Here is a 115,343-nt window from a genome sequence, read left to right as displayed (position 1 = left end):
GCACGCTCCTCAATGCGCTCTCGCAGGGCCGCATAGCACACGGCTACATCTTCTCCGGCCATCGCGGCATCGGCAAGACGACCATCGCGCGCATCCTGGCCTCTGCGCTCAACTGCCGCAACGAAATCGGCAGCGCCATTCGCCCCACGCCCGAGCCCTGCCTCGCCTGCGAGAGCTGCCTCGAGATCCGCCAGGGCAATGCCGTCGACGTTATCGAGATCGACGCCGCCACCAACCGTGGCATCGACGAGATCCGCGAACTGCGCGACGCCGCCCGCTACGCTCCCTCGCGCGACCGCTTCAAGATCATCATCCTCGACGAGGCGCACCAAATCACCGATGCCGCCTTCAACGCCCTCCTGAAGACCCTCGAAGAGCCGCCCGAGCACATCGTCTTCATGATGGCGACCACCGAGCCCGAGAACATCCCGCAGACCATTCGCTCGCGCTGCCAGCACTTCAGCTTTCACGCCGTCAAGCTCGACGACATCATCGGCCAGCTGCGTGGCATCTCCACCGCCGAGAACATCGACGCCTCCGACGCCACGCTCGCCCTGCTCGCCGAAGCCGGCGACGGCTCCATGCGTGACGCGCTGTCCATCATGGACCAGGCCATCGCCTCCGCACCTTTGGTCGAAGGCCGCCCCGTCCTCGAAGTCGAGCAGGTCCGCGAGCTCATGGGCTCCGTCTCGAACGTCGTCTACGAGCAGGTCCTCGAGGCCGTCCGCGAGAACAGCTCCGCCGACGTCATCGCCATCATCGCGCGCCTCCTCGACGCCGGCAACGGCCCCTCGCAGATCGCTCGCCAGTTCGTCCGCTTCTTGCGCAACTGCGTCGTCGCCAAGATTACCGGCCTCGCTCCTGACGCCGAGGCCACAGGCGCCGCCGCCGACCTGCTGCAGATCTCCAGCGAAGAGCGCGCCCGCTGCGCCCGCTCGGCCACGCTCTTCAGCGAAGAAGACCTCTCGCGCTTCCTCGGCATCATGCTTCGCACCTTCGACGAGCTCGGCTACCGCCAGGAACAGCGCTTCCACCTCGAGCTCGGCCTCCTGAAGCTCGTCCACGTCCAGCGCCTCATCCCGGTCGAAGACCTGCTCGCCCAGCTCGGCGCTCCAGCACCCTCTGGAATCACTGCTGCTCCCGCGACCGGGCGCGCGAACAGCGCAGTCGTCACCGCCGCAACCACCAGCGCGCCGCGTACCTCGTCGCCAACTTCAGCATCCTCAACACCCGTCCGTCCCGCCGCTCCCTCGCCCTTCGACGCCGACCGCAACCGCAAGGTGCCGCTGGGTTCCGCAGCACCTTCGACAACGCCGGTCGCAGAGACAGCGGGATCACTCGCCCTGGCCGGCAAGCAGGAACCGCCGGTCGCGCAGGAGACACACGCCTCCCGCCCGCACCTCGTCGCGACGCCGCCCCCAGTAGCCATCACAGCAACCCCCATCGTGGCCACTCCGATCATGGCCGAGCCCGTCGAAGCCCAGCCCGTCGAAGCCCAACCGATCATTGCCGAGCCCATCACCACCGCCCCAATCACCGCTCCCGCAGAGACCACCGGCGGCGCGGACCTCGAGGGCCTGCAGCACGCCATGGGCTCCGCCCTCGCCGCCGCCAAAGGACAGGAGTCCGCCTCGCACCAGATCGAAGACGCCACCTTCGCGCTCAACGGCGACAACGTCGAGATCCAGACCGGCGTCTCGAAGGCCATGCTCCCCCTCATGTTCAACGCCGACGCCGACAAGCTCCTGAAGTCGGTGATGCGCGAGCGCGGCCTCGGCTCGCACAAGCTCAAGCTCCTGCCCGGCACTGCCCCTGCCTCCGGCAAGCCGAAGAAGCCCCGCGCCGCCGCGGCCGGCAGCGTGGAAGACCTCGCCGCCAAACATCCCATCGTGCAGAAGGCGCAGCAGCTCTTCTCCGCCGAAATCATCCGGGTCGACGACCTGCGCAAGGAGTAGAGCCATGGACATCAACAACCTCGGAGCCCTGCTCAGCAACGCCATGTCCAAGCGCGAGGAGATGCTCGCCGCCATGGACAAGCTCGAAGTCGAGGCCGAATCCGGCGGCGGCCTCGTCCAGGTCCGCATGAACGGCCACAAGCAGCTGACCAAGCTCACCCTCGCCCCCGCCGCCCTCACCGCCGCCGGAAGCGACCTCACCATGCTCGAGGACCTCATCGTCGCCGCCGTCAACGAGGCCGGCCGCAAGGTCATGGGCGCCACCGAAGCTGCCAGCCGCAACATGCTCGGCGACCTCGGCTTCCCGGGCCTCTAGACCCCCGATGACCACACGCTTCGCACCTCCGCTCGCGCGCCTCATCGAGGAACTCCGCAAGCTTCCCGGCGTAGGCACGAAGACCGCACAGCGTTATGCCTTCCACATCCTCCGCTCGGCGGACGGCGACGCAAGTGCCCTCGCCGACTCCATTCGCGAGCTGCGCGCGGCACTGCACCTCTGCTCCATCTGCAACAACATCACCGACGTCGATCCCTGCAGCTACTGCACCTCGCCCACCCGCGACCAGCGCGTCATCTGCGTGCTCGAAGAGCCCACCAACATCGCCGCCATCGAGAAGACCCGCAGCTACAACGGCGTCTACCACGTGCTGCACGGCACCCTCTCGCCGGTCAACGGCATCGGCCCCGACCAGCTGCGTCTCGGCAACCTCTGGCCCCGGCTCGCCGCGCTCACCGAGTCCGCCCACGATGACTCTCAGCCCGCAGCCGAGTTGATCCTGGCCACATCCCCCACCGTCGAAGGCGAAGCCACCGCCCGCTACATCGCCGACGAAGCCCACAAGCGCACACCGGCCGTCCGCATCACGAGAATCGCAACCGGCGTCCCGGCGGGCTCCGACATCGAGTACGCCGACGAAGTCACCATGACCCGTGCCCTCGAAAACCGCCGCGGCATCTGACCGTCTCGATCCCGACCAACGCGAGGGCCACGCGAAGCAGTGAAACGGTGCGAAGCACCCGCCCCACGCGCAGTGGGCCCGTCCGGCGGGACACCTGCAACACCCCCGCAATCTCGCCACGATAAAATCCCCGCGTATGCCTAACCAGCCGACCCGCCGCCAATTCCTCCGCCAGACCATCGCCTTCAGCGCCCTCACGGCCACCGGCAGCCTCAGCCGCGCGTTCGCGCAGCCCGTCGACCCCAAGGCCCAGCACATCCTCATGATCGGCGACTGGGGCGCGGAGGATGCGACCCGCGGCCAGCAGCAGGTGGGCGCATCCATGGTGAGCTACGCGCGCAAGAACGCTCTGAAGACGCAGAGCCTCTTCATGCTCGGCGACACCTGGTACGGCGACCTCGACGGCGGCGTGAACTCCGCACGCTGGGAGTCGCAGTTCGAGCAAATGTACCCTGCATCAGCCTTTCCTGGCCCCGCCTACACCATCCCCGGCAACCACGACTACCAGCACATGCCGGCGAACGTGAACAAGCTCCACGCCGAGCTCGACTACGCGAAAACTGGCAAGTCCCGCTGGACCATGCCCGCGCGCTGGTACACCTTCGATGTGCCCACGCCCGACCACAAGCCGCTGCTACACGTCATCGCCACCGACACCAACGCTCCCCATCCCCTCAAGCCGACCAACACGGTGGACTTCACGCTGAGCGAGGATGACTGGCACGAGCAAACCGAGTGGCTCAAGGCCGAGCTCGCCAAGCCCACCACCGCGCCCTTCACGATCGTCATCGGCCACCACCCCATCTACTCCAACGGCCCCCACGGCGACCACGCCCGCCTCATCGCCGACTGGGAGCCCATCCTCCGCCAGCACAAGGTCTCCGCCTACCTCGCGGGCCACGACCACGACCTACAGCACCTCGAGTTCGCCAACCACCCCACCAGCTTCGTCTGCTCCGGAGCCGGCGGCGCGGACCTCTACGACATCAAGATCGACGAAGCGCAGCGCGGCCCCTACGCGCACAAGGTGCACGGCTTCACCCACCTCGAAGCCACCCCCCAGCGCCTCATCTTCCGCCACATCGACGAGACCGGCGCAGTCGTCCACGCGTTCTCGAAGTCAGTGAGCGGCAATGTGACGATTCTCTAGCGGGACGGCCTGGAGCGTGTCGGGGCGGAGCTTCAGGGACGCCTGGAGCCTTGTCCGAGCGGGGCTTCCGAGAGCTTTGTGAGGTCGAGACTGTTTGGAGCTTTGTCAGGGCGAGACTATTTGGAGCTTTGTCAGGGCGGGGCTTCAGCTCCCGCCATTCCGCCTCGCCCACAAGAGGGGCTTTAGCCCCTGAGGCCGACCTCACAACACCCACGGCACGGCCTTGCGTGCGTCCGCACACGGCGGCAGCACAAACATCGCGCACTCGAGGTTGCCGCAGTTGAAGCAACGCCCATCCGGCAGCACCAGCTGAGCTCGCATGCAATTCGTGTCCTCGCACATCGCGTGCTGGCACACAGGACAAACAGGTACGTCACGGTCCATCGCGGAGGTCCTCCGACGTTGGATCGAGAGCCTAGCACCATCCGCGTCGCGTGAAAAGCCCCATGTTTCTGGGCTTCCTCAACCCTGCATTCAGTAGCGAATGCCTCGTAGGTACGCCCGCGCACCCTTCAGGCTCTCCGGGATCGGCATCCTCGTAAAATCCTGGTCGACGAACGCGTACTGGATGCCCACGCTCCGTCCCTCCGCCAGGATTGCCGGCCACGGGATCGTGCCCTTGCCCAGCTCCGCCATGTAGTCGCCGCCTTTGTCCATGTCATACCCCGTCGGCGCTCCGGCGACGCGGTCCTTCATGTGTAGCAGCACCGCGCGGTCCGCGTGCGCCTGCAGAAAACTCACTGGCTCCTGCCCCGCCTGCGTCAGCCAGTAGCAGTCGACCTCCAGCTTCACCAGCTCCGGACTCGTATGCTGCATCAACGTCGCAAAGCCCGTCGAGCCTTCCATCGGCTTGAACTCGTAGCAGTGGTTGTGGAAGACGAACTGCATCCCCTCCTGCTTCGCCAGCCTGCCTACCTTGTCGAACAACTCCGCCGCGGCCCTGAACCCCGCCAGGCTCGTCCACTGCGCCTTCGGCAGCATCGGACACACCATGTAGCCGAGGCCTAGCTCCTTCGCATAGCTGACCTTCTGCTCCAGCCCCTCGTAGTCGAAGTGACCCGAGACGCACTCCAGCCCCGCATCCTTCACCATCGCGCGCAACTCCCTCGCCGGCACGCGATACGCAATCGGATACAGCTCCACCTGCTCAAACCCCGCGTCGCGAATCGTGCGGAACACGCCGGGCAGGTCGGCCTTCGCCATCTCGCGCAACTCGAACATCTGCACGCCATACGTTAGCCGCGCTCCCTCCGCCTGCACCGCGCGCGGCGTCACGGCGCACACAGCCGCTCCACCCAACAATCCCGCAAACTCCCGCCGTGTCATCCCGCTCTGTTTCATCGCTCGCTCCACCCTGCAAAAACCACGGCCACCACTCTACGTCGAGAGAGGTGGCCGCGTCAGCTACGGTGTCGATGAAAGTTAGTCTTCCGCCTTCGGCACCACGCGCATGTCGCCCCCGGTCATCTCTTTGGGCAACTCCATCTCCAGCAGGCTCAGGATCGTGGGCGAAATATCCCGCAGCGAACCATCATCGCGCACGCCTACCTTCCTGCCCTGATCGGTGACAAGGATGAAGGGCACGGGGTTCGTCGTGTGCGCCGTGTGCGGCCCACCGGTCACAGGGTCAATCAGCAGCTCGGCGTTGCCGTGATCCGCCGTGATGATCCAGTTGGCGTTATGCTGCTTCACTGCCTGGTAGATCCGCGCCAGCTGCGCATCGACCGCCTCCACAGCCTTCACCGTCGGCTCGATCTTGCCCGAGTGGCCCACCATGTCCGCGTTCGCAAAGTTCACGATGATGATGTCGAAAGCAGTATCCGTAATGTTGCGCACCACGATGTCGCCAATGCCCTCCGCCGACATCTCCGGCGCAAGGTCATACGTCGCGACCTTCTTCGACTGAACCAGCTCGCGATCCTCTCCAGGAAACGGCTTCTCGATGCCGCCGTTGAAGAAGTACGTCACGTGTGCATACTTCTCCGTCTCCGCCACCCTAAGATTGCGCAGCTCGTGCTTCGCCATCACGTGGGCCAGCAGGTTGTCCATACTCTCCGGCGGGATCACCATGGGCAGCTTGTACTTGGGGTCGTACTGCGTCATCGTGATGTACGCCAGGTTCTCTGGCACTGTGTGCAGCTGGATCTCGTCGTTCAATTCCTGCGCCTTTGGCAGCTCCATGCCGCCCGACGGCGTAATGCCCGAACGCCGCGCGAGCACGCGCGAGATCTGCCGCACGCGGTCCGCACGATAGTTGAAGCACACCACCGCATCGTTATCCTTGATCAACCCCACCGGCTGTCCGGCCTCGTCGATGCACGTAAACGGCTCGATGAACTCATCGGTAATCCCGTTGTGATAGCTCTCCCGCACGCGAGCCAGCGGATCCGCATAACGCCCGCCTTCAGCATCGCCAGTCACCATCGCGCGAAACGCCTTCAGCTCTTTCTCCCAGCGAAGGTCGCGGTCCATCGCGAAGTACCGCCCACTCACACTCGCCAGCTTGCCTACGCCAATCTCCGCGAACTTCTGCTGCAGCTCCTCGAGATACCCAAGCCCCGACGTCGGCATCGTGTCGCGCCCATCCATGAACGCGTGCACATACACCCGCTCCAGCTTGTGCGCCGCCGCCATCTTCAGCAGCGCGTACAGGTGTCGCTGGTGCGAATGCACACCACCGTCGCTCACCAGCCCGATCAAGTGCAGCGCATGGCTGTCCTCGCTCGCGCGGTGGATCGCCTTCATCAGCGTGGCATCCTCGTAGAACTCGCCCGTCGCAATCGCCGTATCGATGCGCGTGATGTCCATCCGCACAATGCGACCCGCGCCAAGGTTGAGATGTCCCACCTCGGAGTTGCCCATCTGCCCATCCGGCAGGCCGACAAAGTGCTCGCTGGCGCGGATCAGCGTGTTCGGATACTCCGCCAGCAGCTTGTCATACGTAGGCTTGCGCGCCAGCGCAATTGCGTTGCCGCGCGTCTCCGCGCGATAGCCCCATCCGTCGAGGATGGTCAAAATCACCGGACCGTTCTTCACCATGCGTTTGTCTTCCCTATCTCTCGCGTGCCTGTCTCAAGCTTGCGTCTGCGCACCGGCTGGCGCGCGTGATGGAGGTCACTTCTTCCATCTTAAATGCGAATGGGCGCAGCCCATGCGCCGCGCCCATCATTCGCACAGAGATTACGAGCCTAGCCGTCAGTTTATGAACACAGCTCGTCCGCAATATGCAGGTGCCGGTCAAGAGCGTCGATCCCCTGCTCCAGCTCCTCCTTCGTCACGATCAGCGGCGGCGCAATGACGACATGGCTCACCCACGCCTGGATCATCACGCCATCCGCCGCCATCTTGCCCGCAATCTGATCCACCACCAGCGGCTTGCCGCTCACCTTGTCCACGTAGGTATTGAATGGCTCCTTCGTCTCCCGGTTCTTGACCAGGTCGACCGCCCAGAACAGCCCCTTGCCGCGCACATCTCCTACCGACTTGTGCTTCGCCTTCAGCGCCTCGAGCTTCTCCTGCACGAACGGTGCAAGCTCCCGTGAGCGCTCCACCAGGTTCAGCCGCTGCATCTCCTTGATCGTCGCGACAGCCGGCGCCAGCGTCATCGGATGCGCCTCATACGTATGCCCATGCGAGAAGTAATGATCCTGGAAGAAGTCGCCAATCTTCTCACTCGTTGCGCACAAACCCAGCGGCACATACGCGGACGTAATCCCCTTGGCCGTGGTCAGGATGTCCGGAGTTACTCCCCACAGATCCATCGCGAACCAAGTACCTGTGCGCCCCCAACCGGCCATCACTTCATCGGCGATCATCAGCACGCCATAGTCATCGCAGATCTTGCGCAGCTTCGGCATGTACTCATCGGGAGGAACAAGCACACCATTGGTCCCAACAATGGGCTCGACCAGCACCGCCGCCACATCGCTCTCGTTGCGAATCATATGCTCGAGATAATCCGCACAGGCGATGCCACAACCGGGATACGTGTGCTTGATGGGACACTTATAGCAGTTCACCTCGGGCCCAAAAATAATCCCCGGTCCCTTGCCGCGCGGCTCCATCGCCCACCGCCGAGGATCACCCGTCGCCGCGATGGATCCCGCCGTCGAGCCATGATATGAGCGATAGCGCGCGATGATCTTCGTCTTGCCCGTATACATGCGCGCAATCTTGAAAGCCGCCTCATTCGCATCCGTTCCGCTGGTCGTGAAGAAGAACTTATTCAGCCCCTTCGGCAGCACCTCCAGCAGCAGCTTCGAAAGCTCCGCACGCGCCGTCGTCGCATACCCGGGCATCGCATACGCCAGCTCCTCCGCCTGCTTCGCAATCGATGCAATCACCGCAGGATTCTTATGCCCCAGGTTCATGCACATCAGCTGCGAGGAGAAATCGAGATACTTCTTGCCGCTCCCATCGGTGATATAACAACCTTCCGCATCGACGATGTGCAGCGGCGTCCAGCCCTTTTGGTACCGCCAGGTACCGTAGTTCGTATCCTTCGTGATCTGCACAACCTCGGCAGACGTTAGCTTGGTCTCAGGCTGGGGGAGGGTGTCCGTGGGACTCATAAAAACATGCCTTTCGTTATTCAGTTATTGGAGCCGCGCCAAAGGTCTCGCGGCGGCCCCACATCAACAGGAGATAGATCGCTCCAGAAAGAAAAAACCCGACGAACCAGGCGTAGTCATAGAACGCGAGCAGCGTCGGAAGCAATCGGTGATTCGCAATCGTTGGATCGAACCCGGCATGCTTCAATAGCAAGCCGCCGAAGATCGTCACCACACCAACCACCAGCGCAATCATCGCGCGCGGGTTGATCCCTTGACTATATTCATAGACCCCGCCGCGCCGATACAGCGAGTAGGTATCCAGCTTCGTCCGCCGTATCACAAAGTAATCAGCGACCATAATCCCCGCCACCGGTCCAAGCAGACCGGAGTATCCCACCAGCCATCCGAAGATATAGTTGCCAAACGTCGACAGCCAATACCAGGGACACATCAGCAGCCCGAGAAACCCTGTGATGAGCCCACCCATGCGAAAGCTGATGTACTTCGGTGCAAGGTTCGAAAAGTCGTTTGAAGGTCCCACTACGTTGGCGCCTATGTTGACATTGAGCGTCGCCACCAGCAGAGCAATCAGACCCAGGAAGGCCAGCAGCGGTTGATGAAACATGCCCAGCAGTTCTACCGGGCTCCAGATCGGGCGCCCGAACACGACCGTTGAAGCCGACGTGACGGCAATGCCAAGAAACGAGTACGTCACCATCGCGACCGGCAGACCAAACGCCTGGCCAACAATCTGCGACTCCTGGTTCTTCGCATACCGCGTGAAGTCAGGAATATTCAGGCTCAGCGTCGCCCAGTAGCCGACCATCGCCGTCAGCGAAGGGAAGAAGAACTTCCAGAACGCTCCCCGCGTCGCAAAATGATCCGGTGCCGCCAGCATCGGACCAAAGCCGCCAGCCTTGCGCAGCATGAAGAACAACAACAGCGCCGAGAGCACGAACATAAATGGCACCGAATAGCTCTGCAGGAAGCGAATCGACTCGACGCCACGCCACACCACCAGCATGTTCAACAGCCAGAACGCCAGGAAGCAGAGCCACACCACCCACGGCTGCCCCACCGTCGACGGAGCCAGCACGTTCACCATCTGCGCGATCGCCGTGCCGCCGATCCATGACTGAATCCCGAACCATCCGCAAGCCACAATCGCCCGCAACAAGGCCGGCACATTCGCTCCCAGCGGCCCAAAGCTCGCGCGCACAAACACCGGAAACGGAATCCCATACTTCGCGCCCGCATGCGCATTCAGCAGCATGGGCATCAGCACGATCACGTTGCCCAGCAGGATCGTGAACACCGCCTGCTTCCAGTTCATGCCGCCAGCAATAAGACTCGACGCTAGCATGTACGTCGTAACTTCCATCGACATCGAAAACCACAACGCGATGTAGTTATATGTCGTCCACGTTCTATGTGCCTTCTCCGTCGGCGCAAGATCCTCGTTATATAGTCGCGGGTCCGGAGCGAAGCCTGCTCCTTCATTGCGGTGCGGCGCTCCAGGATCAGAGCTGAGTGCGGCATTCTCCAGTCGCACAGTCGGTGGCATCAAGCAAATCCTCCGGCATTAGCTTCGCGCTTCACAAATCGACCGCGCCCCGTCTTGCCAAGGAACACGCCCGGCTGCGTGGTGTTATCAACCACGAGCTCTCCACGCGAGAATACCTTCGCCACGTTGCCCTTCACCGTCCATCCTTCAAACATCGAGTAATCCGTGGCCATACGCTGGGTCTTCGCACTAATCGTGTACTCCACGTTCGGGTCCCACAACAGAATGTCCGCATCGAGCCCCCGCTTGATCGCACCCTTCTGCTTCTCCATGCCGAAGATCCGCGCCGGCTCCGCGGCAACCGCGGCCACGAAGCGCTCCGACGTCAGCTTGCCGCTATTCACGCCAAAGTGCCACAGGATCTGCAGGCGATTTTCGATGCCCGGACCACCATTGGGGATCTTGCGAAAATCTCCCTTGCCCAACGCCTTCTGCTCCATCGTGAACGGGCAATGATCAGTGGAGACCACAGCGAGTGTGCCATCCGCCACCGCATCCCACAGCGGCTGCTGGTTCCACTTCTCGCGCAGCGGCGGCGTGAACACGAACTTCGCTTCATCCCAACTCTTGCCCGGCATCTGGTCCTCGATGGAAAGCACAAGATATTGGGTGCAAGTTTCCGCCAGCGCCTTCGCTCCTCTGCCCTTCATGAACTCGAACGCCGCCAGCGCATCTTCATTCGACAGATGCACGATATACACCGCGGCGCCCGCCATGTCGGCAAGAGCAATCGACCGATGCGTCGCTTCAGCCTCTGCTTTCGGGCTCCGCGAGAGCGCATGATAATGCGGCTCTGTCTTCCCCTCCGCAATCATCTGCGACACCACGACATCGATCGCGCTGCCATTCTCCGCATGGATCATGCACAAAGCGTTCAGCGCCGCCGCCTTCTGCATCACGCGGAACATCAGCTCGTCGTTAATCATCAGCACGTTCGGGTAGGCCATGAAGAGCTTGAAGCTGGTGATCCCGAACGTCACCATCTCTTCCATCTCCGCCAGCGTCTCTTCGCCATCCTTGCCATGCAGATTGGTCACAGCCATATGCAGCGAGAAGTCCACACAGGCCTTACCATCTGACTTCTTCAGCCAGATCGCCAGCGCATCTTTCAACGTGCCCGCTTGGTTCTGCAGCGCGAAGTCGATAACCGTGGTGGTCCCACCAATCGCCGCCGCCTGTGTCCCCGTCGTGTAATCATCCGCCGATGTCGTCCCGCCAAACGGCATGTCGAGATGCGTATGCACATCGATACCCCCAGGCATCACCAGCAGACCCGTAGCATCGACAATCTCATGCCCGGCCTCACTCAAACCCTCGCCAACCGCGGCAATCGTCTCACCTTCGATCAACACATCCAGCTTCGACGAACCATCTGTGCTGACGACCGTTCCGTTCTTGATCAGGATTCCCATCGAGTTCTAAACCTTTACTCAACCATCAGACTGTGTTTCATTTCAGAAGAGTTTTGGGATGCATAGAATCAAGACGAGCGCTGAGGCACCACAACCCCAGACAATCGGCCGGTAGACCTTTTCGATCTCTGTGTTCGAACGCCGCAGAAGCACTACGATCATTGCCAACGCGAGCGTAAGGTCCCCAATGCAAACACATATCGAAGACGTGGAAAGAGTGCGATCGAGCGTTCGCTCCTGAGCAGCGAGGATGACGCGGACCGCCTCAAAGCCAAGAAAGACCTGCGAGTATTGAACCGCGACGGCAAGCCAGCTGATACGGCCCCTCGCCTGTCCCTCATGAAAGCGCTGCTTCCACTCCGCCACTGTCATGCTCGTCCAACGCGCCATTGCCGGCTCCTTTTGACGAAATCTTCTCACCCAGCGAATTCGCTCAAAACAAATCCTTCGGCCCCGTAATCCCCTCAGGCACATAACCTGCTGCCATCTTCCCTTCCCACGTCTCGCGGGGAAGATCGTTCGGTACCTGCTCCATCGTGATGCATCCCGGCACCGGGCATACCAGCGAGCACAAATTGCAACCCACGCAATGATGCTCGTCCACGCGAGGGATCCGCGCCAGCGGAGTGGCAAACGGCCCCATCTCGCCCAGCCCGCCAAGATCCAGCTTCGGGATCGGCGTCGTCGTGATCCGCTTCGGAGCGCTAGCAACAATCTGCTGCGGCGTCAGCTTCGTGTCATACTCCGCCTCCGCGCGATCGAGATGGATGCACTGATGCGCTCCATCCCAGCATGCCGTATAGCAGAGCTGGCAGCCGATGCACTTGTCCTCACGGATGCGCGCCACCACCTGATAGTTCAGGTTGAGATGCTTCCACTCCGTGACTCGCGGCAGGCTTAGGCCTCGAAAGTCGTCGATCGTCTCATAGCCCTTGCGCTTCATCCACGAGAGCAGCCCATCGCCCATGTCCTCGACGATGCGATAGCCGTAATGCATCGCCGCCGTGCACACCTGCACATTGCCCGCGCCCAGCAGCATGAACTCGACTGCATCCTGCCACGTGCCAATTCCCCCAATGCCCGAGATCGGCAGGCCCACCTCAGGATCGCTCATCACCTGCTGCACCATGTTCAGCGCGATGGGCTTCACCGCCGGCCCACAATAACCGCCATGCGAGCTCTTACCATCCACCTTCGGCCGCGGCTCCAATGTGTCCAGATCGATGCCCGTAATGGAGTTGATCGTGTTGATCGCGCTGAGCGCATCCGCACCGCCTCTCTTCGCCGCGCGCGCCGGCATGCGGATATCCGAGATGTTCGGCGTGAGCTTCACAATCACCGGCGTACGAGCGGCCTCTTTGGCCCACCCGGTAATCTGCGCGCAGTACTCCGGCACCTGGCCTACAGCAGAGCCCATACCGCGCTCGCTCATGCCATGCGGGCATCCGAAGTTCAGCTCGAGCCCGTCAGCACCCGCGTCTTCAGCGCGCTTCACGATGTCATGCCACGCCTCGCGGTTCGACTCCACCATCAGCGACGCAATCACGACATGCTTCGGATAGCGCCGCTTCACCTCCGCAATCTCGCGCAGGTTCAACTCCGTCGGGCGATCGCTGATGAGCTCGATGTTGTTAAAACCCATCATCTTCTGGCCCATCCAATCGATCGACGAGTAGCGCGAGCTAACATTGCGGACCGGCGCGCCGATCGTCTTCCACACCGCGCCTCCCCAGCCCGCATCGAACGCGCGCATGATCTGCTCGCCGCAGTTGGTTGGCGGCGCGCTTGCAAGCCAGAAAGGGTTCAGGCACTTGATGCCCGCGAACGTCGTCTCAAGCGTTGGCATCGATGCCCTCCTTTGCAGTCTGTCCTGCGAGCCACGCCGCGATGCCGGAACCAGCACGCTTGCCATCGGCCACAGCGTCCACCACCTCGCGACCACCGTTCGTGCAGTCACCACCCGCAAAGTACTTCGGGTTCGTCGTCTGTCCCGTCGCGCGATCGATCACCACGCGCCCACGCTCCAGCTTCACGCTGCCGCCCTTCAGGAACTCCGTATGCGTGGACTGACCAATCGCGAGGATAATCAGATCGACGTCGAGCAGGAAGTCCTCATCCAGCTTCGGCACCAAGGAACCATCCTCGCTGGCCTCCAGCCGCATCAACTCCATCGCCTCGATGCGGTCCTGCCCGCGGAGCCCCTTTGGCACCACATGCCAGAGGAACCGCACTCCCTCCTGCTTTGCATGCTCATACTCGAAAGCGAACGCCGACATCTGCTCCGGCCCGCGCCGATAGATCATGTGAACCTCGGCCGCGCCAAGCCGCACCGCAGCATTGGCTGCATCGATCGCCGTGTTGCCCGCGCCGATCACAGCGACCTTCTCCGGCACGCTGGCAATCGTTCCACTCTTGTAGCCAGCAATGAACTCCAGAGCGCTGGTCACACCACTCTTCTCCTCGCCCGCAATGCCGAGCTTGTGAATCGCCCCAAGTCCCATGCCGAGAAACACCGCATCGTGTTCGGCCTCCAGCTTCGCCAGCCTCTCCGCATCGACCCACGTGTTGAAGTGGAACTCCACCCCGAGCTGCGCCAGCATATCGATCTCGCGCAGGCTCTCCGCCAGCGGCAGCTTGTACTCCGCAATGCCGTACGTGTTCAATCCACCCGGCAGCGCACGCGCGTCATAGATCAGCGCGCGTATCCCGTGCCTGCGCAACTCCGCCGCACACGCCAGCGACGCAGGCCCTCCGCCTATGAGCGCCACGCTCTTACCTGTGTCCGGCCCTGGCGTGAAAGGATGCGGCGTTCCGCTCGCGTATAACGTATCCATCGCAAACCGCTGCAGCCGCGCAATCTCGATGGGCTGCTTGTTATAGCGATGCAGCACGCAGGCGCCTTCGCACAGCACGTCCACAGGGCAAGCACGTGAACAACTCGCGCCCAGGATGTTGGCCTCCAGAATCGTGCGCGCCGATCCTTCGAGATTGTCGCTCGCAATCTTCTTGATGAACTTCGGCACATCGATGTGCGTCGGGCAAGCCTGCGCACAAGGAGCATCGAAGCAGTACAAACATCGATTGGCTTCCACCACCGCCGCGTTGGGATCGAAGGGAGGGTGCAGGTCCGGAAAGCGCGCGGCAATGTCAGCCGATCCCGGCGACTGCGCCTGAAAGTGCCCGTGGGTGTTGATCGTTCCACTCATGGTGCTCTTACGTCTCCTGGCGGCAGCCCGCCAACGTTCGCACTACGCTATAACGTTCCTAACCAAACAAGATCGTTCAAAAACAGAAGGCCCCGCATGCGCCCTGCGCGCCGCGTTGCCGTGAAACTCCGCTTCCGTTTGCGGAAGACTGATTATGCAACATTTTGCCAACGAATGGGGAAAATCAGCCTGCGCAAAATACGGAGCACCGAGCGTTCAACTCGCACCAATCCATTCCATCGTCTTCTCCGCCAATCTATGGAACGCCTCGATCGCCTGCTCGAGGTGCTCACGCTTCGTGTCCTCCGCGCGATTGTGGCTCAGGCCATTGAGCGACTGCACAAACATCATCACCGTAGGGATGCCAATGCGCGCGACCTCCGCAGCATCATGCAACGGCCCCGAAGGCAGCTGTTCGCTCGTGCCCGCAACCTCGTGGATCGCTTCATCACAGAGCGCGATCAGGTGAGGATGAAACGGAATCGGCTCAATCGACCAGATCTTCGCCCACTCCACCGTGCAGCCCTCTTCCACGGCAAACCGCTCGCTGGCCTCGCGCGCCTCGCTCAACATAGCCGCAAGCACCATCGCGTCGAGGTCGCGCATGTCCAGCGTGCACTCGCAACGCCCCACCACCGCCGTCACGATGCCCGGAAACGTCTTCACGCTGCCCATCGTCGCGACGCTCTGTGGATGTTTGCGCGCGATCGGCCGGATCTCCAGCGCGAGCTTCGCTGCCGCAGCCAGCGCGTCGCGGCGCACCTCCATCGGCGTCGAGCCCGAGTGCGCCTCCTGCCCATGAAACGTGATCGCCCAACGCTTCACGCCCTTGGTTCCCTGCACCACACCCAGCGGCTTGCCCAGCCGCTCCAGGATCGGCCCCTGTTCAATGTGCAACTCGAGGTACGCCGCGAGATCCTTCTGCTCCACCGCCGCCTCGGCGACTCGATCGATCTCGATCCCGCAAGCCTTCAGCGCGGTCTCCAGCGTAATGCCCTCACGGTCGATGCGAACGCGATCTGCCGCAATGTTGTGCGTCCCTGCAAACGCAGAGGAGCCAAACAGGCTGCGGCCGAAGCGCGCGCCCTCTTCATCGGCCCAATCCACCAGCTTGATCGTAACCGGAGGCCGCCCCCTGTACTCCTTAGCAATCGCAGCCAGCACCTCAAAGCCCGCGATCACTCCAAGGCAGCCATCCAGCCAGCCGCCATTCGGAACGGAGTCGAGATGCGAGCCGAGGACGAGAGCCTTGGGCGAATCTCCAGGCAGCGTGATCCAGTGATTCCCCGCCGCGTCGTAATGATCTTCGAGCGCCGGCGCGACGGTCGCACGCAACGCATCCAGTTTGCCCTGAAACCACTCGCGGGCCTTCAGCCAAATCGGCGTCCACGCGACGCGCTGAGCCCCCATCTCATCGGCGGTGAGGGCTCTCAGTTCATCGAGACGTTGCAGTGCGCTCTGCGAATCGATCATGCGCACCATCCTTGCAGACCCGGAGCCCGGGCTGCAAGGAGGTCCGCTTCTCGTCTTCGAATGTGTTCTTAGCGCAGCGGAGAGATCGACGCCTCGAAGTGCCACGGCGTCGAGACATACTCGCTGTAATAGTTGGTGCCCTCGCAGGTGAGGAAGTGATGCCGCACCATCCCCATGCCTACGGCAAGGAAGAGCGCCGAGAGCACCGCGACAAACAGGTACGTAATCGGGCGCGCCGGACCGGGGTCCTCCGTACGGCGCAAGATCTGGATTCGCTTCGCTTCATTCCGGGTACGGTCGTTCATCTGATCTACCCCTTTCGCATCGGTTTGAGGACCTGAAACCCGACGCCAGTGAAGATGGATGTCAGACTCTCACATGTCGTGGCCCGGCGATACGCCTCAGCCGAAAGATAGTTTGCGTGAACCACGGAAAGCGCTGTGGCTCAGCCAAGTAGCGGGCCTCGATGAGACGAGAAGACGAGGGAATTCTTCGCACGGGTTACTCGCCTGGAGGCGCCGTCCCACCCAGCATGGCCGAGAGCAAAAGAATCACCAGCATCGCAACACTCTCTATCCCGAGATTGATCCTGCAAGAATGCCGCTCGCCCTCGCCCCATATCCGGACCCTGAGCAGGCTGCGGTTCTTCAGCGCGCACGCCAGAGCGATGCCTACGGCAGCCAGTTTGGCGGTCAGGATGCAAGTCCACGGCTCCAGCGGAAGCAGGTGCGCGGCCGGGGCGAGAGAGAGATAGGCCTTCACCGCTCCCGAAAGCAGCACACCCCCCAGTGCGACCGTTGCAGCTCGCGAGAGCGAAGCAAGGAACGCCCGGGTCCGCTGTGGTTCTGCGATCGACCGCAGCAGCCACGCCACCACCAGCACGCATCCACTCCACACGCTGATCGCCAGCAGATGGACCAGCTGCCACGCGACGGCTGCGGTCCACGGACCATTCTCCGCAGCATGTCCCGAGTCGGCCCGAACAGCAATCGCCGCAAGCCACAGCAGCACACAGAGCACCTGCATCGCAGCCGAACCCGCGAGCCTCCGCAAGCTATACCTCGCGATGCCGACGAAGACCAGCGCAAACGCGACAACCACGAGCCCCTCAGCATCCCTGCCCGGCATCGTCGCAAGAACATCAGGCAACGCCGCGCGAAGTTCCGCGAAGCTCGCAGCCCCGCTGAAGCCCGCAACCAGAGCCAGCAACAGCCCGACCGCTCCCGCGAGAAGCCCGCAAGCTGCAGCAAAGTTAAGCGCACTCAAACGCTCTCGCAGTGCAGCCGCTTCTTCAGCAGTCCAGCGTCGCATCCACGTTCCGGCGACGGCGCAGCCAACCCCCACCGCCATCGCAATGTCGGCAGCAGCAGCGGAGATCGTGCGCAGCAAAGGAAGCTTGTCCACCTTGCGGACAGCTTACTTCACGTTGAAGGAGTAGTCGCCATCCATGCGATGGCCGTCCGGAGCCGCCGAGACCCAATGCACGTAGTACGTTCCCGGCGCGAGCTTCGGCAGCTTCAGCGTCAGATGCTTGCTGTCCTTGGGATCCTGCACCGAAGACTCCTTGCTGAGCACTTTGCCCTTCTCGTCCGTCAGTTCCAACTTGCTGAACTTCCCCATCAACGGCTCAGTAAAGATCACCGAGAGCTCCGCCGGTGCAGGCCCCGTCGAGTCCGGCGCAGGCAGCATCACCTTCGGCTTGGAGTGCGCAAGAGCTACCGTGGCCGACAACGCAAGAGTGAAGGCAGCGGCAAGACGAACGGCTTTCAGTCGCATGGAATTTCCTCGAAGAAACATTCGGAACTGAACAAGTCCCCGTTTTGTCAGAGCGGGACTTCAGTCCCGCCGTAAGGCGTCGCGATGGCAGCGCGGCTTTAGCCGCTGAGGGAATGCTCGGAACTTGGTCAGACCTTCTCTAACTCAAAATCAAATCGCGGTAATGGTGAACTCGGCGACATACAGCTGCGTTCCGCCATGGAATTGCAGCCACAGCTTGTACGTCCCTGGCTCACGCAACGCAATGTGCAGCATCATGTCCGAGGGCGAAGGCCCATTCTCCGGCAGCGGAGGAGGGTCCTTGCTCATGTCCATCATCATCTGGTCCATCGCCATAGGGTGCACATGCACGTAAGAGAGATCCCCGGCATTGAGAAACACCGCGTGCGCCGGCACGCCGAGGTACGGATGCAGGTCCGTCGCCGGCTTTCCATCCTTCAGAATCGACACATCGATCATGCTCATCATGCCGGACCGCAGCCGCACCGAGCTCAAGTCCACCTCGTACGGCCCCACCTGCACACCCATACCCGTCTTCGGCAGCACCCGCTGCGTCGATCCCGGAGCACCCACCTCGAGGTCGAAGCGAAAGACCTGGTGGTTCAGATCCTTCGGCAGACCGTCAGCATAGACGTAGTATGTCCCCGGATGCGGAAACGCCTCCGTCATCCGCAGATGCCCATCCGGGCCCAGCGTCGGATGCTCATGCAGGAACGTCTTGAAGTCCGAGCTGACCATGACCACGTGCAGTTTCTTGGTCATCTCCACCTGGTAGCTCCGGATCGCCTCCGGCTTGCCAGGATCAGTCATCCAGAAGTCCAGCTTCCGCGCCAGCGGCTGCCCCGCGACCGGCGTCGCCCGCAGGTGAGCATCCGTCAGAGGCTTCTGCCCCTGCAGCGCGAAGACGCCATTCAGAACGGAGCCCTGGGCGTGAATCGAGGGGACGGCAAGCAACAGCGGCACAACGAGTCCAGCCAGACGCATAGCTCTCCAAGTGATGATGGGTTTCACCACCAGCATAGTGAGCCAGCGAGCTCCGGGGAAGCTCTAATAGACATTCCTGATCCTACCCATAAACAGAATTGATACACCGGCAAGGAGGGCACCCAGGGTGATATACGTTTTCTCACACCGTAAGACAACGCCCTCGACCTCCCGCGCGGTCCTGACGCCCTCATGTGCTGCACAATCGCACCGACCCGAGCGCCAGGCGGAGCCATATCTTCACCGCAGGATCCCCGCCTCGGGGGCGTCGCGTCTTGCCACAACATCAAGCAACGGAAGGTTACGATGCAAGCACGTTGGGCAGCATGTTTTCTGACAGGGGCGATGCTTCTCCCGCTCGGTTGCAAGAGCGGTGACAAGGCAGCCAACACCAGGCAGGCGAAGGCCAAGCCCGCGCTCCACATCAATCCGAACGGCACCAACGGTGTCGCCCCGGTCGAGAGCTCCGCTCCGCCCGAGCTGAAGAAGGTGTTCGACTACATCGACGCCCACATCGACGACCACGTCGAAAACCTCCAGAAATGGATTCAGCAGCCCAGCATCTCCAACAGCGGCGAAGGCATCCCCGAGTCCGCCGAGATGGTCAAGGGCTTCTTCGATAAGCTCGGTTGCCAGACCACCCGCGTCTACGACGTCGGCATCACCGAGTACGGCTCGCCCGGCAACCCGGTCGTCTACGCCAAGTGCGATGAAGGCGCGCCCAAGACCGTCGCCATCTACTGGCAGTACGACACCATGCCCGTCACGCAGCCCGACGCCTGGGTTCAGCCGCCCTTCGAAGGCAACATCATCCCCGGAGCCCAGGCTGGCGTACCGGACATCCCACGCGTGCTCGTGGGCCGTGGCGCAGTCAACTCCAAGGGACCGGAGATGGCCCAGCTCAACGCGCTGATGGCCTACAAGGCCGTCAACGGCAAGCTTCCCGTCAACCTCATCTTTGTCGCCGAAGGTGACGAAGAGCGCATGGACATTGGTTTGCGCAAGTTCATCAAGGATCACTCCGACCTCCTCTCGGAAGCCGATGCGCTCTACGCCGGTGGCCCGTCTGAAGGCTGCGTCTACGTCGAACTCACCACGAGCGGCCTCAAGTGGGGACGCGGCCCCACCGTCTCCGACGTGCACGGCGTGATGAAGCGCACCACCGACAGCCCGGCCTGGCGTCACATCCACATGCTCGCTTCGCTGACCTCACCCGACGGCAACACGCCGCTCATCGACGGCTTCAACGACAACCGCGAGTACCCCACACCCGAGCAGATGCAGCAGCTCAAGGACCGCGGCGCCAAGACCGACCTCGTCAAGATGGCCAAGAACCAGGGCGTCGCTCGCTATATGTCCGACGATCCTGTCGAGGTCCTCAAGGACGGCCGCTTCGGCACCAGCTTCAACCTCGACGGCATCTGGGGCGGCAACATGTACGCCGGCGGCGCAGGCGCGATCCTCCCCAACAAGATCACGTCCAAGCACAACTTCCGCTACGTCCCCAAGATGGACGGTCCGGACCTCATCCGCAAGCTCCGTGCACAGCTCGATAAGAACGGCTACAAGGACGTCGATATCAAGCTCATCGGCGACGTGCCCTGGTCGCGCGGCTCTTCGCCGAATGCGGACATCTCCGTCGCCCATCGCAAGGCAGGCGAACTGCTCGGCCTCAAGGCCAGCGGAGACAACCCCTTCATGGCGGCCGACAACTCGTCCGAGTACTACCAAAAGCTGGGCGGCGAACTAGCTCCTCTGGGCGTCGCACAGGCGGAACCCACCGGCGGCTACTGGCCGAGCTACCTCTTCTCCGATGGCGAAGTGGGCCAGAAGGTCGGCTCAGTGTCCATCCCCATGGGCATGGGTGCTCGCGGTGGCCAGGGAGGTCGCGCTCACGCAGCCAACGAGTACTTCGCCGTCGAAGGTTCACGCTGGGATAACGGCATGGCCGGCGCGGAGAAGCTCGTCGCCGCTGCCATCTGGGAGTACTCGCAGACCACCACCACCGCACCCAAACCGAAGACCCACGTGAAGTAACCCAAAGCAGCCGCGCTGTGAGTCCACACAGCGCGGCTGCTTCGTCTGAAGAGTCATTGGCTCCGCTGCGAGTCTCCCCGAAACCTCAAGCAATCGTTCCCTGGAGAAATGTGCAATGGAACCGGTTATCTCAGTTCGCAATCTCACCAAGACCTATCAACTCGGCGAGCACAAAGTGCACGCGCTTCGCTCCGTCTCGCTGGACGTGCACAAAGGCGAGTTCGTCTCCGTCATCGGCCCCTCCGGCTCCGGCAAGAGCACGCTGATGCACATTCTCGGCTGCCTCGATGCGCCCACCAGCGGGCAGTATCTCCTGGACGGCAAGGAAGTCTCCAAGCTCAGCGACGACGAACTCTCCGCCGTGCGCAACAAGCAGATCGGCTTCGTCTTCCAGGGCTTCAACCTCCTCACCCGCACCTCCGCCCTCGAAAACGTCGAACTCCCGCTGCTCTACGGCAAGGAAAATCTCTCCGCCAGCGAACGCCGCCGCCGCGCGATGGATGCCCTCGCCGCCGTAGGCCTCGAAAGCCGCTGGGAGCACCACACCAACCAGCTCTCCGGAGGCCAGCAGCAGCGCGTCGCCATCGCCCGCGCCCTGCTCAACAACCCCTCCATCCTCCTCGCCGACGAACCCACCGGCAACCTCGACAGCAAGACTAGCCTCGAGGTCATGGACATCTTCCAGAAGCTCCAGCGCGATCGCGGCATCACCATCGTCCTCATCACGCATGAGATGGATGTCGCCGAGTACGGCTCCCGCATCGTCAGCTTCAAGGACGGCATCATCGTCTCCGACGTGCAGCACGCACAGAAGGCCACCTACCTCGTCGAGACCGAAGTCACGGTGGTTGTCGAGGAACTCTCGTGAGTAACCTCAACAAGACCTGGCACATCGCCAGCCGTTCCCTGCGCCGCAACAAACTCCAGTCCGCGCTCACCATGACCGGCATGGCCATCGGCGTCGCCACCGTGCTGGCGATGATGGCCCTCGGCACCGGGGCGCAGCGCGCCATCCAGGACCAGGTCCGCGCCGCTGGCATGAACATGCTCATCATCACCGCCGGCAACTATCAGGCCCAGCGCGAAGCCCCACCACCGGACGCCATCGAGATGGGCAAATTGCAATCACCGCAGCCTGACTTACGCGACGACTTCAGCCCGCCGCACATCCGCTACGCAGAACCGACAGCGTCGCGCCTGCACACCGTCCTCTTCCACCCCGAAGACGATCCCTTCGCCGTGCACGATCATCCCACCGCTCGCCAGCGCCTCGGCGACTCCGAAGCCGGCCTCGGCGCAGCCGCCACGCTCACCATCGCGGATGCCAACGAGATCCGCAAGATCTCCGGCGTGCAGTATGTCTCCGAAGGCATCCACGAAAACGTGCACGTCTCCAACGCCGACAACAAGCGCTGGTTCACCCGCGTCCACGGCGACGACACCGTCACCCCCGAGATCCGCCGCGCCTGGACCTTCCCGCACGGCCGCTACTTCTCCGCCAGCGAAGAGCGTAAGAACGAGCAGGTCGTCGTCCTCGGCACCATCGTCGCGCAACAACTCTTCGGCGACGCGAACCCCGTCGGCCAGACCATCACCATCTGGAAGCAGTCCTTCAAGGTCGTCGGCGTCATCGGCAGCTCCAGCTGGCTGCAGACCCCCGACGCAGGCGACGATCAGTTCGACGCCGTCTACATCCCCGTCACCACCATGCAGTCGCTCCTCAATCTCTCCAAGCTGAACGACATCACCGTCACCACCGTCTCCACCGGCGACGTCACCCGCGTCTCGAAGATCCTCACCACGCTGCTCCGCCAGCGCCACAAAATCGGCGGCGACTCGCCTGACGACTTCACCGTCTCCACGCAGGCCAGCAAGGCGCTGACCAAGGGCAGCATGAGGCCCGAGGTCGCGCACGCTGTCACCGGCAACATCGCCGGCCTCGAGAAGGTCACGCTCGATCAGCTCGGCAAGTCGCTCGACCGTTCCAGCCGCACCATGACCATGCTGCTCGTCTGCATCGCCACCGTCTCGCTCATCGTCGGCGGCATCGGCATCATGAACATCATGCTGCTCAGCGTCACAGAGCGCACCCGAGAGATCGGCATCCGCCGCGCCGTGGGCGCAGAGGAGCGCGAAGTCATGGCCCAGTTCCTCATGGAGTCCGTTGTGCTATCCATCGCAGGCGGCCTGCTCGGCGTCTTCATCGGCGTCGCTGCCGCGCTGCTCATCTCGCATCTCGCGCACTGGTCCACCGAGGTCCCGATGGCGGCCATCGCCATCGCCTTCGGCATCTCCACCGCCGTCGGCGTCTTCTTCGGCTACTACCCCGCACGCGAGGCTTCCCGCGTGCCGCCCCTGGCTTCGCTGAGGTACGAGTAGATGCTGCGCAAGAGTCTCAAGATCGCCATCGCTTCACTCCGGAAGAACAAGCTCCGCACCGGTCTCGCCATGCTCGGCATGATGATCGGCGTCGCCGCCGTGCTCACCATGTTCGCGCTCGGCACTGGAGCCCAGGGCAACGTCTCCAGCGAAGTCCGCTCCGCCGGAACCACGCTGCTCTTCGTGCGTGCCGGCAACTACACCCGCGGCGGCGAAGAGCTCAAGATCGCCTCCGGCATGGGCGCCGCCAACACCCTCACTCCCGGCGACGCAGACGCCATCCGCGCCATGCCCGGCGTCGCGCACGCCTCGCCTCTGGTCCGCGCCCGCACCTGGGTCAACACCAGCTCCGACAAGCAGTTCACCCAGGTCTACGGCGTCGACGCCGACTACTACAAGATGTACGACTGGGACATGGAGAAGGGTCGCTTCTTCAAGAGCTCCGCCGTCGACAATGCGGAGAACGTAGCCGTCATCGGCTCCGCGCTCCGCGATCAACTCTTCCCCGACGAAAACCCCGTCGGCAAGCAGATCGAGATCCACGGAGCCACCTTCACCGTGAAGGGCTTCTTCAGCTCCAACGATGACGATCAGGCGGCTATGGTCGTCGTTCCCTACACCGCATTGCAGAAGCTCCTCAACGTCCAGTACCTGAATCAAGTCACGGTCGCAGCCGAACAAGCCGGCGATGCCTCGCAGATCGCGCTAGACATCGTACCTCTCCTGCGCCAGCGCCACAGCGCGGCGCACTCGCAGGCTGCCACGTCCTCACCAGGCAGCCTTGGCCTAGGCGGTCTGCAAGGCTCCGGCGCGGGTGGCGGCGTTCCCGACGACTTCACCGTCAAGACGCAAGCCTCTGAAGCCCTCACCAAGGGCCTCAACACCTCCGTCGCCGCCTTCATCCTCGCCAACATGCCGCAGATGGATCAGGTCAACCTGCAGGAGATGTCCGGCACCCTCAGCCGCGCCGGCCAGACCATGACGGCGCTCCTCGCGGCCATCGCCACCATCTCGCTCATCGTCGGTGGCATCGGCATCATGAACATCATGCTGATGAGCGTCACCGAGCGCACCCGCGAAATCGGTATCCGCCGCGCCGTCGGCGCACGCTCGCGCGATGTCCTCATGCAGTTCCTCGTCGAAGCTGTCACCCTCGGCGTCGTCGGCGGAGCCTGCGGCATCCTGCTCGGCTTCCTCGTCTCGCTCCTCGTCACCAAGGTGATGCAGTGGCCCGCCGACGTCTCCCTCAACGCGGTCGCATTGTCCTTCGGCGTCGCCGCAGCCACGGGTGTCTTCTTCGGCTTCTACCCCGCCCGCCGCGCTTCGAAGCTCAACCCCATCGACGCTCTGCGCTTCGAGTAGAGCGTTTTCCCTGTAGGTATAGTCCAGTTCTTCGATTCTGATGGGCGTTTTCCCCAATGAAAACGCCACAGCACGCCCCTCTGGAGAAACCCATCCACAGGGAAAATGCTTTAGAGGTCCGCCGTGTCGCTGCGCAAGAGCTCTGCCATCGCCATCCGCTCCCTCCGGCGCAACCGTCTGCAGACGATCCTCACCACCGTCGGCATGATGATCGGCGTGGGCACGGTGGTCGTGATGATCGCCGTCGGCAGTGGCGCGCAAAGCTCCATCCGCAGCCAGGTCCGTGCCGCGGGAATGAACGTCATCGTCATCAACAGCGGCAACTACAAGATGCCCCAGCAGTGGACCAGCGCCGGCGAGGCCGAAGAACCCGCCGCTTGGTCTCCTCAGACCCAGCACCCAAAACTCCATGACGGAGTCTTCCGCCCCACCGCACCACTCACCGCCCGCCGCATTCAAGTCCGTCCCCAGGACAACCCCATCCAGTCGCTCGAGAACGGCCCTGACAGCCGCGGAGGTCTCGGCGCATCCACCAGACTCAGCCTCGACGACGTCACCGCCATCGCCTCCCTGCACGGCGTGCAGACCGTCTCCGGCGGCATGCACGATAACGCCAACCTCACCGCCGGCGACAGCACCTGGATGACCCTCCTGCGCGGCGAGCAAGTCTCGCTGATGACCATCCGCCGCGCCTGGGTGCTCACCAGCGGACGCTTCTTCACCGGCACCGAGAACGATCGCGCCGAACACGTCATCGTCCTCGGCAGCGTCGCCGCCGATCATCTCTTCAGCAGCAAAAACATCATCGGCCAAAGCATCAACCTCCGAGGCACAACGTTCAAGGTCATCGGCGTCGTCGCCAGCGGAAGCTGGATGGTGCCCTCCAACCCCGGCGATGGCCAGTTCGACGCCGCCTACATCCCCGTAAAGACCATGCAGCAACTAGCAGGCCGCTCCAACCTCGACAGCATCACGCTCTCGACCGAGTCCGCCGGCGATGTCGTCCGCGTCTCCAAGGACGCCGCCGCGCTGCTGCGCTCCCGCCATCATCTCGCCGCGAATGCGCCCGACGACTTCACCGTCGTCAGCCAGGCCCGCAACGCCATCGCCCACGGCGGCATGCGCACCGACATCTCGCGCGCCATGATGGGCAACGCCAACAACCTCGACCACGTCACCCTCGAGCAACTCAGCAAAACACTCGAACACGCCAGCCGCACCATGGCCATCCTGCTCGCCTCCATCGCGACCGTCTCGCTCATCGTCGGCGGCATCGGCATCATGAACATCATGTTGCTCGCCGTCACCGAGCGCACAAGAGAGATCGGCATCCGCCGAGCGGTAGGTGCTGAAAGCGCAGATGTGATGCGCCAGTTCCTCTTCGAAGCCCTCTACCTCAGCCTCAGTGGAGGCATCCTCGGCGTCGCCGTCGGTGTCGTCGGAGCCTTCGCCACCGCACGCTACAGCGGCTGGTCCGTCGACGTCTCGCTGCTCTCCGTCGCCCTCGCGTTCTCCGTCTCCGCAGCCATCGGGGTGCTCTTCGGCTACTACCCCGCACAGCAGGCCTCGCGCGTTAGCCCCATGACCTCGCTGCGCTACGAGTAACAACTCCGCGTAAGCCAGGGCCCCCCCTGCAGAAGTCATGCTTTGTCGGGGCGGGGCTTCAGCCCCGCCACAAAAGTCCGCAACACTGGAGCTTTAGCCCCTGAGGGAGCAGCCGCCTAGGCTGTATCCACATATTCCATACCACCCAAGATGTGTCATTTCGACCGTAGCGGGACGGCTTCATCGTCCCGCGTAGTGGAGAAACCTGCTTCTTTGCCGGCGTCGGCAAACAGCAGGTCCCTCGACTTCGCTACGCTTCGCTCGGGATGACACATCTTGCAGGGATTTTCCAGACACATGGCTCGTCGAATTTGTCGATACAGCCTGGGTAAAGAAGACTTGTGCAGAGCCTTCCTAACGTAGTGAACAATAGAACCATGCACGCAGCCAATCGAGATAAGGCCGCAACTCGCTGGCAACTACCGCTTACCCTTACACTCCTCGCTATCCTCGGCTGCCGCAGCTTCTCGCACGAATCCATCGCCGAGAGCTATGTGCATCTAGCCCTAGCCCTCGGCGAACGCGACCCCGACTCACTCGACTTCTCCGCCGCTCCCAAGCAATGGCTGGATCAAGCGCACCGCGACTACATCTCCTACGACGCGATCGATCAAGGCGCATCAACTACCCTCACGCGTCTATCGCACGAGAAGAACCTCGACCCCGAAAGCGCAACAGCACTGCGCCAGCAACTCGACTCAATCCACGCACGCACCTCCATGCTCCACGGACACCTCCTCCCCTTCGACCAGGAGTCCGTAGCCCTCTTCGGAGTAAGCCGTCAGCCTGACACAGCTGGAGCAGAACGTGCGACGCTGCAAAGCGAGATCGCCGCAATGCTCCCTCCCGAAAAGGCTGCACAACACAACACACTCGCCCAGCGCTACGACCGATGGAACCAACACTTCGTCATCCCGCGCGACCGCACCATCCCCGTCCTCCGCAAGGCCCTTGACGTTTGCCGCGCCGCCACGCTGCAGCACATCGCCCTGCCTGCCGGCGAAACCATCACCATCGTTCCCGTGCGCGACAAGCCTTGGGCAGCCTTCAGCCGCTACGAAGGCAACGCGCACAGCACGCTCTTCCTCAACACCGACCTGCCCATCACCGTCGACGAAGCGCTCGAGCTAGGCTGCCACGAAGGCTACCCCGGACATCATGTCTTCAACCTCCTTCGCGACCGCGCCCTCGTGCAGCACGACCACCGCACCGAAGCCGAAGTGCAGCTCACTTTCTCGCCCCAGGGCTTCTGGTCCGAGGCCGCCGCAGCCGCAGCTCCCCGTCTGGCCATGAGCGAAACAGACCGTATCGCCGCCGAGCGCGACGTCCTCTTCCCCGCCGCCGGCCTTCCCTCGACCAACGTCGACACCTACGTCCGCATCAACAACCGCATCCGCCGCCTCGACACCGCGCAACCAGCCATCGCCAAAGCCTATCTCGATGGCGAACTAGAATTCGTCCGTGCCGAAGACGCCTTCGCTGCCGAGATGCTCATGTCCCACGCCGAAGCCAGCCTGCTCTACCTGAACGAATATCGCAGCTACGCCCTCGCCTACACCCAGGGCGCTCGACGCGTGGAGCAGTTCCTCGCTCTTCCGCAAGATCGTACTTCCCCCGCTGCACATCAGCAAACCGACGCCGCCTGGGCCCGCTATCGCTCCCTCGCCGAGCATTGGCCCGGTCCCACCGCACGCTTCTGATCTGTCGAAGCCCGCCCGCACATGGTACGGTGAACTGGTTTGCTTCGCCCGGTCTGCCAGCCGACTCCCCACTCCCGATGGACTTCAATTACCTACGCACGTTCCTCGAAGTAGCCGAGCGCAAGAGCTTCTCGCGCGCCGCCGAAAAGCTGCAGATGACGCAGCCCGCCATCTCCGCGCAAATCCGCTCACTCGAGACCGAGCTTGGCGAGCGCCTCTTCGAGCGCGGCGGAGGCAAAGTCTCGCTCACCGCGGCCGGCAAAGTCTTCGAGCCATTCGCGCAGGACTGCCTCGGCAAGCTCCAGCACATCCAGCTCGCCATCACGGACCTGCAGCTCTCGCCGCGCGGTACCCTCACGGTCAGCGCCAACGAGTCAACCGCGCTGCACGTCCTGCCCAGCTTCTTCAGCCGCTTCCGCAAGCTCTACCCCAGGGTCTCGCTCGGCATCGTCCGCGCCGAGCGCTCGCAGTCCATCGAATCCGTCCTCAAGCGCGAGGCCGACTTCGGCGTCGTCTCCACCCCGGTCAAAGACCCTCGCCTACGCATCGAGGTCATCCACAAGGACGAGCTGCAGCTCGTCGTCTCGCCGCGCAATCCTCTCTCGCTCAGTTCTGCCGTCTCGCTCGAAGAAATCGCGCAGCAGCCGCTGCTCCTGCCCAAGCAGGGCCGCCGCCGCGACACCCTCGACAAAATCTTCGCCGAGCACTCCCAGCCCGTCCGCTCCGTGATGGAGCTTGACTCCACCGAGCTCCTCAAAAAGCTCATCATCGCCGAGCTCGGTGTCGGCTTCCTCCCCCGCATCAACGTGGCCGACGAGGTACGCACCGGCCTCCTCGTGGCGCTGCCTATCACGGACGTCTCCCTGCCCCGCGACCTCGCCCTGATCTCGCTGAAAGACCGCAAGATGACTCGCGCCGGTCAGGCCTTCCACCAGGTCGTCACCGGGGCACCCTGGCCCGGACCGTCCGCCAAGGGAGGCTGAATCCGCCGGGCCAGCCCCCGGAAACACAAAAGCCCCGCAGGCTTCGCGGGGCTTTCGTTCGCTTCTTTGGCTACCGGAGACTTACCGGAGAATGTCTGGCGGAGAGTGAGGGATTCGAACCCCCGATAGCCTTGCGACTATGTCTGATTTCGAGTCAGGTGCATTCAACCGGGCTCTGCCAACTCTCCGCTCTCTGTTCATTTTACGTGGAAACAGGCTCCCCGCCAAGGGCGGCTCAAACCCCGGCGCAGCGCAAGCATTGAAGCCTTCACGCTGCACCGGGATCTCGTCGAACCTTAGGCTGCGCTACCGCGACGCGGCTTCACAACAGCCTCGGCCACCGCCGCGCCGTTCTGCGGCACGGCCGGAATCTCAGCCTCTTCCGCGGTCTTGATTAGCCCCAGCTTCTTGCGCAGGTCGGAATCGATCCGACCGAAGATCTCGGGGTTTTCCTTCAGGAAGCCGCGCACACTCTCACGGCCCTGGCCAAGGCGCTCGCCGGAGAAGCTGTACCACGCTCCCGACTTGTCCACGATGTTGTTCAGCACCGCGAGATCCAGCACATCGCCCTCACGCGAGATGCCCTCGCCGTAAAGAATGTCGAACTCTGCGTCGCGGAACGGAGCGGCCACCTTGTTCTTCACGATCTTCACCTTGGTGCGGGAGCCGACCACAACGTCGCCCTCCTTCACCGCACCAATGCGGCGAATGTCGATGCGCACCGACGAATAGAACTTGAGCGCGCGGCCACCCGTCGTCGTCTCGGGGTTGCCGAACATGACGCCGATCTTCTCGCGGATCTGGTTGATGAAGATCAGGCAGGTACGCGACTTCGAGACTGTTCCGGTAAGCTTGCGCAGCGCCTGCGACATCAGCCGGGCCTGCAGGCCGACGTGGCTATCGCCCATCTCGCCATCGAGTTCGGCCTTCGGCACCAGCGCGGCGACCGAGTCCACCACCAGCACGTCGATCGCTCCCGACTTCACCAGCGCTTCGGTGATCTCCAGAGCCTGCTCACCGTAGTCCGGCTGCGAAACCAGGAGATTGTCCGTATCCACACCCAGCTTGCGGGCATAAGCCGGATCGAGCGCATGCTCCGCATCGACGAAGGCTGCCAATCCGCCGGCCTTCTGGGCCTCCGCGATGATCTGCAGCGTGATCGTCGTCTTACCGGAGGACTCCGGTCCAAAGATCTCCACCACACGGCCGCGGGGCACGCCCCCGACTCCAAGGGCAGCGTCGAAGGAGATGGATCCCGTCGGGATGACCGCAATCGGCCCAATGGTGTCCTTCTGCCCGAGCCGCATCACCGAGCCCTTACCAAACTGCTTCTCTAGCTGAGAAAGTGCTGACTCGATTGCACGCGAGCGTTCATCTGCCACTGGGGACTCTCCTTATTGCCACGCAAGCTGCTCTGGGTGGGGACAAAAGTAGCGTGGGTTTCCACGCAAATCGGAGTCTAGCATCGGTTTCGCGGCGCAGCAAATAAAAAGCGAAAGTACCTGAGGGAAACACCGGCAAAACTCCGCAGCCCAATGCGATGATGGACCGCATGCGCCGCTTCCGCTACCTCGACGCCCTGACCACGGCGTTCGTCGTGATCCTGCTGGTCTCCAACCTCGTCGCGCAGAAGCTGATCCGCCTGGGGCCCATCCCGCTCGGCGGCCACTGGCACATCCCCGCCTTTTCTACCTCCGGCGCCGTGGTTCTCTTCCCCATCACCTACATCTTTGGCGACGTCTTCACCGAGGTCTACGGCTACGGAGCCAGCCGCCGCGCTATCTGGTTGGGCTTCTTCGGCACCGCACTCATGTACGGCGTCTCTACGCTGGTCATCTGGCTGCCATCCGACCCGGAGTTTCGCAACCAGCAGGCCTTCGTCACCGTCTTCGGCATCCTGCCTCGCATCCTGGTCGCAAGCCTCATCGCCTTCTGGGCAGGCGAGTTCGCCAACTCCTACACCATGGCCAGGCTCAAGGTGCTGACCAAAGGACGCTGGCTCTGGACCCGTACCGTAGGGTCAACCATGGCCGGGCAAGCCGTGGACACAACCCTGGTCATCATCATCACGTATGCGGGAACCTATACGCCCCGCAAGCTCGTGGCGATCATCCTCACCGGCTACCTGCTGAAGGTGGGATACGAAGCCCTGGCGACTCCCCTGACATATCTGGTCGTAGGATGGCTCAAGCGCGCCGAGCAGTCCGACGCCTATGACGCCCACACCAACTTCAATCCGTTCCACGTGGGAGCGCTGGCTTCCGAGGACTAGAGCATTTTTCCTGTAGGTGGAGTCCAGGGACTCGACTCCGATGGGCGTTTCCCCCCAATGAAAACGCCGCTGCAAGCCCCTTTCGGAGTGCCCAGCAACAGGGAAAATGCTCTAAGCGCGCTCAACCCTGTCCGTCGGAAAGGGACACACCAGCGAAGGAGACCAGCTCGGGTCGAATATCCCCTTCGAGGGCGGCCTGTTCCGTCCGAGAATTGTCGCCCGGGAGCATCTGTAAGCTGCTCAGCATCCTCCACCGCAGGAGGTCGATGACCCGGGCGACCCGCTCTCTCTGACGAGAAGCAACTACAGAGTGACTGACGCAGATGCTTCCTGCGATAGAGGGAGTGATCGTGTTGCCTATACGCAACAACTACTTATAACTTATTGATTACATAAGCATCTTACCGTTTCGGAACCTGCGGAGCGCCAATCCTGTCGCGTAGAAGCAACAAAAACGCTCGCCGTCCTGTATCATCACCGCATTTCACCCTCCGGCCCTACTGTCGTTTTCCTCTCGAGCCGTACACGACCATTTGCCCGCGGAGCCGATGACAACGAGGACATCCATGGAAGGCTTCGGCGGGAATCTGCGTACCATCCGAAACAACTGGAAGCTCTCCCTGCGTGAGGTCGAGGAACGCACGCAGCGTCTGGCGCAACAGTGGGACAACCCGTCTTACCGGATCTCCGCCAGCTGGCTCGATCGCGTCGAGCGTGAGAATCGCGACCTCTCCGCAATGAAGTTGATCGTTCTGGCGGCGGTCTACGGACTCAACCCGGAGCAGATGCTGGCTCTCTGTCCAACTGGTCCGATAGCAGAATCGGTCGAACCCCTCTCCGGCCCCAACGCGACCCTGCTCCTCTCCGAAGGCCCGCTCAACGACCACGCCCGCAGCTGGCTGCCCGATACCCTGGTCACCGACGTGCCGCCCGAGCAGACGATGCTACTTCCCAGCGAGAACGGCAGCCCGGCCAGCCCACTACGCCGCGGCGTCGTCGGGCAGCGAGACCGCATGCTCGAGCCGATGATCCGTCCCGGGTCCATCGTCCTCATCGACACCCAGAAACGGGCTATCGCCCACCGTCGTGAGTGGACCAGCGAGTTCGACCGCCCCATCTACTTCCTGCTGTCGCGAGATGGCTACGTGACCGGTTTCTGCGAGCTGGACAAGGAGTCAACCTGGCTCACCCTGGTGCCGCACCCGCTGTCCTTCGAGACGAGCCGGCGCTGGAAGTATCGTAAGGAGATTGATGTCGTCGGCACAGTTACGGGTGTCGCCGTGCGACGGGTATCCTAAGGCTGCGCGACCACGGACAAAGAGAGCGCAATGTCGAGAGCGCAACGTCCGGCTCCGACAATGCCCAAATCGCCCGTTCTTACTAGATTGTCTGCTGGAGCGTTGCAAGTCCAGGTGCATGAGCGTGCTCGCACAGCGCCAGCACGCTCCGGGTCATCCGGTAGTAGGTAGCGACGGCCCGTTGTGCGTAATCGGCGAAAGCGCTGTGCAGATTGCCCGTACGGGCAGCGCCCTTTAAGCGGCCCAGGTGGAACTGAACCTCGCGCGCATTCAAACGAAGCTGCTCGGCAACCACAACTGCCTCCGGATACCACCGCTGCACATGGGCCGCAATATCGATCAGCACCGTGCAGTTGCGCTCCATGACCTCCAGCCCGCTCAGGCCGCCAATCATGTCCCATACCTCGGAAGGCTCCAGCAAATCAGCGTCTTCCCCGCTACGGCGTGCACCGGATTCGTCGAAAAGATCCAGTGCAATCGCAGCCACTGCGCGGCGGTCGATGGGCTCCAGACGGGCCACCAGCGACTCCCAAGTCGCCGTTTCGCGACGGTGCGCCTTCCGCGTATACCAGAACGCTACGGCAGCCATCGAGGCCACCAGGACGATCATTGCAATGAAAAAAAACTCCGCGTTCATTGCCTGCTACCTCCTCCGCCCCCCATCGTCAGCAGACGATTCAGGTGCGCGAGCTCTTCGCGAATCTTATCAGGTAATTCACGCGGAGCTTCCGCCTCCTGCCAAAGTGCAGCGGTCCAGTACGTTAGACAGCAGATATAGAAGAAGATCTCCACGTGCGACCAGAAAAAATACACCGCCGGGTTGCTGCTGGAAGGTTGTGTGTGCGCTCCCTGCGTAATAAGCCCCATCGCGGCATACGTGCCGAGGCCTTGCGAGATACGAGCCACGTGGGTCCTCCAGGGCAATCCCGCCCACGAAGATAGAATCAGCATTCCCAGGAACAACTCGCTCAGTAGCGCCGACGAGAAGAAGTCCATCTTGTGAACCACCATCGCAATGGTTCCCCGCGAGTAAGGATGAGCCGTCCAGGTCAAAAGCAGGGCCACCGCAAAGCTGCCTGCAAGCACGATCTGGAAACCGCGTCTCACATCGATCGCCCAGTGCCCGAGCGGGCAAAACACCTTGAAGGCCATCTCGAAGAAGATTCCCACCTGAAGGCAAACATCGATCGATCCGAGCGCCCAATACGTATTGAAGTATGCGTGCAACGCATAGCGATGCACAAAATACAAAACGATATCTCGAACCGCACAGAAGATGATCCACGCCGTAAAAATCGGAAGGCTCTTCGCGCGACCTCGCACGAAGAGCACCCCCAGCAACACAAGTTGGAGCCAGATACTAATTAACCAGAAGGCGTAATCGATCCCCTCAAGAAGATGCAACCGGTGGCGCCTCACCTTCCGCCTGCCCAAGTAGGGACAGCCTACGACAGGTATTTTACGCGGTGGCCAACGCCAGTACCAGCACGATGGCATCGGCGGTACCGCCGGGTCCCGGATCGGGTGAGCCGCTCCCTACGATCGGGTCATCAGCGAAGGACTTGAGGGGGGCAGCAAGCAGCACCGCCATTGCGAGGACCAAACCCACGTTACGAAAAATGTTCTTACGCATCGCTCTTTCTCCTTGTCGGCGCATGTCGCGCTCGATCCGGAGAGTAAGGAGATAAGAACGTTTCTCTTTCTCATTTCAGAAGACTGTTGCGCAGGCGAAACAACGCCGCACGGAGTCAGGCGAAATCGCCACATTGGCAAGGAGAAAGAGGACGCTGCCGCAGCAGAGGCGTGGGCAAGTCAAGGCGCCAAACTGTTGCGCAAAGGCAATAAAAACGGGGCGTTGACGCGATCGTTCGCCAATCTGCCTTTCGTAGGCCCGGCTCCTCGAGCACGGCCCGTCACAAAAGACAGCAAGGCCGCCCGAAGAGGGCGGCCGTGCTGGATCGCAAAATCGATACCGAGGGAGAGTTAGGGGAAAGTTATCGAAAGATACTCCCTCGACAGCCGAGGCAGATAACTACCGCTTGAGCAAATCGACCGGGACGGTCACATCCTCAATGCGGAAGAGACCCGCCAGCGCCGGATGCCTCGCGGCGACCGCACGATACATCTCCCATGCGACACGGCGGTAACTGTAATGTCCCGCTGACCCTGAGCGTAGCTCCGAAATATAGAGCGCCTCGGCAAAGTCCATCTTGAACATCGCCCTGCAGCGCGTGCCGAGCGGCAGGAGATACTGCGCGCTCTGCTGCGCCTCCGGCTCACCCGAGTCGCAAAGGGCTTGGTACGCCGCCAGAGCCTTGTCCATCGCCCCCTGGTACAAGCCGGAGAGGCCAGCCTCTTCCAACGTGGGCTGACCGGGGCACACCGGCTCGTCGTAGCCATGCACTGACGAAAACGGCTGGATCAGCTGCACGCACCGCCGGTGACGATGCATATCGCGAAAGCCGCCAATATCCATCAGCACGTCGAAGCGGAAACCATGCCCGGAGTGGAAGCTGCGCAGCAGCTCATCGTGACGGCCGCGATGCACCGCGCCCAGCTTGATAATCTCGTTGCGCCGCCGCTCGCCGATCGCCGTCACCATGCCCCGGATCTGCCGGTACGAGTACTGGCAATGCGGATACAGCAGCGACGTGGCAATCTCCACCTCAAGATCTTCATCATCATCCAGCAGGTCCACCGTCGGCGCCGGGTACAGCGCCGCGCCCGCCATCAGTTCCTGCGCCGCCTGCACCAGCTCCTTGCGCGTGGCGATCATGTATTCATTCGGCTCCGCGTATTTCACCAGCGTCGGCGCAGTCCGCACCGGAGGAATCAGTTCGTTCAGGATCTCCGTCGTCGCGGCAGCCGGAATGATTCCCTCTCCAGCCATCTCCTCCAGCCGGTCACGCTGGACGTTCCACGCCGGCTCGCTGGCCGCCGCGCGCAGCTTGCGCCCCAGCTCGCGAATCTCCTCATGCTCATTCGAGAGCAGCCGCGAAACCTGCGTCTCCAGCGTGCGCGCATTCACAATCTGCCCCAGCGACGTGTTCGTCGCCAACGGCAAAAGGTACCGTGCCACATCGAACGCCCGCGCCTTCAACGTGCGCCGGTAGGCATCCGGCTTCATCTCCTCGGGCCGCGGGATGGCCTTCTCGAGCCCCGCCAGCATGCCTTCGCTCAGCTGGTCATACGCTGCAAAGAGGTCCTGGACCGCGGTCGTATATGCCGCGCGCTGCTCTTCTCCCAACGCAGGCGTATACCAACCCGAGCGCCGGAAGTCCTGGTAGCGCGTCGAGCGCTCCTGGCCGTCCCATCGCGTCTCGTCCACCAGCGCAATCGCCGCCAGCAGGCTTAGCCGTTCAACCGCAAACGGAATATGCGCGAGATCGGCAATCGACCGGTGCCCATACTGGAAGTAAAAGGTGTTGAGGAACTGCTCCGCACGCTGCGTGCTGATCTCGGTCAGCGATTCCCGCATCGTCAGTGCCGAGCGTGAGTACTTGGCCATCGCATACGCCAGCACCTCGGGCTCAGCGCCGTGGATCGCGTAAACCTCAGTCGGAGCGGCTGCCGGTTCGTCAGGGACAGCAGGAGGGGCGGCAACGTCGGCAGGAGTGGTAGGCACGCTCAAGGATATCGCCTCAACCAACGCTCGCGGTACCCTAGTAGAGGGCAGAAATTGCACTAAGATCTGAGGAAAACGATCTGAGGAAAACTGTGAGTCATCTGAACGGCAAAGTAGCTCTCGTGACCGGAGCCTCCCAGGGCATCGGCCGCGCCATCGCACTGGAACTCGCCCGCCACGGCGCCACCGTCGCGCTGGCCGCACGCTCCCTGGACAAGCTGGAGACCCTCGCCGCAGAAATCGCCGCCGCTGGAGGCTCCGCCAAGGCCTTCCCCCTCGACATCGCCAGCGAGGAGTCCATCAAGGCCACAGGGAAAGCAGTCATCGCCGATCTCGGCCCCGTCAGCATCCTCGTCAACAACGCCGGGATCACCCGCGACACCCTCGCCCTGCGCATGAAAACCGCCGACTTCGAAGACGTCCTCCGCGCGAACCTCACGGGAGCCTTCCTGCTCACCCAGGCCGTCATCAGCTCCATGATGAAGGCCCGCTGGGGCCGCGTCATCAACATCACCTCAGTCGTCGGAGAAACCGGAGCCGCCGGCCAGGCCAACTACGCCGCGTCCAAGGCCGGCCTCATCGGCCTCACCAAGTCGCTGGCCCGGGAGTTCTCCTCCCGCGGCATCACCGTCAACGCCATCGCCCCCGGCTTCATCCAGACTGCAATGACCGACGTGCTGACCGACGAGCAAAAGGCCAGCATCCTCGCCCAGGTCCCGCTAGCCCGCTACGGCACGGTCGACGACATCGCCGCAGCCGCCGGCTTCCTCGCCTCCGACGCCGCCGGATACATCACCGGCCACACCCTCGACGTCAACGGCGGCCTCTACATGGGCTAAAGCGAATGCACCGAGCCAAAGCTCATTTGCTCGGCGCATTTCCCATTTACCAATGTTTTCGCGCCTTTCGTCGCTACACTGCAGAGACCTTCATCACCGCAAAGGCCAATCCTGGGTACTCTCCCTTTGCACGAATCTCCGTCGATACTCAACTCTGACGTTCCGATTGCATTTCCTTCTTGCTATCGGATGCGGGGGTAGTTACTTTACGGCTAATGGCGAACGTGCAAACATCTGTGCCGGAGGCGATCCCCGTGACTCATGCGGCGGGATCGCCAATCAATATCGGCCAAACGATCCGTAACTTCCGGCTCCAGCGCAGCATGTCGCAAGGCGATATCGAGAAGCGGACCGGACTCCTCCGCTGCTACCTCTCGCGCGTCGAAAACGGCCACACCATCCCCTCGCTGGAGACCCTGCAGAAGATCGCCGGCGCGCTCGACCTCCCGCTGAGCCACTTCTTCGCCGAAGAGACGGTGCGAGACGTCCCCGGCGTCTCCATGAGCCAGGAAGAGATCCACTTCCTCACCCAGGTGCAGCGCTACTCCTCGTCCCTCACCGACAGCGACCGCCGCCTGCTGCTCGCCATGGTCAAGAAGTTCGCCACCACAGCGTCCCCATCCATCAGCTAAATCCCAGGCTTCCGAAGACAGCAACGGCTGCGAGCAATCGCAGCCGTTGTCGTTTTTCACTACTCACTATTCACTACTTCACTATTCACTGCCTCTACCCCTTCGCGCCCGCCTGAATTGCATACGTAATCAGGCACAGCACCAACGCCGCGACGGCAAACGTCCATCCCTGCCGTGCGCGGTAGGTTGAACGCCCGCTGGTCATCCGCGGGAACAGTGGCAACCCCAGCGCCAGCCCACACGCAAAGCCACCCAGGTGCGCTGTGTTGTCGATCCGAGGCATGCCCTTCGTGAACCGCCCCAGCAGGTCCGGGCCAATCCCGATCACCAGGTTGGCGACCGCAAAGAAGATCACCTGGCGGCGAAGATCGCGAAGCTCCTCCCACGGCAGCGAGAGCTTCCGGTTGGAGAGCAGGATGATGAGAATCCCGGCGATGCCAAACACCGCGCCCGACGCTCCAGCCGTCGCTGCATCCCGCGTCGTTCCCATCAGCACCGCCCACCACAGCGACGCGATCATCCCCGCCGCCCCCGTGAGCACATACACCGCCACCAGGCCCTGCTTGCCCAGCAGAGGCTCGCCAAACAGCCCCAGGTTCCACAGGCACCACATGTTCAGCAGGATGTGCAGCAGCGTGACGTGCACGAACATCGATGTCAGCAGCCGCCACCACTGCCCCGCCAGTACCATCGAGGCATCCGAGGCGCCAAAGCGAATCAGCGTGTGCTCGTCGAAGGACGCCGTAAAGAGCTGCGACCACTCATGCCGCCGCAGCGCAGTCAGCAGCGGTCCCGAACCGAATCGCAGCATCGTCAGGAAGACGATCAGGTTGATCGCCACCAGGAGATACGTTCCCGGATACCCCAAAAGGGATTCAGGAGCTTCGGGAGCTTCGGGATTTTCGCTAGACTCCAGAGCAACAGCCTCGGTGGAGGCAGTCTGTGCCTCCTCGGGCTGAGGAGCGGAATGCGGATACGCTGCGTCGCTGTTCACAACTGTCGGGAGGGGCGAATCAAGCAGCCTTGTGGCGCTCGCGCCACTCCGGCACAATGCGCTCGCGGATCACCGTCGAGACCATCGTCGGGATCGGCGTCACCATCGCCACCAGCACCCACAGCAGCGCCGAGATCACCAGGCCGGTGATCGCCGTAGCCTCCAGGCTGACGGTGATGCTGTCCGGAACGCGCGTGAGGGCAACCATGCTCTCATGGGCGCGCAGATGGACCACCTGCACATTGCTGATGTGGCGAAGCTCCTCGACCCGGCGCATCACCAGTGCGGCCAGAAGGAACGCGACCGTGCACATGGTCGTAGCAGCCAGCAGGAGAACGTCGACGGTGCGATGGATACGCTGCCGTTTGCGGCAGTTCGGGCATTCGGTGAGGTGCGCCTCGTAATCGACGCGCAGCTCAGGTGCGACGCCGGAGATATCGTAACGCCATCCCGACAGAATCGCGCCGACGACGGGATCTGTGCAACTTACGGGACGGTGCTCTTCAGGAACTCTCGAGTAGCCGCGCATGTTCACCTTTTTGTAATCATAAACTACCACTACCCCATCCCCAACAGATGAAAACGGATAGGTCACGATCCCTTATTTTGAGGGGTTACCTGAATTCCCAGCCCGATCCCTACCCCATTCATAAACATATCGGGTCCAGCGGGCTTTCCTGGGTCGCCAGCAGCAGCCGGTTCCCCAGCAGGCTCATCCGTCCCGCAATGGCCTGCTCGGCGGCGATCCGCGCCAGCTCCGGCAGGTTATTCTGTTCGCTAAGGTGCCCAAGCACAATCGTATGCGCCCCGCCGTCGTAGTCCTTCATCAGGAACTCCGCGCAGGCCGCATTGGACAGATGCCCCACCCGCGACAGCACCCTCTGCTTGACGCTCCACGGGTACGGCCCGTCCTTCAGCATCTCCAAATCGTGGTTCGACTCCAGCAGCAGCACATCTACATTCTTCAGCGCCTGCTTCACATTGGGAGGAACATACCCCAGGTCCGTCGCCACGGCCATCCGGATCGACTCCGTCCGCGCATGGAAGACAAACCCGCAAGGATCAGCCGCATCATGCGGAATCGTGAACGGATCCACGTCGATTTCCCCAATGGAGAACGACTTCCCCGCCGCAAAATACTCCACGGCCGGAAGAAACGCCGGATCGGCCTTGATGCCCGTCTCTTCGGAGTCAGGCTCGGCCTCTGCTTCCTCTGGGCTGCGACATCCATTGTCATCCCGAGCGGAGCGAGGGATCTGCATTTGTTCTCCTTCCGCAGCCGCCATCTCCGCCACCACGGTATGCGCCGGAGCATGCACTCTCGCCGTCTCTTCCGCCCGCGCCTTGCGCTCGGCTTCCATCCGGTCGAGCCACGCCGCATACGTCATCGTGGTCCGCGGACGCATCATCCGCGTCCAGGCCCGGTGCGTCGCTTCGGTGAAGAAAACAGGGATCTTGAACCGCCGCGCCAGCACCGAAAGCCCGCTGACGTGGTCCAGGTGCTCATGCGTAATGAGAATCGCGCTCAATAACGAGGGATCCTCGCCCACGGCCGCCATCCGCCGCATCAACTCCCGGCAGCTCAGCCCGGCATCGATCAGCAGGCGTGTCTGGCCCGCGGCAACGATTGTAGCGTTGCCCTTGGACCCCGAAGCCAATACCGTCATCCGCACAGCCTTAACGATACGCCCGTAGCTTGTGCAAGCCGGAACCACCAAAGGAGCGAAATAGCGGAGTAGCTCAATAGCTATTCTGCTGTTCCGCTATTTAGCTATTCAGCTGCCTTTCAGCTATTCTGCTGCTTTCAGAGGTGCCAGGAAGTTCACAATACTCCGCAGCACCACCTCGTCCTTCTGGTTGTAGCAAACCGTGCGCGACCGCACGATGCCATACTGCGGCCGCGACTGCGAGTGCCGCACGCCCAGGATCTCCGCCTCCGTGCGCAGCGAGTCGCCCGGCCGCACCGCCTGCGTCCAGCGCATCTCTTCCACGCCCGCCCCGATCATGCCGCCCGCAACGTGGATCGACTCCACCCGTAACCGCATCACGATCGCCGACGTCAGCCAGCCCGACGCCGCTAGCCCCTTGAAGAACGAGCTCTCCCCAGCAGCCTGATCCAGGTGAAACGGCTGCGGATCGTACCGCTCCGCAAACTCCTTGATCTCGTCCGCCGTCACCTTGTACGACCGCAGCGAATCAAACTTCATCCCCGGGTGAAAGTCCTCAAAGTACAGTTCTTTTTCTTGCTCCAATGGGATCTCCTTCAGGGGTCAGATGCGGCACGCAACAGACGAGATGCGAATCAGTCCACGATACGGGACGGAAGCGGACGACGGCCAGCCGCTGCTCGCACAAAACGACCGGTAAACGGTTCTTCTGCCTCAGTTCTCAGTCCGCATCTCGCATCTCGAATCTCCATCTCACCGATGCTCGTAGAACCCCCGCCCCGACTTTCTCCCCAGCCACCCCGCATCCACCATCCTCACCAGCAGCGGGCACGGCCGGTACTTCGGGTCGCCCATTCCCTCCTCCAGTACCCGCATGATGTCCAGGCACACATCCAGCCCGATGAAGTCCGCCAGCGTCAGCGGACCCATCGGATGCGCCATGCCCAGCCGGAAGATCTCGTCCACCGCCTCCGCCGTAGCCACACCCTCCATCACCGCGAAGATCGCCTCGTTGATCATCGGCATCAGCACCCGGTTGGAGACGAACCCCGCCGCGTCGTTCACCTCCACCGGCGTCTTGCCCAACGCCAGCGACATCTCCCGCACCCGCGCAAACGTCTCGTCCGAAGTCTGCAGCCCGCGGATCACCTCCACCAACGCCATCACCGGCACCGGGTTGAAGAAGTGCATCCCGATCACCTTCTCCGGCCGCTTCGTTCCCGCCGCCAGCTTCGTAATCGAGATCGACGACGTGTTCGACGCCAGCACCGCCTCCGGCCCCAGCAGCTCATCCAGCCGCTGGAAGATCTCCTGCTTCACCACCAGCTTTTCGGTCGCGGCTTCCACCACCAGCTCGCACCCGGCAAGTCCCTCCAGTGTCCGCGCAGGGCGAACCCGCCCAAAGATCGCCGGCACCTCCGCCGGATCCACCTTGCCCTTCGCCGCTTCGCGATCCAGGTTGGTGCGAATCGTCGCGAGCCCGCGCTCCAGCGCCGCCTCGCTCACCTCATGCAGCGCCACCTCGAAGCCCGCCTTGGCAAAGACATGCGCGATGCCATTGCCCATCGTTCCCGCGCCCACCACGCCGATCCGCTGTCCGCTCATCGTGGCACGCAGTCTATCGCTTCCGCCTACTCGTGGTCGATCCTGCCAACGAATAGCAGCTCTTCGCTGAAGAGGTTCATCACCCGGTTGGTCCCGAACGGCAGGCGGCGTTCCAGTGCGAAGACGTACCGTGCAACCGCGTCTCCGAAAGCAGCAGGCGTCAGCGCGCCCACCAGACGGCGCAAAGGGCCAAGAATCCAGCGATTGAGCGCAACCATGCGTTCGCGCCGCGAGCGAAACTCCTCCGCGCTCATCGCCAGCGGACGGCTCCAGTGCCCCTCCCGCTGGTAGACCTTCACGTCCTTGACTCCGGCACGTTCCAGCGTGGCTGTGAGGTCGTCGGGCGTCGTCTTCCACGGATGGCCCGTATCGAAGTACACCGCATCCAGCGGGCCGATGGCCGCTTCAGGGTTCTTCTCCCGGCGAGCAAGATACGCCTGCACCTGCTCCAGGTAGGGCATACCCTCCATCCCCACCGCCGGCATCGCGGAAATCATCGTGGCTCCGGGCACAAGCAGTCCAGCCAGCAGAGCCAGCGTAGTGTCCGGCGAGTAGAGATGCTCCATCGTGTGGTTGGAGTACAACAGGTCGTACTCGCGCTGCAGCGTGGGTAGCAGGCGGCCTACGTCGCCCGCCTCAAAGTCAACGCCCACGGCCTCTTCCAACCCAGGCAACAGTGACTTGTAGTAATCCAGCGCCTTGATGCGTGCATTCGGCAGCACCGCCCGCAGGAACAGCAGCTCCACCCCGTCGCCACACCCAATCACCAGGACATGGCTCGCCGAACGCGGCGTCATATTCGCCTCCCACGCAAAGTCCTCCAGGTGCATCCGCTGCTGCTCCGCGCTGAGCCCGATGCGCTGCATCAGCGACAGCACCCGCGCTTCCTCCTCCGGCGGCAGAGCCGCCTGCCTCGGCGAGAGCACGATCGGCTCGACCGGCCCAGCCTCCCGCGCCGCGCGCCAGCGCAACCCCGAGGCCAGCGCCGCACGCCCTCGCCGGTTCATCGCAACGTCTGGCCCCGCGAACGGATAACGCTGCAGATACGCCTGCATCTCCGGATCGGTCACATCGATCTGGATGCCGCGCTGAATGGCAGAAGAGGTGGAAACGGCATGGTCTTCGGAGCGGGCCGGGTACATCCCGATATGATACGAAAAGGTCCGCCGATCTCCCGCAGCGCATTACACTTTGCGACGCGTCTTCCGCGCCCACCCTCGTCATGCCGAATCGTATTGTGCATCGTGAAAATCTGACCGCGCTGCGCAAGCTGCCCTCCGCCAGCGTGGACCTCATCTATATCGACCCTCCGTTCAACAGCGGCGTCACCCAGAAGCGCAGGCGCATTCGCACCGTCCGCGACGAAGCCGGCGACCGCACCGGCTTCGGAGGCCTGCGCTACCGCACCGTTCAGCTCGCCGCCGCACCCACCTTCCTCGACCAGTTCGACGACTACGTCGCCTTCCTGCGCCCACGCCTCGTCGAAGCCCTTCGCATTCTCAAGCCAGAAGGCTCGCTCTTCCTGCATGTCGACCCCCGCGAAGTCCACTACTGCAAGGTCCTCCTCGACGAGCTCTTCACCACCGACAAACACTCCGGTCGCGACTGCTTCCAGAACGAGATCATCTGGGCCTACGACTACGGCGCGCGCTCCACCAAGCGCTGGCCCGCCAAGCACGACAACATCCTCTGGTACACCCGCCACCCCAAGCGCTACACCTTCAACCTCAGCGCCACCGACCGCATCCCCTACATGGCGCCCACCCTCGTAGGTAAAGAGAAAGCCGCCCGCGGCAAGACCCCCACCGACGTCTGGTGGCACACCATCGTCTCCCCCACCGGCAAGGAGAAGACCGGCTACCCCACCCAGAAGCCTCTGGGAATCATGGAGCGCATCGTCCGCGTCCACTCCAACCCCGGAGACACCGTCCTCGACTTCTTCGCCGGCAGCGGAACCACAGGCTTAGCCGCCGCCCGCAACGGCCGCAACTTCCTGCTCATCGACGAAAACCAGCAAGCCATCACCCTCATGCGCAAGCGGCTGAAGGAATTTCTGACTCCGCCAAAGTGATGCGCCCCCAAGCCTCCCGATCATGGATGGGCGAGAATCGCGTTCTCGACACCCATCGCTACAGACGGGACGAGCGGCGGCGAGTATGAATTTTTGCGCCTCCTCATCGCATACCCCTCTACAGTCGAGGCGGTGTTGCCGATCAATCAGACTCACATTACGGAAGCACGAATTCTGTCGAGTCCCCCTTCCTCCTTCACGACCCCTGGGTCGGACTATGTTTGCTGAGTCAACCTGCGCCGGGCGATTATCTTCTCTGCGGCGCAATGGAGTACTGGATGTCGGCCCGGAAGAACGATGGTGATGCTCTCCCCCCTCCCAGACGCCATGGACTAAACTCCGTGATCGTTCTGCAACTCTTTCTAGGCACTGTCCCGCTGCTGCATTTCCATCTCTTCGAACGTGCTTTTGGCAAATTGGACGCGTTGAGCGCGTTCTGGGTACGAGGCAGTGTGACGCTTGTGCCTTGCCTTGCCCTCGCCACGATCGTTTGGATCATGGTCTTCAAGAGACGGGCGGCCCTGCAGGACCAGCAGCACGCCAGCATCGAGGGTGAGCTCCGGCGCGAGCGAAATTCTCTCGAACAACGCATTGAGGCCAGAACGGCGGAACTGCGGTCCGAGATCGTGGAGCGTCACAGAGCGCAGCAGCTGAATCTTGGACGCAACCGCTTGCTGGAGATGTTGACGCGCGAAGAACCGGTCGATTCTGTTCTGAATACCCTGGTCGAAGTCGTTGCAACGGATCGCTCCTCCTTCTGCTGTGCGCTTCACCTCATCGAGTCCGACGCGCTCGTAATGAAGGCATCGCATGGGATGCCGACCTCACTGCTTCGAAGCCTCAAGCAACTCACCATCGATATGACCGACTGCCCGGAAGCGAGAGCCCTGCGAGATCACGCGCCTCAGGTTCTCTCCGATCTCACAAAGGAACGGAAACCCTGGCCTCACCTCCTGAACGCTCATGGTGTTCAATCGCTTTGGTCCGTGCCGATCTATGCTGCCGAAGGCTCACCGCTTGGCACATTGACCATCTACTCGCTTCTTCGTTTTGATCCGGCCGCATCCGACCTGTCTTTGCTGGAATCGCATGCGCAGACGGCATCCATGGCATTAGAACGCTATCGATTGCAGGAAGAGCTTCGCCGTCACGCCTACCATGACAACCTGACTGGACTTGTAAACCGCCTGCGGGGTGAGGAGCAGTTGGAAAGCGCCATCCGCCGGGCGCGGCGATCCGGGGAGCGGGTTGCGGTCTTATGCCTCGATCTCGACAAGTTCAAACAGATCAATGACGTGCACGGTCACATGGCCGGTGATGCTGTGCTGCGGGAAGTCGCATTACGGCTTACGGGCCGGCTCAGGGACTCAGACACCATCGCCCGCATGGGCGGGGACGAGTTCATGGTCGTCCTGGAGGGGGTTGCCGACAAATCTGCGGCAATGGTCGTGGCCAAACAATTGCTCGACCGGCTCAAACATCCGGTAGCGTTCCAGGAGCTCATGCTCACAACAGCGGCAAGCATCGGGATCGCCATCTCTCCCGAAGATGGCGACACGGCAGACATCCTGAAGCGAAATGCCGACATCGCGATGTATGAAGCCAAGTTTGGAAAATGCGGGACGCAGGCATTTTCGTCGGAACTCAAGAGTGTTCTCCTCGAAAGGCGCGAGCTCGAATCGGCGATGATCCATAGCCTGGAGCATGGCGGGTTCGCCCTGCACTATCAGCCGCAATATGACATCAACGGCTCTCTGGACGGCTTCGAGGCGCTTCTCCGGTTCTCGCACCCTGTCCTGGGCAACGTCTCTCCCACCCGGCTTATCGCCGTGGCAGAGGAGAGCCAGATGATCGTCACTCTTGGAACGTGGGTGCTTCGAGAGGCATGCTCCCAGAGCAGACGATGGCAACTGGCGGGCTTCCCATCCGTACGGATTGCCGTCAACATCTCCGCTGTCCAATTTGCGCGTCCCAACTTCGCGGAGCAGGTTGCGGACGTGCTGGAAGAGACCGGCCTGCATGCGGAGCTTCTGGAGCTGGAACTGACCGAAAGCGTCATGGTCAAAGATTTCGCGGAATCGATTACGCAACTGGAAAGGCTGAAGCGTCTCGGCGTGACCATTGCGATCGATGACTTCGGAACGGGCTATTCCTCACTGAGCCACCTGCATCGCCTCCCGATCGACAAGTTGAAGATCGATCGATCCTTCATCCAGGCCCTCGGGGAACGGAACGGGACGCTTCCCATCGTCGACAGCATCATCCTGATGGCACATCGTCTGGGAATACGTGTTCTCGCGGAGGGGGTAGAGACGGCGGATCAGCTTATGCTGCTCCGCGAAAAGAATTGTGATTTGTTACAAGGGTACCTGTTCTCACCGGCAATCGACCCCACCCGAGCGGGGCATCTCCTCGAAGAGACAGTGTCAACGCTTGACACCACCGGTACAATGAATCCAATCGAGGAAACAACAAGCGCAGCCACCGGCCGCGCTTTCTTGTTTCAGCCGGCACAGTTAACCCTTTCCTCAGGAAGACTTTAGAGCAAAGAGCCAATGAAGAGGCCTGTTTTCAAGAACTTAGCCACCCCAAAAACCAAGGTCCGGAGCTAACTCCTGCCGAATGAACACTTAGCCGAAATTGGGGGGGGGGGGAGGGGGGTACCACCCCGCACCTCAAGTATTGTGCGGATCGACGGTCTTGAACCCATAAGTCTCGTACCGCGTCGTAAGCTTTCCGCCACGGATCGACACCACCGTATAACCCTCCGGCGTGCCCAGGTGCGTGCCCTTCCACCAGTTCCCGCTCACCGCGCCGGAAGTCATGTATGGCACCCCCTGCCACTCCACCCGCTCATTCACATGGGTATGTCCCTGCAGCACGCCCAGCACATTCTTCCCATGGAACAGCGGGAAGATCTTGTTCGTGTTCGCTACGGCAAGCTGGTGCGGCCGAGGATTAGCCGCCACCACCTCGTCGTTGTACAGGTCATACGCCGTCACCAGCGGAATGTGCGAGACCACGATGATCGGCTGCGTCGCCGGCTGTGACGCAAGATCACCCTGCAACCACGCCATCTGCGCGTCGTCGATGCGGCCCTCATAGTGCCGGTCCGCTGTGATGAAGATCGAGTCCAGCACAATAAAGTGCACGCCCTTGCTATCGAAGCTGTAGTAACGCTTCCCGATGTGATCGGTGAAGTACTTCTTGCCGTAGAGCGGGTCGGTGGGTTTCATCCCACTCTCGGTATAGATCCCGAAGACGTCATGGTTGCCGACCGTGTGATACACCTTCAGCCCCAGATCCTGCTCGGTCTTGTCGTACATGTCGAAGAGGCTCAGCGAGCGAGTCGTCGGCACACCCAGGGCGTCGAAGATATGATCGCCACCCTGGATCGCGAAAGCCGCGCCATCGCCGCGCATCTTCTTGAACGCCATATCGCAGCCCTTGGCCGCGTCCAGCTCGGGCTGCAGATGTGTATCGGTAAAGAACAGGAAGTCGAAGTCCTGGGTGGGCTCTGCAACGGCAGCCCGCGGAGCAGCCGCCGCGATGCCAGCGGCGCCCGCCAGGATCAGAAAGCTGCGTCGATCAAGGTTCGCCATAGCCGGAGTGTACCCGGAGAGCATGACATTCCGCTGAACGCATCAGCCCTGCCCGATGCCCCTTCAGCGACCGCGCTATCTCGGTACCCCTAGGCTAAGTACTCGTAGCCGTATGCAGAGGAATCCTCGGAACGGCGACCCCAATACCGCCTCCGGGGTACCAATGGTCCTTCGGCTTCTCTGAAAAAAACAGGAACTGCAAACCTGTCTCCCGCGCGAACTGGCGCAGACAATCCGTCGCATGCGCGTTATCGCTGATGATGACCGCCATCGGCGACAGCTTGCTGGCGATCACATAGTACTCTGCCTTTTCGTAGTCGACGGAATGGTCGCTGTCATTGATGAACAAGTCCACGGTCTCCGGAAGATTCCGAAGAGACTCGATCGAGTCGCCATAAAGGATCCGGCCAACTGAGGAATATTCTCCGCCCAGCAAGAAACCCGCGCGAGGATCGATATCCGTACCGTAATGCTGGCCATCGAATCCTTCGGCTTTGTTCTTGAGAAGCGCGCTACAGACGAGAACCGAGCCGAGCCCCTTTTCCACGCCGGTCTCAACCACGACCTTTGGCCGTAGCAGCCTCACCATGGCGTACCACGCTAGCCGCCGGCCAAACTTCGGAATGAGATCCGATCGCGAACGCAACCGGGAACGGGAGGTAGCTTCCTGAATATGCGACCGCAGCGCCTCATCATGCAGCGGCTCTTCCAGAAATCGCGCTACATCGGCACGGGGAAACCCCGTTACGAGAGCGACAAAATCCTTCAGGTCTTCGAAGTTTCTCTCGGTGATATCGTACGTGAAGTTCGTCGTCTCCCTGGAATGAAGCAGCCAGGAAAACATGGCCCGGAACTTGGGCGACTCATACCACATGAGTTGCCGCACGCGACACGGGATCAATGCAATTCGCAAGAGAGAGTCAGGCGCTCGCATGCGCAAGAGAGTACCACGTGCACTATCTCGCTATTTTGAGATTTGGCGACAATTCCTCGTACGAAGGTCACCCATTTCTTGCCCCGACGGTTCGCGGGTGGCTAGCTAATGTTTTCCCTGTGCGCTGGCTAGCTTCTCCTCTGCTACACGAATCTGCGCATCGGCCTCGTCGTACTTCTCCGCGTCATCACCGGCCTTGTCCCACATCTCCTGGCCGTGCTGCAGTTCCACCTGGGCTGCGGGGACGTCGATCTCGTCGGGGTGCAGCGCCGTCTCCGCGAGGATCGTCACGCGCTCCGGGAGCACCTCGACGAAACCCCACGCGACGAAGAAGATCTGCTCGCCGGCCGAGCCGCCGTGGAGGCGAACCTCGCCTGCGCCGAGCTCTGCCAGCAGCGGGGCTGCGCCGTATAGCGCCTCCAGGTAGCCCTCACGCGCGGGCAGCTCCACCGCCGACGCCGTGGCATCGACCAGCACGCTGTCCGGCGTCACGAGCCGTACCTGCAGGAGTTCCGAGTTGGTTGTGTCTGCCATAGTCTTAGCCCTTAGCCTCTAGCTCTTAGCTTCTAGCCCCCTATGTCGCTGGACTTGGCACTCAGGTCTCCCTGAGGCACCGTCCAGCTAGGAGCTAGAAGCTAATGGCTAAAAGCTGTCTCTTACGCCGTTGCCTTCATCTTCTCGGCCGCTGCCTTCACGTCCTCGATGCCGCCCTTGAGGTAGAACGCCTGCTCAGGAATCGAGTCATGCTTGCCCTCGATGATCTCCTTGAAGCTGCGCACCGTGTCCTCGACCTTGACGTAAGCGCCCGGGATGCCGGTGAAGATCTCGGCCACGTGGAAGGGCTGAGAAAGGAAGCGCTGCACCTTACGCGCACGCGCGACGGTCAACTTGTCCTCTTCCGAGAGCTCGTCGATGCCGAGAATGGCGATGATGTCCTGCAGGTCCTTGTAGCGCTGCAGAATACGCTTCACGCCCTGGGCCACGTCGTAGTGCTCCTGGCCCACCACGCGCGCGGTGAGGATGCGCGAGGTCGAGGTCAGAGGATCCACAGCCGGGTAGATGCCGAGCTCGGACAGAGGACGCGACAACAGCATCGTCGCATCGAGGTGAGCAAACGTCGTCGCGGGAGCAGGATCGGTGATGTCGTCGGCAGGCACGTACACAGCCTGAACGGACGTAACCGAGCCCTTCTTGGTCGAAGTGATGCGCTCCTGCAGCTCACCCATTTCGGTGGCCAGGTTCGGCTGGTAACCCACGGCCGACGGCATACGGCCGAGCAGCGTGGACACCTCGGAACCCGCCTGCGTGAAGCGGAAGATGTTGTCGATGAACAGCAGCGTGTCGGCGCCCTCTTCGTCGCGGAAGTACTCAGCGACGGTGAGGCCGGTCAGCGCAACGCGCAGACGGGCTCCTGGCGGCTCCGTCATCTGGCCGTAGATCAGCGCGGCTTTGCTCTTGTTGAAATCATGAATGTCGATAACGCCCGACTCCTGGAACTCGTGCCAGAGGTCGTTACCCTCACGGGTGCGCTCGCCCACGCCGGCGAACACCGAGAAGCCGCCGTGCTTGGTCGCGACGTTGTTGATCAGCTCCTGAATCACGACGGTCTTGCCGACGCCGGCGCCGCCGAACAGGCCGATCTTGCCGCCCTTCAAGAAGGGGAGGATCAGATCGACGACCTTGATGCCCGTCTCGAACATCTCCTCGCTGGTCGACTGCTCGTCGAACGCGGGAGCGGGACGATGAATCTCCCAATGCACCTTCGCGTTCACGGGGCCAAGCTCGTCCACCGGCTGGCCAAGCACGTTGAGCACGCGGCCCAGCGTCTCGCGACCCACAGGCACGCAGATGCCCGAGCCGAGATCTTCGGCCTGCATACCGCGAACCATGCCCTCGGTAGCCTGCATGGCGACGCAGCGCACACGGCCCTCACCGAGGTGCTGCTGCACCTCGACGACGACGTCCAGCGGCGTGGGCACGGTAAAGCCCTCGCTGGTGATGCGCAGCGCCTGGTAGATGGGAGGCATGTGCCTCTCGTCGAACTGAACATCAACGGCCGGGCCGCTGATGCTGATCACTTTGCCGATGTTCTTGGTGTCTGCCATAAATGTCTCTCGAAAATTCCTAAGCCGTCATTCCGCTACAGCGCCGCAGCGCCTGACACGATCTCGATAATTTCCTTGGTAATCGCCGCCTGACGAAGACGGTTCATCGTGAGCGAGAGCTTGTCGATCAGCTCGCCCGCATTCTTCGTCGCCGCATCCGTCGCCGTCATACGTGCTGCATGCTCCGCGGCGGTCGATTCCAGCACCGCGTGGAAGATCTGCGTCGCCACATAGCGCGGCATGAGGTGGGTGAAGAGCTTGCCTGGTTCACTGTCGAAGATGTAATCCACTTCGGCGGTGCCGAACTTCTTGGCTTCGCGCTCCATCTCCGTCTCTTCAGGCTCATAGAGTGAGACGCCGGAGGTCTGCGCAGCCTTGGCTGCCGCTTCCCTCTGCTCCTCGCTCATCTCTTCGGCCACCGTGATCTCGTGCTCGCCGAGCTTGCGGATCGGCAGCAGCTTCTCGACCACGACGCGCTGCGAGATGACGCTCTTGAACTCGTTGAAGACGATGTAGACCGAGTCGATCTCGGCCCGCTCGTAGCGCGCGATGATCGAGTAGGCCAGCGCGCTGATGCGCTCGAAGTCGCCCCGAAGAAGGATGTCCGCGTGCTCCGCAGCAACCTCGATCGGAGCCGCGCGATGGCGGATGTCCTCGAAGTGGTGCGCGAGATCGTTGTCGTAGCTCTCTTCCTTGTGCTCGTAGACCGCGGCCGGATACTTCTTCTTGTAGAAGCCGATCGCCTTCTTGCCTACAGGCTCAAGGTCGATGTTCTGGCCCTTCTCGCGGCGCTCGTCGATGAAGCGCTGCGCAGCCTTGGAGATGTTGGAGTTGAAGCCGCCTGCAAAGCCCTTGTCGCCCGCGATGACCAGCACGAGGACTTTCTTCTCCTCGCGCTCGACCAGCAGCGGATGCAGCATCTCACCGGAGACCTCATCGATGAGGTCGGTGCGACGCACCAGCGACTCGAGCACGTTGGTCAGCATCTGGGCGTAGGGCCGCGCCTTCATGGCACGGTCCTGCGCGCGGCGAAGCTTCGCCGCCGAGACCATCTTCATGGCGCGCGTGATCTGCCGCGTGTTCTTCACGCTGCGGATGCGCCGCCGTAGATCGAGTACGTTCGCCATCGTTCCCTTATGCCGTGGCCGTTGCCGGCTGCTTGTCCTTTAGACCGGCGAGAAAGTCGGCCTTGTAGTCCTTGATCGCCTGCGTGAGGCGGTTGCGCAGATCGTCGTCCAGCGCCTTCTTCGTCGAAATGTCGGAGAGGATCGCGGGAGCAGCCGTATCGAGGTACGGGTAGAAGCCGTCCTCGAACGCGCGGAGGTCACGGACCTCAACGTCATCGAGCAGGCCCTGCGTACCGGCGTACAGGATTGCCACCTGCTGCGCCGCCGTAAGCGGCTTGAACTGTGGCTGCTTGAGCAGCTCGGTCAGGCGCTGGCCTCGGTTTAGCTGGTTCTGCGTGACCTTATCGAGGTCCGAGCCGAACTGCGCGAAGGCTGCGAGCTCGCGGTACTGCGCGAGGTCCAGCTTCAGCGTCGAACCGACCTGCTTGGTCGCCTTGATCGCGGCGGCGAAGCCTACGCGCGAGACCGACAGACCGACGTTCACAGCCGGGCGGACACCCGAGTTGAACAGATCGGTCTCGAAGAAGATCTGACCGTCGGTGATCGAGATGACGTTGGTCGGAATGTACGCCGAGACGTCGCCGGCCTGGGTCTCGATGATCGGGAGAGCGGTCAGCGAACCGCCGCCGAGTTCCTTCGACATCTTCGCGCTGCGCTCGAGCAGCCGGGAGTGGAGATAGAACACGTCGCCCGGGTACGCTTCGCGTCCTGGCGGACGACGGAGCAGCAGCGAGATCTCACGGTACGAAGCCGCGTGCTTCGACAGATCGTCATAGATGATCAGCGCGTGCTTGCCGTTGTCGCGGAAGTACTCGCCCATTGCGGTCGCCGCGAACGGCGCGAGGTACTGCATCGGAGCAGGCTCGGAAGCCGTCGCCGCAACGATGATGGTGTACGCCATCGCGCCGAACTCTTCGAGTGTCTGCACCACGCCGGCGACGGAAGACCTCTTCTGACCAATGGCGCAGTAGATGCAGATCAGGTCGTTCTTGGCGGAGTTGATGATCGTATCGAGCGCCACGGCGGTCTTACCCGTCTGGCGATCGCCAATCAGCAGCTCGCGCTGGCCGCGGCCGATGGGAATCATCGTGTCGATGGCCTTGATGCCGGTATACATCGGCTCGGTGACCGACTGGCGCGCAATGACGCCGGGAGCGAGACGCTCCACCGGAAGACGATGCGGCGTGTTGATCGGTCCCTTGTCGTCGATGGGCTGGCCGAGCGCGTTGACCACGCGGCCGATCAGCGCCTCACCCACGGGAACGTCCATGATGCGGCCGGTGCGCTTGACCTGGTTGCCCTCTTCGAGCTTGGCGAAGTCGCCGAGAATGACGGCGCCCACCTGGTCCTCGTCGAGGTTCATCGCGAGGCCCATCACGTCGTGCGGGAACTCAATCAACTCGCCGGCCATGACCTTATCGAGGCCGTGGATGCGCGCGATACCGTCGCCCAGCGTTACGATCGTGCCGACCTCATCCACCTGGATGCGCTGGTCGTAGTTCTCGATCTGCTGGCGCAGCAGCTCGGTGATCTCGTTTGCCTGAATCTTTGCCATGCTGTTCCTTTTCCCTGTTCTCAGGAGTAACGCACTCCGCTTTCAATCTTGCTAATGCTTTACGCGGCCACCGCGGCTACGAGCTTCGCCTTGAGCTGCTCGAGCTGCGCTTTCACTGAACCGTCATACACCGTAGAGCCAATCCTGATCACCGCGCCGCCGAGCAGCGTAGGGTCTTCGCGATAGGTAGCCCGCACCGTCTCGCCACCGGCGAGCTCAGCAACCTTCGCTTCCAGCAGCCGCTTACTGTCGTCATCCAGCGGACGCGCCGTGACGATCTCCGCTTCGGCTATCTTCTGTTCCTGATCGATGATGCCTGCAAAGCCTTCCAGCATACCGCGCAGCTCATGCAGGCGCTCGTGGCTGATGACCACAGCGACGAAGTTGCGAACGGTCTTGCTGAAGCCGAGCTTGCCGCTGAGGCCATCGAGCACACCCAGCTTCTGCGACTCGGGGATGGAGGGATCAGCGAGAACCTCTCGCAGCTCAAAGCTGGCATCGAGCAGGTCGGCGAAGTCCGCAACCTGCTGTTGCACCGTTGCGGAATCGAGCTTCTGGGCATCGACCACTTCGGCCAGGGCACGTGCGTAGCGTAGATCCACTGCCGCCATTAGTTCTGCCCTCCCTTCGGTCCATTGAATCCGAGCTTACCGGCAAAGCTCTCCACCAGCAGCTTGTCGGTCGCGGCGGTTACCTCGAGCTTGCGCGCAGCCTGCGAGATGGCCAGCTCCGCCGCATACTTCTGCAGCTCGCGGCGGGCCGCTGCGGAGACAGCCTGAATCTCGGTCTCAGCGTCGGCCACGATCTTCGCCTTCTGCGCTTCGACACCAGCCTGGAGCTTCTGGGCCTCGCGATCCATGTCGGCCTCGGCCTGCTGACGCATGCCGGCGATCTGCTCATCGAGCTTGGCGAGCCGCGACTCGACTGCACCCAGCCGCGCCCGCGCCTCTTCGGTCGCCGTGCGGGCATCGACCAGGCCCTTCTGGATGGCCGTGTTGCGGTTGCGGAAGGTCCTCGGCAGCATCTTCGCCAAGCCGTAGATCACCGCGCTGGCCAGCAGCACAAAGTTGATCAGCGTAAAGACCGTCGCCGCCTGATCGGGATTGAGCCCAACCATCCGGCCGAAGGTTTGCACGGCCGGAGAGTGCGTATACGCGTAGCTCTCGTCGTGCTCCTGCTCTTTTTTCTCAGGAACCTGGGCCTCAGGCGATGTGTGATCGCCAGTGTGGGCTGCAGTTTCCTGGAGCATGGCGTAGCTGTGTTGCGCAGGGACAAAGAGGACGCCCGCCACCAGCAACATCGCGGCCAGACGACCGAAGGAATTTCTCTTCAAACCAAACCTCACTGCTGCACCTCCGGCCGGGGTGCACCGGACGGCAGCACGGCGCGCAGGATCTGGTCGCTGAGCATGGCCGTAGCGTCCTCGATCTGCTGGCGGGCCGTAGCCGCCGAATCTTCAATCTCTTTGCGCGCTGCATCAATCTTCGTACGAGCTGCGTCGCGAGCATAGCTCAGGGCATGCTCGCGATCAGAGTTCCACTCAGCCATACGCTTTTCGCGCTCAGCCTGAAGCTGCATGCGCACAGCGCGCAGCTTCTCTTCGTACAGCGCAGTCTTTTGTTCAGCCGCGGCGATCGCCTCGCGGGCCTGCTCAACCGCGCCACCTGTCCGCGCCGTGCGTTCCGCCAGGATCTTTGCCAGCGGCTTCTGCACCAGAACGTTGTAGGCCACGATAAGCAGCACGAAGAGCACGATCGTCGGCACAGAGCCGAGCACAAGACCGCCAAGTTGCGTCAGGATGTCCATGGATATGTTCTTGATCGTTCAGGGAGGGCGGTGGGGCCGGTTTCACAGGCTCCGTACAGACGCTCAAATCCTTGTACGCGATTCCTTTCAGTTGTAACAAAGAAGGCTCTGAACGGTCAAAGCATGCGAGCGCTAACCGGTGATTCCATGCGGTAATCGACGCGTTCCATACTGCAAACAGTCACATGACCTTCATCGCTTTTTGTGATCCAGCGTCATCGCTGGAGAGTACACTGTTTTCACCACCCGAGACCCGGTTCCGGGTCCTGCAGGCCGCGTGATTGGGGAATTACCTCCGCTCCCCCTCAGGCGGCCTGCTTTATGCCTTAAATCTCCCCTTCAGCTCCAATTTCAGTCTCGGCGGCGATCTTTCCGTCCTTCGAATCCTTCGACTGGTAGCGCCGGTAGCGCTCCAGCAGGGACGCTGGCCCCACAGCCTTCACGTACGCCAGATTGCCCTGGTAGCGCTGTTGCAGGATGGTCGCTCCGCGCTCCAGCGCTGCGAGCACCCGGCCCTCGCTTTGTGGGATGCGAAACTCCGCCTCCACGAGCGGATCACGAGTCAGCGCCGCATCAATCGCCTTCAGTAGGGCGTCCAGCCCTTGCCCCGTCATGCCAGAGACCGCAATCGCATCGGGAGGAAATTGCTCGTCCGCGGGCAGCAGGTCGATCTTGTTCAACACCTGCAAGGTGGGCTTGTCGCCGACGCCGAGTTCCTCGAGGACTGCCTCGACTTGCAGCCGCTGCTCCTCGAGCGTTGGGCTGGCTGCGTCGCGAACATGCAGCAGAAGCTCGGCGCGTTCCACCTCTTCGAGGGTCGCGCGAAAGCTCGTGACCAGACCGTGCGGAAGGTTGCGGATGAAGCCTACCGTGTCCGAGAGCAGGATGCGCCGCCGCGATGGCAGTGTGAGCTGGCGCAGCTTGGGATCGAGGGTTGCAAACATGCGTTCCGAAGCCAGCACCTCGGCCCCGGTCAGCGAGTTGAACAGAGTCGACTTACCGGCGTTGGTGTAGCCGACCAAGGCTACTGTCGGGACCGGAACAGCCTCACGGCGACCGCGCTGCTGGCGGCGAATGCGCCGCACGGCTTCCAGCTGTTGCTTGATGCGATCGATGCGCACGTTGATCTTGCGCTTGTCGACCTCGAGCTGGGTCTCGCCCGGACCGCGGGTACCAATGCCGCCGCCGGTCTGCGACATGGTTTTGCCCTTGCCGCCGAGGCGCGGGAGGGAGTAGTCCAGCTGCGCGAGCTCCACCTGCAGCATGCCCTCACGGGTGCGGGCGTGGCGGGCGAAGATGTCCAGGATCAGCTGCGTGCGGTCGATGACCGTGCAGGGCAACCGGGCTTCCACGTTGCGTGCCTGCGAGGGCGTCAGGTCGTGGTCGAAGAGCACGAGCGATGCGCCCGTTGACGCCACCGTCGCCACGATCTCATCCAGTTTGCCGCCGCCCACCAGGGTGGCCGCATCAGGCTTCTGGCGGCGCTGGACCAGCACAGCGGCGATCTGCGCACCTGCCGACCGCGCAAGCTCCTGAAATTCTGCCAGCGAAGCCTCGAAATCCATCTCCGAGACCAATGGCGACGCGGGGCTGGCGACCGTCTGGGCTACGTCAGCGGGAGTGGGTAGCCATCCCTCAGCCTCGCCGTCTTCCGGCATGCGAATGCGCTCGTCCATCGCGGCGGCCGATCGCGCCTGCCGGGCGCTGGACGAGAGCCGGTAGCGTCCACCGGTAAATTCGACGACCACGAGCACAGCCTTTTCGCCGGACGCACGTTGACGTGCTTCCAGCAGCCGCTGCTCTCGCTGTCGATCTCTTGGATTCAGTTGTTGCAATCTGTGTGCCGGATCTTGCTAGCGCGTGACCGGGCCGCTGCCTTCCGCGGGTGCCGGAGCCGCTGCGCGATCCATGGGTCCCTGCGAACGCTCGCCATGAGTCGGCGCTCGGCCGCTTACCACGGTCGAAATCGCATGCTTGAAGATCAGCTGCTCCTGAGCGTTGTTCTCCAGCAGTACCGAATACTTGTCGAAGGAGCGAATCTTGCCCGTCAGCTTGACGCCGCTCACCAGGTAGATGGTGATGGGCGACTTGTCCTTGCGAACGGTATTAAGAAAGGTGTCCTGAATGTTCTGCGCCGGCTTTGATTCCATATGGGCCGATCTCCCCGTAACTCAGTGATGCCATGGCTTCCTGCCCGATGCTGCAAGAACGCCAGGTGATGCAATGCACTTTATTTCAGACCTAAAACAGCCAACGCATCGGTGCAGAGACAACCCTACAGAGTTCCGGCACGAAGGGCAAGCGGGCCCTGCACTTTCGCCAGCCGGGGGGTTTGCGGCCAGGATCCGTGCACCATCAGACGCCTCCGCCTGCTGCGTTCCATGCCCTGTTAACCCTACCGTGCGCGAGATTTGTGAGGTTTACGATAGAGAGGATGCCGCATGAAACGACCGCCGTCGCAAGCTCTGCCGTCCTGACCAGTTCCACCTCCAAGAGCCGGGAACTCGCGCCCGTCCCGCTGCTCGATCTCAGCCGCGAGTTTGCAGCCATCCGCGTCGAGGTGATGGACGCCATTGAGGCCGTCCTCTCCACCCAGAAGTACATTCTGGGGCCCGCGGTCGACGCCTTCGAGCGCGAGGCCGAAGTTGCTCTGCAGGTGAAGCATGCATTGGGATGCGCCAGTGGCACGGATGCGCTGTGGCTGTCCCTGGCAGCACTCGAGATCGGCCCCGGCGATGCGGTGATCTCCACGCCCTTCAGCTTCTTCGCGACAGTCAGTTCCGTCCTGCGAGCAGGGGCACAGCCGCTGCTCGCGGACATCGACCCGCTGACCTACAACCTCTCCCCCGAAGCCACGCACGAGGCCATCATCGCGCATGAGCGCTCCGACACGGCTTCGAAGATCAAGGGCATCCAGCCGGTGCACTTGTACGGCCAGTGCGCGGACATGGACGGCTTCAAGAATCTGGCGGAGACCTTCGGGGTGAAGATCGTTGAAGATGCCGCCCAGGCCTGGGGAGCTTCCTGGCGCTACGCTAGCGGCGAGACCAAGCTTGCCGGAGGCCTCGGAGACGCGGCCGCCTTCAGCTTCTACCCCACCAAGAACCTCAGCGCCATGGGCGACGCCGGCATGGCGACCACCAACGATGACGCCGTCGCCGAGAGGCTACACATGCTCCGCGCGCATGGCATGCGCAAGCGCTATTACCACGATGAGGTGGGCTGGAACTGCCGGCTGGATTCGGTCCAGGCGGCGGTGCTGTCAATCAAGTTGCGACGAGTGGAGGTGGGCAACGACCGCCGCCGCGAGATCGCCGCGCTCTACGGCAAACTATTCCGCGAAGCGGAACTGGCCGCTTCTGCAGGGTCGTGGGATATCGCCGATGGGATTGTGCTGCCGTATACCGACCAGCGCGCGACGCACGTTTTCCATCAGTACGTGGTGCGTGTGCCAGACCGTGAGCGCCTGCGTGAGCATCTCGGCAAGCTGCACATCGGCAGCGAGATCTTCTATCCGCTGCCCCTCCACCTGCAGACCAGCCTGGCGCACCTGGGCTATCGCGAGGGCCAGTTCCCTGTCGCCGAACGCGCTGCGAAAGAGGTCGTGGCCCTGCCGATCTATCCCGATCTGCGGGATGACGAAGCGGCCACGGTGGTGGAGGCGATTCGAAGGTTTTATCGCTGAGACGAAACGTCGTTCGTGCTCGGTTCTCAGGAGGAACATCGGAGAACGGACAACGCAGCCCTTACCGCTTGCGCTTCTTCGCTTCCTTGCCGTCCTTTTTGACCTCGGCCACCGGATGCGCCTCGTCCGGCGTGGTCACGCCCGGCGGAATCACGCGGCGGCACATGTTGCCCTCCAGCCGATAGGTCTTCGTGATCAGCTTGCCCGGCTTGATCGTGCCGTCCGCGCTCACCGTCGGGGCGGGCGAATCCGCAGCCAGCACCTTGTAGGTAAACGTCGGGAGCGACAGTGCCCCGAGCGCGTCCTTCACATACGGGTTCTTGCGCTGATCGATGGTGACGGGAAGGTAGCCTTCGATGTTCTTCTGCCGGTAGCCGGTCTCGTAGCGGTGCTTCTTCGTGTTCCAGATGAAGACCCGAATCTGGTCGAAGTCGTACGGCAGTCCGGCTTTGTACGGCCCCAGCACGGTCACATACTCGGGGATCTGCGTCACCGGATTGCCGTTGTCGATCATGCCGGAGTCGGGGTCGTCGACCTTGGTGAGCAGGTACGCTCCCACGATGCGCTGGCCTTCGGCATAGCGCGACACCGTGTCCGGAGCAGTCACGTCGATCAGGCGCGAGTAGATCCAGCCGGTATTGCCCTTGCCGTCACGCACCAGCCACCAGTCCTCCATCGCCGGCGGAGGAGGTGGATCGCCTGGCTTGGCATCCGCCGCTGCGGCCACAGTAGTCCCTGGAGGCAGCGGCTTCTCCACGGAGGCGCGGGTGAGCAGGCTTACCGCTTCTCCCTCGCTCAGGCGGTAGAAGTGATCCGTCTTGCGGCCGGGAAGGTCATGCAGGTACACATCGTTCAGCGCTGTGGCTGTGGCGACTACCGGATCCTTGGCGTGGTCTTTCTTCAAGGCCTCGAACTTGTCGGCCGTGTCCTGGTCGGCGACGTCCATCTCTTTGATCCAGCCGATGACGCCTTGAGCGGTCTTGACCTTCAGCGCATGGCGGCCGCGTTCGACCACGGTCAGTTTGTCGCCGTTGTTCACGGTGCCAACGTGGTTGGATACGGCGGCGAAGCGATCGCTCAGCGTCGCCTCCTTGGCCGTCACGTAGACGTACTTTTCTGCCTCGTGTTTGCGGAACTGCGCGCAGCCGGTGAGGAGCAGCAGCGCCAGTCCCGCCATCGCCCAACGCCCTGCCGTGATGCTGTTGTGCCTGCGGGTCTTCGCCGCGATCCTGCCTGCCATCGTCCCGTGCGCCTTCACCGCGAGCGCTCCGGCCCCGGTATGAAACCCGTTGTCCATTGTTCCATACCTAGAGGATGCTTCCGTGGACGGGGCGGGTTGGACGGCGGGACGTTATCAGCGTGCGACGTAATCCAGGTTGCGGCAGCCTAATGCGTCACCGCCATCACAACCGGAACCGTAGTATCCGTCCCGGTGGGCTCGCTGGCGACAGACGCCGAGAGTCCGGTGCTGGAAATGGGGAGCAACTGCAGACCGTTCGTGGTGCTGTATCCCGCTGCCAGGATGTAGGTTCCGCTGCGTTCCGCTGCCAGCGCGGTGACGTCCGTCGGGCCGGTGACCGGTGAACCAGAAAGCTGAGCCAGCTTGCCGGTGGTCACGCTGAAGGCCGAGATCTGGCTGGTGCTCGAATCAGCCGTATAGATGTAGCTGTAGTTCGGCGAGAGCGTGACCGAACGGGGAGCCACGCTGGTGGAGTACGTAAAGGCGGCTTCTGTCGTGATCGTCGACGAGGATATGGCATACGGCGTTAGTGCAGGGGTGCTCGCGACGTACAGGTACCCGCTGTCGTCGAAGGCTGCCGAGAAGTCGCCGACGCTCGTCGCCGGGGTGATTGTGAAAGAAGAGTTTTGGCTGGTGATGCCACCCTGGGTCGTCGAGGATGAATACGGATAGATGACCGTGCCGCTAGTACCCATAGAGACGGCCACAAAATTCTCGCTGGGCGAGACCGCGATGGCGCATGTAGTGCCGGCCGGCACGTTGATCCCGCAGCCCGCCGATTTGGTCGACGTGGTGAACGAATTTGCAAAGGTGAGGGCCCCGGTGGAGGTGTTCACCGAGTACTCCGTCAGCGTATCGCCCGTAGCCGCGTCCAGCGTGAACAGGTAGTTGCCGTCGGGGGAGATCGCCATCGCCCCAAACGTGCCGGGAACATCCGAGGTGTTTGACGAGATCTCCCCGGTTGAAGTGCTGAGCGGATAAACGTAGATTCCCGCTACGGTGGAGCTTCCCGCAGCGCCCATCACGTACAGAAAATCATCATTCGGCGAGACCGCCATCGCCAGCGGAATGTAGCTGAGGTTGTACGGCTGACCAGAGATCGCCGTCAGCGTACCCGTACCGATCTGGTAGGCGTTGATATAGTTGCTTCCACTGGAACTGTTGGAAACATACACGTAGTCCCCCGTCCCGGTCGTCCCGCTGGAGGACGTACAGCTCGCCTTCTGGCAGACGAAGAAATTACTGCAGCCCGTCAGCGGCACCGTGCCCGCGCCAACGATCAGTCCCATTGCTCCCAGCAGCACTGCCCGCAGCGCCCGCGTCGTCTCCATCCGTACCATCATTCCCTCGTGCGCCTGAGTCGCCCGGAAGGACCGGGCAGAACGGGCTGGCTGTATGCTCTGCTCTCCTAGACGTGCGGGAGACCCATCCGTTTCAGCAATTGGCTGCGTATCTGTCTCCTGAGATGCGGCGAGTGGCCGGCAGTGTGTGAAGGTACTGTGACTGACGCCTCCAACTTCCTGCTGCTACTCAAGTATCATCTCTTCCAGTATGCCCAGCTTCGCCGACGACATCGTTCTGGCAATCCTCGCACTGCTCCTGTTCGGGCCCAAAAAGCTGCCCGTGCTGGCTCGCGAGCTGGGCAAGTGGGTCGCCGAGTTCCGCCGCGCCTCCAACGAGTTCAAGTACCAGATGGAGGAGGAGCTTCGCCAGGCCGAGCAGGCCGACCGCCAGAAGCAGATCGCTACCATGGAGGCCGCCGCACCTGTGGCCCCGGCCCTGACCAGCGGAGAATCCATAAGCTCGTTAGATTCTGTGGACTCCCACCTTGAGCCGGTTCCGGAATCCACCAACGAGGCATTGAGCGAGCCCAGCGCGCTGGTCGGCGAGCACTCGATTGGCGGCGCGCCCGCCGAGGCAGCGCCTCAGGCTACCGAGCCCCTGCCCATCGCCACCTCCGGATCGCTGAGCATGATGCCGCCCGACACCGGCCTGCCCGTCAGCCGGAGTAGCTCCGGCAATTCCGGAAGCTCCAACGCCATCGGCCCGGTGCTCGATTCGATTCCCGAGACCAAGGAAGAGGCCGCCCATGCCGACTGACCTGGGCACGCCATCAGAGATCATCGACCGCGCCCGTTCCGCGGTCCATGACCGTGCCGAGCTTCCAGGCATGAGCCTGATGGAGCACCTGGACGAGCTCCGCAAGCGCATCCTGTGGGCCGTCGTCTATCTCGTGATCGGCTGCGCCATCGCGTGGTTCTTCCACTCCGGACTGGCCAACATCGTTCAGAAGCCGCTGCTCTCCATCGGCCTGAAGATGACGATGACCCATCCGATCGACGCGATGAACTACTACATCAAGACGTCGATCGTCTTCGGCGCCATCTTCGCCTCGCCGATGATCCTGTACCAGATCTGGCTGTTCATCGCGCCGGGAATGTACGCCAACGAGAAGCGCTTCGTGCTGCCGTTCATGGGCGTTACCGTGCTGCTGTTTCTCGCCGGAGCCTGGTTCGGCTACCGCTACGTGCTCCCCGGGGCGATGCACTTCCTGGTTGAGGACATCGGCAAGAACTTCACTCACATGATCACCATTGAGGACTACACAGACTTCTTCATGTCCGTGATCCTCGGTCTCGGGTTCACCTTCGAGATGCCGGTGGTGATCTTCTTTCTCGCGCTCTTCGGCATCGTGGACGCGAAGTTCCTGCTCCGCCACTTCCGCTACGCTGTGCTGGCGATCTTCCTGCTGGCCGCGATCCTCTGCCCTGACCCCAGCCCCATCGGCATGACGGTCTTCGCGCTGCCGATGCTGGTGCTCTACTTCGTCGGCGTGCTGGTCGCGTATCTGGTGCACCCCGATCACCGCAACAAGAACAAGGCCAAGGCAGTCTAAGCAAAGGTGTACCCGCTCTTCGTCGTCGTCCTGAGGCAAAGACGAAGGTTCCGCATTGTGTATCGCGACCCCGTTGAAGGACTTCGATGAATAAGTTTCTTGCCGCCGCAGCCCTCGCCCTCGCCCTCACGTCTTTCGCCCATGCGCAGAAGCCCGTCACCGGCGCCCACGTGATGGAGCTGACGAAGGAGTATCTCGCCGCGGCGCCGAAGCGCTACATCGGCTCGCCCGGCCATGCGGCCGCGGAGAAGTTCATCCGCGACCACTTTAAGCCTGAGGCGGCGAAGGGCAATTACATCGACGACAGCTTCACCGCGCGCACGCCACAGGGATTCATGACCATGCACAACCTGCTGGTCAAGTTCCCTTCGAGCAACCCGGCGAAGCGCGAAAACGTCATCGTCCTGGCCAGCCACTACGAGACCAACTATTGGCTGAAGGACATCAACTTCGTGGGCGCCAATGACGGCGCTTGCACCTCGGCGCTGCTCATCGCACTGGGCGAGTACTTCCGCGAGCACCCACCGGCCGGCGACTCCATCTGGCTGCTCTTCACTGACGGTGAGGAGTCGATCAACTCCCAGTGGACGGACTCCGATTCGCTCTACGGGACGCGCCATATCGCGGCGCGTTGGTCCGCCGATGGCACCCTTCCGCACATCAAAGCCTTCGTTCTCGCGGACATGATCGGCTGGAAGGACATGAACATCACGCGCGAGACCAACTCCACCCCATGGCTCGAGGACATCCTCGCCAAGGCCGCGAAGGAGACGGGCCACTCGCAGTATGTCTTTCGCGAGTCAATGTCTGTCGACGATGACCACATTCCGTTCAAGCAGCGCGGCGTCCCGGTGCTCGACATCATTGACTACAAGTACGGGACCGCCTCCGACCCTGAGGCCTTCCACCACACCTCACAGGACACGATGGACAAGCTCAGCGCGCAGAGCTTGCAGGTCGCCGCCGATCTCTTCCTCGGAGTAATCAAGCTGATCAACGAGCACTGAGCCGGCTCATGATGGAAGATCCAGCAGGTCCGGATCCACCCACTCCCGTCGAGCCTCCACCGAGAACAGCCTCTCCCGCGACCAGTAGGCGAGCATCCAGTCGCTGCGTCCCAGGTGCGAGCGCAGCAGCGCGTTCATCACGTCGACCAGCGGCTCTTCCGGATGCTCGCGCAGAAAGATCTTCGTCGCCCGCAAAGATGCCTGCGTGATGGTCTCGTGGTAGCCCGAGGTCTCCGTGTTCTGGCCGCCCGCGCTCTCGTTGAAGGCGCGAATCATCGCCGGCATCTGTGTTGGCAGGTCGATCTCCGGCCGCCGCACCATCAGCCACATCGCCGTCGCAAAGTGTGCGGCGTGGTTGAACTCCTTGCCAGGCAGCATCCGCGCCACAAATCCCCACGCGATCCGCTCCATCTCGGCTTCAGTCGTAAACTCGATCGTCCCTTCCATGGCGCTCCTCCTGTATCGCGAGCAAAAAGAAGAAGCCCGCCGAAGTGTTCGGCGGGCTTCTGTCCTGGACTCGTGTTTTTGCGATCTAGCTGCGTCCTCGCATCCTCACGTGAGCCGACAGAAGCCCTGCCCGCTGTTGGCGGGTGGCCTGCTGCATGCCCTTGAGGTTGCGAATCGCGCTGCGCATTCAGAGAATTTAGCACGGCCTCTGCGGCGAGTGTTGGCAAAAGAGCTTCGCGCCAGGGAAATCCTGCAGCACTGCACCGAAACTGCGACTGCACCGGAGAAACGCGAGACTACCATCGGCGCTATGCTGACCCGTCGTCGCCTGCTTGCTTCTACCGCCCTCGCTACCTGCTCTGCCGCTCTGCCCACGCGGCTCTTCGCCGCGGTGGACTTTGAAAACGAGATGCGGCAACTGGAGGCGAATAGCGGAGGACGACTCGGCGTGGCGATGCTGAACACCGCGACTGGAGCGCGGCTCGGCTACCGCAGCGGCGAGCGCTTCCCGATGTGCAGCACGTCCAAGATGCTCGCCGTCGCGGCGGTGCTGCAGACCATCGACCGCCAGCAGGACCACCTCGACCGCGTCCTCATCTTCAGCCAGCGCGATCTTGCAGGCTACTCGCCGGTGACGAGCACGAAGCTCGGACCGCCAGGCATGACGATCAAGGAGCTGTGCGAGGCAGCGATCGTCATGAGCGACAACACGGCGATGAATCTCCTACTTGAGGAGATCGGTGGACCGCCGGCCTGGACCGCCTATGCCCGCAGCCTCGGCGACACGGTCACGCGCCTCGACCGCAACGAACCCAGCCTGAACGAATGCCGCCCCGGCGATCCGCGCGACACGACAACACCTGGGGCGATGCTCGCCGACATGCAGAAGGTCGTACTCGGCGGAGCGCTCTCCGCATCCTCGCGCGACCTGATCACGCAGTGGATGGTCGGCTGCAAGACGGGCGACCCGAAGATTCGCGCTGGCGTTCCTGTCTCGTGGCGAGTGGGCGACAAAACCGGCAACAGTGGCCAGGGCACATCCAACGATATCGCCGTCATCTGGCCAACGGGTAAGCAGCCGTGGCTGCTCACGGTCTATCTCAACGATGCGAAGGTGAACGATGCGCAGCAAGCCGCGGTCTCTGCGAACGTGGCACGCGTCTGCGTGACGCTGCTCTGAAGCGGCTAGCCACCATGTACGCTTGAACGAATGATCGCGCGCTCCCACTGGATCTGGTTCCACGTCGCCATCGTCGTACTCATGACCATCGAATATGGCGTGCACATGGTGCTGCCCGAGCCGCGGCGCAAGGCGGCCATCGCGTTGGGGATGTGGTTCCTTGCGACCATCGGGCTCGCCGTCTATCTCGCGCATACGTTGTCTGGCGAAGCGGCCACTCAGTTCCTCGCCGGTTATGCCATCGAGCAGGCGCTTTCCGTCGATAATCTTCTTGTCTTCCTGCTGCTCTTCCAGGTCTTCGCCGTCCCCGCCGTGCGTCAGCCTCGTGTGCTCTTCTGGGGGATCCTCGGCGCCATCGTGCTGCGCGGCTTGTTCATCGCAGCGGGCGTTGGGCTGCTGGAGCGCTTCCACTTCGTTAGCTATCTCTTCGCGGCGTTCCTGCTCTACGCAGCCATCAAGATGCTGCGCCCCAGCGAGAACGACGGCAGTCCGCGCAAGAAGCCGAGTTGGATCGTGTGGCTGGAGCGGGTGCGGCCGATCAGCATGAGCACCGACCACTTCGTTGCGCACGAGGCCGTGACGCCGGGCGGCCCGCTGCGCTGGATGCCCACGATGCTGCTGCTCGCGCTGCTCGCGGTAGAGCTCACGGACGTCGTCTTTGCGCTGGACTCGATCCCTGCAGTGCTCTCCATCACGCGGGTCCCGTTTCTCGCCTACACCTCGAACATCCTTGCCGTAATGAGCCTGCGCTCGGTCTACGTTCTGCTCGCCGCGATGCTCTCGCAGCTGCGCTTCCTGCACCTCGGCCTGGCGATCCTGCTGGCCTTCGCCGCCATCAAGATGCTCATCGCCGACTGGGTGAACATCGGGCCTATGCTGTCGCTGGGAATCATCGGTGGGGTGCTGGCGATGACGATTGTGGCTTCCCTGCTGGCCAAGCCGAAGGCGGCGTCTCCAGGCAGCGCAACCTGACTCGCGCAACATTGCTATCCTTAACGGAGTGAGCACCACCATCATTCCCGTCCGCACGTCCGCCCTCACCTATCACGTCGAGATTGGCTCCGGTCTGCTGCCTTTCGTAGGGGAGCGCGTCGACGTACTACTCAACGGCGCGCTGTCCGCAGGCAAGGCGAAGATCTTCGTCGTCACGTCGCCCGAGATCGCGAGACTGTGGGCCGAGCCGCTGCTCGCAGGCTTCCCCACAAGGCCGCAGGTGCTGACTATTCCCGCGGGCGAGGAGTACAAGCGACTCGCAACGCTCGAGAGCCTGCTTGAACAGCTGGCAGAGCACGGCGCGGACCGCGACACCGTGCTCATCGCGCTCGGCGGCGGCGTGATAGGCGACATGACTGGCTTCCTCGCGGCCATCTACATGCGCGGCATCCGCTACATCGGTGTGCCTACCACGGCGCTGGCTCAAGTCGACAGCTCGCTGGGCGGTAAGACCGGAGCGAACCTGGCTGCAGGCAAAAATCTAGTCGGCGCGTTCCATCATCCGCTCGCTGTGTACTCCGACATCGATGTGCTCGCTACGCTGCCCGCGGCGGAGCTTCACGCCGGTCTGCAGGAGGCCGTGAAGGCCGGCATCATCCGCGACCGCGCGCTGTTCGAGTACCTCGACGAGCACAGTGAAGAAGTACTCGCGGGAGATCCCGCAGCGCTGCATCACGTCGTCGCCGCCAGCGTGCAGGTGAAGGCCGATGTCGTGGCCGCCGATGAGCGCGAAAGCGGCCTGCGCATGCTGCTGAACCTCGGCCATACACTGGGCCATGCCATCGAAGCCGCCACGCACTACAAGCAGCTCCTGCACGGCGAGGCGGTCGCCTGGGGCATGCTCGCGGCGATTGCAATTGCCAAGCGTCGCAACCTGATCTCCGTGGACGAACACGATCGTATGGAACGCGTCATCGTCACCTACGGCCCACTGAAGCGCTTCGAGGCGGACCCCGCTCAGCTGGTCGCGCTGACGGCGAAGGACAAGAAAAACCGTGGAGGCGATCGCAGCTTCGTTCTTCCCACCAGCATTGGTACCGCTACAGTCTTCAAAGATGTGACGCTGGACGAGTTGATATACACCACCCAGCGCATGATGGCGATGGTCGCCAGAGACGGCGTGGCCTGACCATGCCCTCGCCAACCATCAATCCCGGCGCGCGGCCTGCAGACGAGACCTCCGAAGCCGCCGCTGCAGCCAGCGTGCAGTCGTTGTTCAACTCCATCGCGCCTACCTACGACCGCCTCAATCACCTACTGAGCCTCGGGCTCGATCGCCACTGGTGGCGTCGCACCGCTCATGTCTTTCGCGATGTCCTGGCTCGCCCCGACGCGAAGGTACTGGACCTGTGTTGCGGCACCGGCGACATGACGCGAGCGCTGCTCCAGCTTCGCCCGGCAAACGCTGAGCCACTCACCGGCCTCGACTTCTCCTCCGAGATGCTGGCCATCGCGCACAGCAAGTTTCCCTCCGCGAACATCCAGTGGATCGAGGGCGACGCGATGCATCTTCCCTTCCCGGATGCGAGCTTCGACCTCATCACCGCAGCCTTCGGGTTCCGCAACCTCACCAACTACGCCGAGGGCCTGCGCGAGCTGCATCGCGTGCTCAAACCCAACGGACAGCTGGGCATCCTGGAGTGCAACCAGCCTTCCGGCCTGCGTGGACTGGGCTACAACTTCTATCTCCACGGCGTGCTGCCACTCGTTGGTGGCATTGTCTCCGGACAGTTCGAGGCCTATCGCTATCTCCCAGCTTCCATCGCGCGCTTCCCGCGCGCGCCGCAAATGCTCACCATGCTGCATGAGGCTGGCTACACCGATGCCTCATGGACTGGGTACTTCCTGCACGCCGCTGGTCTGTATCGAGCGGTGAAGCGCTAACGCGCTCCTGTATCCTTGCGCAGATGACCGGCACCGCGACGACCTCGGAACTCCAGCAGCGCAGCGCGGCCAAGCGCTCCGCGGCGATGTCGTCCGCCCTCGCCGCGCTGGGCGTTACGCTGCTCAAGTTGCTCACGGGTCTGCTCACAGGCTCGCTGGGCATGCTCAGCGAAGCCGCGCACTCGAGCATCGACCTGGTCGCCTCCACCGTGACCCTCTTCGCCGTGCGCGCTGCCGACCGGCCAGCCGACGAGGAGCACAACTACGGGCACGGCAAGCTCGAGAACCTCTCCGCGGGCTTCGAGATCGTGCTCATGCTCGTCTCCTGCATCTGGATCGCGGTCGAGGCCCTAAAGCGCATCCTGCATCACTCCCACCTCACGCTGCGCTACTCGCCTTGGCCCTTCGTAGTTTTGCTGCTCTCCATCGCCGTCGACTACTCGCGTTCCCGCGCCCTTCACCGCGTCGCCACCGAGCATCACTCCGACGCGCTGGAGGCCGATGCGGTGCACTTCGGCATGGACATCTGGTCGGCCAGTGCGGTGCTGCTGGGGCTTTGCGCTTCCATGCTGGGCCAGCGACTGAATCTTCCCGCACTCGAGTACGCCGATCCCGTCGCGGCCCTGCTGGTTGCAGGCGTCATCCTGCGCGTTACGATTCAGCTCTCGAAACAGACATTGGATTCTTTGCTCGATGCCACGCCGCCGGAGGTTCGCGCCCGCATGCGGCGCGAGCTCGTCAGCGACGTCAAAGCTGTACCCGATGTGGTCTCAGTGGAGCGGCTGCGCATGCGTCGCTCCGGTTCGAACTACTTCGTCGACCTCACCTTGGGACTGCCGCGCAACCTCACCTTCCAGCGCGCCGAGCAGGTGACCTTCGCCGCCACAGAAGCAGTGAAAGAGCGGCTTCCCGGTGCGGACGTCGTCATCTCCACCGTACCCACCGCCACCCTCGGCGAGAGTGTCTTCGATCGTGTCCGCGCGGTCGCTGCGCGATCGGGCCTGGCTGTGCATGACGTCTCCATCCATCAGATCGATGGGCAGCTGCACGTGGAGCAGCACCTGGAGGTACCCGAGACCACCAGCCTGCGCGACGCGCATGAGATCGCCACCCGGCTCGAGAACGAGATGCGGAGCGAGGTTCCCGCCCTCGCGACCGTTCTCACACACATCGAGAGTGAGCCCGCGACCATCTCCAACTCCGCGCAGATCGAGGCCAGCCGCAACCTCGATCGCCAGCTGCGCGAGATCGCGCACGAGTTCCCCGAGATCCTCGACATCCACGAGATCACGATGACCCGCGGCCACGGCGGAGCGGCCAATAGCGTCCAGCTGAACCTGCACTGCACGTTGGCCGACGACCTTCCCATGGGCCGCGTCCACGAAGTCATCACAGCCTTCGAAGGCGAAGTGCGTCTGCGCCATCCGCAGGTCGCCCGCGTCTTCATCCACCCTGAGCCGGCGACCGACAACCGACGGTGATGACGTACACACGCGCACATCCATGCGGCCATGAAAGAATTGCACGGTAGGCGAAAGCCTCGCTCGGAGGATCAGGAACGTGAAGATCGCGAACAACCTCACCGAAGTGATTGGCAACACCCCGCTCGTGCGCTTGAACAAGGTGACCGCGGGTCTCGGAGCCACCGTAGTGGCCAAGCTGGAGAGCCAGAATCCTCTCGCCAGCGTGAAGGACCGCATCGGCGTCAGCATGGTCGAAGAGGCCGAGAAGGCCGGCCGCATCACGCCGGGCAAGACCGTACTCATCGAGCCGACCAGCGGCAACACGGGTATCGCGCTCGCGTTTGTCGCCGCGGTCAAGGGCTATAAGCTTATCCTCACCATGCCCGAGACGATGAGCCTCGAGCGCCGCGTCCTCCTGCTGGCACTGGGTGCAGAGCTGGTGCTCACGCCCGGACCAAAGGGTATGAAGGGAGCGATCGCGAAGGCCGAAGAACTCGCTGCCGCGACGCCCGACAGCTACATATTGCAACAGTTCGACAACCCCGCGAACCCCAAGATCCACATCGAGACCACTGGGCCGGAGATCTGGAACGACACCGACGGCACGGTGGATATCTTTGTCGCGGGTGTGGGCACGGGTGGCACGATCACCGGCGTTGGCCAGTACCTCAAGAGCAAGAAGCCCGGGATCAAAATCATTGCGGTTGAGCCTTCGGACAGCCCGGTACTGGAGGGCGGCAAGCCCGGCCCGCACAAGATCCAGGGCATCGGCGCGGGCTTTGTGCCGTCCATCCTCGACACCAAGCTGCTCGACGAGATCATCCCCATCACCAACGACGAGGCCATCGAGATGGCGCGCCGGCTGCCCCGCGAGGAAGGCCTTCTCGTCGGCATCTCCTCCGGCGCCGCGGTCGTGGCTGCACTCAAGGTTGCAGCGCGGCCTGAGAACGCCGGCAAGCTCATCGTGGTGGTATTGCCGTCCTTCGGCGAGCGCTATCTCTCAAGCGTGCTCTTCGAGGAGACCCGGCAGAAGGCGCTTGCGCTGACTGCCTCCGAGTAAGATGGTCGCCTTTATCCGTTGCATGCGGGAGGACGTCGCCGCGGTCGTGGAAAACGACCCGGCGGCGCGCTCGTACTTCGAAGTCCTCACCTGCTATCCCGGCCTGCACGCTCTGTGGGCGTACCGCATCACGCACTGGCTGTGGCGCAGCCACATGCGCCTGCTGGCGCGACTGGGATCGCAGGTTGCGCGCCTGTTCACAGGAATCGAGATCCACCCCGGTGCGGTAGTCGGCAAGCGCCTGTTCATCGACCATGGCATGGGAGTCGTCATAGGCGAGACCGCGATCCTCGGCGATGACATCACGCTGTACCAGGGCGCCACGCTGGGCGGTACCGGCAAGGAAAAAGGCAAGCGCCACCCGACCCTCGGTTCGCGCGTCATCGTAGGCGCCGGGGCGCATGTACTCGGCAACATCACCGTCGGCGATAACTGCCGCATCGGCGCGGGCTCCGTAGTGCTGCGCAGTGTGCCCGAGAACTCGACGATCGTCGGCGTACCGGGTCACATCGTGCTGCGCGATGGCAAGCGCGTCGTGATCAGCGACCCCAAAGAGATTCGCGACCCGCTCTCCGATGCTGTGATCGCGCTGGCCCGCGAAGTTCAGGAGCTGCGCGGCCGGCTGCATCGCCACGTCGAACAGGTCACTGCGGCCCAGCCTGAGCTTCACCTCAGGATCGAGCCCGATCAACCCTGCATCGACGCCAACGACCTCTTCCCGGAAGACTTCATCGACTACCAGATCTAGCGGGTCCTCGCCGAGAATCGTGCGAGGTACGCTACTTCCGGTCCATCATCGCGTCGAACAGCTTCGCCGCGATCAGCTTCACCGAATCCTCACTCACTACTTTGGGATCAAACTTTGACTCCAGCACCAGCCCCGTCAACATCCCAAAGATCGAGTGGATGGCCGCAGTGCGGCTGATCGCGTTCTTGCCTCTCTTCGGCGGTCCCAACAACTGGGTGTATCGCTCTTCCTCGTTCGCAACTGTAATCGCCGCGTAGACCTCTTGCAGCCGCTTGTGCGATTCGGGATGCCGCAGGGAGTAGAGCTTGAACTCCAGCAACAGCTGGCCCCAGGTGTTGTCCCCGACAAAGTGCATGAATAAGGTGCGGAAGGCTTCCCAGTTGCCTTCGAGGCTCTTCGATTTCGTGAGCAGCTCCCGCATCAGCTCCCGGCGCTGCAATGCCTGCACCTCCACCAGAGCCAGGAAAACCTCTTCCTTGCTGGCAAACTGTGCATAAATCGCACCCTTCGTACGGCCGGCGAGCTTGGCGATCTCGCCAAGCTCCGCCTGCTCATACCCATCGCGAAGGAAGATCTCCTGCGCTGCCTTCAAGAGGCAGATGCGGGTCTCCCTCGTCTTCTGTTCATGCTTATTCAGCTTCTGCGGAGCCATCGTCAACGTCGCCAATATATCCATCCTAGATGAGCTATTCGATCGCTTCAGCAGGTTGTTGCGGCAACGATCCACCACCCTCACCCGCAGACCGCGGCACAACTACATTCGAGTGCGCCACGGCCGACTCGTATCGCTTCGTCACTGTCTTCGCGATCTTGTCCGCGACCGCGATGCTTTCAGACTGGTCGCGGACGGAAGACTTGATCTCTTCCACGCTGTTCAGGTTTCGTCCTTCGTCGGTGATCCTCACAGAAGCGCTCATCTGCGTGGTGCCCACAAACATTCCTACTGGTCCCAAAGCCGAACGCTTCACCTGATTGCCCGGACGAAAGCCACCGAGCGTAAGCGTAATCACATGCTGTGCGCACACGCCACCTCTGCCCGACTCTCCGCTGCGGTACACGTAGCTCACACTCTTGCTCTTGCGAAGACGTTCGATCACATGTTCATAAACCAGCGCACGATACGCTGCAGGCACCTGCGAATCTTCCCATCCGGAAGTCGTAACAAGGACACTTCCCGGCTCCGCCGGCGCCCCCTGGCAGACCACCGCCGCCTCCCGCGCAAGCGGGACAATCGGCATGCCGAATGCGGCGATCGCGGGACCGGCTTCGGCCGCTGGAAGATAAAAGACCGCCGCATGATCCCCGCCTTTAGCATCGACATACCGCACCGTGAGCATGTCGACCCGATGATGCATCAGTGCCGCTGCGGCGAGCCCACCGCCGTCAGGGATCGCCATTCGGAGTATCTGCCCCGTGATGCCGAACAGCTCCACGCGATCGTGGCCAGTGCTGATCGACCGCAGTAGCGACCGCGGAATGAGCACATGCGCGTTCTTGCCCTCGAAGCTTAACGCATCTGTAGTCAGGATCAAGGATCCTCTGGCGTGAGCTTTGGCCTCCATGAGGCCGTAGACATGCTCTACGCCTGCCGTAGACCATTGAGTGACGTGGGGTACGGCCGGGAGTGCAGGCTCAGGATTCTGAGCGCACGCCGCGAAGACCAGCATTTTGACGAGGAACGAAGCAGCAAAGACAGCAGGATTACGGGGAAAGACGCGCATAAAAGTTCATCTCCAAATTAATTCGTACTAGTAGGTATACATTAATCCAGACCAGGAGTCACTCTATCTCTGACCCCCTCCGCCTGGTTCTCATTGGCTATTGCAAGAGACGCAGGACATCTCTCTTCGTTTAAATAAATTCCCGCCGGTACGCAAACCGGGGTCCGGCTCATTTACCTTGATCTGGATCACAGCTCAGGTAGCGCCTGCACCAGACATCAGCCGGGATTACGCCACGGAGCCTGATCCCCGCAGCGCAATCCTGGCCGACTTGTTTACTTTGAGCCAATGCGATTCAGCGTCTCGATGGCCTCGGCCGGCAACACTAGCTCCGCTGCTGCCAGGTTCTCGCGCAGATGGCCTACGGACGAGGTCCCAGGAATGAGCAGGATGTTCGGCGAGCGCTGCAGCAGCCACGCCAAAGCCACCTGCATCGGCGTCGCACGAAGGCTTGCTGCGACCTCGTTCAGCTCGTTCGCCTGCAGCGGCGTGAAGCCTCCCAACGGGAAGAATGGCACATACGCGATTCCCTTCGCCGCTAGTGAGTCGATCAAGGCATCATCGCTCCGGACCGCCACGTTGTAGAGGTTCTGCACGCAGACAATCGGCGCGATCGCCAGGGCTTCGTCGACCTGCTTCGCCGTCACATTGCTCAGGCCAATGTGCTTGACCAGGCCTTCCTTCTGCAGCTCTACCATCACGTTGAAGCGCTCAGCAAGCGACTCCTCGCTGGGACCGTGACCTTGATCTCCCCAGAGGCGAAGGTTCACCACCTCGAGCGCCTCCAGGCCGAGGTTCTTCAGGTTGTCATGGACCCCCTGCTTCAGCTCTTCGGGGCTGGCCGCAGGAAGCCACTCGCCTGTCGGCCCGCGGCGGCCGCCAACTTTAGTGACAATGGTCAGGCTCGCGGGATAGGGCGACAGCGCCTCGCGAATGATCTCGTTCGTGACGTGCGGGCCGTAGAAATCGCTCGTATCGATGTGGTCGACGCCGGAGGCTATGGCCTCGCGCAGCACTGCCACGGCGGCATCCCTATCCTTCGGCGGACCGAAGACTCCCGGGCCGGCGAGTTGCATCGCTCCATAGCCCATGCGCTGGATCTTGATCTCGGTTCCGGGCAGTGTGAACGTGCCCCCCAATGTCTTCTGCTGCTGGCTCATCTCTTCCTCCAAGCTTTGTCGAGCTTTGTATGGTTAGATGAAGAAACCTTCAGCTTTGGAGTTCGCATTTGCCCATCGCCACCCAACCTCCTCTGCAGCCGCGAAAGACGCCCCTCCAGGCCCGTTCCGCCGTCACGGTGGAGGCCATTCTCGAGGCCAGCATTCAGGTTCTCGTCGCTGTGGGCAAGGAGCGCCTGACGACAACGCTCGTCGCCCAGCGGGCGGGAGTCTCCGTCGGCACGCTTTACCAGTACTTCCCAAACAAGAGCGCCCTGCTGAAGGCAGCGTTGAAGCGGCACATGGATGAGGTCTCCGGAGCTGTCGAGCGCGCCTGCACCGAACACCGCGGCAAGGGCCTGTTGGAGATGGGCACGGCGCTGCTCGACTCCTACCTTGCCGCGAAGATGAAGAGCGTGAAAGCCAGTGCTTCGCTCTACGCGGTGAGCTCGGACGTTGACGGCGCTGCCATCGCCAAGGCTGCCGGGCAGCGGGGTGTCCGCCGCGTCGCCGAGCTTTTCTCCACAGCTCATGAGGGCTTGAGCAAGGAACCGGAGATCGTCGCCGCTATGGTCCTGGCGGCCTTCAATGGAACCTCGCGACGGCTACTGGAGTCGAAGTCGCCCGAGCGAGAATTTGGTCCGCTGCGGGAAGAACTCCTCGTGATGGTGCACAGCTATCTTCGGACCTGCATGAAGGCCGCCTGACCTTCAGAGCAGCTCGGCGGCGGCGTTGGGTATCGACGCGATACATTCATGACAAGGACTGCCATGACGTCAGCAGACTTCAACGCCTCGCTCTCCCTCGACGCCCCGCCTCGCGGTCTGCCGGTCACGCTGCAGGCGCTGTGGTGGGATGCGAAGGGCGATTGGGGCCGCGCCCATGGCCTGGTCGACGACCTGAGCACCCCGGAGGGAATGGCCGTGCATGCCTATCTCCACCGCAAAGAGGGTAACGCCTGGAACGCGGACTACTGGTATCAGCGCGCCGGATCGGAGTATCGACGCCCAGAACTCGACGCAGAGTGGAACGCGCTGGTCGACGGTATGCTCTCACGCCAGGAAGTCCGCCCTCGGTAACAACCTTTCGGCGGCCACGCGCACCCAATCGCGTATCCTGAGTTTCTCGACCGGGTTCCTCCTCATGAAGCGCAAGATCCAGTTCGTCTTCACCGTGCTCTGCATGCTCGCCGTCATGATGATCTCCGCGGCGTTGACGCTGCGCATTGCCATTCATGGACACGAAGTCACAGTGCCGGACCTTGCGGGCAATACCATCCCCGAGGCCTCTACCTCGGCGCTGCATTCCGGAGTCGATCTCTACATCGAGAACAAGTTCTACTCGACGACCGTCCCCGCTGGGCGTGTCCTCTCGCAAGCACCGTCCGCTGGCTCGCGCGTTCGCCACGGCTGGCAGGTACGCGTGACGGTCAGCCTGGGGCCGCAGGAGGTCAGCATCCCTGATGTCGTTGGTCAGCCGGTCCGTGCGGCATCCATGTCGGTGCGCCGCGATCAGCTCGACCTCGGCACCCTCGCCCACGTGGACGCCCCCGGCGATCCCGACATGGTGCTGGCGCAGACGCCCCCACCCAACGCCGGCGTCGATCAGCCGCGCGTCTCCCTGCTGCTGAGTTCCAATGCCGCCACCGCCGCGAGCGCCTTCGTGATGCCGTCGTTCGTTGGCATGAGCTTCCCTGCGGCGAATCGTGCCGCCATCGCGCTGGGCCTCAAGGTTGCTGCCATCGGCGACATGCCGCAGCCAGCTCCGACACCCATAGTCATCGCTCAGCAGTCTAGCTCCCCCACGCCGGCCCAAACCGGAGCCACAGCGCCAGCCGTCGCCCGGCCAGCCCCGGTCTATCCCGGAGGGCCGGTCATGACCCAGTTGCCCGAATCCGGGCATCGTGCCAGCCGCGGCGACGTCGTGAAGCTGTACTTCGGCAACTACCGGCCAACTGGGTCCACCGCTGCCTCACCGGCGGCAGCGACTTCGGGCCAGGCCGCGCCGAACGAGTCCCACTAGTCAGGATTGTCGACGAGCGAAACTCCCCGCTCGAACGCCGCAGCGAAGAAGCCGTCACCTGCGAAGTTCGCTCCCGGGAGGGTGCGAAGGCAGCCGTTGCGGACGATGGCGGCCGCCGTCTCGGCAGATACCTTCTCCCCAACGAGCGCAGTGAGGTCAACCGGGCTCATGCCGGTCACCTTCCGCATCACCCACTCCACCACCGCCTCGTTCTCCTCCGGCTCCAGCGAGCAGGTCGAATACACGAGCCGGCCTCCAGGCCGCAGCCGGCCCAGCGCCACGCGCAGGATCTCGCGCTGGCGCTTCGCCTGCCGGCCCAGTTCCGCAGGCTCCAGCCGAAGACGGATCTCCGGGTTGCGAGCCAGCGTCCCAGTGCCCGAGCACGGGGCATCGCAGAGGATCAGGTCGAACTCGCCCGACTCGGCAGGAAGCGTCTCAGCCTCGGCGACCTCCGTCCGGATCTGGCCACTCAACCCATCGCGCTCCAACCGCTCCGCCATCCCCTTCAGACGCCGCGGGCTAGCGTCGGTCGCCAAAATCTCTGACCCGGGAAGCAGATCGGCGAGGATGCGTGTCTTTCCACCGGGTGCCGCGCAGGCGTCCCAGACGCGCAGCGGGGTGTCGCTTGCGGGCGCGAGAGCTGCCGTGAGCTCCGCAACTAGTCGCGACCCCGGATCGAGAGCTCCGACCGGCGGTCCAGTGACTTCAATCGGCTCCGCGGCCGAGGCGACGGGTTCGTCTGGAACTTCCCTCTCAATGGTCTCCGGCGCGGACTCCTCGGATTCTTCGGACTCGGACGTAGAAGCCGCGCCAGCAGCGACCGACCCCAACTCCCGCTGGTCGTACTCGCAAATTGCCTTCGCCGATGCGAGACCGTAGTTCCTCACCCAGCGCTCGACCAGCCAGTCGGGGTGCCCGAGCCGTTCGGCCAGCTGCGCCGCCGTCTCGAAGACCTTCGGGGTTGGCGGCTTCTGGACGGACAGCTTCCGGAGCACCGCATTCACCATGCCGGTCGCATGCGACTGTCCGGCCGCGCGGACCAGCTCCACGCTCTCGTCCAGCGCCGCATGCACCGGGATACGATCCATGTGCCGCAGCTGAAACGCTCCCAGCTCCAAGGTGGTTGCCACAGCATTTGAGAGCCGGACGTCGGGGCGCGCGAGGAGCGGGATCAACTCGGCATCGAGTGCCAGCTTCCACCGCAGCGTTCCGAGCACCAGAGCCATCGTCAGATTTTTGTCCTGCTGCGACAGCCCGGCCATCCCTGGCCCATGCAGCAGGTCGTCGCTGTGCGCATCGGAGTCGAGCACCCGCTCGAGGATGGCGAACGCGGCCTTGCGCGCCGGGCTGATCGGCTTGGCTGGAGCAGGCACCGCGGCCGGGGTCGGGGCACCCGACATCTGTCCCTTAGGTGCGGGCTTTCCCGTCGTCTTCCAGGCCTGAGGACGCGGCCGACCGCCTCCGGATTTTCCACCACCAGGTTTTCCACCGTTGGGCGGGCGAGGGTTACTCAACACGCTCTCCTGGCTTCAGCTGGAAGCCCTTCGCAAACTCAACTCCACTCATACGTGACTTCCCTTCAAGCTGCACTTCCAATAATTCCATTACCCCATCCGCCGTACCCGCCAGAAGCCGTCCGTCAACGAGACAAAGCTCTCCAGGGCTCATTCGATCCTGAGCCAAGACATCAATACCCCTTGCCATATCATGGACAAGAAATCGCTTACCCCGGAGTATCTCCCAAGCTCCCGGCCAGGGGGAAAAACCCCGGAAGCGGTTGTAGACCTCTACGGCCGGTCGCTCGGCGAGCTTCATCCGGCCGTCGTCCCGAGTGAGGATAGGGGCCAGCGTAGCCTGCGAATCGTCCTGCTGCCGTGGAGCAATCGTCCCTGCTCCGAGTCCGGCTAGGGTGTCGACAAGGGCCTGCGCACCAATCTTCGAAAGCTGTGGAAAAAGATCGGGTGACCGCATGTCCGGACCAATGGGGACATGAACTGCGAGCAGCATGTCTCCGGTATCCAGACCAGCGTCGAGCTTCATCGTGGTCACACCGGTCTCCGTCTCGCCATTCGCTACCGCCCACTGGATCGGCGCCGCGCCCCGATACTTCGGCAGTAGAGATCCGTGGACGTTGATGCACCCAAAGCGAGGCAGGTCCAGCATCCAGCCGGGGATGATTCTCCCGTAGGCCACGACTGCGATAACATCTGGCCGAATGACCTCCAGTTCCGCCCGCAACTCCCTGTTGTTCTTGATCTTTTCCGGCTGAAGGATGCGCAGCCCTCGCAACTCGGCCAGCTTCTTCACGGGCGGGGCCTGCAGTTCCATCTTGCGGCCCGCCGGACGATCCGGCTGGGTCAATACCAGCGGCACCTCGTGCTCGGCAGCCAGCACGGCCTCAAGGCACGGCACGGCAAACTCGGGCGTACCGCAGAAGACGACTCTCAATGTTGCTCCTCGGAGCCGCGAGGCTCCGTGTTCTCAGTTCTTCGTTGTCAGTTCTCGGTGGCCCGTTCTTGCTTGGCTACACACGCCTCGTCCTGTTGTCGAGGAACGCTCCGAAACGGGGCCGGAGACGGACGAGCGGAGAACGTTCCGCTCTACCAGTCGCCGGCCTTAATCAGCTTCTTGATGCGGCGCTTCACCAGGTCCTGCTTCAGCTTGCTGATGCGGTCGATGAAAAGCACGCCATGGAGGTGGTCGATCTCGTGCTGCAGAGCGCGCGCCAGCAGCTCCTCACCCTCCACCTCAAAGAACTCACCTTTTTCGTTCTGTGCACGGACTTTAGCCCATGAAGCACGCTGGATCTTCTCGCGAATATCTGGGAAGCTGAGGCAGCCCTCTTCCTCGTATTGCTTACCCTCGTTGTCGATCACCTCGGGGTTGATCAGCACAAGCTTCGCCGCTGGATCTTCCTTGAAGCTGACGTCAATGACTGCAATCTGCTTCGATACCCCGATCTGCGGAGCGGCTAGCCCGATACCCTGTGCGGCGTACATGGTCGCGAACATGTCCGCGACGAAGGCTTCCAGTTCTGGGCCGAACTCTGTCACCTTCTCGCCCATCTTCATGAGAACAGGCTCGGGATACTTCACGACCTCGTAGATCTTGCGAAGTGGATCCAGAACTTCGACCTCTTCTTCGATCTTATTCTTTGTATTTGCTTTAGCTGCACTCATCGATCTGCTCTCTCTATGGATCCGGAACTCAAAACGCGCGGATCTGCTCGCAGTAGCCGTCGAAGTTCCGCTGTAGCTCGCGAAGGCTGTCGCCTCCAAACTTCTCCAGCACGCAGCGCGCAACCGTCAATGCGACCATAGCCTCACCTGCGACGCCTGCCGCCGGGACGACCGCAACATCGGACCGCTCATAAGATGCCTTGGTCACCTCACGGGTCTCAAAGCTCACCGAAGCCAGTGGCCGGCGCAGCGTCGAGATGGGCTTCAGATAGCCGCGCACGACCACATCTTCGCCGTTCGACATGCCGCCTTCGATACCGCCTGCGTTGTTCTGTTCACGGGTGAAGCGGGTGTACTTGTCCGCCGGCTCGTCGGCAGCATAAGTGATCGCATCGTGCACCGTCGAGCCCGGCGAGCTGGCTGCCGTCACTCCCCGCCCAATCTCCACCGCCTTTACTGCCTGAAGGCTCATCACCGACTGCGCCAGAAGACCGTCCAGGCGCTCGTCCCAGTTCACATGAGTGCCAACTCCAGCTGGCAGCCCATGGACGACGACCTCGAAGATGCCACCGACGGTGTCGCCGGTGCGCAGCGCCTTGTCGACCTCGGCCTTCATGCGCGCCTCATCTTCGGGATCCACGCAGGCCAGCATCACCTGCTCGCGCTCCGCGATAGCCAGGATCTCGGCGAAGGTTGCGGGGCGGCTCAACTCAGCCTCGCCGACGCGGATGACATGGCTGGCTACCTCGATACCCAGGGGCTTCAGGATCGACTTCGCAATAGCACCGCACGCCACACGCGCTGCGGACTCACGAGCACTAGCGCGCTCAAGTACATAGCGGGCATCCTTAAAGTCATATTTCAGGGCTCCAGCAAGGTCCGCGTGACCGGGGCGAGGGCTCGCGACAGCCTTGTGCTTCTCCGCGTCGCCCGTCTCGACCGGCAGGATCTCCTGCCAGTTCTTCCAATCGTTGTTGGCGATGGTCATTGCGATCGGTGAGCCGATGGTCTTGCCGTGCCGCACGCCGGACAGGATATGCGCCTGATCCTGCTCGATGCGCATGCGACCACCGCGGCCGTAACCCTGCTGACGCCGCCACATCTCCCGGCTGACGAACGCGGGGTCGACCTCGACCCCTGCCGGAACTCCACTCACCATAGCCACCAGCGCCTCGCCGTGGCTCTCTCCCGCTGTAGAAAAACGAAGCATGAACTATTGATTATAGGTCGCGCTGGCGGAGTTTTGCCCGCGTCGCCCCTGGAGTCCCTGTCAGAATCGCAGACAGTTACGATCCCTTTCAGCGCTTTTTGTATCCGGATAGGAAGTCCCTGATAGAACCGGCCCCGAAGCCGATTTCTCGGACAAGCCCAACGTGGCGCCTCCCGGAGCCACCACACCCATTTGGGCGCTTGCGCCAAAATGGCGAGAGGTCTACCGTGTATGTCACCCGAGTCACCTTCCGCAGCGAACTGCCGTCTGCCTCGCAGGAAAACGCGGCGATGGAGAAGCAGCTCGATGCCGCCCAGAAACAACTCTCCAAGGATATGGCCAGCGGCAACATGATTGCCCAGATCATGGACTTCGTGGACATCAGCGTGGACGCCGTCGCCGCCGCCACGGCACCCAGCGTGCCTTCCAGCTCCACCGTCTTAACGACAGTCCAGGTCCCCGACCCAGCGACTACCCCCGATAGCTCAACCCCGGATCCAGCGGCGGCTCCGGTTCCGGCCGCCACCATCGTCAACCAGCCGGCCCCGATCGCCGCGGTACCGGTCGTCGAAAAGCCCAGCGATCCTGCTGTTACCTCGGTCGCGGCTCCCGCGGCGGTAGCTCCCGGCCGCTGAAAGAAGACCTTTCAGTCAGCGTCCTGCGTCTCGGCCTCACGCTCGTCAAGCCAAGTCCGTGAGTCGAACAACGGACGCTCCATCGAGCGGACCCACTCGGTGACCTGCCCGGTAGGTTTGCCCGCGGTCTTCTGCTCGGCGAAGGCGTTGCGCAGGGTCTGGAACTTGGCCTCGAGGTCGTCGAGCGCGCTCAGCAGCATCGCCTCCGGCGTCATCGGTAGCTTGGGCGAACCGAACTCCAGCTTGCCGTGGTGGGACAGGATCATGTGCTCGAGGAGCAGGCGCAGCTTGGGCGGAAAGAGATCCGGTTCGGCGCCAGACTCTGCCGCGGTCGCACGCGCGACAGCATCAAGCGCGAGGATCTTCTCCGTCAGCATGGCCTGCGCGATCGAGATGTGGCCGATGAGTTGGCCCTCCAGCGTGTACTCGAAGCTTGAACGCCAGCTCAGCTCTCGAACCTTGCCAACATCGTGCAGGATCGCCCCGGTGGTGACCAGGTCGAGGTCTGCCTCTGGATAAAACGGCGCAATCGCGCGAATGACGCGCACCAGGTACAGGACGTGCTCCAGCAGGCCGTGCAACCAGGCGTGGTGCAACCTCTTCGCGGCGGGGGCGTCGCGAAAGGCGGGGCCAATCTCGGGGTCGTCGAGGAAGGCGAAGACCAGCGCACGCAGGTGTGGCTCGCGGAAGCCTTCGACGTAGCCGCGCAGCTCCGCTTCCATCTCCTCCGCACTGTACTGCGAGGAAGGAACGAAGTCGGCGGGATCGATCTCTCCCTCGTCGGCGATGCGAACGCGGTTGACCTTGAGCTGGAACTTGCCATTGTAGGCATTCACGATGCCCTCGGCCTTCACGTAGCAGCCAACCTTGCAGGTCTCCACGGCCCTGGCGATGCTGTCCCACATCCGCGCCTCGAACTGGCCGGTCTTGTCCGCCAGCGTAAAGGCGAGGTATTGGCCGCCCGAGGTCTTCTCACGCACGTTCACAGCGGCCACCACAAAGTAGCTCTGGATGGTCTGGTTCTCGAAGTTCGCCGAATCGGCGATATAAAAGCTCTTCATCGGTACGATCCTATCCGAAGGCAAGCAGTGCGTTGACGCCGGGGCCGACACAAATCAAAGGGCGCGATCCGAAGATCGCGCCCTGCTTTCATGCTTCCTGTTATCCCCTACAGTGTGCTGGGAGGCGGAGTCGGGCTGGCCGAGGTTGTCTTCGGGATCGGCTGGCCCGTCGGGTTGGAGCCCGGAGCGCCAGTCGTCGTCGGAGGCAACGTGGTCGTGTCCGAGGACGGGGGCGTTGCGCTGCTCGGTGCGACCGGAGTCTTCGCGAGCGTCGGGTTGACCGTGGGCTCCGGAGGAGCCGGCTCGGCTTCCTTCGGCTTCTCCTGTAGACGATTCTTCGGATCACCCTTCTTGCGCTTCACCTTTTTCTTCGCAACAGTATCGCCGTTCAGGCCCAGCGGCTTGGCCTGGACCTTTTCGGTATCCGTCTCCTGCACCGTCGCCGCAACCGGTCGAGTGGTGGCCTTCTGCTCCGCCTTGGTCAGGTTCTTCGTGGCCTTCTGCTCTTGCGCCTCGCTCTCGCGTGAGGTGTAGCGGGACTTCTTCTTCGGGGCCTCGTCGGCTTGCGCCAGAGCATCCTCGTCAGGTGTGGTGGCCTCGGCGCCTGTTCCGGTGGAGATCGTAGTCACGGACTGGGTCGGCGACATCGCTACACCTGCAGCCTGCCCCTGGATGGGCGCGCCCGCAGACTCGACCGCCGTTTCAGCTGTGCCCTTGGGCAGCGCATTCTGCGGAGCCTCGCCAAAGCGGATCTTCTCCTTGCGCATTTTCTTCGGCCTCACCGGGCGGCCATTGCTCTTGCCACCCACCTTGGCCGCCTGGGCCGCAGCTTTGTCCGCCTGCTTCTCTGCGACCTTCTCCCGCGCGGCCGCCAGTGCGGCCTGCGCCTGCGCTGCCTTGGTCTGTTCCAGGCGCTGCTTCTTCAATGTCTTCTTCTTGATGGCCGGAGGCTTGTAGGCCGTGAACGCCATATCCGGCTTGCCGTTCGCCTTGGCCTTCACGGAGCCTGTATCCGTAAACCCGTTCGCAACCTCAAGGTAAGCGTCCTGCCGGGCTTTGGTCAGATAGACACGCAGGGCTGGCTGCAGGGCGTCGAGGTACAGAGCTTCCTGCACCTGCGGTTCCACCTTCTCCAGCGGAGGAACACCCGAGGCCTGATGGCTGTCCACCCGCAGAATCACGAAGCCCTGGCGCGTGCGGATCGGCTCGGTCACGCCGCCCGCCTGCAGGGCAAACGTTGCGTTCTCTAGTACCGTTCCCAGCGTGCCGCGTTTGAAGTCGCCCAGATCGCCGCCAGCCGAAGCCGTGGGTCCGCCGGAGTTCGCCTTCGCGAGGTCCGTGAAGTTGGCGCCACCCTTCAGCTTGGCGCTGAGATCGTCAGCCTTGGCCTGCGCGGCTGCCACCTGGGCATCGGTCGCGTTGTCCGGCGTGGGAATCAGAATCTCGCTGAGGTGCACCTGCTCCGGGGTAGCGAAGTCCTGCTGATGCGCGTTGTAGTACGCCAGCTCCTGCGCGTGGGACATGTTGATGCGCCGGCCGACCTCCTCACGCACCACCTGCTGGCTGATCACCTGGTCCTTGATACGCTGCTTGAAGTCCTCAAAGGAGACTCCCTGCTGCGTGGCGGCCTTCTCCAGCGCCTCCATTGAGTCCAGGTGGTTCTGCTTGCGGATCTCATCGAGCTGGCGGGTCGTCTCAGCCTCGCCGGTGATGCCAAGCTCCTTGCCCTTGGAGAGCAGCAGCTGCTGGTCGATCATGTCGCGCAGCAGGTTGTGCAGGCGGTCTTCTACGTCGGATTCCGGCGCATGCGCGCGGTTGCCGTCCTCGACGAGCTGCTGCTGAGCCCGTTCGTACTCGCTACGCGTGATGATCTGGTCATTCACGCGTGCGATGACGTCCTCAACCACCTCGCCGTTCGGCGTGATGGCCTGCGGTTTCGGCAGCGTCGGCAGTTGCAGTTTCTGGGGCTGGCCAAAGGCCGGCGGCTGGAAGCCACCGCTCTGTTGTGCCCGGATCGCAGGTGCGACCGCCAGTGTTGCTACGAGCGAGGCAGCCACGAGCAGGCCGCTCGTCGTCAGGCCCCACTCTGTTCCGCCCATGGCCTTCCTAGTGCGTGTCAGCTTCTCAGTCATCCGTTCCTTCGGCGGCGAGGCCCAACCTCAATCCTGCCCCATTGCCTTCCTGCATCAGTTGCGGCTCTCGTGCCGGTGCTGCCTGATCCATTGCGCGAGGTCTCCACTAATAGACCACCAAAGGTGGAAGAGGTGAGTTGCATGCGCGCGGTGTCAGCGCTCTTATTCTACCTGCCCGGACGCCGTACCTGCCGAAGGCGATCCAGAGGCCCTTCCGCAGGCCCCCTCGGCGAAGAGGGCTCGACTCCTCCAGCGGTCGCTAGAGCCGTCCCAACGTGGGCCCCGCCAAGCATCCGCAGCCTCTTGGAGGGGGTCGCGGCTATCCTCCCGGTGCTATACTCCGTCCAATCCATATGCCCTCGGCGACCGAGCCGGGGTGCGTTCGGAAACCGAGGTTCCCACCCGTTATGGCCCCTTCCACGCGTCGCGCCCTGTTCACGGCCTCGCTGTTCCTCGCCGCGTGCGGCATCACCGGATCGCTGCTCGGCGGCCGGGTGGCTGCACAGTCCGCTACGGACGAATCCACGCTGCGCGACTCGATGAAGTCCTTCACGGACGTCTATTCCATCGTCGAGGCGAACTACGCCGACAAACTGGACTCCGACCACATCGATAAGGCCATCTACGACGGCGCGATTCCCGGCATGCTCCATGTCCTCGACCCGCACTCGAACTTCTATGACCCCAAGGCCTTCGCCCAGATGCGCGAGGAGCAGCACGGCCGCTACTACGGCGTGGGCATGAGCATCCAGGCCCAGGGAACGAAGATCGTCGTCATGGCGCCGATGGAAGGCGCGCCTGCCTACAAGGCCGGCATTCATCCGGGAGACGTGATCCTCTCCGTCGATGGCAAGAAGATCGAGAACATGGACACCCTGGCCGTCGCCAATGTGTTGAAGGGACCCCGCGGAACCCATGTCACCGTGGTGATGGCCCGCGATGGCGCCCCCAAGCCGCTGACCTTCGACCTCATCCGCGACGAGATTCCGCGCCTCACTGTCGACCTGGCCTTCATGATCAAGCCGGGCATCGGCTACGCCCGGATCCTCAACTTCCAATCCGAGACGACCGCCAAGGAACTCCAGGACGCCCTCGACAAGTTCGGCCCCAATCTTCAGGGGCTTGTCCTCGATCTGCGCGGCAACCCAGGTGGCCTGCTGAACGAAGCCGTCGATATCAGCACCAAGTTCCTGCAAAAGGGTCAGATCGTCGTCTCGCAGCGCGGACGCGCCTTCCCGGACCAGGTCTACCGCGCACCGTCCGGATCTGACCTCAAGTTCCCTATCGTCATGCTGGTGAATCGCAACAGCGCCTCCGCCGCGGAGATCCTGGCTGGCGCGCTGCAGGACCATGACCGCGCCCTCATCGTCGGCGAGACCACCTTCGGCAAGGGCCTGGTGCAGACCGTGTTCCCGATCAGCGAGAACACAGGCCTCGCGCTTACGACGTACCACTACTACACACCATCGGGCCGCCTCATCCAGCGCAACTACGAAGGCGTCAGCCTCTACGACTACTACTACGTCCGCAACGATGCTGCGCCCGCCAACGACACCAACAAGGAAGTCGAACACACCGACTCCGGACGCGTGGTCTATGGCGGCGGAGGCATCACGCCGGATGAGAAAATTGCCGAGCTGAAGTCCGATCACTTCCAGGACATGACGCTGATCCACTACACCTTCACTGGCTTCGCCTCGCACTATTTGTCGGACCACAAGGTGGAGAAGAATCTCATCATCGACGATGCCCTGCTCGATCAATACAAGTCCTTTCTGCACCAGCAGAAGGTGGACTTCACCGACAAGGAGTTCACCGACAACCTCGACTGGACGAAGGCGATGATCAAGAAAGAGCTCTTCACCACCCAGTTCGGTCAGATGATCGGCAATGAGGCGATTGTGGAGTGGGACCCGCAGGTGCAGAAGGCGCTCACCTTCATGCCCGAGGCCCTCGCGCTCGAGAACCATACGCTGCCCTCGCAGCAGAAGGGTACCCAGACGGCTTCCACGGCCAAGGTCCCCGGCCAGGACAGCACTCGCCCCTAACTGTGCTTCAGCACAAACACGAAGGCCGCCTTTCGGGGCGGCCTTCGTGCTTCTATGCAATCCTCAGCGTGACGCGTTCAGTCCATGATGACGAATGCGGACTTCGCTCCCGCGTCCCCGGCTCCTGCAAACGCAGGCCCCGCGAACACTCCGGCCAGAGCAAGGCTTCCCGTCGGCGATTGGAGATCCGGCATGGGCGACGCCTGGAAGATCTTGCGACACTGCGCCGCCGTCCAGCGCGCCCAGCGCTTGGACTTCTTCCGTCGCGCGCTGTCGGAGGAGATGCCCGTGCCCGCATACATCTGCCGGTAAAGCTTGGATAGAAACATGAACGCCACACGAGCTCGCAGCGTTGGTGTGCACGCCGAGCGCTGCCAGATGGCGCTCCAATTGTAGAACCGGTCCCAAACCTTCTGGGTGCGGTCGCGAATTTCATCCGAGGTCATCGAGGGATGCGGCGTGAACATCTTCGGCCGCACCTCAGTCGGGATCAGCCAGTAGCGCGTGATCGGAACATCGCCGACAAAGGTTGGGTTCTCGGCCTGCTCCTTCTCCCAGCGCATAAAGTCCACGGTTCCCGGAAACGGCGTCATCATCACGAACTGCGCAAACGTAACACCGGCCTTCAGCGCCATTTCCACGGTCAAGTCGAACGTCGCTGGCTTATCGGAAGGCAGACCGAAGATGAAAGAGCCGAGCACGTGTACTCCATGCTGCTTGAACTTTTGCAGTTGGATCGCAAGCGCTTCGCCAGAGTAATTCCAGTCCTTGAAGACGGCCTTCAGGCCCTCGGGCGTCACCGCCTCAACGCCAACCAGCGCGCCTTTGATGTTGGCCTTGCGCATGGCATCGAGATACTCGCCGTCTTCGCCTGCTTCCATCGTGATCTGCGTGAAGAAGACCATGTCCTTCGGCAACGCGGCCAGTGCGTCCATGAGTTCGAAGCGGCCCTTCCGGATCTCGGTCAACTCGGCCAGCCTGGCAGTATTGTTCTGCTCCCGGGCAAGGCGAAGATCGGTAAGCGTGACCGGATAAAAGTTGTCATCGGCCAGCGCAATAAAGCGGAAGCCGATCCGGCGCAGGTCCACAATCTCATCGAGTACGCTCTGAAACGGCCGCTGCCGCGGCTGCTGACCGTCGGTGCGCCATACGCTGCAGAAGGAGCAATGCTTCGGACATCCGCGCGTGGTCTGCACCGAAGCCCACATGTATTTGTCGCGCGGCATCAGATCCCATCGAGCAGCAACAAACTGCGAGGCGTCGATGCGTCCACCTTCGTATACGCGCGCCAGCGTCCCAGCGCGGCAATCGTTGACGGCCTTGCCCCACGCCACATCGCCATCTCCCTTCACTACGGCATGAGCATGACCGCGCTCGAAGGCTTCTTCGGGAAATAACGTCGCGTGGATACCGCCATACACCACCCACGCGCCACGCTCGCGGGCCATGCGTCCCACCTCGTACCCACGCAACGCATTGCCGGTGTGCACACTAATCCCCACGATGTCGTCGCGCTGAATTGTCTCGGGGTCGATCTGTTCAATGGACTCATCCACCAGAATCGGGTCGCCTGCGCTGGCCGGCGTCGCAGCAGCGAGAACAAAGAGCCAACGCGGCGTAATCACTGCAGTACCAAAAGAATTGTCGCTGGGATTAACGAGTCGTACGCTCATCGAATCCGGCCTTCCCACACAAGCGTGTGCGGCGGTTTCAGAGAGCATCACACCAAGTTTTTCCGTTCAGCTGCAACGCCGACGCGACTGGGAATGGACCCGCTGGTTGTTCGGGAATCATATCCCCGTTCGCCAGACAAATCGCCTGACGAAGTCGTTCTATCTAACCTTAGATGCAGATTTGGAACGGACAACGTTCCAGCGGGCAAATTCACCGGGAAGAAACGTTGGAGCGGGAGACCGGGATCGAACCGGCGACATTCAGCTTGGGAAGCTGACGTTCTGCCACTGAACTACTCCCGCCAAAGTGCTGAAACAAGTAACCCGCGGCCTTTGGCGACACCCGCAAGCACATGACACCGTGGTCGAGCATGAGGGCTCCAGATGAAGACCACACGCAAACCATTCCGGCACGGCAGCATCCGAACGGTGCCACGCTCCCAAGGTTTCGCTTGGGAGCTTCGGTTTCTATCATACGGCCCTGGATGGGAAACGCAAGCTCAAGGTCCAAAGCTTCCCGTCCGCCTCATTTGTAGCGCGTGGGCAAGAGCCCAGGCCTCATCGGCGCTGTCTATACCGCCGCTCGCCGCAGCGCGATCGGATGCAAAAGTTACGCTTCATCGCGATAGACCTTCTGCGTCATCACTTTGTCGTTGACGGCGTTGGAGTGGTGTCGGCATCTACAAGGCCAAGGACCCACTTGATGGCACCTAGGTACATCTGCTGCACGCGCGGGTCATCCCACGTGGCGGGCGCATGTCCGATTCCCGAATAGAAGACGCGGCCCTTCCCATACATCTTCGCGTACGCCTGCGCGTACGAATCGCCTGCATGCACCGAGGGCCGCGTCTGGTCGAGTTTGCTCGTGTCGATCGACAGAACCACGTGGATCTGATCCGCCTTGAAGTCCTTCAACTGGTAAAACTCATCGTGGAAGACCTCACCCGTCTTGAATTCCATGCCCGGAAATCTGGGGTCGACCACCACCAGCGGAGCATCCGTAGTGTTCCATGGATGCTCGTCGTACCGGCCGCCCACCATCTCGCCAAACTCCGGCCAGGACATGAACGCGCCTATGCCCGTGTGCACTGCGACGAAGCCCTTACCTGCATCATGCACGAACCACAACAGATCACTGCGGCCCTGCGCATCGAGCTCAATCTCGCGATGGCCCAGGAAGAAAATTGCATCGACATTGCACAGACTCGGGCCGCCGCTTGCCGGCTCGCCTGTGGTCATCTCGGGCCGCTTGGCAATGATGTTCGAGTCCGTGCGAATGTAGCTGTCATATAGCCCTGACTTGTAGCCAAGCTCCTCAATCACAGCCTCCGCATGCGCGATGTCGTGCTGCGCAATCCCATTGCGCGTGTCCGCCCAGATCAGCAGTTTCTTCTTCGGGAGCCCGCTCGACTGCGGCGGAACAGGCACATTCGCCGGACGTCCGCCGCCAGCGCCACCGGGACCTCCCGGGCCGCCTGGGCGGAACGGCCTTTCTCCCGGAGCCGGACAACCCGAAGCACTCCCCACAGCGGCCGACGAAGCTTCAGGCGCCTGCGCCTGCAACGCAGCTGATGTGGCGAATGCTGCAAGCAACAGCAGACAATGACGCGATATCGACCAGCTACGCAAGGGTGACTCCTCGTTCCTTCATTGTCTCGCGCGCATAGGTGAAGTTCCTCGGCAAGCCCGCATCCGGCGTGTAGCCGTAGATAGGTTCTCCCGGCAACGCCTCATGCAAGATGGCCCGCGCCGCCATCAGCTTCTCAAGATCGACACCCGTGCGCAGCCCCATGGACTCCAGCAGAAATACCAAGTCCTCGGTGACGATATTGCCCGTCGCTCCCGGAGCATACGGGCAGCCGCCAATGCCTCCCTGCGACGCATCGAACGTCGTCACACCAACCTCCAGCGCTGCGACCACATTCGACAACCCCTGTCCACGCGTGTTGTGAAAATGTCCCGATCCAGCCTTGTCGCCAATCTCCGCACGCAGCCGCGCAAACATCCTTCGCACCTGCCTGGGATTCGCATATCCCACCGAGTCTGAAAGCCCGATCGACTCAACGCCAGCTTCAGCGAGGCTCCGTGCAAGTTCCATCACGTAATCCTCGTCCACATCGCCCTGGATCGAACACCCGAACGCAGTGGAGATCCCAACCTCCAGACCTGTGCCACTTCCCTGCTCGTCGATCAGCACGCGGACCTTGCGCACCTGCTCCACCGCGTCCTCCGGCGTCATGTGCACATTCGACATGCTGTGTGCGCGCGACGCCGACACAGGCATCGAGATCACATGAACACCCGCCGCAAGCGCTCGCTCCGCGCCCTTGAGATTCGGAGCCAACGACAGCACCTTGAGACCATCAATCTTCGTCGCCGCCGCGACCACCTCCGCCGCATCCGCCATCTGCGGCAGCAGCTTGGGAGACACGAAGCTACCCACCTCGATCTCGCGCAGCCCACTCGCAGCCAGGGCCTCGATCCATCGAATCTTGGCTTTGGTAGGCATCGTGCGAGATATGCTCTGCAGCCCGTCGCGTGGACCCACCTCGCTCACGATGATGTCGATCTCTTCATGCATGGTCGACGCCAAGGCTACTCTCCCACCCGGTAGATGTCGTTGATGTTCCAGTGCCCCGGGGTCGGCGTCGGCACATTGACCATAGGGATACGGATCAACGTCGGCAGGTCAGAAGCAAGCGCCGCTTCGATCGCCGGCTTCAGCTCGCTTGCCTCCCGGATGTCGATTCCATTGGCTCCGTGCGCGCGGGCAATCGCTGCATAGTCCACGTTGTACTGCTCTCCATTCCGCAGAAACTTGGTGCCGAACGTCGTGTCATACTTTGCCTGCTCCAGGCCCGCGATGACTCCGAACGCCGAGTTATCCATCACCATCCAGATCGCCGGAATGTTCGCCTCCATCGCCGTAGCGACCACCGACGGATTCGCGGCACAGAAACCTCCATCGCCAATCAGCGCAACCGCAGCGCGCTCCGGGCGTGCCAGCTTGATGCCCAGCACTGCCGCTGCTCCAAAACCCATCGTCGCCAGGCCGCTCGGCGTGATGAACGACCCAGCATGCTTGAACGAGAACTGCTGCGCAACTCCATTCTTATTCCAGCCCACGTCGGTGACAACGTAGCCATCCTCGGGCAGCACCGCACGAAGATCAGCAAGAATTCTTTCCGGCCGCAGAGGAAACGCGTTCGACGTATAGAACTCCGTGAAGTGCCCCTTGAAGCGCGTATTGCTCTCGTCGATGCGTTTGCGCACGTTACCTTCACGCACAGGTTGACTCTTCAGCTCGCGTGCAGCCTTCACCAGTTGCTCCAGCGCCAACTTCGAGTCAGACACCGCACCGATGAACGTTGGATAGTTGCGCCCAATCTCCATTGCATCGATGTCAATGTGGATCAGCTTCGTGGGGGGAATATTGAATGTGTATCGCGAGTCCCACGAGCTTGAATTCGCCTCCGCCAGCCGCGTTCCGATCGCGAGGATGTAGTCGGCTTCGCGGCATAGCGAGTTCGCCACCGGCGTGCCCCAGAAACCTGTCTGCCCGGCCAGCAGAGGATGTCCATCCGGCATACATCCCTTACCCATCAACGTGTGCGCCACCGGCATGTCCAGCAGCTCGGCGAGCTCCGTGAACAGTCCAGCCGCCTCCGGCACAAGCGACGACGTGATGCCCCCTCCGCCATACAGCACCGGATTCTTCGCCTCCGCCAGCGCCTCCACAATGCGCTGTGCGATCGAGGGCTCAATGCACGGCTTTGCGACAAACGGTGGTTCTTTGCTGAACGCATCGACGAAGAGGTTGGACGAAAAGTGGTCCATCGGCACATCAACCAGCACCGGCCCCGGCCGACCGCTCACCGCAAGATGAAACGCGCGCTCGATGCAGCGCGGGAGGTCGTTGACGTTGTCCACGCGGTACACACGCTTGCAGAAGGGGCGGCACATTTCCGACTGCCCGCCATCCACATGCATGTTCAACTCCTGGTGCGGATGGCGCCCGTAATAGTACGACGGCACATCTCCCGCAATCACCACCAGCGGCACGGAGTCCAGCGAAGCATTCGCGATGCCCGTGATCGCGTTGGTGAGTCCCGGACCAAGATGCGTGATCAGGACGCCGGGTTTGCCAGTAACCCGCGCATACCCCTCCGCCATATGCGCAGCCACTTGTTCGTGCCTCGCTGTGACAAACCGGATCTTGCTCTTGCCAATCGCATCGAGCAACCCCACCAGCGTGTGGCCGCACAGCCCGAAGATCACCTCCACGCCAAGTCGCTCCAGATAGTCCGTCAGCAGGTAGGCAGCGATACGTTCCGGCGTCCCAACCGGACGCCCATACGCGGCAATCTCTCCAAGCCGTCCCCCGGGCAGGACCAGCTCTCCGCGATCTTCAATAGGAACGTCGGAGTATGCTCCGGACTTGTGAACAAGGTTCGACATGCGGGCCATCATAGTGCAGCGAATCTGTGGTCCTACTTATAAAACGGTGTCGGCACGGTACATTGCCCAGCGAGGAATTTCGTGCAAGGAACTTAGCGCGTAGCGTCACGCAACGCGGCATGCGGCGATAGCCTCGCCGGCGGCATTGTTGCTGCCGTAGCCGCTGGAGCATCAGGACCAAAGTGCGCGGCGAGGTACGTCGCAACCTTGTCCAGATCATCGTCGCTCGCGTCCATCCCCTTCGACATCATGTTGTCGAGGATCTGGTTCCACTGCGCGCGGTCATGCCGCTGGCGTGCAAACGTATCCGTGCCATGACAACCTGAACACAGCTTCTTCGTCAGCTCCATGCCCTCGCCTGCTGGCAGAACAATAGCGCTCGACTTGCTGCTACCCGGCGGCGTCGCAGCCTGACCTGCCAGGTGTTCAGTCCCGTGCAGGGCGCGCAGCATCGGCACAAACTCCGGCAGTCCAGTTGCTCGCGGCGCAGCGCTATTGGCTTCCCGTACGCCTAACAGCACCGTCGCACAGGCAAGCCCATAACCAAGCCTTCGATGAGTCCACTTGAGCCTCTTCAGCATAAGAAAATTCCTTGGGGCGATGAAGTCTGATGCCACGCTCACGGCGTGGGAAGAGCAAACGCCGTGATGCTGTCATCCGTAATCGGATCGTTGAGGAACGTGCCGCCAGCCGAGGCGATCACCACATACTGCTTCCCAGCGCTCTCATACGTTGAGGGCACTGCATGCGCAGCCGCAGCCAGCTTGTACGCCCACAGCTCCTTGCCGTTCTTCGCATCGAACGCTCGAAAGCGTTGATCGTCCGTCGCCCCAATGAAGATCAATCCACCCGCAGTCACGATCGTGCCGCCGATGTTGGGCCGCCCGGTCTTCTGCTTTCCCTCCGGTAGCGAATCCGTCACACCCAGCGTCGTGGTCCAGGCAATCTTGCCGGTGTTTACATTGATCGCATAGATCTCACCCCACGGTGGTTCCTGGCACGGCAGCCGCTTCGGCTCATCCCAGAAGCGTCCCGTCACCGACCCGCTCATGCGGTACGGATACGGTCCGCTGTCATCCGGATACAGCCCCTCGAGCTGCGCAAGATCCTGGCTGTTCACATACATCAGCCCCAGCTTCGGGCTGTACGAAGCGCCGCCCCAGTTCACCCCGCCAATGGCGCTCGGGAAGCTGATGAGCGTCTTCTCCTTCGGCAGTGGTGTGAATACCGCACCCATCTGCAGGTTGTTGTCCTTGATCAACGCACGGCAGAACGCCTCATGCTCCGGCGTCACTGTCGCGACCTCCGACATCTTGAAGTCCGTCTTCGACACTGGAGGCGTCACCACCGGAAACGGCTGCGTCGGCGACATCTGCTCGCCCGGAACATCGCTCGCCGGCACCTTGCGTTCTTCAATCGGATAGATAGGCTTCCCCGTCACGCGATCGAAGAAGAACACCAAGCTGCTCTTCGACACGATCGCCACCGCGGGAATCGTCTTCCCACCCTTGTGGATATCCATCAGCACCGGCGGAGCTTCAAGGTCATAGTCCCACTCATCGTGGTGCACCACCTGGAAGTACCACAACAGCTTGCCCGTATTGGCATCGGCCGCGACCAGCGATGTGCCAAAGAGATTATTCCCCGGACGATCCGCGCCGAAGCGATCATAAGCCGCAGTCCCAAACGGCATGTACACAATCCCACGCGCGGCGTCGACGGTCATGAACCCCCAAACGTTGTCACCAGTGCGCTTCACCCAGTCATCGCCATGCCACGTCTCGTGTCCCACCTCGCCGGGCCGTGGCGTGCCATGGAACGTCCACACCAGCTTGCCTGTTACCACATCCCACGCGCGTACATCGCCCGCCGGTCCCTGCGAAGGCGACTCCGGCACAGCCGACCCCGTGATCACCAGGTTCTTATAGACGATCGGCGGCGACGTCACACCCATCCCGCGCGTGAAGCCGTTCATCACCTCTGGCGTGCGCATGTCCACCACGCCGTCTTTGCCAAAGCTCGCAACCGCCTTGCCCGTCTTCGCATCCAGCGCAATCAGCAACCCCTCACGCGTGCCGAAGATAATCTCCGCCCCATGCCCCGCATCACCCGGCCAGTACTCCACACCACGCAGCGAAGGAAACCCCGAGCCCTGCGGAGTCGTGTAACTCCACACCTCTTTGCCGCTCGTGGGCTCCAGCGCCACCACGCGCGAGTACGGCGTCGACACATACATCAGGCCGCCCACAATAATCGGCGTCACCTCAGACGCGAGATAGCGGCTTGCTCGTGGTGCGGGCCGCACCCCTTCAGCGCGAGCCTGCGCCGTCGCATTATCGGCAGGAACGCTCTGCTGCGCCTGCTGTGGCTTCGTCGGCTGTTGGCGCTCCTGCCCATTCGCGGAAGGGGCCATCGGAGGGCGTCGCCCACCCGGAGGCCCTCCGAACTGGCTCGTCGGCATGAACTCCGGAGCGGTCGCCGGCTTCATGTGATACACCCAGGCCACCTTCAGCTGGTCCACATTCCGCGGCGTAATCTCCGTCAACGGCGAGTAGCGGTCGCCGCCCTTGTCGTGGCCGTACGTCGGCCAGTCCGTCTGCCCCGACATCACCGCCGTTGTCGCAGCCAACAAATATCCCACCACCGCAACCTTGCTCAACGTACTCTCTCCTCCCGGATGCCTTCTCTCAAATTTTGCGACATATTCCGCATGGCGCAGCGAAGCTTCCAGGCGACTTTCTTATAGTGCAACCAGCGAGGCCTTGTACACGTTGACGCCAGCCTGAACGGTATCGCTACTGTTCCGAGGGAGTGCAGGCAGCAAATCACAGCCAGCATGCGGCTCGTTCGATTAGGCTGCTTGGCGAAGATGCCACGTTCGAAATACCGCGTTGAACCCGGACTCCCCTCCATGAGACTTTCCGTTCGCCTCGTCGTCGCCGCTGCCATCTCAATCATTTCCTCCGCGGCGCGCGCTCAGACCGCGCCATCTCCACAGCCCAAACAGGGCAACGCCGACCTGGGCATGCAGCAGGGAGTCCGGATCGGCCCCGGCATGAACGCCGCCAGTGTCGGCGACTACAGCTACCACACCAACTTCGTCCCACACCGCATGCGCGTACTCGCCTGGGGAGACGTCCGCAATGGCTATCAGCACGACTCCGTATCCCACGCCCTTGCCACTATCGAGCGCCTCGGCTACGAGACCGGCCTTTGGGACACCTTCATCCGCACCGACTCGCAGCTCATCACCAAGGGCAAAGTACTCGCGTCTGACGGCACGCCCTCGCTCTACGCCAAAAACCTCAACGACTTCGACGCCATCTTCTTCTTCGGCGTCCGTGAGATCGATCTCACCGCACAGCAAAAGGCCGATCTGCTCAGCTTCGTCCACGACGACGGTAAAGGCCTCGTCGTCGCCCACTCCGGAGCCACCGCTTTCTTCTCCTGGCCTGCCTTCGGCGAAATGGTCGGCGGCCGCTTCGACGAGCACCCCTGGGGCATCATCCCCGCACAGGTCATCGTCGAAGATCCAACGTTCCCCGGCATGGAATCGCTGCCGCACGAGTTTCCTCACATCGACGAGTACTACCAGATCAAAGGCTTTTCACGAGCCAACGCCCACGTGATTCTGCGCCTCGACGTCAGCGGTCTCGACCTCAACGCGCCTCTCGTCCACCACAAGGATCAGGACTGGCCGCTGGCCTGGGCGAAGACCTACGGCAAGGGCCGCGTCTACTACAACGCCCTGGGCCACGACCCCAGCGACTGGGACGACCGCGCCGTCCAGAGCATGTACTTCGAAGCTCTCCGCTGGGCTCTCCGCCTCACGGATGCGAACATCACGCCCCAGCCCGCCGCAATCAGGCCCTAAGGCAGATTCAGCTTCTTGAATAGCGTCTTGTATCGCGCGTCATTCCGAATCGCATCGAACCGCGGATCGATATGAATCGTGATCAGCTCAAAGCACCGATCCGCAAATGCCTGCGTCAACAGCTCGAACCCCTCATCGCGCCGTCCAAGATTGAAGTTGATCAACGCCGGCTCAAACGGCGAGATATACCGAGTCTCGCTGAGCTCCTTAAGCTGCCGCAGGATCGCCTGCGCCTCATCGCGCCGTCCATCCTTCGCGTACACGCTGCCCAGCGCTCCCAGCACCCGCGGATTCGGCGGTGACAACTCAATCGCCCGTGTGAACGCCGCGACCGCCTCATCCAGCTCGCCACGCCCCTCCTGCACCAGCCCCAGCGTCCAGTACGCCGCTGCGAAATGCGGGTTCTGCTCGATCGTCAGATCGCTCTGCTCTAGCGCCAGCTCCAGGTTGCGCTGGTAGTAGTGGATCAACGCAATGTTGCGCGCGATGATTGACGATACCGGGTCGATCGCCTGCGCCAGCTTCACCTCGTTCAGCGCTTCGTCCAGCCGGCTCAGCGACGCCAGACACGAAACCCCGTACCAGAGATGCGCCACGGCGTTCTGCGGGTTCAGGCTGATCGCCCGCCGAAATTCAGCCTCCGCTCCTATCCAGTCCCAGTCCTGCGTCGCCTTCAAATGCGCGAGCGAAGCATGAGCCTCACTCGAGGCATCGTCCAGCGTCACCGCCTGCGCCGCAGCTGAGGCCGCGCGCGTCCAGGTCTCCGATGGAGCCGACGCTCCATAGTGCGCCAGCAGGTTGTACGCATCGGCAAGTCCCGCATAGGCCACCGCCATCTTCGGATCTTCCTCCGTCGCTCGCGAAAAGAACTCCAGCGCCTTGTGCAGGCCAAGTTCTGTCCGCTGTTCCAGGTGATAACGTGCCTGCACGTACAGATTGTGCGCAACCATGTTGTTCGTGCCCAGCGACCGCCCCGTCCCCGCACCACTGCGGTTGATCACCTCATCCCGCAGCACCTCCACCACGCAGCGTGCGATCTCCTCCTGCACCGCGAAGTCATCACCCATCGCTCGATCGAAGGTCTGGCTCCACAGATAGCAGCCTCGCAGCGTATCAGTCACGTGCGCTGTAACGCGCAGCATGTCGCGGCTCCGGCGCACGCTGCCCTCGATCACAATCGCTGCCTGCCGGGCCTGGCCGCCCTGCGCGCTCAGCACCACCAGCCCCTGCACCTTACCCACCGCCTGAATGATCTCCTGCGAGATGCCGTTGCAGAAGTAGCGAAGATCATGTCCAGGAGAATCATCCTCGAAGCCTGCCACGGCCACTGAGTTCCGGCTCACCGCCGCCGCGGCCATAGCCTTCTGCGGCGCGTGATTCGGCTCCGCTGCGCGGAACGTCGGCGTATACCCACCCTTCGGCAGTTCAATGACTATCGGATCGGATTGGCCTTCCTCGGCGTAGTACGTCACCAGCCGCATCCGCAGCCGACGCGCCTGCACGCGCACGATCGGGTCCATGCGCGGATCAAAGCTCGGATCCTTCCCGAAGACATCGACGCCGACGGGGTATTCCTTCAACGAATCGCCACGACCCGCCAGCGTCTCCTCCACGATGTAGGTGAGGAACCGCTGCAGCCGATCGACCTGCCGAAAAGCCTTGCTCTGCACAATGCTATGAAGCACACGGCGAACCGCCGTCTCATGCTCCGTTGCTCTAGTCGCTACCTGCTGCTTCACTGCCACGGCGTCATCTTACTCCAGCTTTCCGCGAGGTTGCAGTGCGAAGATCATGCACTATGCCGACTGCCTGCAATGCGTCTCGGTCGTCAGGCTCAGCAGCACCGAAGCCAGCAGCAGCCACGCAATCAGCAGCAAAAATGCATGCTGGAACGCCGCCACGCTATACACGTGCACGCCGCGCGCAATCTGCCCGCTCCAGTAGTGGTCCAGCACCTTGCCCACCGCCGGCTGCAGCAGCATCGGCCCCACCATGTTGCCAATGTTCACCGTCCCCGAGATCGTCCCCAGGAACTGCATCGGCACCGCCTCCTTGCCGAACGCAAACCCGATGACCACCGATCCGCTCGCCACGCACGTCGCGGCCGCGATCGCGATGAACCCCGCAAGCGGAAGTGCCGGGAGAAAAAACATACAGCTCCATCCCGCCGCCGCCACAAGACATCCACCCACATAGATCGGCTTGCGCCTTCCAATCTTGTCCGAGAGCGCTCCACACAACGGGCTCGAGGCAGCCCAGCACGCAATCATCACCGAGCACACCGTCGCCGCTTCAGTTGGCGTCAACCCATAGCGAACCCGCAGGTATGGCGTTCCCCACAGACCCGTGAACGTGAGGATCGACCCCACGATCGCTCCCTGCGAAAGGAAAATCAGCCACGTGTTCCGATACCCGAAGATCCTCCGGAAGCCCTTCAGCAGGTCCACCGTGCTCATGTGGCCGCGCTGCACCGCCGCAGGAGCATGGCTGAGATAGCCAGCATCGCTCGGATCATTGCGCACGAAAAGCAGTGCCAGCAACCCGACTCCCAGCACCGCAGCCGCGGACACCATCACCACCGGCCGCCACGTGAACGCCTGTATCGCCATCCGCAGCGGAACTTGTGCCGTCAACGCTCCAAGATTTCCGAACAGCAGGCCCAGCCCCGAGAGCATCGCAAATCGCTTCGCCGGGAACCAGTGCGTCGTCAGCTTCAGCAGCACCACCCAGCCCACTGCCGTCGCTCCGCCAATAATCGCCCGCCCTGCACACGCCAGCACAAAGCTATGCGTGAACCCAAACAGGAACGTACCCGTCGCCGCGACCAGCGACCCGCCGATCAGCAGCTTGCGCGCCCCCCACAAATCAATCAGGATGCCCGTCGGAATCTGCATCGCCACATAAAAGTAGAAGTAGAACGCCGACAGGTTGCCCAGGCTTCCCGCCCCGATCGCAAACGCCCGCATTAGCTCGTCGGTCATCACTGCGGGAGACACGCGCTGATAAAAACCGATCAGGTAGTACAGCGCAGCAATCGCCCAGATGGACGCCGCCAGCCATAGCGGCGCGGGATGCGCCGGAGCCCGTGTCTCGAGCGCGCTGCCGCTCTCGGTCAGCACCGTTCCAACAGGGTCCTGCGCGGAGGAAGTCGTGCTGCCGGATTCCAACTCAACGGATTGCAGAGGGATCGAAGATACAGTCGCCATGAACGGGAGAAACACTAGCACCCGCAACGTAACGCCATCAATGAGCGAACCGTATCGCCACGGTTAGGCACCGGAAAGCCCTGATTCCCGGCGCTAGACTGAACCGTGGAATCGCCCGCTGCGATTTGTAGCTGAGGCGTTGCAGGAAAGGGATCGCCGCAACTCATGGCAACAACCAAGGTCATCACCGAAGAACAGAAGCTCGAGCTGGAACAGATGCTCAAGCGCGCGAACGCCGCGCTCGAAGCCATCAAGGACTACGATCAGCAGCGCGTCGACAAGCTCTGCCAGGCCATCGGCTGGGCCTGCGCCAACGAGACCACCTTCAGCCGCCTCGCCGCCAAGAGCATCGAAGAAAGCGGCCTCGGCGACCTCCCCACCCGCATCGGAAAGCGCTTCAAGATCCAGGGCATCCTCCGCGACATCCTCCCCGAAAAAAGCATGGGCATCATCGAGGAAGATCCAGCCAAAGGCATCGTCAAGTACGCCAAGCCTGTCGGCGTCATCGCCGGTCTCGTGCCCGTCACCAACGCCGCACTTACTGAGGTCGGCGTCGGCATCTTCGCCATCAAGGCCAAGAACGTCGTCATCTTCTCCCCACATCCCGCAGCGAAGCAAACCACCATCGAGACCGTCAACATTATGCGCGAGGTCCTCCGTCGCGAAGGTGTACCCGAGGATGTCTTTCAGGTCATCGAACGTCCCAACATCCCCGTCGCCAACCATCTCCTCAGCATCTGCGATCTCACCATCGCCACCGGTGGTCCCGCCATGGTCAAGGCCGCCTACAGCTCCGGAAAGCCCGCCTACGGCGTCGGAGCAGGCAACGCCACCATGGTCTTCGATGAGACCACAGACGTCGCTGAAGCCGCCCGCAACACCCGCATCAGCAAGGTCTCCGACAACGGCTCCGGCTGCTCCTCCGACGGCAACCTCCTCGTCGAAGCGACCGTCTACGACGCCTTCCTCGCCAAACTGCAGGAAGAAGGTGGCTATCTCGTCTCGCCCGAAGAGAAGGTCAAGCTCCAGGACGTCATGTGGGACGACGAGCGCCACCGCACCGCGCCCACCATCGCCCGGCCCGCAAAGAAAATCGCCGAGCTCGCCGGCTTCTCCATCCCCGATGGCAAGATTTTTCTCATCGTCCCCGAAGACCACATCGGCAAAGACTATCCCTTCTCCAGCGAGAAGCTGTCGCCCGTGCTTTCCATCTTCAAGTACAGCGGGTGGGATAACCTCCTCAAGATGGTCACCGAGATCTACAAGGTCGGCGGCCGCGGCCACTCCTGCGGCATCTACTCCTTCAACGACGACCACATCGACCAACTCGCTCGCCTCGCCCCGGTGAGCCGCATGATGGTCCGTCAGGCCCAATCCAAAGCAAACTCCGGCTCCTTCACCAACGGCATGCCCATGACTTCCTCGATGGGCTGCGGCATTTGGGGAGGCAACATCACCAATGAGAACGTCTCGCTCAAGCACTACATGCAGACGACCTGGGTGAGCCGCCCCATCCCGGAGAACCGCCCCTCGGAGCAGGAAATCTTTGGCGAATACTTCGGCACCCGGACTTACTAGATATCATCCCCACTTACTCCCAGCCCTCTCCACGTCCTGCGGAGAGGGCGATCTTTTGCCCCATCACCGCTGCAGCAACTAGCAACTCGAAGCTCATAGCCCGCCACTCACAGCTCAATCGTGCTTTTTCTTCAAACCTGCCACGCCACACAGCGTAACGCCTGCCCGAAGGCAGGCGTCTGCGTTGTGAAGCAAGCCGCGACCGGCCCGCTCAGCTCAGGTTAGAAGACGTACTTCAGAGCGAACTGCATGATGCGCGGATTGTCCGCCGTGGTGAAGTTGCCGAAGGTCGAACTGTTCCTTGCGCCGACTTGCGCATTCGTTCCGCCGGTCGCCGAGCTCAGGAAGATCGCCTCGTTGGGTACGTTGAAGACCTCCCACCGGAACTGCAGATACTGTTGCTCCCAGGTGTGGAAGTCCCGCAACAGGGCCATGTCGAGCTCGTAGCTCGCCGGACCAACGATCGTGAGCGGACGCGTCAGCGCATACGTTCCCGTAGCCGGGCTCGAAAACGCCGACGCCACCAGGTTGTTGTTCGCACCGAACCGCGTACGCGCCCCCGAATAAGGATTGCCAGTAATCACCGCAAGCTGATTGGAGATGCCGCTCAGCGCATTGTCGGATCCCGAAGTCACCGTGCCAAAGCCTCCACTGCGCGCCGTGAAGATGGTGCCGAGACCCCAGCCTCCCACCACCAGGTTAGTAAAGCGGCCCTCGAACTTCGGAGCATGCAGCACCGACGAAACGTTCGCCACCTGACGACGATCAGAGTCGCAGTTTGAGTAGCTATAGTTGCGTCCGTTGGGGTCATACGCCGGAGGAATGATGTACGAAGGGCCCGTCAGCTCCGTCGTCTCCGCCATGCTCAGGCAGTGCGCCCAGGTGTAATTGGCCACCAGGTCGATCGTCCTGGTGTGCGTCTGGAGCGACGCCAGTAGACCGTTGTAGTTGGCTCTACCCGCATCGTCATACTGCCCGATCGTGGCGTAGTATTTGCCCTGCGCAGGGTTGAGCAGCGAAAGCACGCGCCGTGCCTGCGTGTTTCCGGTCGTTGCGCCTGGTCCATAGACGCCCGGGTTCGCCTCATACGAAATCGGCAGATGCGATGTCTTGTTCCCCAGATAGGTGATCGAAAATAGGTAGTTCCCCACCTGTTGCTGCAGGCTCACGTTGTACTGCTGCAGGTACTCCGGGTTGAGGTTTGCTGGCATGTTGATGTAAGTGCCACCGGTAACAAACGGCGTAGCCGCGCTCAGATGCGACAACGCGGGAAATGGATCCTGTCCCGCCGGAGTCTGCGGATCGCCCGGATAGACGGACCACGGGTTCGTGAAGGGCACGTTGCCGTTCAGCGAAACCGTCTGTCCGAACGGCGGAGCATTCGAGAAGCGAGTATCGAAGAACATCTGCGGCGTGTCGTAGAACTTGCCGTAGCCCGCACGGAGGGACATCTTGCCCGTGCCGGTCGGATCCCAGATCACGCCCACTCGCGGTTCAAAGATATTCAGCGTGCCGGCGTTGTAGGAGCGTCCTGTGAAGCCAGTGTCGCCGGCAAACGTCAGTCCCGCTGGGGCCAATGGATAGACTGTGCTAATCCTGCCCGCCGCGAAGTCTGCCATGCTGAAGTGCTCAGCATGCGCGTTCCGGTTATAGAAAGGAATGTACGGCTCCCAGCGCAGGCCATAGTTGATCGTCAGGTTCCTTCGCACCTTCCATGAGTCCTGACCGTACGTACCCACGTAGTGATACACGTCGTTCTCGAGATCAGGATTGCCTTGCGTGAACGTCGTTCCTGTGCTCGTTTGCGTCCCCAGCAGGAAGTCCGCGTAACCCAGCTTTCCCGCGCCGTACAACGTACCGGCGAAGGAGAACGTCCCGTTCACCGGACGGCCGTTCACCGAGTTCATGTACGCGTAAAAGTAGTTGCCGCCGAAAGAGATCTGGTGATTCCCCCGAACAATGTTCACGTCGTCGACGAGCTGGTAGTCCGTCGTATTGAAGTAACCGGGATTGTTACCGCCCTGCCCCAGTGAAAAGCCATTCGTGATCGCGATGCCCATGAAACCCTTGTCCGCCGGGGTCGTGTAGTCGTTGATGCCCAGCGATGAGGGGTCGAAGAACGGATACAGCGTGCGCTGCCCCAATGTCCGATTTCCCGTCAAGCGGATCGAGTTGATGATCCGCGGTGTAATCGAGTACGTATGTCCAATCGTGACCGACTGGTCCTGGTTGAACTGGTTCACCTGGTTCGCCTGCAGCAGGTTGCCACCGGTCACCGTAACCGGTGAGTTGAACCGCGCGATGTAGTAGCGGGCAAAGACGCTCTGGCTCGGGTTAATCGTATAGTCCACGCGGCCAATCGCCTGCTGCTGCGTCGAGTTATTGGATAGGTAGACGTTGATCTGTCCGCAGCCGAGCGTACCCGTGTTGCCATTGCTCACTGGAATACCCGCAGCAATCGCATTGAGCGCCTGCTGGTTGAACAGCGCCGGGTTGATCTTGTTGCCAACGAACGGTGCAGGCAAGGTCAGCGCCGTTCCTTGGCACGCCGCCGAGGTGATCGTCGTGAAATCGCCCGCCATCATCGCCGGCGTAGGCACATAGACGGCCGTCGGAGCCTGCGTCGATCGCGTGATCGTTTCCTGAAATCCGCCAAAAAAGAATAGTTTGTTCTTGACGATCGGTCCGCCAATGACTCCGCCGAACTGGTTGCGCTTCAGGTTATCCCGCACCTTCACTCCAGTGGCCGAGTTATAACCGAAAAAATTCGCCGCGTTGAAGATGTAGTTTCGAACGAACTCAAAGACGTCGCCGTGGAACTGGTTGCTGCCGCCCTTCGTGATCACGTTCACCGCTGCCGTCGCGTGGTCGCCATACTGTGCCGGCAACGAGTTCGTCTCCACCTTGAACTCCTGCAGCGCATCCGGAAACGGAATAGGAAGGTTCAGGTTGTTGAAGAGATCGTTGTGCATGCCCCCGTCCATCACATACGCGACGCCGTTCGGCAGGCCACCGGCCACCGAAAGCGTGATCGACGGAAAGTTCTTGTTGGTATTAAGGTCCCCGGCCGGGGCCGTCGTCGTCGCGCCGGCCAGCGCAATCAGCTGGGTAGGATCACGTCCATTCAGAGGAAGATCCACCACCTGGCGCTGATCGATCACCTGACCAATGCCGTTTGTCTCCGTCTCCACCTGCGCCGTCGAAAGCGTCTCGACGGTCACCGTCTCCGTCACCGCGCCCGTCTCCAGCTTCGCGCTGATGTCAGGGTTCGTGCCGACCTGTAGCGTCACGCCTTTCGTCACGTAAGCCTTGAACCCCGGCGCATGCACCTCGATCATGTAAGGGCCCAGCGGAAGGTCTGGAGCCACGTATTGTCCCTGGGCATTCGTCATCACCGTACGAACCATTCCCGTGTCCGTCTGGGTTAGCTTCACCTCAGCATTTGGCAGCGCCGCGCCCGTTTGATCGGCGATTGTACCCGAGATCTGCGAAGTATTGAGAGACTGCGTCCGGCTGGTGCCGGGGACGAGCAGCAACAACATGGCTGCCAGCGTCAGGCGAGAACATTTCATGTAGTCCGACCTCAAAGAGTTGTGCCTTTGAGACTGACGCGTGCGACCGCGGGTCCTGGCATCCGCTCGCATACCTTCTGCGAGTCGCCGCGGATACTAGGAGTGACCTTCCCACCATGTCAATGAATGAACCGTGCCATCACCGTTCCATCCTGCTGTAACGTCGGACCGCTGATAGCGTGATCTGCGTGGTACCAGGCCTCGGCCACACGATGTGTGCGGACGGTGTACCGCACCTCCACTCCCGGTGTATTCCCCGCCCCCTTTCACCTCGCTACAGTTTGTCCATGCTCTCCGCTGGTATCCGTTCTGCTGCAGACTTCCCTGGAAGCGCTACGCGCCTCCTCATTCGCCTGCTCGCCTTGGTTGCACTGGCCGCGCTTCCGGCTGCAAGTGCCTACGCAGACCCCGCGCTATGGGTCGTCAAGGGACCCCACGCCAGGGTTTATCTCTTCGGCACCGTGCATGTCCTTCCCCCCGGCCGGGCCTGGCGCACGCTCAAGATCGACCAGGCCATGCAGGCCAGCTCCGGGCTCTGGGGCGAGGTCGCGAACCCCGAGGACCACGCAGCGATGCAGCAGCTGGCCCTGCAGTACGGCATCGATCGGCAACACCCGTTATCCAGCAAGCTCACCCGATCTCAGCTCAGCAAGGTGGATGTGGTCGCCAGGCAAGCCGGCTTGAGTGGAGAACGCGACGTCGACCTGATGCGTCCCTGGATGGCCGCTTTAACCCTCAGCATGGCCCCGGTGGTGCAGGCCGGCTATACCCAGCAAAGCGGCGTCGAATATGTGATCAAGCCCCTCTTCGTAAAGGCAGGCAAACCCGTCCACGGCTTTGAAACGCTCAGTCAGCAGATCCACATCTTTGCAGACCTTCCCCGTCGCGAGGAGCTGGATTACCTGGACGTCACCCTACGCGATTTCGACCGCGGTCCGCAGCAGCTCAACGACCTGATCGCGGCCTGGTACAAGGGTGATGAAGACGCTCTGGAAAGAACGATGGAGGGCGAGATCCACGACGACTATCCAGCCCTCTACCGTCGCGTCCTCGTTGACCGCAATCTCCGCTGGATGCCGACTCTCACCCAGCTCGTCCAGGGCAACCAGACCGTGTTCGTCGCCGTCGGTGCAGCCCACCTCATCGGTCCGGACGGCCTGCTGGCGCTGTTGCGCAAGGCCGGTTATCAAGTGGATCGGCTGTAAAGCTCACCGTCTGGTGATTGACGCTCCCCTGCCAGCCTGCTACCTTGGGCTCACAACCGTAGGCGATGGAGTTCGCCACGACGCCCGCCGTTCCGGCTGGAGCTGATAACTCCTACGATCTTGCAAACCAGATCCGTAGGAGATCCCTTGACCGAAAACACGCCCCGCAGCCTCTTCAGCGAACAGTTTCATATCGTCAAGGATCTGGCGCGTTGGATTCCCATTGCCTCCGCCGTCGGACTTATGGCGGGCACAGCCTCCGCAGTCCTGCTCGGCTCGCTCACCTGGGCCACCAATGTCCGCGAGTCGCACCACTGGCTGATCCTCCTGCTCGCTCCCGCGGGCTGGGCCGTGGGCACGCTCTACAAGCTCTTTGGTGGCGCGGTTGAGGGCGGCAACAATCTCATCCTTGAAGAGGTCCACGACCCGCAGGAGACGCTTCCCGCCCGCATGACGCCGCTGATCCTCATTGGCACGTTCGTCAGCCATCTCTTCGGCGCGTCGGTAGGTCGCGAAGGCACCGCGCTCCAGACTGGAGCTTCACTCGCCGATCAGCTCACCCGCCCGCTGCGTCTCTCCCCTGCCGAGCGCCGCATCCTGCTCATGGCCGGCATCAGCGCAGGGTTTGGCTCGGTCTTCGGCACACCGATGGCCGGGGCTGTCTTCGGCATCGAAGTACTCGCGATCGGCAAGCTCAGCTACGACGCCATCGCACCCTGCTTCCTTGCCGCCTTCATCGGTGATCTCGTCACACGCACCTGGGCACGCTACGTTCCCGGCGTCGCGCACACGCATTACGTGGTCGGCGACGTCCCCGCGATGAGCCTGCGCGGGATCGTGCTTGCGGCGATCGCAGGTGTCGCCTTCGGGCTCGTCGCGATGGCCTTTGCTCGGCTCACACATGCCATCTCGCACACCGCGCGCCGCTTCATCAAGCGCCCTGAGCTTCGCCCCCTCGCGGGCGGCCTGCTCGTCACCGCAGCCTTTCTCGCGCTGGGCTCTACGCGCTACCTCGGCCTCGGCATCCCCACCATCGTCGCCGCCTTCCACGACAAGCTGCCGCCCTATGACTTCGCCGGCAAGCTGATCTTAACCGCGACATCCATCGGCACCGGCTTCAAGGGTGGAGAAGTCACGCCTCTCTTCTTCATCGGGGCGACGTTGGGCAATGCGCTCTCACGGCTACTGCCGCTGCCCCCGGGGCTCCTCGCGGGCATGGGCTTCGCCGCTGTCTTCGCCGGAGCAGCGAACACCCCCATCGCCTCCACCCTGCTCGCAGTGGAGCTCTTCGGCGGCGAAGTCGGAGCGTATGCCGCCATTGCCTGCGTCATGAGCTATCTCTTCTCCGGCCACACCGGGATCTACGGCTCGCAGCGAGTGGGCCGCAGCAAGCTCGCGCGCCGCAATGCAGCCGAGGGCCAGTCACTGGCGATGATCGCCAAACGCGACATGGAAGAGGGACTCCCGCCGAACGTGGAGCCGGCAGTCGAGCCCGAAATCGCTGCAAAGCGCTGAAGCGATTACCGACCCGGATACCACGCGCTCGTAACGCTGGGTGGACCGGGGACATCTTTACACGACAAACACGATAGCCTGTTAAGAGGCGAACCCCTCGCGCGGCTCGGTGTATCCAATGAGTGCGTGGCGGGACGCACCATCCAGGGCTCGGCACGCAAGGATTCAACGGGCCCTGAAGGAGCTGTACGTGGCATCGATCGACGAAACCATCCAGTTGATTCGCATTGGCGAACAGCCAGGAGCAAGCAGTATCCGTAGTACGTGTTCGGCCGCATTGGCCGAAGGCCCCTGGGAGCACGACGCCGAGGGCTACGGCCCGGGCGCCTCGACTGCCGACGCCCTGCCCTCCGACGCACCCAAGCAAGGCATCATCCCCGCCGAGTACCGCAACGCCTCGCCGGCGGATCTCGATCTCCGCATCCGCGCCGCAAAGCATACCCTTGGCGAACGCCTCGTGATCCTCGGCCACTTCTACCAGCGCGACGAGATCGTGCGCTACGCCGACTTCCTGGGCGACAGCTTCCAGCTCGCGCAGGCCGCGAAGACGAGACCCAACGCCGACTACATCGTCTTCTGCGGCGTCCACTTCATGGCCGAGACCGCCGACATGCTCTCGCGTCCCGACCAGACCGTCGTGCTGCCCAACCTCGCCGCCGGCTGTTCCATGGCTGACATGGCCGAGATCGACTCCGTCACCGACTGCTGGGAGGAACTCACGTCTGTCCTCGGCTCGGCGAATGACGTCGAAGGCAAGCAGCCCGTTCTGCCTGTCACCTACATGAACTCTGCTGCCTCGCTGAAGGGCTTCTGCGGCGAGCACGGTGGCGTGGTCTGCACCTCGTCCAACGCGGAGACCGTACTCCTGTGGGCCTTTGAGCGTGGTCAACGCGTCCTCTTCTTCCCCGACCAGCACCTGGGCCGCAACACCGCCAAGAAGATGGGCGTCCCGCTTGAGCAGATGCCGATATGGGATCCTAACAAGCCGATGGGCGGCCTCACACCCGATCAGATCCGCGACGCAAAGGTGATCCTCTGGCACGGCTTCTGCTCCGTACACAAGCGCTTCACCGTGGACCAAATCAATTTCGCTCGCATGCGTCATCCCGGCGTGCGCGTTATCGTTCACCCGGAGTGCACGATGGAAGTCGTCGACGCCGCCGATGAGAGCGGTTCGACCGAGCTCATCAAGAAGCGCGTCGAAGCCGCTCCCGCGGGCTCCATCTTCGCCATCGGTACCGAGATCAACATGGTGCAGAGGCTTGCCAACGAGCACCCTGACAAGACCATCTTCTGCCTCGACTCCATCATCTGCCCCTGCTCGACCATGTACCGCATTCACCCCAGCTACCTCGCCTGGGTCCTCGAGTCGTTGGAGCGTGGCGAGGTCCTCAACCGCATCACTGTGCCCGAGACCATCGCTGTCCCGGCACGGATTGCGCTGGAGCGTATGCTCGCGCTGAAGCCTAACCCGAAGGGACCTGCAGCATGAATCGCCGCAAGAAGATCATCGTCGTTGGCAGCGGCATCGCCGGCCTCATCGCCGCGCTGGAGCTGAGCAAGCACCACGACGTCACGCTCATCACCAAACATGAGCTCGCCGAGAGCAACACGCGCTGGGCGCAGGGTGGCATCGCCGCCGTCATGTTCCCCGACGACACCGTCGCCGAGCACATCGAAGATACGCTCCGGGCCGGAGCTGGCCTCTGTGATCGCGAAGCCGTCGAAGTCCTCTGCACGGAAGGCCCCACGCGCATCCGCGACCTCATCGCGCTGGGCGTCGAGTTCGATCGGCACGAAGGCGAGCTCGCGCGTGGTCTCGAAGCGGCACACTCGCACGCACGCATCCTTCACGCGAAGGGCGACGCCACGGGCCTTTCCATCGAGCTGGCTCTGGTGCACGCCGTGCGTTCTTCGAAGGTCAACGTGCTCGAGTACACCTTCGCCTGCGATCTCTTGATCGAGCGCGGTATCGTGACGGGCATGGAGGTGCTGCAGGCCGGCACGCGCCGCACCCTCAGCGCCGATGCCGTCGTGCTCGCCAGCGGTGGTGCAGGCCAACTCTACCGTCATACCACCAACCCCATCGGAGCCACCGGCGATGGCTTCGCGATGGCCTTTCGCGCCGGTGCTCAGATCGCCGACGCAGAGTTCTATCAATTCCATCCCACCGCGCTCGCGACCGGCGACACCTTCCTTATCTCCGAAGCTGTGCGCGGCGAAGGAGCTGTCCTCATCGATACCCATGGCCGCCGCTTCATGCAAGCCATCCATCCCGATGCCGAGCTCGCCCCGCGCGACGTCGTTGCTCGGGGCATCGCGATGCAGATGGCCGAGCAGAACGGCGCCCCGGTTCGCCTCGATGCCACCGTGCTCGAGCAGCGCAACGGCAAAGGCTTCCTCGAACGCCGGTTCCCCAGCATCCATCGCGCCTGCCTCGCGCGTGGCATCGACTGGACGATCGACCCCATTCCCGTCACACCCGCTGCGCACTACTGGATGGGCGGGGTTCGCACAGATCTCTTCGGCCGCACCTCGATCCCCGGGCTCTTCGCCGTAGGCGAGGTCGCCTGTACCGGAGTACATGGCGCCAACCGCCTCGCTTCCAACTCGCTGCTCGAGAGCCTCGTCTTCGCGTGGCGCTGCGCAAACCTGCTCAACGGCGACGCCGAGTGGCAGAGCGAGCGCTGGTCCATCCCAGCCACGCAACAAGTTGCCTCCCTCCATCTACCTTCCTCCACCAGCGTGCTCACTCGGCCAGTCAACCGGCAGACGTTACAGGCAGTGATGTGGGACGCCGTGGGCATCGAGCGCAGTGGCTCCACGCTCCGCGCCGCGCTTGTGCAGCTCGATAGCTGGCGCGCTTTCGGCGGCGACCTCGAATCGCTGGAGACCGCGAATCTGCTGGCTATCGCACGTGTCGTCACCGCAGCCGCACTGGCCCGCACCGAATCCCGCGGCGCTCACTTCCGCATTGACTATCCGGAGGCGCAGGAACTTTGGCGTCGCTCGCTGGTTTACTCGACCGCGACCCAAACCGACACGGCAGATGAACTGGCGGTATCGCGCTGATGCGTCCGTTCCTCGCAGCCCCTCCGGCCTCTGCGATTGACGCTCTCGTCCGCATGGCGCTCGCCGAAGATGCTCCCTGGGGAGACATCACCGCGCAGTCGCTCATCCCTGAAGACGCGCGCACTACTGCGAAACTCGTCGCCCGGGAAGATGGCGTATTCTGCGGCGAAGATCTCTTCACCGCCGCCATGAGGCTCTCTGGCGACGTAACCATCAGCTTCGCCATTCATGACGGCGAAAGCTTCCTGAGCAGTGACGTGATCGCCACCGTTGACGGCTCTGCGCGAACTATCCTCACTGCGGAACGCGTCGCGCTGAATTTCACGCAGCGCCTCTGCGGCATCGCTACCCTCACTGCAAAGTATGTGCGTGAAACCGAAGGCTCTCACGCGTGCATTGCGGACACACGCAAGACCACGCCTGGCCTCCGTCTCATCGAGCGCTACGCCGTCCGCTGCGGCGGTGCGCATAATCATCGCTTCTCGCTCTCCGATGCTCTGATGGCCAAGGACAATCACCTTGCTATCCTTACGGCGAATGGCGAACGCGATCTCACCTCTGCGCTTCGCGAGAGCTTCGCTGTATTGCCTCACACTACGCACAAGGAAGTTGAGGTCGATCGCCTCGACCAGATCGAAGCTGTGCTGGCCGCTGGCGTAGACACCATCATGCTCGACAACTTCTCGCTCGATGATCTGCGCACCGGCGTTGCGCTTATCCGTCAACGCAGCAAGCGCGAAGAAGGCAACCGCCGTGTGCTCATCGAAGCCAGTGGCGGAGTGTCGCTCGAGACGGTCCGTGCCATCGCCGAGACCGGAGTAGACATCATCTCCGTAGGAGCTCTCACGCACAGCGTGCGAGCCCTCGACCTCGGCCTCGACATCGACTAGCTCCATCGCAAACAAGAATGGCCTGCACTGGATCACCGGTGCAGGCCATTCTCGTTTGTGACGATGAGAGCTATTTGTGCGGATACGCGACCTCGAGCGTAAGAATCTCGTAGGGCTTGATGGGTGCCGTCACAACGCCGTCCGCCAGCCTCGCGCGCCCCGCCTCCGGCTTCTCCATCAGGTTGGTCTCCGTCACGCGCAGCGCGCCCGCTGGCACATGCAGCTTCACCTCGCTGGCCTGCCCCGCATACTCGTACATGCGGAAGATCAGCGCGTCGGAATCCTCCGCCTTCTTCACGGCAGTCAGGACCACGTTCGGATTCTCTACACTCACCATAGAAGCCGCCGCAGGCATCGAGCCCGCATGCGCCATCACCTGCGCCGCCGTCAGCGGATCGTTGAACTCGTAGCCAAGCTGCACCGTATGCGCATCCTTCCACGAGCCAGTGTGCGGGTAGATCGCATACGCGAAGTGCTGCTCCCCACGGTCCGCATCCGGATCAGGCCACGTCGCCGAGCGCAACAGCGTCAGCCGCAGTTCGTTGCCCACCGCATCGTAGCCATACTTCGCATCATTGATCAACGACACACCCTGCTTCGCGTCGCCAAGGTCCGCCCACTTCAGTGCCGGGACCTCGAACTGTGCCTTCTCGAAGCTGTTGCTGCGCGTCGTCGGCCGCTCGATCGAGCCGTAAGGGATTTCATACGTCGCCTTCGGCCCGGTCGCGGCGAGCGCCACCGAAGCCTTCAGCAGCACATGCGTCTCGTGCCAGTCCACGTTGCCATCGACTCGCACGAAGGGAGCATCGGCATCGAGCGAAATCTCCTCAACGAAGCTCGACTTCTGCCAATGACGAGCGATGCGCACGGTCTTGCGCAGGGGGCCGTCGGTCACGAGCGAGATCGAGTCCACCGCAGAGATCGGCGTCATCGGCTTATCCAGCGTGCCCGGATCGATGTTCCACGCATCGTACTGCTTCGGCGTGTCAGACCAAGTCTGCAGCTGGTTGCCACATGAGTTTGCCGCGAGGTACTCCACGCCACCCGATTGCAGGCTCGTGATGCAACCCGTCTTTTTGTCAATGACCGCCTTCACCTTCGCGTTCTCAAGCGCGATCCCGCCAGCGCCTTGCGTGGCCTTCAGGCTGCTCGTCGCATCAGCAGTTCCACTCTCCGCACGAATCACGGCATACCCGAGCGCGGGAACATCCTTCGCTTCGACGAGCATGTGCACCAACCCGTCGTTCTTTGTGTTGGCTACCGGCTGCGCGAGCATCGGCTTCCCTGCCGCATCGACGAAGTGCACTGCCTTCGCCTCATCCGGCGTCGCAACCGCAACCTCCACCGTGCCCGAACTCGGCCACGCCTGCGGGTTCACCAGCATCACCGGCACACCTGAGCTCACACGAGTGTCCGCATGCAGTGCCAGTGCTTGGGTCGATGCTTCGCTGATCAGTTTGTCGGAGTGGAAGACCTCCGTGTACTCCTCCTGCGCGTCGCGATAGATCACACCAATGCCCGAGCCTGCAGCGAGATCATGAAACTGGTTGAAGGTGATCTTCTTCCAATCCTCGGTCAGTTCCGCGCCCGGATATGCCGCTCCATCGAGCCACGCGAACGACGCAAGCTTCTCCGCATCCAGCGTCGCCAGCTCACTGTGGCGGTTGTTCCACTTGTGCTTCGCCTGCGTGGTGTACACGCCACGGTGATACTCGAAGTAAAGCTCATCCTTCCAAGTGGGAACGCCCATCATGCCGAGCTTCCCTGCAGCAGGCGCGGTCCACCCCTTCGCCAGCGAATCGTAATTCCACGTAGGCGAATCCGGGTTGATCTTCTTCTGCACGTCGTCGAAGTAGCTTTGCGCCGTGCCATAGCGCATGGTGGGCACAGCCGCGTCGCCCTGCTTGCCGGTCGCGATCCAATGATCAGCCTCATCAAGCATCACGCGCGTAGGCCCACCGCCATGGTCGCCCACACCGTACAGGTCCAGCTCCTCGCTGGTTCCGGGGTTACGCTCAGCCGATTCCGCAAAGTCCGCCGAGATGCGCGACGGGCTCACGTTCGTATGCACATAGTCGGTCGGGAAGTACGTCAGCACCTTCGAGCCATCCGGTGATTCCCACCAGAACAACCGGAAGGGCAGCTGGTTGGTATCGTTCCAGTGCATCTTTTGCGTCACGAAGTAGTCCAGCCCCGAGCGCTTGTAGATCTGCGGCAGTTGCCAGTTGTAGCCAAACGAATCCGGGTTCCATCCGATGCGCGCCGTCACACCGTAGAGATCCTTGAACGCTCGCTGACCTACGAGCAGCTGTCGCACCAGGCTCTCGCCGTCAGGGATGTTCAGGTCCGGTTCCACCCACATGCCGCCCACAATCTCCCAGCGTCCTTCCTTCACGCGCTGCTTGATCTGCGCATTCATCTCCGGATACTTGTCCGCCATCCACTGGCTGTACTGCGCCGCCGACTGCGAGAAGGTATAGTCCGGGTACTCATTCATCAGCTGCAGCGCGCTCGAGAACGTACGCTTCACCACGTCGACGGTCTCGGTCTTGGGCCACAACCACGCCGCGTCGATGTGCGCGTTGCCTGCCTCCACCACCTTGGCCTTCGCCATCTCCGGGTGCAGCGTGTTGAGGATCGCCTGCGACTTGCGTAGCGAAGCGTCGAACGCGCCCTGATCGCCCGCAGCCAGCGCCTTCATGTCGATCGATGCAACCGCCTCCTCGACCTTCGGCAGCAGATCGCGGCGCGATGGCGTCAGCGCCGGAAGGATGCTTTGCGCGGACAGCGCCTCCGTGCGAATGTCATCCGGGTTCGGACGGGTCGAACTACCATCCGCGTTCGGTTCGATGCGCAGCCGCACCGTGCGAAAGCGCTTCGTGTCCACCGTCGCTAGCAGCTTCACCGCGACCAGCACCTTGTCCCCAGGCTTCGCCGGCTCGAAGAGCACAATCGGCTCCAGATCCTCGCCCAGAGCAACACGTCGTCCGTTGAAGTAGATGATCTCCGGCATCGGCCCGTTCGCGTCGGCCTGGAACTGGAACCACACACGCGCGCCAGTGATGTCATAACCGTTCAGAGTCTTCGGGATCTCGATCTCGCGGCGGAACCAGACGGCTTCCTTTGGCGCGGTCATGCCTGCCTTGACTGTCTCCCACTTCGAGTCGTCCAGCGTGACGGACTCCCCATGTGGCACGTCGCCCGCGTGAAACTTCCAGTCGGTGGCCGGCAATGCGTCCAGCGAAGCCAGCGTGTTGAGCGTGTCCTTCGCACCCTGCGAAAGATTCTTCACCTCGCGAACA

The 115,343-nt window shown here is 62.4% G+C and carries 96 protein-coding genes, 2 tRNA genes and 1 riboswitch (2 of these 99 cut by a window edge); of the genes, 40 read left to right on the top strand and 58 right to left on the bottom strand.

What is annotated here, in order from left to right:
* From dnaX to AC5E6W_RS21160, 4 genes are all read left to right on the top strand, one after another.
* A protein-coding gene (dnaX, locus tag AC5E6W_RS21175) for a DNA polymerase III subunit gamma/tau (protein WP_491754332.1) crosses the window boundary here: on the top strand, positions 1–1,955 show its 3' portion. It extends 79 nt beyond the left edge of the window; the window shows 1,955 of its 2,034 coding nt (coding positions 80–2,034); the start codon falls outside the window, past its left edge; it ends in the stop codon at positions 1,953–1,955.
* 4 nt (positions 1,956–1,959) lie between these two features.
* The gene (locus AC5E6W_RS21170; RefSeq protein WP_491754331.1) at positions 1,960–2,271 is read left to right on the top strand and encodes a YbaB/EbfC family nucleoid-associated protein; all 312 of its coding nucleotides are present in this window, start codon (positions 1,960–1,962) and stop codon (positions 2,269–2,271) included.
* A 7-nt stretch (positions 2,272–2,278) separates the two neighbouring features.
* Entirely contained in the window at positions 2,279–2,914 is a 636-nt protein-coding gene (gene recR, locus AC5E6W_RS21165; protein WP_491754330.1) for a recombination mediator RecR, read from the top strand.
* A gap of 136 nt (positions 2,915–3,050) precedes the next feature.
* Positions 3,051–4,064 (top strand): metallophosphoesterase, encoded by a 1,014-nt coding sequence (locus AC5E6W_RS21160; protein ID WP_491754329.1) that lies wholly within the window; start codon positions 3,051–3,053, stop codon positions 4,062–4,064.
* 474 nt (positions 4,065–4,538) lie between these two features.
* Here AC5E6W_RS21160 and AC5E6W_RS21155 read toward each other — a convergent pair whose 3' ends face one another.
* From AC5E6W_RS21155 to AC5E6W_RS21100, 12 genes are all read right to left on the bottom strand, one after another.
* Positions 4,539–5,405 (bottom strand): sugar phosphate isomerase/epimerase family protein, encoded by an 867-nt coding sequence (locus tag AC5E6W_RS21155; protein WP_491754328.1) that lies wholly within the window; start codon positions 5,403–5,405, stop codon positions 4,539–4,541.
* An 81-nt stretch (positions 5,406–5,486) separates the two neighbouring features.
* Positions 5,487–7,103: a 2,3-bisphosphoglycerate-independent phosphoglycerate mutase gene (gpmI, locus tag AC5E6W_RS21150; RefSeq protein WP_491754327.1), complete on the bottom strand. Its 1,617-nt coding sequence runs from the start codon at positions 7,101–7,103 to the stop codon at positions 5,487–5,489.
* Positions 7,104–7,264: 161 nt separating this feature from the next.
* Complete coding sequence (locus AC5E6W_RS21145; protein ID WP_491754326.1) at positions 7,265–8,635, bottom strand: aminotransferase family protein; 1,371 nt, start codon at positions 8,633–8,635, stop codon at positions 7,265–7,267.
* 16 nt (positions 8,636–8,651) lie between these two features.
* Positions 8,652–10,181 carry an NCS1 family nucleobase:cation symporter-1 gene (locus tag AC5E6W_RS21140; protein ID WP_491754325.1) on the bottom strand — a complete coding sequence of 510 codons (1,530 nt, stop codon included), beginning with the start codon at positions 10,179–10,181 and terminating at the stop codon, positions 8,652–8,654.
* Complete coding sequence (gene hydA, locus AC5E6W_RS21135; RefSeq protein WP_491754324.1) at positions 10,181–11,593, bottom strand: dihydropyrimidinase; 1,413 nt, start codon at positions 11,591–11,593, stop codon at positions 10,181–10,183. The genes AC5E6W_RS21140 and hydA overlap by 1 nt, the downstream gene beginning before the upstream one ends.
* A gap of 433 nt (positions 11,594–12,026) precedes the next feature.
* A complete protein-coding gene (gene preA, locus AC5E6W_RS21130) occupies positions 12,027–13,439 on the bottom strand; it encodes an NAD-dependent dihydropyrimidine dehydrogenase subunit PreA (protein WP_491754323.1) in 1,413 nt (470 codons plus the stop codon).
* Positions 13,426–14,799, bottom strand: a complete 1,374-nt coding sequence (locus tag AC5E6W_RS21125; RefSeq protein WP_491754322.1) for an NAD(P)-dependent oxidoreductase — start codon at positions 14,797–14,799, stop codon at positions 13,426–13,428. The genes preA and AC5E6W_RS21125 overlap by 14 nt, the downstream gene beginning before the upstream one ends.
* Positions 14,800–15,015: 216 nt before the next feature.
* Positions 15,016–16,272: a Zn-dependent hydrolase gene (locus AC5E6W_RS21120; RefSeq protein WP_491754321.1), complete on the bottom strand. Its 1,257-nt coding sequence runs from the start codon at positions 16,270–16,272 to the stop codon at positions 15,016–15,018.
* A gap of 68 nt (positions 16,273–16,340) precedes the next feature.
* Positions 16,341–16,577: a hypothetical protein gene (locus AC5E6W_RS21115; RefSeq protein ID WP_491754320.1), complete on the bottom strand. Its 237-nt coding sequence runs from the start codon at positions 16,575–16,577 to the stop codon at positions 16,341–16,343.
* 196 nt (positions 16,578–16,773) lie between these two features.
* A complete protein-coding gene (locus AC5E6W_RS21110) occupies positions 16,774–17,676 on the bottom strand; it encodes a copper resistance D family protein (protein ID WP_491754319.1) in 903 nt (300 codons plus the stop codon).
* A 12-nt stretch (positions 17,677–17,688) separates the two neighbouring features.
* Positions 17,689–18,048: a copper resistance protein CopC gene (locus AC5E6W_RS21105; RefSeq protein WP_491754318.1), complete on the bottom strand. Its 360-nt coding sequence runs from the start codon at positions 18,046–18,048 to the stop codon at positions 17,689–17,691.
* Positions 18,049–18,198: 150 nt separating this feature from the next.
* Positions 18,199–19,032, bottom strand: coding sequence for a DUF8832 domain-containing protein (locus AC5E6W_RS21100; protein ID WP_491754317.1), 834 nt, complete (start codon positions 19,030–19,032; stop codon positions 18,199–18,201).
* Between the two features lie 345 nt (positions 19,033–19,377).
* Here AC5E6W_RS21100 and AC5E6W_RS21095 point away from each other — a divergent pair, with 345 nt between their 5' ends.
* The 7 genes from AC5E6W_RS21095 to AC5E6W_RS21065 all read left to right on the top strand — a co-directional run bounded on the left by AC5E6W_RS21095 (position 19,378) and on the right by AC5E6W_RS21065 (position 29,098).
* The gene (locus AC5E6W_RS21095; protein ID WP_491754316.1) at positions 19,378–21,069 is read left to right on the top strand and encodes a M20/M25/M40 family metallo-hydrolase; all 1,692 of its coding nucleotides are present in this window, start codon (positions 19,378–19,380) and stop codon (positions 21,067–21,069) included.
* 115 nt (positions 21,070–21,184) lie between these two features.
* Positions 21,185–21,937: an ABC transporter ATP-binding protein gene (locus tag AC5E6W_RS21090; RefSeq protein ID WP_491754315.1), complete on the top strand. Its 753-nt coding sequence runs from the start codon at positions 21,185–21,187 to the stop codon at positions 21,935–21,937.
* Positions 21,934–23,448 (top strand): ABC transporter permease, encoded by a 1,515-nt coding sequence (locus AC5E6W_RS21085; RefSeq protein WP_491754314.1) that lies wholly within the window; start codon positions 21,934–21,936, stop codon positions 23,446–23,448. Before AC5E6W_RS21090 ends, AC5E6W_RS21085 begins: the two co-directional genes overlap by 4 nt.
* Positions 23,449–24,810, top strand: a complete 1,362-nt coding sequence (locus AC5E6W_RS21080) for an ABC transporter permease (protein WP_491754313.1) — start codon at positions 23,449–23,451, stop codon at positions 24,808–24,810.
* Positions 24,811–24,933: 123 nt separating this feature from the next.
* Positions 24,934–26,415 (top strand): ABC transporter permease, encoded by a 1,482-nt coding sequence (locus AC5E6W_RS21075; RefSeq protein WP_491754312.1) that lies wholly within the window; start codon positions 24,934–24,936, stop codon positions 26,413–26,415.
* Between the two features lie 377 nt (positions 26,416–26,792).
* The gene (locus AC5E6W_RS21070; RefSeq protein ID WP_491754311.1) at positions 26,793–28,115 is read left to right on the top strand and encodes a hypothetical protein; all 1,323 of its coding nucleotides are present in this window, start codon (positions 26,793–26,795) and stop codon (positions 28,113–28,115) included.
* A gap of 29 nt (positions 28,116–28,144) precedes the next feature.
* Positions 28,145–29,098 (top strand): LysR family transcriptional regulator, encoded by a 954-nt coding sequence (locus AC5E6W_RS21065; protein WP_491754310.1) that lies wholly within the window; start codon positions 28,145–28,147, stop codon positions 29,096–29,098.
* Between the two features lie 96 nt (positions 29,099–29,194).
* Here the strand turns inward: AC5E6W_RS21065 and AC5E6W_RS21060 are convergent.
* Both AC5E6W_RS21060 and recA read right to left on the bottom strand, forming a co-directional pair.
* Positions 29,195–29,286: transfer RNA gene (locus AC5E6W_RS21060), tRNA-Ser, on the bottom strand.
* A gap of 108 nt (positions 29,287–29,394) precedes the next feature.
* The gene (gene recA, locus AC5E6W_RS21055; protein WP_491754309.1) at positions 29,395–30,480 is read right to left on the bottom strand and encodes a recombinase RecA; all 1,086 of its coding nucleotides are present in this window, start codon (positions 30,478–30,480) and stop codon (positions 29,395–29,397) included.
* Between the two features lie 170 nt (positions 30,481–30,650).
* Here recA and AC5E6W_RS21050 point away from each other — a divergent pair, with 170 nt between their 5' ends.
* Positions 30,651–31,370: a queuosine precursor transporter gene (locus AC5E6W_RS21050; RefSeq protein ID WP_491754308.1), complete on the top strand. Its 720-nt coding sequence runs from the start codon at positions 30,651–30,653 to the stop codon at positions 31,368–31,370.
* A 566-nt stretch (positions 31,371–31,936) separates the two neighbouring features.
* Positions 31,937–32,668, top strand: a complete 732-nt coding sequence (locus tag AC5E6W_RS21045) for a helix-turn-helix domain-containing protein (protein WP_491754307.1) — start codon at positions 31,937–31,939, stop codon at positions 32,666–32,668.
* An 82-nt stretch (positions 32,669–32,750) separates the two neighbouring features.
* Here the strand turns inward: AC5E6W_RS21045 and AC5E6W_RS21040 are convergent, their stop codons facing one another.
* The 4 genes from AC5E6W_RS21040 to AC5E6W_RS21025 all read right to left on the bottom strand — a co-directional run bounded on the left by AC5E6W_RS21040 (position 32,751) and on the right by AC5E6W_RS21025 (position 36,293).
* Positions 32,751–33,305, bottom strand: a complete 555-nt coding sequence (locus tag AC5E6W_RS21040) for a hypothetical protein (protein ID WP_491754306.1) — start codon at positions 33,303–33,305, stop codon at positions 32,751–32,753.
* Complete coding sequence (locus tag AC5E6W_RS21035) at positions 33,302–34,072, bottom strand: hypothetical protein (RefSeq protein WP_491754305.1); 771 nt, start codon at positions 34,070–34,072, stop codon at positions 33,302–33,304. The genes AC5E6W_RS21040 and AC5E6W_RS21035 overlap by 4 nt, the downstream gene beginning before the upstream one ends.
* A 55-nt stretch (positions 34,073–34,127) precedes the next feature.
* Positions 34,128–34,301 (bottom strand): hypothetical protein, encoded by a 174-nt coding sequence (locus tag AC5E6W_RS21030; protein ID WP_491754304.1) that lies wholly within the window; start codon positions 34,299–34,301, stop codon positions 34,128–34,130.
* Positions 34,302–34,700: 399 nt separating this feature from the next.
* On the bottom strand, positions 34,701–36,293 hold the full coding sequence (locus AC5E6W_RS21025) for an FAD-dependent thymidylate synthase (protein WP_491754303.1): 1,593 nt from the start codon (positions 36,291–36,293) through the stop codon (positions 34,701–34,703).
* A 92-nt stretch (positions 36,294–36,385) separates the two neighbouring features.
* Between AC5E6W_RS21025 and fabG the strand changes: the two genes are divergently transcribed.
* Together fabG and AC5E6W_RS21015 are read left to right on the top strand one after the other, a co-directional pair.
* On the top strand, positions 36,386–37,132 hold the full coding sequence (gene fabG / locus AC5E6W_RS21020) for a 3-oxoacyl-[acyl-carrier-protein] reductase (RefSeq protein WP_491754302.1): 747 nt from the start codon (positions 36,386–36,388) through the stop codon (positions 37,130–37,132).
* Positions 37,133–37,347: 215 nt separating this feature from the next.
* Entirely contained in the window at positions 37,348–37,764 is a 417-nt protein-coding gene (locus tag AC5E6W_RS21015; protein ID WP_491754301.1) for a helix-turn-helix domain-containing protein, read from the top strand.
* A 94-nt stretch (positions 37,765–37,858) separates the two neighbouring features.
* Here AC5E6W_RS21015 and AC5E6W_RS21010 read toward each other — a convergent pair whose 3' ends face one another.
* The 6 genes from AC5E6W_RS21010 to AC5E6W_RS20985 all read right to left on the bottom strand — a co-directional run bounded on the left by AC5E6W_RS21010 (position 37,859) and on the right by AC5E6W_RS20985 (position 43,172).
* Entirely contained in the window at positions 37,859–38,758 is a 900-nt protein-coding gene (locus AC5E6W_RS21010; protein ID WP_491754300.1) for a rhomboid family intramembrane serine protease, read from the bottom strand.
* Positions 38,759–38,777: 19 nt separating this feature from the next.
* Complete coding sequence (locus AC5E6W_RS21005) at positions 38,778–39,317, bottom strand: hypothetical protein (protein WP_491754299.1); 540 nt, start codon at positions 39,315–39,317, stop codon at positions 38,778–38,780.
* 88 nt (positions 39,318–39,405) lie between these two features.
* Positions 39,406–40,425: an MBL fold metallo-hydrolase gene (locus tag AC5E6W_RS21000; protein WP_491754298.1), complete on the bottom strand. Its 1,020-nt coding sequence runs from the start codon at positions 40,423–40,425 to the stop codon at positions 39,406–39,408.
* Between the two features lie 123 nt (positions 40,426–40,548).
* Positions 40,549–41,010, bottom strand: a complete 462-nt coding sequence (locus AC5E6W_RS20995; RefSeq protein WP_491754297.1) for a MaoC family dehydratase — start codon at positions 41,008–41,010, stop codon at positions 40,549–40,551.
* A 168-nt stretch (positions 41,011–41,178) separates the two neighbouring features.
* Positions 41,179–42,030, bottom strand: coding sequence for a 3-hydroxybutyryl-CoA dehydrogenase (locus tag AC5E6W_RS20990; RefSeq protein WP_491754296.1), 852 nt, complete (start codon positions 42,028–42,030; stop codon positions 41,179–41,181).
* A gap of 26 nt (positions 42,031–42,056) precedes the next feature.
* On the bottom strand, positions 42,057–43,172 hold the full coding sequence (locus AC5E6W_RS20985) for a class I SAM-dependent methyltransferase (RefSeq protein ID WP_491754295.1): 1,116 nt from the start codon (positions 43,170–43,172) through the stop codon (positions 42,057–42,059).
* A gap of 80 nt (positions 43,173–43,252) precedes the next feature.
* Here AC5E6W_RS20985 and AC5E6W_RS20980 point away from each other — a divergent pair, with 80 nt between their 5' ends.
* The gene (locus AC5E6W_RS20980; protein ID WP_491754294.1) at positions 43,253–44,101 is read left to right on the top strand and encodes a DNA-methyltransferase; all 849 of its coding nucleotides are present in this window, start codon (positions 43,253–43,255) and stop codon (positions 44,099–44,101) included.
* A 341-nt stretch (positions 44,102–44,442) separates the two neighbouring features.
* Complete coding sequence (locus AC5E6W_RS20975) at positions 44,443–46,644, top strand: putative bifunctional diguanylate cyclase/phosphodiesterase (protein ID WP_491754293.1); 2,202 nt, start codon at positions 44,443–44,445, stop codon at positions 46,642–46,644.
* A 132-nt stretch (positions 46,645–46,776) separates the two neighbouring features.
* On the opposite strand, the gene AC5E6W_RS20970 is transcribed toward AC5E6W_RS20975, so the two are convergent.
* From AC5E6W_RS20970 to hfq, 11 genes are all read right to left on the bottom strand, one after another.
* A complete protein-coding gene (locus tag AC5E6W_RS20970) occupies positions 46,777–47,727 on the bottom strand; it encodes a metallophosphoesterase family protein (protein ID WP_491754292.1) in 951 nt (316 codons plus the stop codon).
* A gap of 70 nt (positions 47,728–47,797) precedes the next feature.
* On the bottom strand, positions 47,798–48,637 hold the full coding sequence (locus AC5E6W_RS20965; RefSeq protein ID WP_491754291.1) for a class I SAM-dependent methyltransferase: 840 nt from the start codon (positions 48,635–48,637) through the stop codon (positions 47,798–47,800).
* A gap of 105 nt (positions 48,638–48,742) precedes the next feature.
* On the bottom strand, positions 48,743–49,171 hold the full coding sequence (gene atpC, locus AC5E6W_RS20960; RefSeq protein ID WP_491754290.1) for an ATP synthase F1 subunit epsilon: 429 nt from the start codon (positions 49,169–49,171) through the stop codon (positions 48,743–48,745).
* Between the two features lie 122 nt (positions 49,172–49,293).
* Positions 49,294–50,742: a F0F1 ATP synthase subunit beta gene (atpD, locus tag AC5E6W_RS20955; protein WP_491754289.1), complete on the bottom strand. Its 1,449-nt coding sequence runs from the start codon at positions 50,740–50,742 to the stop codon at positions 49,294–49,296.
* Positions 50,743–50,777: 35 nt separating this feature from the next.
* Positions 50,778–51,869, bottom strand: a complete 1,092-nt coding sequence (locus AC5E6W_RS20950) for a F0F1 ATP synthase subunit gamma (RefSeq protein ID WP_491754288.1) — start codon at positions 51,867–51,869, stop codon at positions 50,778–50,780.
* Positions 51,870–51,876: 7 nt separating this feature from the next.
* Positions 51,877–53,424: a F0F1 ATP synthase subunit alpha gene (atpA, locus tag AC5E6W_RS20945; RefSeq protein WP_491754287.1), complete on the bottom strand. Its 1,548-nt coding sequence runs from the start codon at positions 53,422–53,424 to the stop codon at positions 51,877–51,879.
* A gap of 59 nt (positions 53,425–53,483) precedes the next feature.
* Positions 53,484–54,035: an ATP synthase F1 subunit delta gene (gene atpH / locus AC5E6W_RS20940; RefSeq protein ID WP_491754286.1), complete on the bottom strand. Its 552-nt coding sequence runs from the start codon at positions 54,033–54,035 to the stop codon at positions 53,484–53,486.
* Positions 54,035–54,757 carry a F0F1 ATP synthase subunit B gene (locus tag AC5E6W_RS20935; protein ID WP_491754285.1) on the bottom strand — a complete coding sequence of 241 codons (723 nt, stop codon included), beginning with the start codon at positions 54,755–54,757 and terminating at the stop codon, positions 54,035–54,037. The genes atpH and AC5E6W_RS20935 overlap by 1 nt, the downstream gene beginning before the upstream one ends.
* Before the next feature lie 8 nt (positions 54,758–54,765).
* Positions 54,766–55,230, bottom strand: a complete 465-nt coding sequence (locus AC5E6W_RS20930) for a F0F1 ATP synthase subunit B family protein (RefSeq protein ID WP_491754284.1) — start codon at positions 55,228–55,230, stop codon at positions 54,766–54,768.
* Positions 55,231–55,556: 326 nt separating this feature from the next.
* The gene (hflX, locus tag AC5E6W_RS20925; protein ID WP_491754427.1) at positions 55,557–57,023 is read right to left on the bottom strand and encodes a GTPase HflX; all 1,467 of its coding nucleotides are present in this window, start codon (positions 57,021–57,023) and stop codon (positions 55,557–55,559) included.
* Between the two features lie 60 nt (positions 57,024–57,083).
* Entirely contained in the window at positions 57,084–57,380 is a 297-nt protein-coding gene (gene hfq, locus AC5E6W_RS20920; protein WP_491754283.1) for an RNA chaperone Hfq, read from the bottom strand.
* Between the two features lie 284 nt (positions 57,381–57,664).
* On the opposite strand from hfq, the gene AC5E6W_RS20915 reads away from it, so the two are divergent.
* The gene (locus tag AC5E6W_RS20915; RefSeq protein ID WP_491754282.1) at positions 57,665–58,915 is read left to right on the top strand and encodes a DegT/DnrJ/EryC1/StrS family aminotransferase; all 1,251 of its coding nucleotides are present in this window, start codon (positions 57,665–57,667) and stop codon (positions 58,913–58,915) included.
* A gap of 61 nt (positions 58,916–58,976) precedes the next feature.
* Here the strand turns inward: AC5E6W_RS20915 and AC5E6W_RS20910 are convergent, their stop codons facing one another.
* Together AC5E6W_RS20910 and AC5E6W_RS20905 are read right to left on the bottom strand one after the other, a co-directional pair.
* The gene (locus tag AC5E6W_RS20910) at positions 58,977–60,212 is read right to left on the bottom strand and encodes an SH3 domain-containing protein (protein ID WP_491754281.1); all 1,236 of its coding nucleotides are present in this window, start codon (positions 60,210–60,212) and stop codon (positions 58,977–58,979) included.
* 89 nt (positions 60,213–60,301) lie between these two features.
* Complete coding sequence (locus AC5E6W_RS20905) at positions 60,302–61,498, bottom strand: lactonase family protein (protein WP_491754280.1); 1,197 nt, start codon at positions 61,496–61,498, stop codon at positions 60,302–60,304.
* 208 nt (positions 61,499–61,706) lie between these two features.
* Between AC5E6W_RS20905 and AC5E6W_RS20900 the strand changes: the two genes are divergently transcribed.
* The 3 genes from AC5E6W_RS20900 to AC5E6W_RS20890 all read left to right on the top strand — a co-directional run bounded on the left by AC5E6W_RS20900 (position 61,707) and on the right by AC5E6W_RS20890 (position 64,058).
* Positions 61,707–62,255 carry a Sec-independent protein translocase subunit TatA/TatB gene (locus tag AC5E6W_RS20900; protein WP_491754279.1) on the top strand — a complete coding sequence of 183 codons (549 nt, stop codon included), beginning with the start codon at positions 61,707–61,709 and terminating at the stop codon, positions 62,253–62,255.
* On the top strand, positions 62,245–63,051 hold the full coding sequence (tatC, locus tag AC5E6W_RS20895; protein ID WP_491754278.1) for a twin-arginine translocase subunit TatC: 807 nt from the start codon (positions 62,245–62,247) through the stop codon (positions 63,049–63,051). The genes AC5E6W_RS20900 and tatC overlap by 11 nt, the downstream gene beginning before the upstream one ends.
* 86 nt (positions 63,052–63,137) lie before the next feature.
* On the top strand, positions 63,138–64,058 hold the full coding sequence (locus tag AC5E6W_RS20890; protein WP_491754277.1) for a M28 family peptidase: 921 nt from the start codon (positions 63,138–63,140) through the stop codon (positions 64,056–64,058).
* 6 nt (positions 64,059–64,064) lie between these two features.
* On the opposite strand, the gene AC5E6W_RS20885 is transcribed toward AC5E6W_RS20890, so the two are convergent.
* Positions 64,065–64,505, bottom strand: coding sequence for a hypothetical protein (locus AC5E6W_RS20885; RefSeq protein ID WP_491754276.1), 441 nt, complete (start codon positions 64,503–64,505; stop codon positions 64,065–64,067).
* 310 nt (positions 64,506–64,815) lie between these two features.
* On the opposite strand from AC5E6W_RS20885, the gene bla reads away from it, so the two are divergent.
* The 7 genes from bla (at position 64,816) to cysE (ending at position 71,833) form a co-directional block, all read left to right on the top strand.
* On the top strand, positions 64,816–65,685 hold the full coding sequence (gene bla / locus AC5E6W_RS20880; protein WP_491754275.1) for a class A beta-lactamase: 870 nt from the start codon (positions 64,816–64,818) through the stop codon (positions 65,683–65,685).
* A gap of 30 nt (positions 65,686–65,715) precedes the next feature.
* Complete coding sequence (locus AC5E6W_RS20875) at positions 65,716–66,657, top strand: TerC/Alx family metal homeostasis membrane protein (RefSeq protein ID WP_491754274.1); 942 nt, start codon at positions 65,716–65,718, stop codon at positions 66,655–66,657.
* A 28-nt stretch (positions 66,658–66,685) separates the two neighbouring features.
* Positions 66,686–67,807 (top strand): 3-dehydroquinate synthase, encoded by a 1,122-nt coding sequence (gene aroB, locus AC5E6W_RS20870; protein ID WP_491754273.1) that lies wholly within the window; start codon positions 66,686–66,688, stop codon positions 67,805–67,807.
* 2 nt (positions 67,808–67,809) lie between these two features.
* Entirely contained in the window at positions 67,810–68,562 is a 753-nt protein-coding gene (gene ubiE / locus AC5E6W_RS20865) for a bifunctional demethylmenaquinone methyltransferase/2-methoxy-6-polyprenyl-1,4-benzoquinol methylase UbiE (RefSeq protein ID WP_491754272.1), read from the top strand.
* Positions 68,563–68,585: 23 nt separating this feature from the next.
* Positions 68,586–70,043 carry a cation diffusion facilitator family transporter gene (locus AC5E6W_RS20860; protein ID WP_491754271.1) on the top strand — a complete coding sequence of 486 codons (1,458 nt, stop codon included), beginning with the start codon at positions 68,586–68,588 and terminating at the stop codon, positions 70,041–70,043.
* Between the two features lie 79 nt (positions 70,044–70,122).
* Positions 70,123–71,085, top strand: a complete 963-nt coding sequence (gene cysK / locus AC5E6W_RS20855) for a cysteine synthase A (RefSeq protein WP_491754270.1) — start codon at positions 70,123–70,125, stop codon at positions 71,083–71,085.
* Between the two features lies 1 nt (position 71,086).
* On the top strand, positions 71,087–71,833 hold the full coding sequence (gene cysE, locus AC5E6W_RS20850) for a serine O-acetyltransferase (RefSeq protein WP_491754269.1): 747 nt from the start codon (positions 71,087–71,089) through the stop codon (positions 71,831–71,833).
* Between the two features lie 31 nt (positions 71,834–71,864).
* Here the strand turns inward: cysE and AC5E6W_RS20845 are convergent, their stop codons facing one another.
* The 3 genes from AC5E6W_RS20845 to AC5E6W_RS20835 all read right to left on the bottom strand — a co-directional run bounded on the left by AC5E6W_RS20845 (position 71,865) and on the right by AC5E6W_RS20835 (position 74,714).
* Complete coding sequence (locus AC5E6W_RS20845; protein WP_491754268.1) at positions 71,865–72,500, bottom strand: TetR/AcrR family transcriptional regulator; 636 nt, start codon at positions 72,498–72,500, stop codon at positions 71,865–71,867.
* Between the two features lie 19 nt (positions 72,501–72,519).
* Positions 72,520–73,554, bottom strand: coding sequence for a hypothetical protein (locus tag AC5E6W_RS20840; RefSeq protein WP_491754267.1), 1,035 nt, complete (start codon positions 73,552–73,554; stop codon positions 72,520–72,522).
* 275 nt (positions 73,555–73,829) lie between these two features.
* A complete protein-coding gene (locus AC5E6W_RS20835) occupies positions 73,830–74,714 on the bottom strand; it encodes an aldo/keto reductase family oxidoreductase (RefSeq protein WP_491754266.1) in 885 nt (294 codons plus the stop codon).
* A gap of 68 nt (positions 74,715–74,782) precedes the next feature.
* Between AC5E6W_RS20835 and AC5E6W_RS20830 the strand changes: the two genes are divergently transcribed.
* From AC5E6W_RS20830 to AC5E6W_RS20820, 3 genes are all read left to right on the top strand, one after another.
* Complete coding sequence (locus AC5E6W_RS20830) at positions 74,783–75,418, top strand: TetR/AcrR family transcriptional regulator (protein WP_491754265.1); 636 nt, start codon at positions 74,783–74,785, stop codon at positions 75,416–75,418.
* A 48-nt stretch (positions 75,419–75,466) separates the two neighbouring features.
* On the top strand, positions 75,467–75,790 hold the full coding sequence (locus tag AC5E6W_RS20825; protein ID WP_491754264.1) for a hypothetical protein: 324 nt from the start codon (positions 75,467–75,469) through the stop codon (positions 75,788–75,790).
* Positions 75,791–75,854: 64 nt separating this feature from the next.
* A complete protein-coding gene (locus AC5E6W_RS20820; protein WP_491754263.1) occupies positions 75,855–76,733 on the top strand; it encodes a PASTA domain-containing protein in 879 nt (292 codons plus the stop codon).
* On the opposite strand, the gene AC5E6W_RS20815 is transcribed toward AC5E6W_RS20820, so the two are convergent.
* The 4 genes from AC5E6W_RS20815 to aroC all read right to left on the bottom strand — a co-directional run bounded on the left by AC5E6W_RS20815 (position 76,730) and on the right by aroC (position 81,122).
* The gene (locus tag AC5E6W_RS20815) at positions 76,730–78,250 is read right to left on the bottom strand and encodes a transcription antitermination factor NusB (protein ID WP_491754262.1); all 1,521 of its coding nucleotides are present in this window, start codon (positions 78,248–78,250) and stop codon (positions 76,730–76,732) included. The two genes, AC5E6W_RS20820 and AC5E6W_RS20815, sit on opposite strands and share 4 nt — an antisense overlap.
* Positions 78,240–79,181, bottom strand: coding sequence for a methionyl-tRNA formyltransferase (gene fmt, locus AC5E6W_RS20810; RefSeq protein ID WP_491754261.1), 942 nt, complete (start codon positions 79,179–79,181; stop codon positions 78,240–78,242). The genes AC5E6W_RS20815 and fmt overlap by 11 nt, the downstream gene beginning before the upstream one ends.
* A gap of 152 nt (positions 79,182–79,333) precedes the next feature.
* Positions 79,334–79,912, bottom strand: a complete 579-nt coding sequence (def, locus tag AC5E6W_RS20805) for a peptide deformylase (protein ID WP_491754260.1) — start codon at positions 79,910–79,912, stop codon at positions 79,334–79,336.
* Positions 79,913–79,940: 28 nt separating this feature from the next.
* Positions 79,941–81,122 carry a chorismate synthase gene (gene aroC / locus AC5E6W_RS20800; RefSeq protein ID WP_491754259.1) on the bottom strand — a complete coding sequence of 394 codons (1,182 nt, stop codon included), beginning with the start codon at positions 81,120–81,122 and terminating at the stop codon, positions 79,941–79,943.
* A 227-nt stretch (positions 81,123–81,349) separates the two neighbouring features.
* Between aroC and AC5E6W_RS20795 the strand changes: the two genes are divergently transcribed.
* Positions 81,350–81,757: a hypothetical protein gene (locus AC5E6W_RS20795; RefSeq protein WP_491754258.1), complete on the top strand. Its 408-nt coding sequence runs from the start codon at positions 81,350–81,352 to the stop codon at positions 81,755–81,757.
* Between the two features lie 11 nt (positions 81,758–81,768).
* Here AC5E6W_RS20795 and AC5E6W_RS20790 read toward each other — a convergent pair whose 3' ends face one another.
* Together AC5E6W_RS20790 and AC5E6W_RS20785 are read right to left on the bottom strand one after the other, a co-directional pair.
* A complete protein-coding gene (locus AC5E6W_RS20790; RefSeq protein WP_491754257.1) occupies positions 81,769–82,818 on the bottom strand; it encodes a 3'-5' exoribonuclease YhaM family protein in 1,050 nt (349 codons plus the stop codon).
* Positions 82,819–82,925: 107 nt separating this feature from the next.
* Positions 82,926–84,950, bottom strand: coding sequence for a peptidylprolyl isomerase (locus AC5E6W_RS20785; RefSeq protein ID WP_491754256.1), 2,025 nt, complete (start codon positions 84,948–84,950; stop codon positions 82,926–82,928).
* Positions 84,951–85,357: 407 nt separating this feature from the next.
* On the opposite strand from AC5E6W_RS20785, the gene AC5E6W_RS20780 reads away from it, so the two are divergent.
* A complete protein-coding gene (locus AC5E6W_RS20780; RefSeq protein WP_491754255.1) occupies positions 85,358–86,998 on the top strand; it encodes a S41 family peptidase in 1,641 nt (546 codons plus the stop codon).
* A gap of 77 nt (positions 86,999–87,075) precedes the next feature.
* On the opposite strand, the gene AC5E6W_RS20775 is transcribed toward AC5E6W_RS20780, so the two are convergent.
* The 7 genes from AC5E6W_RS20775 to AC5E6W_RS20745 form a co-directional block, all read right to left on the bottom strand.
* Complete coding sequence (locus tag AC5E6W_RS20775) at positions 87,076–88,671, bottom strand: B12-binding domain-containing radical SAM protein (protein WP_491754254.1); 1,596 nt, start codon at positions 88,669–88,671, stop codon at positions 87,076–87,078.
* Positions 88,672–88,899: 228 nt separating this feature from the next.
* Positions 88,900–88,974 (bottom strand) — tRNA-Gly (locus AC5E6W_RS20770).
* A 339-nt stretch (positions 88,975–89,313) separates the two neighbouring features.
* Positions 89,314–90,099 carry a ThuA domain-containing protein gene (locus AC5E6W_RS20765; protein ID WP_491754253.1) on the bottom strand — a complete coding sequence of 262 codons (786 nt, stop codon included), beginning with the start codon at positions 90,097–90,099 and terminating at the stop codon, positions 89,314–89,316.
* A 193-nt stretch (positions 90,100–90,292) separates the two neighbouring features.
* Entirely contained in the window at positions 90,293–91,264 is a 972-nt protein-coding gene (locus tag AC5E6W_RS20760) for a hydroxymethylglutaryl-CoA lyase (protein ID WP_491754252.1), read from the bottom strand.
* A 2-nt stretch (positions 91,265–91,266) separates the two neighbouring features.
* Positions 91,267–93,129 (bottom strand): thiamine pyrophosphate-binding protein, encoded by a 1,863-nt coding sequence (locus AC5E6W_RS20755; RefSeq protein WP_491754251.1) that lies wholly within the window; start codon positions 93,127–93,129, stop codon positions 91,267–91,269.
* A gap of 92 nt (positions 93,130–93,221) precedes the next feature.
* On the bottom strand, positions 93,222–93,710 hold the full coding sequence (locus AC5E6W_RS20750) for a c-type cytochrome (RefSeq protein ID WP_491754250.1): 489 nt from the start codon (positions 93,708–93,710) through the stop codon (positions 93,222–93,224).
* A 38-nt stretch (positions 93,711–93,748) separates the two neighbouring features.
* Positions 93,749–95,788: a pyrroloquinoline quinone-dependent dehydrogenase gene (locus tag AC5E6W_RS20745; protein ID WP_491754249.1), complete on the bottom strand. Its 2,040-nt coding sequence runs from the start codon at positions 95,786–95,788 to the stop codon at positions 93,749–93,751.
* Between the two features lie 252 nt (positions 95,789–96,040).
* Here AC5E6W_RS20745 and AC5E6W_RS20740 point away from each other — a divergent pair, with 252 nt between their 5' ends.
* A complete protein-coding gene (locus tag AC5E6W_RS20740; protein WP_491754248.1) occupies positions 96,041–97,003 on the top strand; it encodes a ThuA domain-containing protein in 963 nt (320 codons plus the stop codon).
* Here the strand turns inward: AC5E6W_RS20740 and AC5E6W_RS20735 are convergent.
* Both AC5E6W_RS20735 and AC5E6W_RS20730 read right to left on the bottom strand, forming a co-directional pair.
* Positions 97,000–98,748: a tetratricopeptide repeat protein gene (locus AC5E6W_RS20735; RefSeq protein WP_491754247.1), complete on the bottom strand. Its 1,749-nt coding sequence runs from the start codon at positions 98,746–98,748 to the stop codon at positions 97,000–97,002. The two genes, AC5E6W_RS20740 and AC5E6W_RS20735, sit on opposite strands and share 4 nt — an antisense overlap.
* Before the next feature lie 51 nt (positions 98,749–98,799).
* Positions 98,800–100,209 (bottom strand): MFS transporter, encoded by a 1,410-nt coding sequence (locus AC5E6W_RS20730; protein WP_491754246.1) that lies wholly within the window; start codon positions 100,207–100,209, stop codon positions 98,800–98,802.
* Between the two features lie 165 nt (positions 100,210–100,374).
* Between AC5E6W_RS20730 and AC5E6W_RS20725 the strand changes: the two genes are divergently transcribed.
* The gene (locus tag AC5E6W_RS20725) at positions 100,375–101,787 is read left to right on the top strand and encodes an aldehyde dehydrogenase family protein (RefSeq protein WP_491754245.1); all 1,413 of its coding nucleotides are present in this window, start codon (positions 100,375–100,377) and stop codon (positions 101,785–101,787) included.
* Between the two features lie 221 nt (positions 101,788–102,008).
* Here the strand turns inward: AC5E6W_RS20725 and AC5E6W_RS20720 are convergent, their stop codons facing one another.
* Positions 102,009–105,359 carry a TonB-dependent receptor gene (locus AC5E6W_RS20720; protein ID WP_491754244.1) on the bottom strand — a complete coding sequence of 1,117 codons (3,351 nt, stop codon included), beginning with the start codon at positions 105,357–105,359 and terminating at the stop codon, positions 102,009–102,011.
* Positions 105,360–105,646: 287 nt separating this feature from the next.
* On the opposite strand from AC5E6W_RS20720, the gene AC5E6W_RS20715 reads away from it, so the two are divergent.
* The 5 genes from AC5E6W_RS20715 to nadC all read left to right on the top strand — a co-directional run bounded on the left by AC5E6W_RS20715 (position 105,647) and on the right by nadC (position 112,041).
* Positions 105,647–106,564 carry a TraB/GumN family protein gene (locus AC5E6W_RS20715; protein WP_491754243.1) on the top strand — a complete coding sequence of 306 codons (918 nt, stop codon included), beginning with the start codon at positions 105,647–105,649 and terminating at the stop codon, positions 106,562–106,564.
* 52 nt (positions 106,565–106,616) lie between these two features.
* Positions 106,617–106,686, top strand: a riboswitch (Fluoride riboswitch).
* A gap of 25 nt (positions 106,687–106,711) precedes the next feature.
* Complete coding sequence (locus AC5E6W_RS20710; protein WP_491754242.1) at positions 106,712–108,079, top strand: voltage-gated chloride channel family protein; 1,368 nt, start codon at positions 106,712–106,714, stop codon at positions 108,077–108,079.
* A gap of 190 nt (positions 108,080–108,269) precedes the next feature.
* Positions 108,270–109,571: a quinolinate synthase NadA gene (nadA, locus tag AC5E6W_RS20705; protein WP_491754241.1), complete on the top strand. Its 1,302-nt coding sequence runs from the start codon at positions 108,270–108,272 to the stop codon at positions 109,569–109,571.
* Complete coding sequence (gene nadB / locus AC5E6W_RS20700; protein WP_491754240.1) at positions 109,568–111,151, top strand: L-aspartate oxidase; 1,584 nt, start codon at positions 109,568–109,570, stop codon at positions 111,149–111,151. Before nadA ends, nadB begins: the two co-directional genes overlap by 4 nt.
* Positions 111,151–112,041, top strand: a complete 891-nt coding sequence (gene nadC, locus AC5E6W_RS20695) for a carboxylating nicotinate-nucleotide diphosphorylase (protein WP_491754239.1) — start codon at positions 111,151–111,153, stop codon at positions 112,039–112,041. Before nadB ends, nadC begins: the two co-directional genes overlap by 1 nt.
* 70 nt (positions 112,042–112,111) lie before the next feature.
* Here nadC and AC5E6W_RS20690 read toward each other — a convergent pair whose 3' ends face one another.
* Positions 112,112–115,343: the 3' portion of an alpha-mannosidase gene (locus tag AC5E6W_RS20690; protein WP_491754238.1), read on the bottom strand. Its footprint extends 80 nt past the window's final position; 3,232 of the gene's 3,312 nt are visible here — the last part of the coding sequence; its start codon lies off the right edge, out of view; its stop codon occupies positions 112,112–112,114.

The sequence above is a fragment of the Bryocella sp. genome (genome assembly GCF_058498515.1).
The sequence above is the reverse complement of the archived record's forward strand: the minus strand, read 5'-3'. Positions and strand labels throughout refer to the sequence as shown.

Coding starts and splice junctions, on each gene's coding strand:
- AC5E6W_RS21170 (WP_491754331.1), top strand. CDS start 1,960: ATGGACATCAACAACCTCGGAGCCCTGCTCAGCAACGCCATGTCCAAG.
- recR (WP_491754330.1), top strand. CDS start 2,279: ATGACCACACGCTTCGCACCTCCGCTCGCGCGCCTCATCGAGGAACTC.
- AC5E6W_RS21160 (WP_491754329.1), top strand. CDS start 3,051: ATGCCTAACCAGCCGACCCGCCGCCAATTCCTCCGCCAGACCATCGCC.
- AC5E6W_RS21155 (WP_491754328.1), bottom strand. CDS start 5,405: ATGAAACAGAGCGGGATGACACGGCGGGAGTTTGCGGGATTGTTGGGT.
- gpmI (WP_491754327.1), bottom strand. CDS start 7,103: ATGGTGAAGAACGGTCCGGTGATTTTGACCATCCTCGACGGATGGGGC.
- AC5E6W_RS21145 (WP_491754326.1), bottom strand. CDS start 8,635: ATGAGTCCCACGGACACCCTCCCCCAGCCTGAGACCAAGCTAACGTCT.
- AC5E6W_RS21140 (WP_491754325.1), bottom strand. CDS start 10,181: ATGCCACCGACTGTGCGACTGGAGAATGCCGCACTCAGCTCTGATCCT.
- hydA (WP_491754324.1), bottom strand. CDS start 11,593: ATGGGAATCCTGATCAAGAACGGAACGGTCGTCAGCACAGATGGTTCG.
- preA (WP_491754323.1), bottom strand. CDS start 13,439: ATGCCAACGCTTGAGACGACGTTCGCGGGCATCAAGTGCCTGAACCCT.
- AC5E6W_RS21125 (WP_491754322.1), bottom strand. CDS start 14,799: ATGAGTGGAACGATCAACACCCACGGGCACTTTCAGGCGCAGTCGCCG.
- AC5E6W_RS21120 (WP_491754321.1), bottom strand. CDS start 16,272: ATGATCGATTCGCAGAGCGCACTGCAACGTCTCGATGAACTGAGAGCC.
- AC5E6W_RS21115 (WP_491754320.1), bottom strand. CDS start 16,577: ATGAACGACCGTACCCGGAATGAAGCGAAGCGAATCCAGATCTTGCGC.
- AC5E6W_RS21105 (WP_491754318.1), bottom strand. CDS start 18,048: ATGCGACTGAAAGCCGTTCGTCTTGCCGCTGCCTTCACTCTTGCGTTG.
- AC5E6W_RS21100 (WP_491754317.1), bottom strand. CDS start 19,032: ATGCGTCTGGCTGGACTCGTTGTGCCGCTGTTGCTTGCCGTCCCCTCG.
- AC5E6W_RS21095 (WP_491754316.1), top strand. CDS start 19,378: ATGCTTCTCCCGCTCGGTTGCAAGAGCGGTGACAAGGCAGCCAACACC.
- AC5E6W_RS21090 (WP_491754315.1), top strand. CDS start 21,185: ATGGAACCGGTTATCTCAGTTCGCAATCTCACCAAGACCTATCAACTC.
- AC5E6W_RS21080 (WP_491754313.1), top strand. CDS start 23,449: ATGCTGCGCAAGAGTCTCAAGATCGCCATCGCTTCACTCCGGAAGAAC.
- AC5E6W_RS21070 (WP_491754311.1), top strand. CDS start 26,793: ATGCACGCAGCCAATCGAGATAAGGCCGCAACTCGCTGGCAACTACCG.
- AC5E6W_RS21050 (WP_491754308.1), top strand. CDS start 30,651: ATGCGCCGCTTCCGCTACCTCGACGCCCTGACCACGGCGTTCGTCGTG.
- AC5E6W_RS21045 (WP_491754307.1), top strand. CDS start 31,937: ATGGAAGGCTTCGGCGGGAATCTGCGTACCATCCGAAACAACTGGAAG.
- AC5E6W_RS21040 (WP_491754306.1), bottom strand. CDS start 33,305: ATGAACGCGGAGTTTTTTTTCATTGCAATGATCGTCCTGGTGGCCTCG.
- AC5E6W_RS21030 (WP_491754304.1), bottom strand. CDS start 34,301: ATGCGTAAGAACATTTTTCGTAACGTGGGTTTGGTCCTCGCAATGGCG.
- AC5E6W_RS21015 (WP_491754301.1), top strand. CDS start 37,348: ATGGCGAACGTGCAAACATCTGTGCCGGAGGCGATCCCCGTGACTCAT.
- AC5E6W_RS21000 (WP_491754298.1), bottom strand. CDS start 40,425: ATGACGGTATTGGCTTCGGGGTCCAAGGGCAACGCTACAATCGTTGCC.
- AC5E6W_RS20990 (WP_491754296.1), bottom strand. CDS start 42,030: ATGAGCGGACAGCGGATCGGCGTGGTGGGCGCGGGAACGATGGGCAAT.
- AC5E6W_RS20985 (WP_491754295.1), bottom strand. CDS start 43,172: ATGTACCCGGCCCGCTCCGAAGACCATGCCGTTTCCACCTCTTCTGCC.
- AC5E6W_RS20980 (WP_491754294.1), top strand. CDS start 43,253: ATGCCGAATCGTATTGTGCATCGTGAAAATCTGACCGCGCTGCGCAAG.
- AC5E6W_RS20970 (WP_491754292.1), bottom strand. CDS start 47,727: ATGCTCTCCGGGTACACTCCGGCTATGGCGAACCTTGATCGACGCAGC.
- AC5E6W_RS20965 (WP_491754291.1), bottom strand. CDS start 48,637: ATGCGAGCGCCTGACTCTCTCTTGCGAATTGCATTGATCCCGTGTCGC.
- atpC (WP_491754290.1), bottom strand. CDS start 49,171: ATGGCAGACACAACCAACTCGGAACTCCTGCAGGTACGGCTCGTGACG.
- atpD (WP_491754289.1), bottom strand. CDS start 50,742: ATGGCAGACACCAAGAACATCGGCAAAGTGATCAGCATCAGCGGCCCG.
- AC5E6W_RS20950 (WP_491754288.1), bottom strand. CDS start 51,869: ATGGCGAACGTACTCGATCTACGGCGGCGCATCCGCAGCGTGAAGAAC.
- atpA (WP_491754287.1), bottom strand. CDS start 53,424: ATGGCAAAGATTCAGGCAAACGAGATCACCGAGCTGCTGCGCCAGCAG.
- atpH (WP_491754286.1), bottom strand. CDS start 54,035: ATGGCGGCAGTGGATCTACGCTACGCACGTGCCCTGGCCGAAGTGGTC.
- AC5E6W_RS20930 (WP_491754284.1), bottom strand. CDS start 55,230: ATGGACATCCTGACGCAACTTGGCGGTCTTGTGCTCGGCTCTGTGCCG.
- hfq (WP_491754283.1), bottom strand. CDS start 57,380: ATGGAATCAAAGCCGGCGCAGAACATTCAGGACACCTTTCTTAATACC.
- AC5E6W_RS20915 (WP_491754282.1), top strand. CDS start 57,665: ATGCCGCATGAAACGACCGCCGTCGCAAGCTCTGCCGTCCTGACCAGT.
- AC5E6W_RS20910 (WP_491754281.1), bottom strand. CDS start 60,212: ATGGACAACGGGTTTCATACCGGGGCCGGAGCGCTCGCGGTGAAGGCG.
- AC5E6W_RS20905 (WP_491754280.1), bottom strand. CDS start 61,498: ATGATGGTACGGATGGAGACGACGCGGGCGCTGCGGGCAGTGCTGCTG.
- AC5E6W_RS20900 (WP_491754279.1), top strand. CDS start 61,707: ATGCCCAGCTTCGCCGACGACATCGTTCTGGCAATCCTCGCACTGCTC.
- tatC (WP_491754278.1), top strand. CDS start 62,245: ATGCCGACTGACCTGGGCACGCCATCAGAGATCATCGACCGCGCCCGT.
- AC5E6W_RS20890 (WP_491754277.1), top strand. CDS start 63,138: ATGAATAAGTTTCTTGCCGCCGCAGCCCTCGCCCTCGCCCTCACGTCT.
- AC5E6W_RS20885 (WP_491754276.1), bottom strand. CDS start 64,505: ATGGAAGGGACGATCGAGTTTACGACTGAAGCCGAGATGGAGCGGATC.
- bla (WP_491754275.1), top strand. CDS start 64,816: ATGCTGACCCGTCGTCGCCTGCTTGCTTCTACCGCCCTCGCTACCTGC.
- AC5E6W_RS20875 (WP_491754274.1), top strand. CDS start 65,716: ATGATCGCGCGCTCCCACTGGATCTGGTTCCACGTCGCCATCGTCGTA.
- ubiE (WP_491754272.1), top strand. CDS start 67,810: ATGCCCTCGCCAACCATCAATCCCGGCGCGCGGCCTGCAGACGAGACC.
- AC5E6W_RS20860 (WP_491754271.1), top strand. CDS start 68,586: ATGACCGGCACCGCGACGACCTCGGAACTCCAGCAGCGCAGCGCGGCC.
- cysE (WP_491754269.1), top strand. CDS start 71,087: ATGGTCGCCTTTATCCGTTGCATGCGGGAGGACGTCGCCGCGGTCGTG.
- AC5E6W_RS20840 (WP_491754267.1), bottom strand. CDS start 73,554: ATGCGCGTCTTTCCCCGTAATCCTGCTGTCTTTGCTGCTTCGTTCCTC.
- AC5E6W_RS20835 (WP_491754266.1), bottom strand. CDS start 74,714: ATGAGCCAGCAGCAGAAGACATTGGGGGGCACGTTCACACTGCCCGGA.
- AC5E6W_RS20825 (WP_491754264.1), top strand. CDS start 75,467: ATGACAAGGACTGCCATGACGTCAGCAGACTTCAACGCCTCGCTCTCC.
- AC5E6W_RS20820 (WP_491754263.1), top strand. CDS start 75,855: ATGAAGCGCAAGATCCAGTTCGTCTTCACCGTGCTCTGCATGCTCGCC.
- def (WP_491754260.1), bottom strand. CDS start 79,912: ATGAGTGCAGCTAAAGCAAATACAAAGAATAAGATCGAAGAAGAGGTC.
- aroC (WP_491754259.1), bottom strand. CDS start 81,122: ATGCTTCGTTTTTCTACAGCGGGAGAGAGCCACGGCGAGGCGCTGGTG.
- AC5E6W_RS20790 (WP_491754257.1), bottom strand. CDS start 82,818: ATGAAGAGCTTTTATATCGCCGATTCGGCGAACTTCGAGAACCAGACC.
- AC5E6W_RS20785 (WP_491754256.1), bottom strand. CDS start 84,950: ATGACTGAGAAGCTGACACGCACTAGGAAGGCCATGGGCGGAACAGAG.
- AC5E6W_RS20780 (WP_491754255.1), top strand. CDS start 85,358: ATGGCCCCTTCCACGCGTCGCGCCCTGTTCACGGCCTCGCTGTTCCTC.
- AC5E6W_RS20775 (WP_491754254.1), bottom strand. CDS start 88,671: ATGAGCGTACGACTCGTTAATCCCAGCGACAATTCTTTTGGTACTGCA.
- AC5E6W_RS20755 (WP_491754251.1), bottom strand. CDS start 93,129: ATGTCGAACCTTGTTCACAAGTCCGGAGCATACTCCGACGTTCCTATT.
- AC5E6W_RS20750 (WP_491754250.1), bottom strand. CDS start 93,710: ATGCTGAAGAGGCTCAAGTGGACTCATCGAAGGCTTGGTTATGGGCTT.
- AC5E6W_RS20740 (WP_491754248.1), top strand. CDS start 96,041: ATGAGACTTTCCGTTCGCCTCGTCGTCGCCGCTGCCATCTCAATCATT.
- AC5E6W_RS20730 (WP_491754246.1), bottom strand. CDS start 100,209: ATGGCGACTGTATCTTCGATCCCTCTGCAATCCGTTGAGTTGGAATCC.
- AC5E6W_RS20725 (WP_491754245.1), top strand. CDS start 100,375: ATGGCAACAACCAAGGTCATCACCGAAGAACAGAAGCTCGAGCTGGAA.
- AC5E6W_RS20720 (WP_491754244.1), bottom strand. CDS start 105,359: ATGAAATGTTCTCGCCTGACGCTGGCAGCCATGTTGTTGCTGCTCGTC.
- AC5E6W_RS20715 (WP_491754243.1), top strand. CDS start 105,647: ATGCTCTCCGCTGGTATCCGTTCTGCTGCAGACTTCCCTGGAAGCGCT.
- nadB (WP_491754240.1), top strand. CDS start 109,568: ATGAATCGCCGCAAGAAGATCATCGTCGTTGGCAGCGGCATCGCCGGC.
- nadC (WP_491754239.1), top strand. CDS start 111,151: ATGCGTCCGTTCCTCGCAGCCCCTCCGGCCTCTGCGATTGACGCTCTC.